At 56.4% G+C, this 115,343-nt stretch carries 103 protein-coding genes, 2 tRNA genes and 1 CRISPR repeat array (2 of these 106 only partly in view); of the genes, 29 read left to right on the top strand and 76 right to left on the bottom strand.

Translation table 11 applies throughout. The annotated features are described in order from the left end of the window. The 7 genes in view from AB1724_01785 to AB1724_01755 are tightly spaced (at most 51 nt apart) and all read right to left on the bottom strand, a layout consistent with a single transcriptional unit that may run on beyond the window. Positions 1-1,231: the 5' portion of an AMP-binding protein gene (locus AB1724_01785; protein MEW6076522.1), read on the bottom strand. Its footprint begins 473 nt before the window's first position; only the first 1,231 of its 1,704 coding nucleotides appear in the window; the start codon lies at positions 1,229-1,231; the stop codon falls past the left edge of the window. A 40-nt stretch (positions 1,232-1,271) separates the two neighbouring features. Continuing rightward, a complete protein-coding gene (locus AB1724_01780; protein ID MEW6076521.1) occupies positions 1,272-2,102 on the bottom strand; it encodes an NAD-dependent deacylase in 831 nt (276 codons plus the stop codon). A 51-nt stretch (positions 2,103-2,153) separates the two neighbouring features. Further along, positions 2,154-2,873, bottom strand: coding sequence for a hypothetical protein (locus AB1724_01775; GenBank protein ID MEW6076520.1), 720 nt, complete (start codon positions 2,871-2,873; stop codon positions 2,154-2,156). A 22-nt stretch (positions 2,874-2,895) separates the two neighbouring features. Then, a complete protein-coding gene (locus AB1724_01770; GenBank protein ID MEW6076519.1) occupies positions 2,896-3,879 on the bottom strand; it encodes a polyprenyl synthetase family protein in 984 nt (327 codons plus the stop codon). Continuing rightward, entirely contained in the window at positions 3,876-5,186 is a 1,311-nt protein-coding gene (gene rimO, locus AB1724_01765; GenBank protein ID MEW6076518.1) for a 30S ribosomal protein S12 methylthiotransferase RimO, read from the bottom strand. The genes AB1724_01770 and rimO overlap by 4 nt, the downstream gene beginning before the upstream one ends. A gap of 12 nt (positions 5,187-5,198) precedes the next feature. Further along, positions 5,199-6,020, bottom strand: a complete 822-nt coding sequence (locus tag AB1724_01760; GenBank protein MEW6076517.1) for a crotonase/enoyl-CoA hydratase family protein — start codon at positions 6,018-6,020, stop codon at positions 5,199-5,201. A 10-nt stretch (positions 6,021-6,030) separates the two neighbouring features. Further along, entirely contained in the window at positions 6,031-7,068 is a 1,038-nt protein-coding gene (locus AB1724_01755) for an FAD:protein FMN transferase (protein MEW6076516.1), read from the bottom strand. 245 nt (positions 7,069-7,313) lie between these two features. On the opposite strand from AB1724_01755, the gene AB1724_01750 reads away from it, so the two are divergent. Then, positions 7,314-8,264 carry a carbon-nitrogen hydrolase family protein gene (locus tag AB1724_01750; protein MEW6076515.1) on the top strand — a complete coding sequence of 317 codons (951 nt, stop codon included), beginning with the start codon at positions 7,314-7,316 and terminating at the stop codon, positions 8,262-8,264. Here AB1724_01750 and AB1724_01745 read toward each other — a convergent pair. The 13 genes from AB1724_01745 to AB1724_01685 all read right to left on the bottom strand — a co-directional run bounded on the left by AB1724_01745 (position 8,210) and on the right by AB1724_01685 (position 21,751). Next, positions 8,210-10,153: a hypothetical protein gene (locus tag AB1724_01745; GenBank protein ID MEW6076514.1), complete on the bottom strand. Its 1,944-nt coding sequence runs from the start codon at positions 10,151-10,153 to the stop codon at positions 8,210-8,212. The genes AB1724_01750 and AB1724_01745 overlap by 55 nt on opposite strands. 98 nt (positions 10,154-10,251) lie before the next feature. Further along, entirely contained in the window at positions 10,252-11,055 is an 804-nt protein-coding gene (locus AB1724_01740; protein MEW6076513.1) for an MBL fold metallo-hydrolase, read from the bottom strand. A 64-nt stretch (positions 11,056-11,119) separates the two neighbouring features. Continuing rightward, positions 11,120-11,569, bottom strand: a complete 450-nt coding sequence (gene dut, locus AB1724_01735) for a dUTP diphosphatase (protein MEW6076512.1) — start codon at positions 11,567-11,569, stop codon at positions 11,120-11,122. A 42-nt stretch (positions 11,570-11,611) separates the two neighbouring features. Beyond that, a complete protein-coding gene (locus AB1724_01730; protein MEW6076511.1) occupies positions 11,612-13,792 on the bottom strand; it encodes a polyribonucleotide nucleotidyltransferase in 2,181 nt (726 codons plus the stop codon). A gap of 129 nt (positions 13,793-13,921) precedes the next feature. Further along, positions 13,922-14,194, bottom strand: a complete 273-nt coding sequence (gene rpsO, locus AB1724_01725; GenBank protein ID MEW6076510.1) for a 30S ribosomal protein S15 — start codon at positions 14,192-14,194, stop codon at positions 13,922-13,924. Positions 14,195-14,327: 133 nt separating this feature from the next. Beyond that, a complete protein-coding gene (truB, locus tag AB1724_01720; GenBank protein ID MEW6076509.1) occupies positions 14,328-15,257 on the bottom strand; it encodes a tRNA pseudouridine(55) synthase TruB in 930 nt (309 codons plus the stop codon). Positions 15,258-15,275: 18 nt separating this feature from the next. After that, entirely contained in the window at positions 15,276-16,259 is a 984-nt protein-coding gene (locus tag AB1724_01715) for a bifunctional oligoribonuclease/PAP phosphatase NrnA (protein MEW6076508.1), read from the bottom strand. Further along, the gene (rbfA, locus tag AB1724_01710; protein ID MEW6076507.1) at positions 16,240-16,605 is read right to left on the bottom strand and encodes a 30S ribosome-binding factor RbfA; all 366 of its coding nucleotides are present in this window, start codon (positions 16,603-16,605) and stop codon (positions 16,240-16,242) included. Before rbfA ends, AB1724_01715 begins: the two co-directional genes overlap by 20 nt. Next, positions 16,602-16,889 (bottom strand): DUF503 domain-containing protein, encoded by a 288-nt coding sequence (locus AB1724_01705; GenBank protein ID MEW6076506.1) that lies wholly within the window; start codon positions 16,887-16,889, stop codon positions 16,602-16,604. The genes rbfA and AB1724_01705 overlap by 4 nt, the downstream gene beginning before the upstream one ends. Positions 16,890-16,901: 12 nt before the next feature. Further along, positions 16,902-19,574 (bottom strand): translation initiation factor IF-2, encoded by a 2,673-nt coding sequence (infB, locus tag AB1724_01700; protein ID MEW6076505.1) that lies wholly within the window; start codon positions 19,572-19,574, stop codon positions 16,902-16,904. Between the two features lie 61 nt (positions 19,575-19,635). After that, positions 19,636-20,979, bottom strand: a complete 1,344-nt coding sequence (gene nusA / locus AB1724_01695) for a transcription termination factor NusA (protein MEW6076504.1) — start codon at positions 20,977-20,979, stop codon at positions 19,636-19,638. Continuing rightward, a complete protein-coding gene (gene rimP, locus AB1724_01690; GenBank protein ID MEW6076503.1) occupies positions 20,973-21,512 on the bottom strand; it encodes a ribosome maturation factor RimP in 540 nt (179 codons plus the stop codon). The genes nusA and rimP overlap by 7 nt, the downstream gene beginning before the upstream one ends. Before the next feature lie 163 nt (positions 21,513-21,675). After that, positions 21,676-21,751: transfer RNA gene (locus tag AB1724_01685), tRNA-Gly, on the bottom strand. Between the two features lie 203 nt (positions 21,752-21,954). Here AB1724_01685 and AB1724_01680 point away from each other — a divergent pair. The 5 genes from AB1724_01680 to AB1724_01660 all read left to right on the top strand — a co-directional run bounded on the left by AB1724_01680 (position 21,955) and on the right by AB1724_01660 (position 29,853). Next, positions 21,955-23,826, top strand: coding sequence for a GNAT family N-acetyltransferase (locus AB1724_01680; GenBank protein ID MEW6076502.1), 1,872 nt, complete (start codon positions 21,955-21,957; stop codon positions 23,824-23,826). Further along, positions 23,823-25,787, top strand: a complete 1,965-nt coding sequence (gene acs / locus AB1724_01675; protein MEW6076501.1) for an acetate--CoA ligase — start codon at positions 23,823-23,825, stop codon at positions 25,785-25,787. The genes AB1724_01680 and acs overlap by 4 nt, the downstream gene beginning before the upstream one ends. Positions 25,788-25,813: 26 nt before the next feature. Beyond that, positions 25,814-26,860 (top strand): histone deacetylase, encoded by a 1,047-nt coding sequence (locus AB1724_01670; protein MEW6076500.1) that lies wholly within the window; start codon positions 25,814-25,816, stop codon positions 26,858-26,860. Continuing rightward, positions 26,857-28,581 (top strand): AMP-binding protein, encoded by a 1,725-nt coding sequence (locus tag AB1724_01665; GenBank protein ID MEW6076499.1) that lies wholly within the window; start codon positions 26,857-26,859, stop codon positions 28,579-28,581. The genes AB1724_01670 and AB1724_01665 overlap by 4 nt, the downstream gene beginning before the upstream one ends. A 129-nt stretch (positions 28,582-28,710) precedes the next feature. Continuing rightward, positions 28,711-29,853, top strand: a complete 1,143-nt coding sequence (locus AB1724_01660) for a LysM peptidoglycan-binding domain-containing protein (GenBank protein ID MEW6076498.1) — start codon at positions 28,711-28,713, stop codon at positions 29,851-29,853. A 6-nt stretch (positions 29,854-29,859) separates the two neighbouring features. Here the strand turns inward: AB1724_01660 and AB1724_01655 are convergent, their stop codons facing one another. Beyond that, positions 29,860-31,677 (bottom strand): GspE/PulE family protein, encoded by a 1,818-nt coding sequence (locus AB1724_01655; protein ID MEW6076497.1) that lies wholly within the window; start codon positions 31,675-31,677, stop codon positions 29,860-29,862. A 247-nt stretch (positions 31,678-31,924) separates the two neighbouring features. On the opposite strand from AB1724_01655, the gene AB1724_01650 reads away from it, so the two are divergent. Genes AB1724_01650 through lpxK form a run of 6 tightly spaced genes read left to right on the top strand, consistent with a single transcriptional unit; the run spans position 31,925 to position 38,245 of the window. Next, positions 31,925-33,274, top strand: a complete 1,350-nt coding sequence (locus AB1724_01650; protein MEW6076496.1) for a phosphomannomutase/phosphoglucomutase — start codon at positions 31,925-31,927, stop codon at positions 33,272-33,274. 5 nt (positions 33,275-33,279) lie between these two features. Next, entirely contained in the window at positions 33,280-33,657 is a 378-nt protein-coding gene (locus AB1724_01645) for a RidA family protein (GenBank protein ID MEW6076495.1), read from the top strand. Between the two features lie 19 nt (positions 33,658-33,676). Continuing rightward, on the top strand, positions 33,677-34,867 hold the full coding sequence (locus tag AB1724_01640; GenBank protein MEW6076494.1) for an MFS transporter: 1,191 nt from the start codon (positions 33,677-33,679) through the stop codon (positions 34,865-34,867). Further along, positions 34,864-36,021, top strand: a complete 1,158-nt coding sequence (gene lptF, locus AB1724_01635) for an LPS export ABC transporter permease LptF (protein MEW6076493.1) — start codon at positions 34,864-34,866, stop codon at positions 36,019-36,021. The genes AB1724_01640 and lptF overlap by 4 nt, the downstream gene beginning before the upstream one ends. A gap of 13 nt (positions 36,022-36,034) precedes the next feature. Beyond that, positions 36,035-37,111 (top strand): LPS export ABC transporter permease LptG, encoded by a 1,077-nt coding sequence (gene lptG / locus AB1724_01630; protein MEW6076492.1) that lies wholly within the window; start codon positions 36,035-36,037, stop codon positions 37,109-37,111. 12 nt (positions 37,112-37,123) lie between these two features. Then, positions 37,124-38,245: a tetraacyldisaccharide 4'-kinase gene (lpxK, locus tag AB1724_01625; protein MEW6076491.1), complete on the top strand. Its 1,122-nt coding sequence runs from the start codon at positions 37,124-37,126 to the stop codon at positions 38,243-38,245. A 4-nt stretch (positions 38,246-38,249) separates the two neighbouring features. Here the strand turns inward: lpxK and AB1724_01620 are convergent, their stop codons facing one another. From AB1724_01620 to AB1724_01600, 5 genes are read right to left on the bottom strand one after another with little or no spacing between them, the layout of a single operon-like run. Next, positions 38,250-39,338 (bottom strand): 4Fe-4S binding protein, encoded by a 1,089-nt coding sequence (locus AB1724_01620; protein ID MEW6076490.1) that lies wholly within the window; start codon positions 39,336-39,338, stop codon positions 38,250-38,252. Between the two features lie 21 nt (positions 39,339-39,359). Next, the gene (locus AB1724_01615; GenBank protein MEW6076489.1) at positions 39,360-40,205 is read right to left on the bottom strand and encodes a hypothetical protein; all 846 of its coding nucleotides are present in this window, start codon (positions 40,203-40,205) and stop codon (positions 39,360-39,362) included. A 30-nt stretch (positions 40,206-40,235) separates the two neighbouring features. Beyond that, entirely contained in the window at positions 40,236-41,936 is a 1,701-nt protein-coding gene (locus AB1724_01610) for an FAD-binding oxidoreductase (protein MEW6076488.1), read from the bottom strand. Positions 41,937-41,938: 2 nt separating this feature from the next. Then, the gene (locus tag AB1724_01605; GenBank protein ID MEW6076487.1) at positions 41,939-43,408 is read right to left on the bottom strand and encodes an FAD-binding oxidoreductase; all 1,470 of its coding nucleotides are present in this window, start codon (positions 43,406-43,408) and stop codon (positions 41,939-41,941) included. Beyond that, positions 43,405-44,721, bottom strand: a complete 1,317-nt coding sequence (locus AB1724_01600) for a (Fe-S)-binding protein (protein MEW6076486.1) — start codon at positions 44,719-44,721, stop codon at positions 43,405-43,407. The genes AB1724_01605 and AB1724_01600 overlap by 4 nt, the downstream gene beginning before the upstream one ends. 191 nt (positions 44,722-44,912) lie before the next feature. Here AB1724_01600 and AB1724_01595 point away from each other — a divergent pair, with 191 nt between their 5' ends. After that, complete coding sequence (locus AB1724_01595; GenBank protein MEW6076485.1) at positions 44,913-45,326, top strand: hypothetical protein; 414 nt, start codon at positions 44,913-44,915, stop codon at positions 45,324-45,326. A 52-nt stretch (positions 45,327-45,378) separates the two neighbouring features. On the opposite strand, the gene AB1724_01590 is transcribed toward AB1724_01595, so the two are convergent. Further along, positions 45,379-45,840, bottom strand: a complete 462-nt coding sequence (locus tag AB1724_01590) for a PIN domain-containing protein (GenBank protein MEW6076484.1) — start codon at positions 45,838-45,840, stop codon at positions 45,379-45,381. Beyond that, positions 45,834-46,052, bottom strand: a complete 219-nt coding sequence (locus AB1724_01585) for an AbrB/MazE/SpoVT family DNA-binding domain-containing protein (protein ID MEW6076483.1) — start codon at positions 46,050-46,052, stop codon at positions 45,834-45,836. The genes AB1724_01590 and AB1724_01585 overlap by 7 nt, the downstream gene beginning before the upstream one ends. Before the next feature lie 151 nt (positions 46,053-46,203). Between AB1724_01585 and AB1724_01580 the strand changes: the two genes are divergently transcribed. Beyond that, positions 46,204-46,491, top strand: a complete 288-nt coding sequence (locus tag AB1724_01580; protein ID MEW6076482.1) for a hypothetical protein — start codon at positions 46,204-46,206, stop codon at positions 46,489-46,491. 89 nt (positions 46,492-46,580) lie between these two features. On the opposite strand, the gene AB1724_01575 is transcribed toward AB1724_01580, so the two are convergent. From AB1724_01575 to AB1724_01550, 6 genes are all read right to left on the bottom strand, one after another. Then, positions 46,581-46,790: a DUF2997 domain-containing protein gene (locus AB1724_01575; GenBank protein ID MEW6076481.1), complete on the bottom strand. Its 210-nt coding sequence runs from the start codon at positions 46,788-46,790 to the stop codon at positions 46,581-46,583. A gap of 3 nt (positions 46,791-46,793) precedes the next feature. Beyond that, positions 46,794-47,165, bottom strand: a complete 372-nt coding sequence (locus AB1724_01570) for a DUF1257 domain-containing protein (protein ID MEW6076480.1) — start codon at positions 47,163-47,165, stop codon at positions 46,794-46,796. Positions 47,166-47,263: 98 nt separating this feature from the next. Next, positions 47,264-47,494, bottom strand: a complete 231-nt coding sequence (locus tag AB1724_01565; GenBank protein MEW6076479.1) for a hypothetical protein — start codon at positions 47,492-47,494, stop codon at positions 47,264-47,266. Between the two features lie 21 nt (positions 47,495-47,515). Continuing rightward, positions 47,516-49,141, bottom strand: coding sequence for an AAA family ATPase (locus AB1724_01560; protein ID MEW6076478.1), 1,626 nt, complete (start codon positions 49,139-49,141; stop codon positions 47,516-47,518). A gap of 161 nt (positions 49,142-49,302) precedes the next feature. Beyond that, a complete protein-coding gene (locus tag AB1724_01555; protein MEW6076477.1) occupies positions 49,303-50,010 on the bottom strand; it encodes an ImmA/IrrE family metallo-endopeptidase in 708 nt (235 codons plus the stop codon). Positions 50,011-50,037: 27 nt separating this feature from the next. Beyond that, a complete protein-coding gene (locus AB1724_01550; GenBank protein MEW6076476.1) occupies positions 50,038-50,418 on the bottom strand; it encodes a helix-turn-helix transcriptional regulator in 381 nt (126 codons plus the stop codon). A 237-nt stretch (positions 50,419-50,655) separates the two neighbouring features. Here AB1724_01550 and AB1724_01545 point away from each other — a divergent pair, with 237 nt between their 5' ends. Continuing rightward, positions 50,656-51,642 (top strand): hypothetical protein, encoded by a 987-nt coding sequence (locus AB1724_01545; protein MEW6076475.1) that lies wholly within the window; start codon positions 50,656-50,658, stop codon positions 51,640-51,642. On the opposite strand, the gene AB1724_01540 is transcribed toward AB1724_01545, so the two are convergent. The 17 genes from AB1724_01540 to AB1724_01460 form a co-directional block, all read right to left on the bottom strand. Continuing rightward, positions 51,620-52,240, bottom strand: a complete 621-nt coding sequence (locus AB1724_01540; protein ID MEW6076474.1) for a GNAT family N-acetyltransferase — start codon at positions 52,238-52,240, stop codon at positions 51,620-51,622. The two genes, AB1724_01545 and AB1724_01540, sit on opposite strands and share 23 nt — an antisense overlap. 455 nt (positions 52,241-52,695) lie before the next feature. Next, a CRISPR array of direct repeats spans positions 52,696-61,073; the repeat unit is 28 nt; unit sequence TTTCTAAGCCGCCTATACGGCGGGAAAC. A 128-nt stretch (positions 61,074-61,201) separates the two neighbouring features. Beyond that, complete coding sequence (gene cas6f / locus AB1724_01535; GenBank protein ID MEW6076473.1) at positions 61,202-61,783, bottom strand: type I-F CRISPR-associated endoribonuclease Cas6/Csy4; 582 nt, start codon at positions 61,781-61,783, stop codon at positions 61,202-61,204. Further along, positions 61,780-62,814 (bottom strand): type I-Fv CRISPR-associated protein Cas5fv, encoded by a 1,035-nt coding sequence (gene cas5fv / locus AB1724_01530; GenBank protein ID MEW6076472.1) that lies wholly within the window; start codon positions 62,812-62,814, stop codon positions 61,780-61,782. Before cas5fv ends, cas6f begins: the two co-directional genes overlap by 4 nt. Positions 62,815-62,823: 9 nt before the next feature. Next, complete coding sequence (cas7fv, locus tag AB1724_01525; GenBank protein ID MEW6076471.1) at positions 62,824-63,774, bottom strand: type I-Fv CRISPR-associated protein Cas7fv; 951 nt, start codon at positions 63,772-63,774, stop codon at positions 62,824-62,826. Between the two features lies 1 nt (position 63,775). After that, positions 63,776-66,694: a CRISPR-associated endonuclease Cas3'' gene (locus tag AB1724_01520; protein MEW6076470.1), complete on the bottom strand. Its 2,919-nt coding sequence runs from the start codon at positions 66,692-66,694 to the stop codon at positions 63,776-63,778. Next, complete coding sequence (gene cas1f, locus AB1724_01515) at positions 66,691-67,647, bottom strand: type I-F CRISPR-associated endonuclease Cas1f (GenBank protein ID MEW6076469.1); 957 nt, start codon at positions 67,645-67,647, stop codon at positions 66,691-66,693. The genes AB1724_01520 and cas1f overlap by 4 nt, the downstream gene beginning before the upstream one ends. A gap of 471 nt (positions 67,648-68,118) precedes the next feature. Continuing rightward, the gene (locus AB1724_01510; protein MEW6076468.1) at positions 68,119-68,445 is read right to left on the bottom strand and encodes a hypothetical protein; all 327 of its coding nucleotides are present in this window, start codon (positions 68,443-68,445) and stop codon (positions 68,119-68,121) included. 174 nt (positions 68,446-68,619) lie between these two features. Next, positions 68,620-70,098, bottom strand: coding sequence for a Fic family protein (locus AB1724_01505; GenBank protein ID MEW6076467.1), 1,479 nt, complete (start codon positions 70,096-70,098; stop codon positions 68,620-68,622). A gap of 454 nt (positions 70,099-70,552) precedes the next feature. Then, entirely contained in the window at positions 70,553-72,970 is a 2,418-nt protein-coding gene (locus tag AB1724_01500; protein ID MEW6076466.1) for an Hsp70 family protein, read from the bottom strand. Between the two features lie 369 nt (positions 72,971-73,339). Further along, entirely contained in the window at positions 73,340-73,717 is a 378-nt protein-coding gene (locus AB1724_01495) for a hypothetical protein (protein ID MEW6076465.1), read from the bottom strand. A 139-nt stretch (positions 73,718-73,856) separates the two neighbouring features. Further along, positions 73,857-73,932 (bottom strand) — tRNA-Arg (locus AB1724_01490). Positions 73,933-74,048: 116 nt separating this feature from the next. Then, positions 74,049-74,486 (bottom strand): 4Fe-4S binding protein, encoded by a 438-nt coding sequence (locus tag AB1724_01485; GenBank protein MEW6076464.1) that lies wholly within the window; start codon positions 74,484-74,486, stop codon positions 74,049-74,051. Positions 74,487-74,497: 11 nt separating this feature from the next. Further along, complete coding sequence (locus AB1724_01480; GenBank protein ID MEW6076463.1) at positions 74,498-76,465, bottom strand: aldehyde ferredoxin oxidoreductase family protein; 1,968 nt, start codon at positions 76,463-76,465, stop codon at positions 74,498-74,500. 90 nt (positions 76,466-76,555) lie between these two features. Next, positions 76,556-77,065, bottom strand: a complete 510-nt coding sequence (locus AB1724_01475) for a hypothetical protein (protein MEW6076462.1) — start codon at positions 77,063-77,065, stop codon at positions 76,556-76,558. 4 nt (positions 77,066-77,069) lie between these two features. Next, a complete protein-coding gene (locus AB1724_01470) occupies positions 77,070-77,870 on the bottom strand; it encodes an NUDIX hydrolase (GenBank protein MEW6076461.1) in 801 nt (266 codons plus the stop codon). 453 nt (positions 77,871-78,323) lie between these two features. Next, positions 78,324-79,064, bottom strand: coding sequence for a transporter substrate-binding domain-containing protein (locus AB1724_01465; protein ID MEW6076460.1), 741 nt, complete (start codon positions 79,062-79,064; stop codon positions 78,324-78,326). Between the two features lie 21 nt (positions 79,065-79,085). Further along, complete coding sequence (locus tag AB1724_01460) at positions 79,086-80,690, bottom strand: methyl-accepting chemotaxis protein (protein MEW6076459.1); 1,605 nt, start codon at positions 80,688-80,690, stop codon at positions 79,086-79,088. Between the two features lie 441 nt (positions 80,691-81,131). Between AB1724_01460 and AB1724_01455 the strand changes: the two genes are divergently transcribed. Continuing rightward, the gene (locus AB1724_01455; protein MEW6076458.1) at positions 81,132-82,622 is read left to right on the top strand and encodes an amidohydrolase family protein; all 1,491 of its coding nucleotides are present in this window, start codon (positions 81,132-81,134) and stop codon (positions 82,620-82,622) included. 69 nt (positions 82,623-82,691) lie between these two features. Here the strand turns inward: AB1724_01455 and AB1724_01450 are convergent, their stop codons facing one another. The 8 genes from AB1724_01450 to AB1724_01415 form a co-directional block, all read right to left on the bottom strand. Next, complete coding sequence (locus AB1724_01450; protein MEW6076457.1) at positions 82,692-83,429, bottom strand: DUF481 domain-containing protein; 738 nt, start codon at positions 83,427-83,429, stop codon at positions 82,692-82,694. Between the two features lie 87 nt (positions 83,430-83,516). Next, on the bottom strand, positions 83,517-84,368 hold the full coding sequence (locus AB1724_01445; GenBank protein MEW6076456.1) for an amidohydrolase family protein: 852 nt from the start codon (positions 84,366-84,368) through the stop codon (positions 83,517-83,519). Between the two features lie 4 nt (positions 84,369-84,372). Continuing rightward, on the bottom strand, positions 84,373-85,392 hold the full coding sequence (locus AB1724_01440) for a DUF933 domain-containing protein (GenBank protein MEW6076455.1): 1,020 nt from the start codon (positions 85,390-85,392) through the stop codon (positions 84,373-84,375). Between the two features lie 161 nt (positions 85,393-85,553). After that, positions 85,554-86,027: an ATP-binding protein gene (locus tag AB1724_01435; GenBank protein MEW6076454.1), complete on the bottom strand. Its 474-nt coding sequence runs from the start codon at positions 86,025-86,027 to the stop codon at positions 85,554-85,556. A 129-nt stretch (positions 86,028-86,156) separates the two neighbouring features. Then, a complete protein-coding gene (locus tag AB1724_01430; GenBank protein ID MEW6076453.1) occupies positions 86,157-87,281 on the bottom strand; it encodes a fused response regulator/phosphatase in 1,125 nt (374 codons plus the stop codon). Between the two features lie 80 nt (positions 87,282-87,361). After that, on the bottom strand, positions 87,362-87,685 hold the full coding sequence (locus AB1724_01425; GenBank protein MEW6076452.1) for an Hpt domain-containing protein: 324 nt from the start codon (positions 87,683-87,685) through the stop codon (positions 87,362-87,364). 177 nt (positions 87,686-87,862) lie between these two features. Continuing rightward, positions 87,863-89,335: a CoA-binding protein gene (locus tag AB1724_01420; protein ID MEW6076451.1), complete on the bottom strand. Its 1,473-nt coding sequence runs from the start codon at positions 89,333-89,335 to the stop codon at positions 87,863-87,865. Beyond that, positions 89,332-90,024, bottom strand: coding sequence for an acetate--CoA ligase family protein (locus tag AB1724_01415; GenBank protein MEW6076450.1), 693 nt, complete (start codon positions 90,022-90,024; stop codon positions 89,332-89,334). Before AB1724_01415 ends, AB1724_01420 begins: the two co-directional genes overlap by 4 nt. Positions 90,025-90,222: 198 nt before the next feature. Between AB1724_01415 and AB1724_01410 the strand changes: the two genes are divergently transcribed. Then, positions 90,223-90,465, top strand: a complete 243-nt coding sequence (locus AB1724_01410; protein MEW6076449.1) for a DUF6868 family protein — start codon at positions 90,223-90,225, stop codon at positions 90,463-90,465. 142 nt (positions 90,466-90,607) lie between these two features. On the opposite strand, the gene AB1724_01405 is transcribed toward AB1724_01410, so the two are convergent. Together AB1724_01405 and AB1724_01400 are read right to left on the bottom strand one after the other, a co-directional pair. Next, complete coding sequence (locus AB1724_01405; protein MEW6076448.1) at positions 90,608-90,805, bottom strand: DUF5320 domain-containing protein; 198 nt, start codon at positions 90,803-90,805, stop codon at positions 90,608-90,610. 6 nt (positions 90,806-90,811) lie between these two features. Continuing rightward, on the bottom strand, positions 90,812-91,144 hold the full coding sequence (locus AB1724_01400) for a DUF134 domain-containing protein (GenBank protein MEW6076447.1): 333 nt from the start codon (positions 91,142-91,144) through the stop codon (positions 90,812-90,814). A gap of 203 nt (positions 91,145-91,347) precedes the next feature. Here AB1724_01400 and AB1724_01395 point away from each other — a divergent pair, with 203 nt between their 5' ends. The 4 genes from AB1724_01395 to AB1724_01380 all read left to right on the top strand — a co-directional run bounded on the left by AB1724_01395 (position 91,348) and on the right by AB1724_01380 (position 94,635). Further along, a complete protein-coding gene (locus tag AB1724_01395; protein MEW6076446.1) occupies positions 91,348-92,340 on the top strand; it encodes an MBL fold metallo-hydrolase in 993 nt (330 codons plus the stop codon). A gap of 149 nt (positions 92,341-92,489) precedes the next feature. Continuing rightward, entirely contained in the window at positions 92,490-93,326 is an 837-nt protein-coding gene (locus AB1724_01390) for an ATP-binding protein (GenBank protein MEW6076445.1), read from the top strand. 12 nt (positions 93,327-93,338) lie between these two features. Then, positions 93,339-94,241 (top strand): ATP-binding protein, encoded by a 903-nt coding sequence (locus AB1724_01385; GenBank protein ID MEW6076444.1) that lies wholly within the window; start codon positions 93,339-93,341, stop codon positions 94,239-94,241. 25 nt (positions 94,242-94,266) lie between these two features. Further along, the gene (locus AB1724_01380) at positions 94,267-94,635 is read left to right on the top strand and encodes a NifB/NifX family molybdenum-iron cluster-binding protein (GenBank protein MEW6076443.1); all 369 of its coding nucleotides are present in this window, start codon (positions 94,267-94,269) and stop codon (positions 94,633-94,635) included. 8 nt (positions 94,636-94,643) lie between these two features. On the opposite strand, the gene AB1724_01375 is transcribed toward AB1724_01380, so the two are convergent. The 12 genes from AB1724_01375 to AB1724_01320 all read right to left on the bottom strand — a co-directional run bounded on the left by AB1724_01375 (position 94,644) and on the right by AB1724_01320 (position 102,166). After that, the gene (locus AB1724_01375) at positions 94,644-95,234 is read right to left on the bottom strand and encodes an NAD(P)H-dependent oxidoreductase (GenBank protein ID MEW6076442.1); all 591 of its coding nucleotides are present in this window, start codon (positions 95,232-95,234) and stop codon (positions 94,644-94,646) included. Positions 95,235-95,355: 121 nt separating this feature from the next. Next, the gene (locus tag AB1724_01370) at positions 95,356-95,868 is read right to left on the bottom strand and encodes a lipocalin family protein (protein ID MEW6076441.1); all 513 of its coding nucleotides are present in this window, start codon (positions 95,866-95,868) and stop codon (positions 95,356-95,358) included. Beyond that, positions 95,865-97,286, bottom strand: a complete 1,422-nt coding sequence (locus AB1724_01365; GenBank protein MEW6076440.1) for an HD domain-containing phosphohydrolase — start codon at positions 97,284-97,286, stop codon at positions 95,865-95,867. Before AB1724_01365 ends, AB1724_01370 begins: the two co-directional genes overlap by 4 nt. 28 nt (positions 97,287-97,314) lie before the next feature. Beyond that, entirely contained in the window at positions 97,315-97,755 is a 441-nt protein-coding gene (locus AB1724_01360) for a hypothetical protein (protein MEW6076439.1), read from the bottom strand. 67 nt (positions 97,756-97,822) lie between these two features. Further along, positions 97,823-98,020: a DUF2892 domain-containing protein gene (locus AB1724_01355; protein ID MEW6076438.1), complete on the bottom strand. Its 198-nt coding sequence runs from the start codon at positions 98,018-98,020 to the stop codon at positions 97,823-97,825. A 17-nt stretch (positions 98,021-98,037) separates the two neighbouring features. Further along, positions 98,038-98,580 carry a DUF4334 domain-containing protein gene (locus tag AB1724_01350; protein ID MEW6076437.1) on the bottom strand — a complete coding sequence of 181 codons (543 nt, stop codon included), beginning with the start codon at positions 98,578-98,580 and terminating at the stop codon, positions 98,038-98,040. A 44-nt stretch (positions 98,581-98,624) separates the two neighbouring features. Beyond that, complete coding sequence (locus AB1724_01345) at positions 98,625-98,885, bottom strand: DksA/TraR family C4-type zinc finger protein (protein MEW6076436.1); 261 nt, start codon at positions 98,883-98,885, stop codon at positions 98,625-98,627. Between the two features lie 130 nt (positions 98,886-99,015). After that, the gene (locus AB1724_01340) at positions 99,016-99,432 is read right to left on the bottom strand and encodes a hypothetical protein (GenBank protein MEW6076435.1); all 417 of its coding nucleotides are present in this window, start codon (positions 99,430-99,432) and stop codon (positions 99,016-99,018) included. An 8-nt stretch (positions 99,433-99,440) separates the two neighbouring features. Further along, a complete protein-coding gene (locus AB1724_01335) occupies positions 99,441-99,782 on the bottom strand; it encodes a cupin domain-containing protein (protein MEW6076434.1) in 342 nt (113 codons plus the stop codon). Positions 99,783-99,808: 26 nt separating this feature from the next. Beyond that, positions 99,809-100,630: a cyclase family protein gene (locus AB1724_01330; GenBank protein MEW6076433.1), complete on the bottom strand. Its 822-nt coding sequence runs from the start codon at positions 100,628-100,630 to the stop codon at positions 99,809-99,811. 77 nt (positions 100,631-100,707) lie between these two features. Then, positions 100,708-101,376 (bottom strand): hypothetical protein, encoded by a 669-nt coding sequence (locus tag AB1724_01325; protein MEW6076432.1) that lies wholly within the window; start codon positions 101,374-101,376, stop codon positions 100,708-100,710. 28 nt (positions 101,377-101,404) lie between these two features. Beyond that, entirely contained in the window at positions 101,405-102,166 is a 762-nt protein-coding gene (locus AB1724_01320) for an imidazole glycerol phosphate synthase cyclase subunit (GenBank protein ID MEW6076431.1), read from the bottom strand. Positions 102,167-103,244: 1,078 nt separating this feature from the next. On the opposite strand from AB1724_01320, the gene AB1724_01315 reads away from it, so the two are divergent. From AB1724_01315 to AB1724_01295, 5 genes are all read left to right on the top strand, one after another. Next, complete coding sequence (locus AB1724_01315) at positions 103,245-103,934, top strand: TetR/AcrR family transcriptional regulator (protein ID MEW6076430.1); 690 nt, start codon at positions 103,245-103,247, stop codon at positions 103,932-103,934. Between the two features lie 311 nt (positions 103,935-104,245). Further along, positions 104,246-107,221, top strand: coding sequence for a pyruvate formate lyase family protein (locus AB1724_01310; GenBank protein MEW6076429.1), 2,976 nt, complete (start codon positions 104,246-104,248; stop codon positions 107,219-107,221). A 14-nt stretch (positions 107,222-107,235) separates the two neighbouring features. Next, positions 107,236-108,162, top strand: a complete 927-nt coding sequence (locus AB1724_01305; GenBank protein ID MEW6076428.1) for a glycyl-radical enzyme activating protein — start codon at positions 107,236-107,238, stop codon at positions 108,160-108,162. Positions 108,163-108,689: 527 nt separating this feature from the next. Continuing rightward, positions 108,690-109,700, top strand: a complete 1,011-nt coding sequence (locus AB1724_01300) for an NAD-dependent epimerase/dehydratase family protein (protein ID MEW6076427.1) — start codon at positions 108,690-108,692, stop codon at positions 109,698-109,700. 11 nt (positions 109,701-109,711) lie between these two features. After that, positions 109,712-110,548, top strand: a complete 837-nt coding sequence (locus AB1724_01295; protein MEW6076426.1) for an SDR family oxidoreductase — start codon at positions 109,712-109,714, stop codon at positions 110,546-110,548. A 53-nt stretch (positions 110,549-110,601) separates the two neighbouring features. Here AB1724_01295 and AB1724_01290 read toward each other — a convergent pair whose 3' ends face one another. Then, on the bottom strand, positions 110,602-111,633 hold the full coding sequence (locus AB1724_01290) for a glyceraldehyde 3-phosphate dehydrogenase NAD-binding domain-containing protein (protein ID MEW6076425.1): 1,032 nt from the start codon (positions 111,631-111,633) through the stop codon (positions 110,602-110,604). 195 nt (positions 111,634-111,828) lie between these two features. Between AB1724_01290 and AB1724_01285 the strand changes: the two genes are divergently transcribed. Next, positions 111,829-112,350, top strand: a complete 522-nt coding sequence (locus tag AB1724_01285; GenBank protein ID MEW6076424.1) for a hypothetical protein — start codon at positions 111,829-111,831, stop codon at positions 112,348-112,350. 29 nt (positions 112,351-112,379) lie between these two features. On the opposite strand, the gene map is transcribed toward AB1724_01285, so the two are convergent. Then, entirely contained in the window at positions 112,380-113,273 is an 894-nt protein-coding gene (map, locus tag AB1724_01280) for a type I methionyl aminopeptidase (GenBank protein MEW6076423.1), read from the bottom strand. Positions 113,274-113,491: 218 nt separating this feature from the next. Between map and queF the strand changes: the two genes are divergently transcribed. Both queF and AB1724_01270 read left to right on the top strand, forming a co-directional pair. Beyond that, entirely contained in the window at positions 113,492-113,923 is a 432-nt protein-coding gene (gene queF, locus AB1724_01275) for a preQ(1) synthase (GenBank protein ID MEW6076422.1), read from the top strand. Then, positions 113,920-114,993, top strand: a complete 1,074-nt coding sequence (locus AB1724_01270) for a DUF4388 domain-containing protein (protein ID MEW6076421.1) — start codon at positions 113,920-113,922, stop codon at positions 114,991-114,993. The genes queF and AB1724_01270 overlap by 4 nt, the downstream gene beginning before the upstream one ends. 138 nt (positions 114,994-115,131) lie before the next feature. On the opposite strand, the gene AB1724_01265 is transcribed toward AB1724_01270, so the two are convergent. Beyond that, positions 115,132-115,343, bottom strand: the final stretch of a protein-coding gene (locus tag AB1724_01265) for a GMC family oxidoreductase (protein MEW6076420.1). The gene runs 1,087 nt beyond the window's last position; only the last 212 of its 1,299 coding nucleotides appear in the window; the start codon falls outside the window, past its right edge — the gene reads right to left on this strand; it ends in the stop codon at positions 115,132-115,134.

Below are 115,343 nucleotides of genomic sequence, written 5' to 3'. Positions count from 1 at the left end.
AGATCTCGCCGGGCTGACCCAGCGATACAGGCTCGCCGGTATCGGTACTCTTGAGGCAGATGTCGGTATTAGGCAGGGGCAGGCCGATATGGCCCAGCTTCTTCTTGCCGTTGACGGGCGTCATGGTGGTCAGGGGCGATGTCTCGGTCATGCCGTACACCTCCAGGAGCTTGCCCTGGCCGACGATCTGCTCCAGCTGGCGCTGGGATTCCTCCGGAAAGGGTGAAGCCGCCGAGATGCAGGCCTCCAGGCCGGAATGATCCAGATTTTTAAATTTGGGGTTGGCGATCAGCATCTGAAACAGGGACGGCACGTTGACCAGCACCGACGGCCGGTATTTGGCGATTTCCTTGCAGATGTGGTCCGTGTCCCGGGGGTTGGGAATGAGCACCTGGGTCCAGCCCAGATAGATGCAGTTCTTGTTGAAGAATAAACCGGCGATATGGAAAAAGGGGAATCCGGACAGGGCCAGGCCCCGGCCCTTTTCCCAGTGCAGCCAGTGCTGAACGATAAGCACGTCGGCCACCACGTTGCGGTGGCTCAACTGCGCTCCCTTGGGCAGGCCGGTGGTGCCGCCGGTATACTGGATATAGGCGATGTCGTCGGGCGTGATCTTGATGCCGGGATCCATGTCGCCATAGGCGCCTTCCTTGATGGCCGTTTCAATTCTTACCACGGTTTTTCCCTCAAGGGGCGTGATCTTGCCCTGGGGGATCTTGCCCAGCTTTTTTCCCAGAAACCGCTTGAGCGGCGGCAGAAATCCGCCCACACTGGCCACGACGACCAGTTTCAGGTCCGGTAATTCGTCGGCAATCTTGACGACCGTAGCCGCGAAGACAGCGTCCAGGGTGACCAGGGCTTTGGCCTTCGAATCGCTCAACTGGTGCTTCATTTCAGGGGCGGACAGCAGCGGTGAAACACCCGAGACCACGCATCCGGCCCGGAGCGTGCCCAGCCAGGCAATGCCGTATTCCGGGATGTTGGGCAGGTTGATGCCGACCACATCCCCTTTGGTCAGGCCGTGATCAAGCAGCTGGTGCGCGAAACGGTTGGCGTAATGGTTCAAATCCTCGAAGCTGATATGCGTGCCCATGAAGGCATAGGCCGTCTTGTCCGCGAAGTTCTCGAACGCTGGCCTGATGGCGTCTACATAACTGATTTCCCATTTATCGGGCGACAGATCGCCGACCCCGGTGTCGTAGGATTTGGTCCAGAAACGATTACTTCCCATGTCCCCCTCCTGTTAATCACTTCGTCAATTATGCTGCCGGTTAAAAAACCTGATCGGCCCCTCTGATTTTTCTGACCGCCGCCACGATTTCCGGCAGGGCTTCGCCGGCCTTCATGGGCAGATAAACGTCGGAAACGGCGTAAAAGGGATTTTCCCTGGGATTGACTACGATGACGTATGCCCCGGCCTGCTTGGCCTCAAAGGGGAAATAAGCCGCCGGATAGACCACGCCGGATGTGCCCAGGGCCAGCATAACCTGGCAGGTCCGGACGGCATCAAAGGCGGCGGGCAGCCCCTGAACGGCTTCTCCGAACATGACCACGTCCGGCCGCATCATGGCCCCGCAGCTTTCGCACCGGGGCATCACTTCCATAAAAGCCTCAAGAGAATAACTCGTCAGCGAACGAATTCTGTCCCTGGTTTCCCTCAACAACGCTTTCCGGTCTTTCTCCTCCCGGATACCGCATGACGTACAGCAGAGCCGGAAACCATTGCCGTGCACTTCGATGACCCGGGTATTGCCGGCCTCCTGATGCAGGTTGTCGATGTTCTGGGTAATAATGGTCTTGACAATGCCCAGCGATTCCAGATCGGAAAGGGCTCGGTGCCCGGAGTTCGGCTCCGCTTGCTCAAGGGATTCCAGCAGTTCGATAAAAATCGACACGTATTTTTCCGGATGACGGTTCAGGGCGCTGACCAGCCCGTAGGTAGTGCCCACCTCGGCCGGGTTCAATCGCTCCCAGACCCCGCCGGGATCCCGGAAGGTGGCGATGCCGCTTTCCGCTGAAATACCGGCACCGGTAGAGGCTACGGCGTTTTCAGCTTCCGCCAGGATGCTGGCGGCCCGTAAAATTTCATCTCTGATACTCATTTTTCATCCCCGGGACGGCTGCGTTTGCACTTCTCATAAGGTTAAACGTTTTTATTGCCCCCCCGCCTTGCGCAACTCGATCACGACGCCATCTTCCTGAACATCCGTGACTGTTACCACCAGAAGATCGGATGGAGCGCTGGCCAGTGTTGTGGCCAGTTCCCGGGCATTTCCCGGAAAATCCACACTCATGACCGCCCCGTCAGCCGTCATTTCATGGAGCAGGGGCCGGGTAATGCCATCCATGCCGTCGATTATCCGGCGGAAGTTATGCAGACCGGACAGATACTCCGCTCCCCGGACCTGGATATAAAAAACATGGATCTGTTTTCGAGGCATTTCCATCGCGGCAGAGATTCCTGACTTCCGGAGACGGTCTCGGACACCGCCGGCCGGGACCGATGCCCGCACCTTCACCCGGCAGAAATCGCCTTCGTCGGTTACGGAAAGTGTGGTGTAACTCAACACATACTCCTCCGCCCTGGCGCTAAAAATTGCCTTGATCTCACCGGCATGATCGGCCAGCACTTCCGGCGGCAGCATGGTTTTCAAGGCTTCATCCACCGCCAGCCTCAACGCATTTTTAACGGCTTCCTGTTTGGCGGCGGCGGGGTTTTCCCGGTTGACCGTTCCGGTTCCGGTGGTTTCGATGACAAGGACGTCTCCCGGTGTTGGCACGACTTCCGCGGCCGTTAAAACGGTTATCACGACCAGGCACATCAATGCCACAGGTACCGCCATCCGGAACCAGGCGGAAATACGTATGGACATAACAACCGTCCTCGATAAAAAATCAACTGTTCCTGACCAGGGTATAGTCGGCCAGCATGGCCATCGTCTCTCCGACGGGCGACGGCCCGAAGGAGTCAAGAGCGTTTTTCGCGCTGGCGATATGGGCGGCCGCGCGGTCGCGGGTGTAATCAATACCGCCATATCGCTCCAGAAGCCGGTTCAGGAATTTGAAGTCTTCGTCCGAAAACTCCCTGTCGCGCATGATTCTTTTTATGGTGTCGGCGTCCTCCCGGCCGGCCCGGGCCAGGCTGACAATCAGCGGCAGCGTGAATTTGCCTTCCCTCAGGTCAGCGCCCACGGTCTTGCCCAGTTGTTCGCTGTCGGAAACATAGTCCAGCAGGTCATCCGCCATCTGAAAAGCCATCCCCAGATTCAGGCCGTAAACGGCCAGGGCCCTCTTCCGGTCTTCGGAGGCGTCGGCCAGAATGGCGCCGGACAGGCAGGCCCCCTGCATCAGCACCGCGGTCTTGTTCCGGATAATATGAAAGTATTCCTCTTCCGATAATTCCGGATCACCCTTTTTGTCCAGCTGGTGGATTTCGCCTTGAGACATGTCTTCGGTGATTCTGGCCAGAATGTCCAGGATTTCCATTTTTCCCGTTTTCACCGCCAGGCTGCTGGAACGGGCCAGCAGATAATCTCCGGTAAGAACCGCGGCGGAGTTTCCCCAGATAAGGTTGGCCGCGCGCTTGCCCCGGCGCATGGTCGCCTCATCCACCAGATCGTCATGCAGCAGGGTGGCGGTATGAAGATACTCGAACAGAACGGCGAAAGTCGCGGCATCGGGCCGGTCGTAGCCGCAGATTCTGGCGCTTAATATCATCAGCAGCGGTCGGATCCGTTTGCCGCCACAGAAAAGAATATGCCCGGCGATTTCCCGGACCCGTTCCAGATAGGGATTCAGATTGTCGGCCAGGGCCTGTTCAATTCTCGCCAGGTCAGGGGCTACCGCCGCCAGAATGGATTGTTTCAGGTTATCGTTCATACGGTCTTTCCCGTCAGATCATATTCGCCGGCGCCGGTTACCCGCGCCAAGACCACATCGCCGGCCGCCGCCGGGTGTCGGCACTCGACCCGGATGATGCCGTCCACTTCCGGCGCCTGGAACATGGTCCGGCCCTCAAAAATCCGGTCGCCGGCCCTTGTCTCCAGCAGCACCGGAAAGGTTTTGCCCACGTGCCGCCGATTGCGGACGGATGAGATCCGGGCCTGGGCGGCCATCAGCCGATCAAACCGTTCCGCCGCCACGTTATCAGGCACATGACCGGTCAGCTTGTGGGAGGCGATATCTTCGCTGTCAGAATATCGAAAGGCGCCCAGATGGTCAAATTCTATCTCCTGAATGAACTTCATCAACTCGTCCATGTCCGCCTCGCTTTCTCCCGGAAAGCCCACCATGACGGTGGTGCGCAGGGTCGCCTCCGGAATGACCCGGCGAATGTCGTTAAACAGCCGCCGCAGATCCGCCGACCGGTGACGCCGGCTCATCCGTTTTAATATGCTGTCCGCGGCATGCTGCACGGGAATGTCGAAATAAGAGCAGATATTGTCCCGTTCAGACACCAGCCGGATCAGGTCGGGGGTCACGGTCTCCGGATGCAGGTAAAGGACTCGCAGCCAGACCGACGGCAGGCGGTCGGACAGCGTCGCCAGGAGTTCCGTCAGGTTCCGGCCGGGAGACAGATCCCGGCCGTAGGCGGACGTCTCCTGACCGACCAGCACCAGTTCCCTGGCACCCGACGCGGCCAGGCCCGACGCCTCTGAAACAATATCCCGGAGAGGACGGCTCATCTGCCGGCCGCGCAGCCTGGGAATAATGCAGTAAGTGCAGTGCCGGTCACAGCCTTCCGCTGTCTTCAGATAAGCGAACCCGGTCCGCGGCCATATCCTGCCGGTAAAAGCCCGGTCCAGACGGACGCTTTCCGGTGGCGGCAGGGTACACCGGTCCAGGGTATCGGTATCCGCCTCCAGGGCATCAACCACCCGGTCATAGGCACCTGTACCGAAAAAAAAATCGACTTCCGGAAGGGATGCGGCCAGGTCCCGGCCATACCGTTCCGGCAGGCAGCCGCACACGATCAGCCGGCAGCCGCCGCGCCTGGCTTTGGACAGCTCCAGAATGGCATCAATAGCCTCTTCAACGGCCGATTCAATAAACGCGCAGGTATTGACGATGATGGCCTCCGCTTCTTCCGGCGCCTGGCACAGCCGATGCCCTCGCGCCAGGAAAAGGCCCAGCATCCACTCGCTGTCCACCTGGTTTTTGGCGCAGCCCAGACTGGTCAGATGCACGTTCAAAATCGTTTATTTCCCCGGAAAAGAAGGCTTTCGTTTTTCAATAAAGGCACTGACGGCTTCCATAAAATCATCGGAGGGAAGAATATTGGCGCTCCGGCTGGCGACATAGGCCAGACCGTCATCGATGGATTTGCCGATGCCGTGTTTGAGAACGTCCTTGGTGGCCTGTACGGCCAGGGGCGACTGGGCCGCGATCTCCAGGGCCATTTCCCGGGCGCCGGTCAGCAAGGCCTCTTTGTCTTTAAAGACGGCATTGACCAGAAGAATTTCCCGGGCCCGGCGGGCGTCGATGTTTTTGGCCGTATAAGCCAGTTCCCGGGCAATGCCCTGGCCGACAATGTGGGGAATGCGCTGGAGAACACCGACATCGGCCACAAAGGCCACGGCCGCTTCCCGAAGCGAAAACACGGCGTCCTCGCTGCACAGCCGGATATCGCAGGCGGTGGCCATGTCCAGACCGGCGCCGATGCAATAGCCGTGTATGGCGGCGATGACCGGCTTGGTGCACCACTCGATGCAGCTGATGGCGTCCTGAAGTTTCATGATCTTTTTGATCATCTTCTGCTTGACCCCGCCCCGCTGTTGAGGATCGGTGATTTCCGGAAGCTCGGTCCCCATGCCCACCAGGTCGATTCCGGCCGAAAAAGCGGCGCCCTTGCCGGCAATGATGATGGCGCGGATATCCCCGTCCGCGTCCAGATCCTCGAAGATCGGGACAGTTTCCCGCCAGGCCGGAGGGTTCATGGCGTTTTTCTTTTCCGGCCGGTTGAGATAGACCCAGGCCAGCGGGGGTTCTTTTTCTACCAGATAGAATTCATAGGCTGACATAAGCGGCTCCTTATTCAATGAAATGATCGGAATAATAATCCTTCAACTGACCGTCCGGTTCCCGGACGGTGATCAGGCACTCCACATTTTCCAGTGAGTTCACCAGCGCCAATCCTTCCCGGGGCGGCATGACCATGAGGGCCGTGGCCAGACCGTCGGCAAAGGTGCAGGAATCAGCGATCACCGAGGCGCTGACAATTCCGGTCGTCACCGGATAGCCGGTGCGCGGATCAATGATATGGCAGTATTCCCTGCCGTCACGGACGAAAAAATTCCGGTAATCGCCGCTGGTGGCAATGGCCTGGTTGGTCAGCGTCAACGCCCGGCGTACCTGGTCCACAGGCGCGTAGGCCTCCGGCATATTGATGCCGACATTCCAGGCAGCGCCCTTCTCCTTGGTTCCGGAAGCGACGATTTCGCCGCCGATTTCCACCAGAAAGTCATTCAGCCCTTTCTTCTTCAGCAGAGCGGCAATCTGATCCACCCCGTAGCCTTTGGCGATGGAAGCCAGATCTAATGAGACACAATTGACTTTTTTGACGACAGCATCTTCCGTCAGCCGGATTTTATCATATCCGACGCAGTCCAGAGCGACGCCGACCTCTTCCCGGGTGGGTATACCATTGCGCTTCTCCACCGGAAGATGAAAACCCCACAGTCTGACCAGGGGCCAGACCGTCCCGTCCCAGGCACCGCCGGTCAGTGAGAATATCCGCTGTCCAACCCGCAAAACATTCATAAAGTCACTGGACGCCGGAAACGGTTGTTCCGACATATTCAGGGCATTGAAGCGGCTGATCTCGCTGCCCGGAATGTAGGTTGACATGCTGCTGTTTACTTCCGCCAGCCTGACGTCAACATCCCGCTGCAATTGATTCGCGCTGGTCATTACGGGCACCATAACGGCGATATGATAGACGGTCCCCATGGTTTTTCCGGTGATCGTGACGCGTCGCCGGCTTCCGCAGGCGACCATCAGTAAAGCAGCGACAGCGAAAAAAACCACGATGGCAGCGATGGCCCATCGTCTTTTTCCGATAACCATCATTTCCCTTTTTTCATTCGTTATATAATTCCTTTTCAGGCTGCCAAGTGTATGCGATCGATCAGAAAACCGCAAGAAATGAAAAGAGGTCGAGGGTTGAGAAGTTAAGGGGAATAAAAATAATTAATCTTGAACGCCGGAACCCTTTGCCACTTTTCAAAATCGCCTTTACAAAAAAATATGGCTCTGGTTTGCTATGGCAAGACGGTAAAATAAATGCACTGTTTGTCAATGAAAGGAGGCGGAAAATGCGGGTGGCAGCCGTTCAGATGACCGCGGCGCTTGGCGATGGGGAGAAAAACATCCGATCCGCCCGGCACCTGGCCGGGAAGGCATTTGTACAGGGGGCGGAACTGGTCATTCTGCCCGAATTTTTCCCTTCCGCCATGGGGTTTCATCCGGTCATGAACACCGTTGCCGAGGGCCCCGGAGGGCCTGCCCAGCGAATGCTCCACGAACTTGCCGCAAAACACAACGGCATCATCGGCGGCTCTCTGATCACAAAGACCGGGAGGCACCATCGCAATACTTTTTTTCTGGTCTTTCCGGATCGACAGACCTTCCGGCACGACAAAGACCAGCCCACCATGTGGGAAAACTGCTACTACCGGGGGGGATCCGACGACGGAGTGCTACACACCCCGGTCGGGGACATCGGCGTGGCCATGTGCTGGGAATTGGTCCGCTCCCGGACCGTTCGGCGGCTAATCAACCAGGTGGATCTGATCGTAAGCGGATCCTGCTGGTGGTCCCTGCCGGAAAAACGCCTGCCCGGTTTTTCCAAATCCGTAGAGGAAGAGAATAGATCGATCATGGCGGAAACACCGGCCCGGTTTGCCCGCCTGACCGGTTGCCCGGTGATCCACGCGGCGCACGCGGGAACATTTCACGGCCAGACGCCCCTGCTGCCCGGTTTCCCCTACGACTCTTTTTATCTGGGAGAGACACAGATCGTGGACGCCACCGGAACGGTCCTGGCGAGAATGAAACGCGAAGAGGGTGAAGGGTTCGTCATGGCTGATATCGCCGTGAAGCGGCAGCCGCCTTCCGAAAATCTCTCCAGGCGGTTCTGGATAGCCGATCTCCCGGCGCCGATCCGCCTGGCCTGGTGGTATCAGAACTTTCACGGAAAATGGTATTATCGCTACAGACGTCTCATAAAATCGCAGGCCAGCTGGAACATGACCTCCAGCAGATAATGGGCGGGCATTTCGCTGCCTTTCCCCTGGATCAGACCGATAATTTCCTTATAACCGGCCACGCTCTGTTTTAACTCCATGATCTGCTGAAGCTGGTCCAGGGACCGGGGATTGACATCAGGCTTGTTTTTGATTTTGTCGATGACTTCCCTGATCCGATCGGCCGACCCGAGATACAACTGCTCCTGATTCTGCTGGCTTTTGAATAATGCCTGCTGGAGTATAAGTTTTTTGATCGCCTTGTCGGCCCTTTTGCTCTCCAGAGAAAATTCCGTGATAAACAACTGCCGGACATTGTCCTGCAGGGCGACCCGGATGTTTCGCAATCGTTTGGCGTTTTTGCTCAAATTTTCCTGGAATTCTTCTTCGGCGGCGGCCCAGAAAATATTGTTCGCCTCCTTGAGAATGGCCTCCGGCGGCTGCTTGGCCTTCAGGGCCAGCTGAATTTTCCGGGTCAGCACCACCAGCTGCTTGGCCGTACGGTTAAAAAGGTAATCATTGATGATAATACCATAGATCATGGCCATGGTCGCGAACCAGTCCTGCAAAAAAAGCGCCCGGGGCAGATCACCGTAACCCGCCAGCAGGGTCTTGTTGGCGAACATGTTCGCCGGCGTCGCGTAAAACGGGGTGCCGCCCAGCTGGGGCTGGACGATCTTTCCGTCTTCAGGATTAAAATCAACGGCGGTTTCAACATCGATCAATCCGATCTTATAAGTCGCCGGAAAAGACAGAAAGGACGGATACCGGTCCGGGTCGCCGGCAACCAGCAGATTGTCGGGCTTAATGTCGCGGATGGCCACCCCCTTGTGTTTCAGCCAGGCCAGCAATTCAAGGGCGTTGGTGACAAGTCCCTCCATATACATCTTGTGCTGGGAAAAATTCACCGCCTGGATCGACTCGCCGACCATCTGCCGGTATTCGTCAATCACGTCCCGGTTTTTCCCTATGATATCCTTGAGCAGCGCGTTGAGCTGCGCGACAAAGTCCGGGGTCAAATCCCTCTCGTCCTTGTCGACCTGCAGCCCGGCCACATGCACAAAAAACCACTCCTGGGTTTTATACAGCAGCAATGACGGCGAGACGCTGGACCGGATCATCATTTTGCGCAGAAGCGTCTCGAATTCGGCATAAACACTTTTCAGATCCATTGCGATCTGAACGTTTTCCAGGCCGTAGCGGCCCTCGAATTTATCAAAGTCATCAATAATAGTAGGGTCTCTTAACAGTTCATCCTGAAGGCCGCCTTCAATATTATGAAACAGGGATACGGCGTCCGCCAGAAATACATACTTGGCCAGATCCATGAAATAGGCGAAACCACCGTTGATCATAAAATATTCCTGGAACTCCGGATTTTCCCTGAGCCACGCCTCGCATACCTTTTCCTGGTCTCTTTCCTCCATCGTCCCTTCAGCGGAAGCCGTAGCCTCAAGAAACGGTTGGTATTTATTGAGAATAACCCCCAGGCTGGGAATAATACATTCCCGCGGATGGAGCTTGTCGACAATCCGCCGCTCCTTTTTCATGCTGTTGATATAGGCATCAAAATCGGTAACAGGCGTGGGCGGGACTTTCACGACAATCTTGTTGTCGTAGATAACCAGAAAACATTTGCTTTTAGCGCCGGAATCCTCGCCGATAGGTCCGACGGTGAACCGTCGGGACCTCCAGGCGTTAAGGCCGGTCTTGACTTTTGCCGTATAGGTTTTCACCTTGGGGTTGAAACGACTGGATTCCAGGAAGGCTATTTCGGCACCGGCTCTTTTTTTAAGACCCAGCTGCTTTTTAAACAGATCGGCAAAACAATTAATGACTTTTTCTTCCAGCGTCAATTCATTGTCGGCCTTGGGCGAAACCTCAACATCGCCCGGATTCTGTTCAATCATATCAGGCATTGTGCTTTACGCCATCTTCATTGATAAAAACCCAATAATTATAAATATTATATTCAATTCCGACGATTACGGCAAGAATAATACACGGGTCAGATGCGGATCAGATCACCACACTGATGCTGTGTCGCTACCGAGAGGGTGGCGCGGGAAGACGTCAGCGCCTGCCCCACCATGGCAAGGGCTTTTTCACAGGTATTGTTTTCCTGGCTCAGATGGGCCAGGACCACATGGGCCAGACGGTCATGGTTTACCGCCAGCAGCAGCTCTCTGGAATCGTTATTGGAGAGGTGACCGGTTCTTCCCTTGATACGCTGTTTAACGGGCCAGGGATAGCTCCCGTCGATCAGCATATGCGGATCATGATTGGCCTCCAGAATCAGAAGCTGACAACCTTTGAGGTTTTCCCTGACAACGGCCGTGGCCACCCCCAGGTCCGTTGCCAGCCCCACTTTGGCTGTGTCCCGGCGGAAGGTAAAACCGGCCGTATCTGCCGCGTCATGGGACAGGGAAAAAGGATGGATATCGATCTGACCGATATGAAAGGCCTCACCGCACTCAAAATAACGATACGATTCTATTCGTCCCAGGCATGACCGGGCCGCCAGGCATGTTTTGCGGCTGATGTACACCGGCAGGCGATAACGACGGGCCATCACCCCGACTCCCTGGACATGATCCTGGTGCTCATGGGAAACCACCAGGGCCGTTAATACCCGGGGATCGATCCCCCGGGACGCCAGGCGGCGTTCTATTTCGGAACCGGAAAGACCAGCGTCGATAAGGAGAGAAGTTTGACCATCCGAGATAAACAGGCTATTGCCCCGGCTGCCGCTGGCCAGGACGCAAACGGAAAGGCCGGTGGGGCTTTCAATGTCTGCTGCCGATGTTATCAACGCCCTCCCCCTGATAAAGTCTTCTTGACCATTGCCTGACACCATCCGGCCCGCCGTATTCTCCTCAAAACCCGGTATGGCCGAAACCGCCCTCTCCACGGCTGGTGGAAGAAAGGGCCTCGACCAGCATGATTGTGGGGCTGCAGACGGACTGGATGACCATCTGCGCGATCCGATCTCCCCGGCGGACGGTGTAGGGATTTTTCCCGAAATTGATCAGGGCGACTTTGATTTCGCCGCGGTAATCGGCGTCGATGGTGCCGGGAGCGTTGACGATGCCGATGGCATGCCTGATGGCCAGACCGCTCCGCGGCCGGACCTGGGCCTCAAACCCGACCGGCAGTTCGACCGCGAACCCGGTCGGAATCAGGGCAACGGCGCCGGCAGCGATGGCCAGGTCCTCTGCCACCGCGGCCCGCAAGTCCATTCCCGAGGCATGCGGGGTCATGTATTCCGGCAGGGCGATGTCGCCGTCGGTTTCAGGCCTGACCCGGATGAACTTGACCACCGGCATATCTGGCATCACCACTCCTCAAACCGATTGTTCCGTTTTTCTTTATGACCGGTTTCGGGGGGGATGACCTTTTCTCGGTCCGTTGCCGGGTTTCTTGTGGAAATGTTCCTTGCGATCGCCCTCTTCCATATTTTCCGGAACCGGGAGCAGGGCTTTGCGGCTTAACCGGATCTTGCCGGAAGGATCGACTTCCAGCACTTTGACCTTCATCATTTCTCCGACCTTGATGATATCGGTAACGCTCTTGACATGATGATGGGCCAGCTCGGAGATATGGCAAAGACCGTCGGTACCTTCTTTTAACTGCACAAACGCCCCGAAGTCGGTTATTCTGACCACCGGCCCCTCGTAAATTTCTCCGGCTTCCGGAACCTTGCCGATTTCCTCTACCGCCGCCACGGCCCGCCGGGCATTTTCCTCGGTTTCGGCCGCGATCTTTACCAGTCCGCTGTCGTCCACTTCAATCCGGGTGCTGGTCGTCATCTGAAGTTCCCGGATCACCCGGCCGCCCGGGCCGATCAACTCCCGGATTTTATCCGGGTGGATATTGACCAGGTAAATGCGCGGAGCGTGGGGTGAAATATCTTCGCGATAACTGCCCAAGGCTTCCAGCATTTTATTCAGGACAAAAAGGCGGCCGGCTCTGGCCTGCTCCAGCGCTTTCTCCAGAATGTTCCGGGGAAGTTCCTTGATCTTGATATCCATCTGAAGGGCGGTAATCCCGTTATCGGTTCCGGTCACCTTGAAGTCCATGTCGCCGAAATGGTCCTCGTCGCCGAGGATATCGGTCAGGACCGCGACCCGGTCACCTTCCTTGACCAGACCCATGGCAATTCCGGATACCGGTGCCTTGATGGGAACGCCCCCGTCCATCAGGGCCAGGACACAGGAGCAGACCGTTCCCATGGAAGAGGAGCCGTTGGACTCCAGCACTTCCGATACCAGGCGGATGGTATAATCAAAATCCGCTTTGTCCGGCAGAATGGGCAGAATCGCCCGATGGGCCAGGTTGCCGTGGCCGATGTCCCGGCGGCTCGGTCCCAGCATCCGCTTGGTTTCGCCCACGGAAAACGGCGGGAAATTGTAATGCAGCATAAACGGCCGGGATTCGTCCCCGCCTAACGTTTCCACCCGCTGTTCATCCTGACCGGAACCGAGGGTCATCACCCCCATGACCTGGGTTTCTCCCCGGGTAAAGAGGGCGCTGCCATGGGTTCGGGGCAGGACGCCCACTTCACATTCCACCTTCCTGACTTCGTCAAACGCCCGGCCGTCAATGCGCCTGTTTTCCGTCAGCACGATGTCCCGGCTGACGGCTTTGACCAGGTCGGAAAATATCGCTTTCACCTCGCCGGCGCGCTCGGCGTAAGCTTCCCCCAGTTTTTCCAGCAGCGCCGTCCGGACTTTTTTCAAGGCGTCTTTTCTGGACATTTTATCGGCTGCCTCACCCAGTGCCCGGCGGATATCATGGCTGGCCGTCTCCCGGATCATCGCCATCAGCACCTGATCGGTTTCCGGCAGGGCAACGACTCGCTTCGACTTGCCGCACTGGGCTTTCAGCCGTTCCTGCATCTCGATCATCGGCTGCAGGGCCTGATGACCGAAATAGATGGCTTCGACCATTTCCGACTCACTGACCTCTCTGCTCCCGCCCTCCACCATGACCACGCCGGATTTCGATCCGGCCACGACGATGGATAAATCGCACTTTTCCAGATCGGTGTTGGTCGGGTTGGCCACCAGCCGGCCCTCCAGACGACCGACCCGGACCGCCGCGATGGGCCCGTCAAAAGGGATATCCGAAAGTTCCAGGGCTGCGGAAGCGCCCACGATCGCCAGCACATCCGGATCATTTTCGCGATCCATGGATAAAACCGTGGCAACGACCTGCGTTTCCAGATTGTATCCTTTCGGGAACAGCGGCCGAATGGGCCGGTCAATCAGACGGCAGGTGAGGGTTTCCTTCTCGCTGGGACGTCCCATTTCCCGCCTGAAATAATTTCCGGGAATTCTCCCGGCAGCGTAAATCTTTTCCATGTACTCCACGGAAAGCGGTAGAAAATCGGCGCCTTCACGGGGTGTTTCATCGGCCACCACGGTGACCAGGACAATGGTTTCGCCGTATTGGACCACCGCGGATCCCGAGGCCTGCTTGGCGATCTTGCCGGTTTTAATGGAAAAGGTTTTATGGTTGATGAGTGTTTCCTGAATGTATTCTTGCAATTTTCTCTCCTAATAAAAAAGCGGCTAACCACAACTGTCATTCGCAGTCAGCCGCATTGTCTGTTGTTCACTGGTATTTTTATAAATAAGGATAACGTCTAAAAAACATCCGGTAAGGAGAAGTCTCACTTACCTTCTCAGCCCGAGATCCTTGATAATCGTCCGGTACCGGTTGACATCCTTGTTTTTCACGTAATTCAACAGCTTTCGGCGCTGACCGACCAGCATCAGCAGTCCTCTGCGGGAATGGTGGTCCTTTTTGTGTACCTTGACATGCTCGGTCAGGTAGGCAATCCGATGCGTCAACAGCGCCACCTGGACTTCCGGTGATCCGGTGTCGGTATCATGCATCCTGAACTTTTGTATTAACTCTTTCTTGTCTTCCGTCGTAAAACTGCCCATTGAGCAAACTCCTTCCTTAATTTTAGTTCTTTTAATTTAAAAGTGATATATTACAAATCTTTTTCATTTACAAGTCAATTATAATTTGACGGCTCCGTAAAAAGTCGGATCGGAACGCAACCGGCCATCGCGGCTAAAAAGGCGACGGCGACCTGCCTTTTTCCGCTTGCGGGAAAACGCAACCATACCGGAAGGTTCCCCCCTGCCTGCGGATCACGGCCAGAAGGCGGCCGCTGCCGTCAACCAGCTTGCAGCAGCAGCCGGCGTCAACCGGCAGGTCCGGCGGGAGTGTGTCCTCTTCCAGGGACCGGCCATGCCCCACCAGCGCGGCCAGACCGTCATCCGCGACATAAGCGGGCATGTCCCGCAAAGCCTCACTCATTCCGATCAGCCGGCCGGCGGCACTGCCCTCCGCCGCCAGTTGTTCCAGTTCCGGCAATCCCGCGGCATCGGGCAGCCCGAAACCGCCGGCTTCCGTCCGGCGCAGGACCGTCAGGTGCGCCCCGCAGCCCAGGACCCGGCCGATGTCCCGGCACAGCGTCCGGATGTAGGTACCGGCGGAGCAGCGCACGGTAAAGTCGATAAACGGCAAATTAATACTCTCGACGGCAAGGGAAAATATATGGACGGGCCGCGGCGGTTTCTCCACCTTTATACCCTTCCTGGCGTAATGGTATAAGGGTTTACCCTGATGCTTCAGGGCGGAAAAACAGGACGGCGTTTGCTGAATGTTTCCCTCAAAAGCGCCACAGGCGGATCGGATGTCGGTTTCCGAATAATCCCCCGGGCGCACTTCCCGTGTCTGCACGACATTTCCCGTAAAATCGTCGGTGTCCGTTTCAATCCCCAGGCAAAGGGTGGCGCGGTATGTTTTATTGCCGTGCAGAAAAAACTCCGCCAGCCGTGTCCCGCGGTTGATCAGGCAGATCATCACGCCGGTGGCAAACGGGTCCAGGGTCCCGGCATGCCCGGCCTTCTCCGCTTTCAGTATTCTTTTTACCCGGGAAACCAGTTTCGCGGACGTGAGGTCCGGCGGCTTGTCGACAACGATAATTCCGTCCAATGGTCTTCGCAGGCCTTTTCAACCGTCAAAATCATCCGCCAGGCCGAGGATGGTGTCCCTGATGCCCTGCAGTGTAGTGGATATGTTGAAACCGGCCGCCCGGTGATGGCCGCCGCCGCCGAAAGCAGCCGCTATCTCGGCGACATCGATACTGCCGTCCGAGCGCAGGCTGACGTGAAAATCCGTAACGTCTTCCGGCAGCCCTTCCCGGCGCTGATCCGATTCCAGCGCCAGAGCCGATATTTTTACATCTTCGATGTGCTTGGCATAGTTCACAAACCGACCGACATGCTCCGGCTGCATGCCGCTTTTGCGAATCATCTCCTGGGTCGCCATCATGAAAGAGACTTTACGATTGGACGAAAGCGCAAACGTGTCCAGGACCATCCGCATGAATTTGATCCGCTCGGAGGAATAAGTGATGTAAATCCTCCGGGCGACCTCCGCCGGGTCAACACCCGCTGCCACCATCTCGCCGCAGATGGTAAAAGCGGCCGATGTCGTGTTGCTGAAGCTGAATGAAGCGGTATCCGTGATAATTCCCGTATAAATGGGGTAAGCGATTTCCGGGGTGATGGGAATCCCCATCATGCGTTTGATCAGCCGGTAGACAATCTCCGCAGTGGCGCTGGCCGTGTGTTCCACTATCCGGAACAGGCCGAAATGATCGTTGGAAAGGTGGTGATCGATGTTAATTACCGGGACATCGCCGATCCGGACCGACAGGGCGCCGATCCGATCCAGCCGGGTGCAGTCCATGACGACCACCACGTCATAGTCGGAGACGGGCCCCACGGCGGTGACCATTTTTTCGCTGCCGGGCAGAAAACGATAGGCCGGAGGAACCGTGTGCTCGTTATAAATAACGACCTGTTTCCCCAGGGACCGCATCGTATTTCCGAGCGCCAGGGCGGCGCCGATGGCATCCCCGTCCGGATGAATATGAGAAGCGATCAGTATATGTTGACTCTGTTTGAGCTGATTACTCGTTTCCTGGTACATGTTCCGATTTTATCTCTTCCAGCAGCCGATCAACCGACATACCGTAATCCAGGGACTGGTCATAGGTAAACCGGAGGTCGGGCATGTATTTCATCTTCAATCCAGCGGCCAGGGATTTCCGGATAAAGCCGGACGCTCTCCTGAAGCCGGCCCGGGCGTCCTTGCGCTCCCGCTCGCCGCCGTTTACGTTGTAGTAAATATAGGCGACACTCAAATCCGGGGACATGGTGACGCCTGTAATGGTGACCATCCGGATTCTCGGGTCCCGCAGGTTGTTTCGAAGATATTCGGAAATGCCCCGCTGGATATTTTTCCCGATCCGTGACGATCGTGGATAGGTTTTCATAATGATAAAATTTCCATCCTTGTATCGACAACCTGGGCCAGGGCCATGTCTTCGGCCATATTGAAAATCTTATCCACTTTGGAGTTGATCACCCCGTGATCGTTGCCGACCACCGCAAAGCCTATTTCCGCCCGCTGGTGGAGATCATTGGCACCGACCTCCGCCACGGAAAGGTTGAAAGCGTTGGCCAACCGGGCGATCATGGATTTCACCACCCGCCTTTTTTCCTTTAGAGAGCGGCAACCTTCTATTCTAATGACGATAACACCGACACCGACTACCATTATCCAATAATCTTAATCGATTACGGGTTTAATCTCTTCCTGATAATAACATTCAATGACATCGTTGACTTTTATATCGTTAAACTGCTCAATGCCGATGCCGCATTCCGAACCGCTCTTGACCTCCTTGACGTCGTCTTTATAGTGACGCAGGGATCCGACAATGCCGTCATAAATCACCACCCCGTCCCTGACCAGGCGCGCCTGCCGGCCTCTCTCGATTTTCCCGTCCAGGACGAAAGAGCCGGCGATCGATCCCTTCTTGGGGATGACAAACACCTCCCGGACCTCGGCCCGGCCCAGCGTATGCTCCTGATAGGTGGAAGACATCAGGCCGGTCACGGCCTCTTTGATATCCCCGATCAAATCATAAATAATGTTATAGTAGCGAATATCCACGTTTTCTTCGGCGGCCGCGGACTTCACTTTCCCGCTCGGCCGGACATTAAACCCCAGGATAATCGCGTTCGAGGCCGATGCCAGCAGAACGTCAGACTCGATAATCGCGCCGGCGCCGGAATGGATCACGTTGATCTGCACCTCATCGGCGCGGATCTTCATCAGGGCGTCTTCGATCGCTTCGCACGAACCATTGACATCGGCCTTGATGATCAGATTCAGGTGGCTGATATCACCGGCTTTCATCTGTTCGAAAAAATTCTCCAGGCTGACCCGGTTGTTCCGGGTCAAATCTTTGGCGCGCTGTTTCTGCATCCGGGTTTCGCTGACCAGTTTGGCGTTCTTTTCGTCTTCCAGAACGATAAACTCATCACCCGCGTCGGCCACCCCGTTCAGCCCGAACACCTCTACCGGAGTCGACGGCCCGGCGCTGTCGATGCGCCGTCCGGCGTCATCGACCATGGCCCGGATCTTCCCGTATTGGACGCCGCAGACGATGGTCTGCCCCACGGAAAGCGTTCCTTCCCGCACAAGAACGGTAGCCAGCGGACCCTGGCCCGGATCCATTTCCGATTCCAGTACGATTCCCCTGGCGTGTCTGTTCGGATTGGCTTTTAATTCCAGCATTTCCGATTGCAGCAGAATCATGTCCAGTAAGCTGTCGATACCGATCTTCTGCTTGGCGGAAACATTCACAAAAATTGTGTCACCGCCCCAATCCTCGGAAAGCAGGCCCTGGTCCGCCAGTTCCCGCTTGACCCGGTCGGTGTCGGCATGTTCCTTGTCGATCTTATTGATGGCGACAACGATCGGGACGTTGGCGGCCCGGGAGTGATTTATCGCTTCGATGGTCTGCGGCATGACGCCGTCGTCGGCCGCCACCACCAGGACCACGATATCAGTGGCCTGAGCCCCCCGGGAACGCATGGCGGTAAACGCCTCGTGACCCGGCGTATCCAGAAAGACGATGTCTCCCCTGTCCGTGTTCACTTTATAGGCGCCGATATGCTGGGTGATGCCGCCGGCTTCCGTCTCCGTTATCCGCGACTTCCGGATCACGTCCAGCAGCGACGTCTTGCCGTGATCCACGTGCCCCATAATCGTAACCACCGGCGCCCGGTGGACCATATTCTGGGGTTCATCCGCTGTATTTCCTTGCAATAAAATATCTTCCTCCCACATGGATGCTTTCTCAACTTCATACTCAAATTCAGCCGCCACCAGAACCGCCGTATCAAAATCCACGTTCTGGTTCACCGTCGCCATCACGCCCATCCTCATCAGCACGCTGATCACTTCGCCGGCTTTCACGCCCATCCTTTTTGCCAGATCGGAAACGGTAATCGACTCATCCATCTTCAGTCTCCGCTTGATGGCTTTCGGGGTGGTGATCATCGTTTTTCCGCTACCCGCCGGCCTGACTTTTCCCTTGCCTTTTTTCCGCAGACGGCCCCGGGGTTTGATATCGTATAAATCAGCGCCCTCCACGATCTCTTTGCGCTTGGAGGCCACTTTTTTCAGCACCAGGGCATCATCCGTCTCTTCGGTCTCGGATCGCTTCTGTTTTTTTCTGGCCTTCTTCGACGTTCTTCTGTCCGCTTCGGCGCCATCCTCCGGCAAAACCGGGATATCCACCGGAACACCGCCACCGGCCGGCACGTCTGGCCTTGCGTCTCTGGCAGGTGTGGTGGTCGCCTTATCTCTGGCTGCAGTTTTCAGCGGGGCGTCCAGGAACTTAATAATTTTGGCCGCCTGGGACTTCTTGACTTTGGCCTTTTTCTTCAGGCCCGCCGCCGCTTTTTCCTCGTCTTCCGGCGCAACCGCGGCGGCTTGTTCCGAGGCCGCCTGCTCCGGAAGAGGCTCGACCGCCTCTATCGAAACCGCTTCCGCCGGCTCCGCGGCATCCGCGGCAACGGCTTGCTCCGGTTTCTCTTCGGCAACCGCCGCCTCTTCCCCGTCCACCGGTGCTTCCGGAACCGCTTCTTCTGCCGAAGCCGCCTCCTCCGGGGTTACCTGTTCGATCTCCTCAGATTCCGGTTCCGGCTGGGCAACCGTTTTCTGTTTGCGTTTCCGGATAACGTTCGAGCCCACGCGCTTCTGCTCCATGGAAGCCGGTTTCCCGGTACTTCCGGCAAACAGCGACTGTTTGACCCTTTCCACCACGTCGTCTTCCAGGGTGCTCGTATGGCTCTTCCCCTCAATGCCCATCTCGGCAAGTCTGCTCAACAGCGCCTTGTTCTCCAAATTTAGCGCTCTGGCAAGTTCATATATTCTGGTTTTTGCCATTCGGCCTCCTGTTTTTTCCCCACACTACGCTTCCCACCGGCCTTACCCTGCCCGTCCTTCATCATTCCACAATGCCATGACCGGAATCCGAACCGGGCGATTCATTTCCATCGCCGGACCCGGTCCCGCCGTCCTCCGCCTCCGATGCGCCCCCGCCGTCCGCCTTCTCCTTCTCCACCAGAAGAGCGGCCTTTTCTATCAGCAGCGAGGCGGTTTCCTCATCAATACCTTCAACTTCCAGAAGGTCATCGGCTTTGGCATTGCTGACATCTTCAGCGGAAAAGAACCCCGCTTCACACAAGGCGGTCGCGATCTTTTCATCAACGCCCGGAATTTCCAGGAGAGAGCCATACCCCTTTTCCATGGTTTTATTATATATAGACTCACTCACCACATCAAGGTGCCAGCCCGTTAACTTCGAGGCCAGCTTGACGTTCTGACCGCGGCGCCCGATGGCCTGGGAATGGGTATCATCGGAAACAATGACCTCCATGCTGGAATTTTCCACATCCATGATGACGCGCGAAATTTGAGCCGGCGACAACGCGTTGCAGACGAATTTGGCCGTATCGATGTTCCAGGGGACAATGTCGATTTTCTCCCCCCGCAGTTCCTTGACAACGTTCTGAATCCGGCTTCCTCTGACGCCCACGCAGGCACCGACCGGATCGATATCGGCGTCATTGGACGCCACCGCGATTTTTGTTCTGGCGCCGGGTTCTCTGACCACCCCTTTGATGGAAATAATCCCTTCGCTGATTTCAGGCACCTCGGTTTTAAACAGGTTGACCACAAAATCCGGATGCGCCCGCGACAGCACGATCTGGGGGCCGGGGCCTTCCTGCTGGACCTTCATGATATTGGCCCTCAACCGGTCTCCGCGCCGAAAGTGCTCGCCGGGGATCTGCTCGCGGGAGGGAAGAATCGCCTCGGCCTCACCGATATTGACGATGACGTTCCCGCGGTCAATGCGCTGCACGATGCCGTTGATGATATCGCCCTCCTTGTCGATAAAATTTTTATAGACCATGCTGCGTTCGGCATCACTAATCTTTTGTATAATCACCTGCTTGGCGGATTGAGCCGCGATCCTGCCGAAGCTGCTGGTATCCATCTTGACCCCCAGGCTGTCGCCGACCTCACATTCCGAATCGAGCAGGCGCCCTTCTTCAATGCTGATCTGAAGACTGGGATCGGTCACCGTTTCAACCACTTCTTTAAACTGAAACACTTCTATTTCACCCGTGTTATCATCGTACATGGTTTCAATGTCGGTGACCGCGCCGAGCTTTTTCCTGGCAGCGGACTTCAACGCTTCCTCCAGCGCCTTGATAAGGACGTCACGATCAATCCCCTTATCCCGGCTGACCTGATCGACAACCCGTTTAATATCGTTTATTACCATCCGTTAACTCCATCGTCATTGACAAGTTGCGCTTTGGCGATCCCGTTAAAAGGAACGGCAAACTCCCGGTTATCTATCGCAAGCCTGACCATTCCTTCCGAGAGGCCAAGCAATACGCCCTTAAAGTTTCTCCGCCCGTCGATGGGGGCCCGGGCCTTTATCCTTATCGCCCTTCCCTTGAACCGCTCATAATCGCCCTGCCGCCACAGCGGCCGGTTTATACCCGCCGAGGAAACCTCAAGCGTATAGGCATCACTGTCGCCGCAGTAAACATCCAGGATGGCGTCCACCTGGCGGCTGACCCGGGCGCAATCATCCAGGGATACGCCGCCCGCCCGGTCCAGATAAAGCCGGAGAACGCGCCCGCCCTGCTCCCGGCGAAACTCAATGAGTGCCAGTTCCAGCCCTTCCGCTTCACACACCGGCTCTACCAGCCGCCGAACCGCTTCAATGCCAGCTTCGTCGCCGTCCCGCAACCGGAAGCCTTCTCCGGCTTGAGACGGTTTACCGGCCTGTGTGTCGGCTGATCCCATTGCCGCTCCCTCGCGTCTCTTTTTTACAACCTTTACAACAAAAAAACGGGCAGTTGCCCGTTTCCCTGATACCACCTCTCTGTTTACGGTCGATCCCGGCTTCCGAACCAGCCCTTACTGCCGTCAAACAAAAAGACCGAAACAACGGATTCCGCCCGAAGTCTGGAGCGGGCAACGAGACTCGAACTCGCGACACCAAGCTTGGGAAGCTTGTACTCTACCAACTGAGCTATGCCCGCTGCCTGTCTTTTTAATGACCTTATTTATATAAGATAAAAAAAACAGCCTGTCAAGCTAATAATTGCCGATAAAAGGTATTGTTCCCTGAATTATTCATATGATATCATAATTTTAAAGAACAGCCTGAATACCGAAGGGACGGCACGGCATACTTCTCCGTCACCCGGGCCGGCCCCGACGGAACTTAAAATAAGTGCATCTCATGCAAACCAGTTACTGGCCTGACGAATACGTTCGAAAAAAAAGGACCGCTGACGAAGCCGTATCGCTGCTCAAATCCGGGCGGCGGATTTTTATCGGCTCTTCATGCGGCGAGCCGCAGCATCTGGTCGACACCCTGGTGAATAAAGCCGATCATTTTTCTGACCTGGAAATCGTCCGGCTGATGGGACTGGAAAACTCTCCCATTACCCGACTGGCCAATCAGAACCAGCTGAACAGTTTTCACATCCGGAACATCTACCATGGTTCCGGGAATGCCAGGCATCTGGAACCCAGCCGGCCGTTTATAACCCCTATCAATTTATCGGCCGTTTCCGACCTGTTCCGTAAAAGGCAGCTTCCCCTTCACGCGGCCCTGATTCAAACCTCACCACCGGACGACTTCGGCTGGATGAGCCTGGGGGTTTCAGTGGACGTGGGGCTTGCCGCCGCCGACGCCGCCGATATCGTTATCGCCCAGGTCAACCCCCGCATGCCCCGGGTCCTGGGCCACAGCTTTATTCATGTCAATGATGTCGACTTTATTGTGGAAAAAGAGGAATCCCTGCTGACGGTAACCGATCTTCCCGAACTTCAATCGGCTCATAAAATCGCCCGACTGGTCGCCAACCTCGTTGAAGACGGCGCCACTTTCCAGTTGGGCCTGGGCGCCACGCCCAAATCCATTCTGCTGGCCCTTTCGGAAAAAAACGATCTGGGCGTCCATACCCAGTTTGTTATCGACGGCATCATGGACCTGGTTTCCCGCGGCGTCATCACCAACCGTTACAAAGGGCTGAATGAAGGTAAAATCGTGGCCAGCAACGCGGTGGGAACACAGAACCTGTACGAATTCGTCCACGACAATCCCTCCATTGAATTCTTCCCGGCGGATTACGTCAGCAATCCGGCGATCATCGCCCGCCATAACCGGATGATCGCCGTCAATATGGTCAAGGAAATGGATCTGACCGGACAGGCGTCGGTCGATGCCCTGCCCCATAATTATTTTGCCGGCGTTTCCAGCATCCTGGATTTCGTCCGCGGGACGGCAGCGGCCCCCGGGGGGAAATCCATTCTCCTGATTCCCAGCACTTCCGTGGACAAAAAAACCAGCCGGATCGTGCCGCGGCTGACCGGCAACGTGGTGGTGCCCATGAACGACGCGGCCTACGTGGTCAGTGAATACGGAGCGGTCAACCTGTTCGGCAAAAACCTGCAGGAACGGGCCACGGCCATGATCAGCCTGGCCCATCCTGATTTCCGGGAAGAGCTCTTCGATCAGGCCCGGCGTCTGGGGTTGCTGACATCCGGCCGCAGGCTGGGGGAAGCGCTTCGCGGCGTTTACCCGGCCGGGCTGGAGGAAACCCGGACCATCGACAACCGGGTCATTATGTTCCGCCCGGCCAAACCGGTCGATGACCGCCGTATCCAGGAGCACTTTTACAGCCTGGACAAACCGGACATCCTGGCCCGGTTCTTTCAGCACAAGACCTGCTTTTTCCGTAACGACATCGAAGGGATGTGCGAGATCGACTATATCAAGAACCTCACCCTCCTGGCGGTCACCGGCGAGTTCGGGTTCGGCGAGGTCATCGGCATCGGCGCCTACATGATGGAGTCCGCCGGCAACATCGCCGAGGTCGCCTTTTCAGTAAACCGGCAGTGGCGGGGGAAAAAAATCGCGGCCACCCTTTTAAAGAAGCTGGCTCAAGCCGCCCAGGAAAAGGGCATCGCCGGGCTGGTGGCCTATACCGAACCGACCAACACCGCCATGAAAAAACTGTTTGCCACCCTGCCCTTTTCCGTAAAGACCCGGCGGGACGGGGATATGCTGGTATTAACCTGCAGATTCCAAGGAGACGAATCATGACCGAATTCAAAAAAAGCTATGATGCCCACCTGGCCGATTTCCAGAAAACCGCGCATATTAAAGGCATGGACGCCTACCGGCAGCTTTACCGGGAATCCATCGACAGCCCCGATACCTTCTGGGCCCGGCAGGCCGAAGCCTATCTGACCTGGGACAGAAAATGGGATTTCGTCCTTCGTTATGATTTTACGGAAGCCCGAATTGAATGGTTCGGCGGCGGCAAGCTCAACGCCTCCTGCAACTGCCTGGACCGGCATCTGGAGAAGCTCCGGGATAAGACCGCCTATTTCTGGGAGGGCGACGACCCCGGCGAAACCAAAACATACACTTACGGCGACCTTTACCGGCAGGTCAACGCTTTTGCCGCCGCCCTGCGGGCCAGGGGCGTGAAAAAAGGCGACCGGGTGATTATTTACCTGCCCATGACCATTGAACTGCCGGTGGCCATGCTGGCCTGCGCCCGCATCGGCGCCATTCACAGCGTCGTGTTCGGCGGATTCAGCGCCGAAGCCATCGCCAACCGCATCGTCGACTGCGGCGCGAAAGTGGTGATCACGGCCGACGGCGGCTACCGGTCGGGAAAGCCGGTCGCCCTCAAGAAGAACGTGGACGAGGCCCTGAAAAAATGCCCCGACGTCAACACCGTCATCGTCGTCAACCGTGTCAACTCCGGCATCACGCTGGATTCGGCCAAAGAGTTCTGGTGGCATGAACTGGTGTCCGCGCCCGGGCTGCCGGACTATGTGGCGCCGGAGCCCATGGACGCCGAAGACCCGCTGTTTATCCTCTATACCAGCGGCAGCACCGGCAAACCCAAGGGCGTGGTGCATACCCACGGCGGCTACCTGGTGTACGCCGCCATGACCACCAGATGCGTCTTTGACCTGAACCCCGATGACATCTTCTGGTGTACGGCCGACATCGGCTGGATAACCGGTCACAGCTATATCCTTTACGGCCCGCTGATCAACGGCTTTACCAGCGTCATTTTCGAAGGCGTCCCCAGTTATCCCGATTTCGACCGTTTCTGGGCCATCGTGGAAAGATACCGGGTCAGCAAATTCTACACTGCCCCCACCGCCATCCGGGCTCTGGCCAAGGAGGGTGAGTCGCACGTGAAAAAACACGATCTTTCCAGCCTGCGGCTGCTGGGCACCGTGGGCGAACCCATCAATCCGGAGGCCTGGCGCTGGTATTACCACCACATCGGCCGTGACTGGTGCCCCATCATCGACACCTGGTGGCAGACCGAGACCGGCGGCCACATGCTCACCCCCCTGCCTGGCGTGGCCCCCATCAAGCCCGGCTCCTGCTCCTTTCCCTTTTTCGGCGTCGACCCGGTCATCATCGACGACACCGGCGAAGCGGTCAGGCATCCGGGAGAAGAGGGGCTTCTCTGCATCCGCAAGCCCTGGCCGGGAATGGCCCGGACGGTTTTCGGCGACCATGAACGGTTTATTTCCACTTATTTCAGCCAGGCGCCGGGCATGTACTTCACCGGCGACGGCGCCAGGAAAGACGAGGACGGTTATTTCTGGATTATCGGCCGCATCGATGATGTCATCAACGTGTCCGGTCACCGCCTGGGCACGGCCGAACTGGAGTCCGCCCTGGTGCTGCATGACCACGTGGCCGAGGCAGCCGTGGTGGGTTTCCCCCATTCGATCAAGGGGCAGGGCATTTACGCCTTTATCATCCTCAAGACCGGCCGCAAGCCGTCGGACGACCTGAAAAAAGAGTTGATCGCCCTGGTCCGCCGGGAAATCGGCCCCATCGCCACCATCGATGCCATCCAGTGGGCGGAAGGGCTGCCCAAAACCCGGAGCGGCAAGATCATGCGCCGCATCCTGAAAAAAATCGCGGCCAACAAGCTGGATGAACTGGGCGACACCTCCACCATCGCCGACGAGACGGTCATCGATAAGCTGATCAAAAACAAAATAGACATTAACTCCCTGTAACCGGATTCAGCAAAAAGGCCCCGCTTATGAGCCGAACCATCGCCGTCGCCAGGGACGACCGCTTTCTGCTGCACAAAACCGGCCATTCCCATCCGGAAAGCCCGACCCGGTTGAGTTCCATCTACCGGATGCTCGACCAGTTCTTCGACGGGCAATTGCTGACGGTGACTCCGCGGCCGGTCACCCTGGACCAGGTGGAGCTGGTCCATACCCCCGGTCACGTCAGAAAACTGCTGAAAACCGCGGAGCAGAAAGTCACCAGCCTGGCGCCGGACAGCCCGGTCAGCAGCCAGTCCTATCTGGCGGCCTGGCTGGCGGCCGGCGCCTGCGTTCAGGGCATCGATCATCTCATGAACGGCGACTGCCGGGCGTTTTTCGCCCTGGTCCGCCCCCCCGGCCACCACGCCCTGCCGGACCGGACCATGGGCTTCTGCCTGCTCAACAACCTGGCCATCGCCGCCCGTTATGCCCAGATGCGATACTCCCCGAGACGGATTCTGATTATCGACTGGGACGCCCACCACGGCAACGGGCTACAGCAGGTGTTTTACGGGGAAAAGGAAGTGTTTTATCTGTCGTCCCACGACCCGGCCATGTTTCCATACTCCGGGGGAATCGCCGATACCGGCGAAGGCCGGGGCCGGGGATTCACTCTGAATATGCCCCTGCCCCGGGACCTGACGGACGCAGACGTGGACTTCCTTTACCGCGCCGTCCTGCCGGCGGTTTTTGAGGGATACAACCCCGAACTGATTCTGGTGGCGGCCGGATTCGACGCCCATGCCGACGATCCGCTCGGCCGCTTTCTCTGGACCGAGAACGCCTATTTTCTCCTGACAAGCCTGATCGTCCGGCTGACTGACAGGGCCGGCGGTATTCCCGTGCTGCTGTCGCTCGAGGGCGGATATGACCCGGGAGCCAACGCCGCCTCGGTCAGGGCCGTCCTGAACGCCCTGGTGACGGCGGATGAAGCGGCGGCCGTCGGCGATTCCGTCCCGGCCCATCCGGAGCAGGTCCACGAACTGCTGGAATCGGTTTTTGCGACCCATCGGCCACTAGGAGTCCTGTCATGATCAAAGCCCGGGTACCGGCCCAGAATCCCGGCGCCAACCTGCGCCATTATGAAAAGATGCGCCAGTCGTTTCTCTGGTCGGACATCGATATCGAATTGGGACTGGACGCGGGGATCGGTGTCAATATCATCGGCGAATCCCTTGACAAGTGGGCCGCCCATCCGGAAAAAAACAGCCGGCCGGCCCTGATCTTTGAAAAAAACGGCCGCACCACGGTCTTCACATACCGTCAGCTCCGGGACATGTCCGCCCGCTGGGCGGTCTTTTTTACCCGAAACGGGCTGGCGGCCGGCGACCGCCTGATGATTTACCTGCCCCCCTGCCGGGAATTCTTTTTTGCCGTCGCCGCCTGCGCCCGGGCCGGTATCGTTTTCTGCCCGGTCTTTGCCAGTTCCGGATATCATGAGCTGGAAACCCGGCTGGCCGACATCTCGCCCCGGGCCATCCTGACCACCCCGGATTTAGTCGAAAACATACCACCGGATGACGCCGCCGCCGCCGGCCTGATTTTCCTCACCGGAACCGGCCCCGGCATCTACCGCAACGAAATAGAGGTCGGAAACTTACCAGACGCACTCCCGGCCGACTATCCCCCCCGGCGGTTGTCCGGGGACGCGCCGCTGTACATCATTTACACCTCCGGTTCCACCCGGCCGCCCAAAGGGATCATCCACAGTCACGGCGACCTGATCGGCATTTACGCCTCGGCCCGGTGGGCCCTGGATCTGTCCGACGGGGATGTCCTCTGGACGGACGCCGATCCGGCCTGGGTGACCGGCACGGTCTACGGCGCCTTTGCGCCCTGGCTGTGCGGCGTCACCTCGGTGATTTCCGAATCCCCGCTTACCGCCGCCGGCTGCTTCCGGACGCTGGAAACCAGCCGGATCACCGTCTGGTACACCACCCCCCACACCATCCGGACGCTCATGGATGCCGGCGACGACCTGCCCTCCCGCTACAACTTGAGCGCCCTGCGCCACCTGGCCACGGTGGGATCGCCGCTGATGCCGGATCTGTTCTACTGGGTCAGACAGCACCTGGGGAACAGCCCCCATGACAACTGGTGGATGTCGGAAACCGGCATCATCTGCCTGGCCAATCTGCCGGCCCTGGATATCAAGCCGGGCGCCATCGGAAAACCGCTGCCCGGTATCACCGCCGCCATTCTGGACGACAACGGCGATGAACTGCCGTTTCTCTCCCTGGGACAACTGGCGCTCAAACCCGGATGGCCGGGAATGATGCGGGGGCTATGGCAGGACCGGGAACGATACGAGGCCTATTTTGTCAACGGCTGGTTCGTGACCGGCGACATCGCCCTGCAGGACGAAGAAGGATACTTCTATCACCAGGGCCGCCTGGACGACATTCTCAAAACCGCTGAAAATCGGACCGTCGGACCGTTCGAAATCGAACAGGCCCTGTGCCGTCACCCGGCGGTGGCGGAAGCGGCGGTAATCACCAAGGGAGAAAACCGGGAAACGGGCACGTCGGCCCTGAAAGCCTTTGTCATCGTCAAAAAAGACCAGCGTCCGTCCCGGCGCCTGAACCAGGAGATCAAACTGTTTCTCAAGGCCAGCATCGCTCCGGACATCCACATCGACGATATTTCGTTCGTCGAAACGCTTCCCCGAACCCGCACCGGCAAACTTCTCCGCCGGGTTCTTCGCGCCTGGGAACTGGGACTTCCCGGAGGAGATGCCGCCAGCATGGCGGACTGAACCGGCCGGAACGAGTCGGTTTCAAAATCCTCTGGAAAACTAAAGTCTTGACAAAAACACCTGGCCGGCTATACATTTGCCCTATCGGTTCAGCATTCAAAAAATAATCCAAAACCCAAAAGGTGAGCTATGGCAGGCAGAAAAACGCGTGTTTCATCATTGGTTATCATACTGGCCGGTTGCTTTTTCTTAACCTTTCTGGCTGTTGCCGAGGAAAATCAGCCGACCGCCGGGCAAAACGAGCCGATCGTCGAAGAAGGCCTGCAACAGGATGAGTATAACCCGGGATTCTATTATACGGTCAAAAAAGGGGATACCCTCTGGGACCTTTCCCGAAAATTTTATGATTCAGAATGGCAGTGGCCGGCCATGTGGGGACAGAACAAGGACATTACCAACCCTCACCGGATTTATCCGGGACAACGCATCCGGCTGTATCAGCGCACGGACGCCATTCGCCAGCCGGCAGTCCAGGAGGCGCCGATGGCGGCGGCCGAACAACCGGCGGCCGAACCCCAGGCGGCCCCCGCCGAGTCGCCGGCCCTCACGGTTTATTACATGTTTCCCGGGATCTCCTACCTCGGATTTGTCCTCAAACTCGATCGGCCCGAATCACTTACCGACAACCCGGTCAAGGATCCATTGGCCATCGGCAGGATCATGAAAGCCGAAGGGGAAGCCAAAGAGATGATCAGCCAGGACGATACGGTTTATATTGATCCCGTGTCTCCGCCCGGAGCGGACAACGCCTTTATCATCGGCAATCTTTATTGCATCTACGCCCCACTGACACTGGTCAAGGACCCGAGGACCGGAGACTATGCCGGGCACCAGTATCAAATCATCGGCGCGGCGGAAGTCACGGCTGTTACGGAACAATATGTAAAGGCGAAAATCATCAAGTCCTTCGACACCATTTTTGCCGGATGTTTTGTCATGCCGATGGAAAAACGGGACAAGGAAATCGCGATCATACCCGCCCCCGAGGGGTTGACCGGCGAACTGCTCCTGGACGAGGACCATACCGAAATGTCCAGCGAATACTCAATTGTGTTTCTCAACAAGGGAGAAAAGGACGGGGTCAAGCCGGGACAGCGATTTGCGATTTACCATCAGGACAGGGGAGAAATCGACGGGAAAGAAGTGATGCTTGACCAGTTTGTCTTCGGCGAAGCCATTGTGCTGCTCACCAAAGAGACAACAGCGACCGCCATCATCACCAAATCGATAAAGCCTATCAGCAGCGGGGATTTGTTTAAAAGCACCCTGTAAAAGCCGCTATTCCCAGGTCACCCGGAGGACCTCCTGATAGGTGGTGTCGCCGTTGAGCATTTTTCTGATGGCGTCCTCCCGCAGGGTGTGCATGCCCTCATCCCGGCTGATGGCCTGTATTTTGTGCAGATCGGCCCGCGCCGTCGTCACCTTTCTGATGGCCTCACTGTAAGGCATCAGTTCAAAAATACCGATTCTTCCGCGATAGCCCGTGTTACGGCACTTGACGCACCCCCGGCCGTGATACAGCCGGATATGTCCGACCTTCCCGGTCTGAATGCCCATTGCTTCCATTTCATGCGCGTCCATCTCGAACGATTCCCGGCAGTCATTGCAGATCCGCCTGACCAGGCGCTGGGCCATCACGCCGGCCAGGGTGGCCTGAATGAGAAAATGCTGAATCCCCATGTCCAGCAGCCGGACAATGGCCGACGGCGCGTCGTTGGTGTGCAGCGTGGACATGACAAAGTGACCGGTCAACGACGCCTGAACCGCGTTCTGGGCCGTCTCCAGGTCTCTCATTTCACCGATCATGATGATGTCCGGGTCCTGGCGCAGGATATGCCGCAGAATGGACCCGAAAGTGATGCCGGCCAGGGGCTGAACCGCGATCTGGTTGAACTGTTCATGAATCATTTCGATGGGATCTTCCACGGTCACAATATTCACGTCCGGCGTAGACAGGTACCGCAGGGTGGAATACAGGGTCGTGGACTTGCCGCTTCCCGTGGGACCGCAGACCAGGAGGACCCCGTTGGGCTTGTTGATAATCTGCTGATACGCGGCCAGTTCATCCTTGGCAAAGCCGAGTCCTTCCACATTCTGCATCAGGATTTCCGGGTCCATGACGCGCATGACCAGTTTTTCGCCGAAAGCGACGGGTACCGTGGACACGCGGATTTCCGCCTCGGTTTTATCCCGTTCCATCTTGATGCGACCGTCCTGGGGTTTCCGTTTTTCCGCCATGTCCATCCGGGCCATGTTCTTGATGCGGCTGACGATGGCGTAATGAACTTTTTTGGGGATTTTATACACCGAATGCAGAACACCGTCGATCCGCATCCGGATCTCGGTCACGTTCCGTTTCGGCTCGATATGAATGTCGCTGGCGCGCTGGTCAAAGGCATAGGCGAAAAGATGGTTGACGGCGTTGACGATATGGCTGTCGTTGGAGGGAAGTTCATCCTCGCCGACCATGCTGACGAACTGCTCCAGATTGCCCAGATCCACGGCCGGCGCTTCAAACTGAATCGCCGCCGCCGCGATGGACCTCTTGAAACCGAAAAATTCATTGATCGTGCGGATGATATCCGATTTGGTGCTGACCACCGGGGCCACCCGCTTATGAGCCACGCGGGCGATATCGTTGAGGACTTCCATGTTAAACGGGTTGGGAGTTGCGACGATCAGGCTGTTCTTTTCAATAGCAATGGGAACCGCCAGATAGTTCATGGCAAAGGAACGAGGGATGGTGTTGGTGACCAGCTCCAGATCGAGCTTGACCGGATCGATCTTCTTGTAGGGGATGCCCCATTCGTCGGCCAGGAGCTGAAAAATCAGCTCCTCATCCACCTGCCCGATCTCCTTGTCGCTCCGGGGCAGATTCATGGCCACGATAACATCCACGATGGTAACCGGGTTATTAATCCGGATACCCGATGGCGCCGAAGCCGCCCGGACGCTTCTCCGTTTTTCCAGCGATTCCCTGACACTGTGCTGGTTTTTGAGGATTTCTTCGGCGCTGCTCCGGCTGATTACCCCTTTTTTGAGAAGCAGCTGGCAGATTTTCTTGGGTGGCAATATTTTTTGAAGTTCATCGTCCATAACGTCAGCCCATGATTGTCGGATTGATGGTCGTTTCCACACAAACCTTTTTATTTATGGCATTATTACCATAAACGCCCCCGGGGTTCAAGGACATTACGCAGGATGGCCGACCCTGCTACCGGAAGGATCGGCCGCAAAAAAGTACCCAAGCCGGGAGAGTGCCTTGCAATTTCCGCGACGGCAGGATAATCTCCGGATAAAGACACGGGCCGTCTCTGCGGGCGGCCAGATGAGGACAGGACACATGAATCCCAGGATTTTCAGGGAATATGATATCCGTGGAATCGCGGAAGAAGATTTCAGCGGGGACGACGTGCTGCTGCTGGGAAAGGCCATCGGCACCTACCTGCAAAAACATGGCCGGTCTCTGGCGGCTGTCGGCCGTGACTGCCGGCTGACATCGGATGCTTACGCCGGGCAGATCATCCGGGGGTTGCGTGAAACGGGTTGCGATGTGCTGGACATCGGCGTCTGTCCCACACCGGTTTTCTACTTTGCCATCCATCATTTCTCGACGGGCGGGGGCATCATGGTGACCGCCAGCCACAATCCGCCGGCCTACAACGGATTCAAGCTCTGCCTGGGTCTGGACTCCATCTTCGGCCGGGAAATCCTGAAAATAAGGGATATGATCGACAGCCGGTCCTTTTTAAAAGGCGCTGGCGCCTTATCGCCGGCGGACGCGGTCACGCCTTATAAGTCCTTTGTTAAAAAGGGCGTCTCCCTGAGCAGGCCCCTGCGGGTCGCGGTCGATGCCGGCAACGGGACCGCCGGGGTGGTGGCCGTACCGATCCTGCGGGACCTGGGCTGCGAAACCCACGACCTTTACTGCGACATGGACGGCCGCTTTCCGAATCATGAGGCCGATCCGACCATTCCGGACAACCTGACGGATCTGATCTCCCTGGTGCGGGGGAAAAAACTGGACCTGGGCATCGGTTATGACGGCGACGGGGACCGCATCGGCGTGGTGGATGAAACCGGCCGGATCATCTATGGAGACCGGCTGATGATCCTCTTTGCCCGGGAAATTCTATCCCGCAAGCCGGGCGCCACCTTTGTCTCGGAAGTCAAATGCTCCCAGGTGCTGTACGATGATATCCGCCGTCACGGCGGACAGGCCATCATGTGGAAAGCCGGCCACTCCCTGATCAAAACCAAAATGAAACAGGAGAAGGCGGAACTGGCGGGGGAGATGAGCGGCCACATTTTCTTCGCCGACCGGTACCTGGGATTTGACGACGCCATCTACGCCTCCTGCCGGCTGCTGGAACTGATGGCCGACTTCGGCCGACCCCTGTCGGACCTTCTGGCCGACATCCCCGAAACCTTCACCACGCCGGAGATCCGGGTCGACTGTCCGGACGATGAAAAATTCGATCTGGTCGACAGGGTGCGGGATGACTTGAAGGCCCGGTACCATGTGATCGACATTGACGGGGTCAGGGTTCTGTTTGATGACGGCTGGGGCCTGGTTCGCGCCTCCAACACCCAGCCGGCGCTGGTCTTACGATTTGAAGCCCTGACCGGGCAGCGGCTGTCCGACATCCGGTCGCTGGTGGAAGGCGTGGTGGAAAAGTACAAACAACGGTGATCCCCATGGAATATGTCTCAACCGTAAAGGCACCGGTCGCGGTCGGTCCGTATTCGCAGGCCGTTAAAACCGGAAACATGCTGTTCTGCTCCGGACAAATCGGACTCGTTCCCGAAACCGGGAAAATGGCCGGAGATGATATCGACGGCCAGACCCGGCAGGTGCTGACCAACCTGGCGGCCGTACTCGAAGCGGCGGGATTTGCCCCCGGAGACGTCGTCAGAGCCACGGTTTTTCTGGCCGACATGAACCACTTTCCCGTTGTCAATCGGATTTACGCCGACTTTTTCGGACCGCACAAACCCGCGCGGGCCACCATTCAGGTGGCGGCCCTTCCCCTGGGCGCACTGGTCGAAATCGACTGTATCGCCGTGAAGGCCTAAACCGCTCATCCCGAATGGCATGAAACAACTGGACAAGAGAATATTTTCCGCCCTCTTTTTTTCCATTTTCAGCGCTGTCATGGGAGTGGGCATCGTTGTTCCCCTGCTGCCGGTCTACGCCGAAACTCTCGGCGCCAGCGGGTTTTACATCGGCTTTATCTTTTCCGTGTTCTCTCTGTCGCGGACGATTCTCCTGCCCGTCTTCGGGCATCTTTCCGACAAGAGCGGACGGAAGCCTTACATTACCATCGGGCTTATGGGATACGCCCTCGTTTCCCTGGCCTTCATGCGTACCGACACGATCACCGGGCTGATCATCGTCCGGTTTTTCCAAGGCATCGCCTCGGCCATGATCATGCCGGTCGCTCAGGCCTATATCGGCGACATAACGCCCAAAGACAAAGAGGGCTTTACCATGGGGCTGTTCAACCTGTCGGTATTCGGCAGTCTCAGCCTCGGCCCCATCTTCGGCGGTCTTCTCAAAGACTCATGGGGCATCGACGCGGCGTTTATCGGCATGGGCGTCCTTTCCCTGGCCGGTTGCCTGCTGAGCCTTTTCTTCCTGCCGCCCCGGAAGGAGGAATACGCCGTGCTGCGGGGTTCCCGCCCGGCTTCCTGGCCGGCGCTGCTGCGGGACAAGTCCCTGCACGGTCTTTTTCTGTTCCGCTTTGTTTACGTGTTCTGCATCGGAACCCTGTGGTGCTTTCTGCCCATCCTGGCCGGAGGCCTCGGATTATCCGGCACCCGGACAGGGGTCCTGGTGATGCTGGGCGTTCTGGTCAGCGGTCTCCTGCAGGTACCCATGGGGATGCTGGCCGACAACACCAACAAACGGAGAATGGCCGTGACCGGCGGGCTGATTGTCGCCGGAGCGATATTCTCTTTTGAGTGGGCCGCCGGTTTCTGGGAACTGTTTACCGCCAGCATCGTTTTCGGGATCGGCGGCGGCATTGCCATGCCGCCGGTGATGGCCATGGCCGTCGTCAAGGGGGACAGCGCCGGCGCCATGGGCGCGACCATGTCCCTGATGACCATGGCGCACAGCATGGGCATGTTTTTCGGCGCCCTGCTGGCCGGCCTGGCCATGGACTTTTTCTCTCTCCGCCACTCCTTTCCCCTGGCCGGGATAATCATGTTGTCCGGCACGGCGCTTTTTGCTATTTTTACCAGGAGAATGGCGGATAAAACGATTAACCCGGACAAACCATGAAACCGACCGCTCTGGACAGATATGTGTTTACGCAATTCCTTCCTTATTTTGCGGTCAGCATCATCTTCTTCACCTCCGTTTTCCTGACCCACGAACTCCTGGATATCATCGATTTTGTCGTCAACTACAATGTCGCCGTCGTTGCGGTCCTGCTGATCATGCTCTATTCCATGCCCTATTTTCTGGGATACGTCATTCCCATTTCCACCATGATCGCGGTTCTTCTGGCCTTCCTGCGGATTTCCGGCGACAACGAAGTGACCGCCATCCGGTCCAGCGGCATCAGCGTCTATCGGCTGCTCTACCCGGTCGCCGTCTTCTCCCTGGGCGCCGCCCTGCTGACCGCCCTGGTGTCCGTATGGATGCTGCCGCGGGGCAAAACCGCGCTGAAGGCCCTGACCTACAAAACGATTACCTCCAGTCCCGCCATGGGGCTGAAGGAGCAGGAGTTTATTAGCAATTTCAGCAATCTCACCATCTACATCAGCGGACTGGATAAAAAGACCAACGCCCTTGCCGGGATTTTTATCGAAGACCGCCAGACCACTGACCAGGCCGTGACGGTCTGCGCCCCTTCCGGCTATTTTACCGTTGACCCGGAGACCGGCATTTTCCGGTTGAATCTCTTAGACGGCCTGATCAACCAGGCCCGGCCGGACAAGAAAACGTTTCAGTCCATCTGCTTTAAACGTTACGCCGTCAATCTCGACCTCCAGAAACCTATTCCGAAAAAATACCGGCACAAGGACGAGCGGGAGATGACCTTTACCGAGTTGCGGGAGTATCTCAAAACCGGCGACCGGAACACCAAGGACTATTTTCAGGCGCAACTGGAATATCACAAAAAATTCTCCATCCCCTTCGCCTGCCTCGCCCTGGGCATACTGGCCGTGTCCCTGGGGATCCAGACGCACAGCGCCAGAAAGTCATCGGGCATCGGACTGGCCCTGGTCTGTTTTCTGGTTTATTATCTCCTTCTGTCCGCGGGAGAAATTTTCAGCGAAAAGGGAACGCTGACGCCCGCCATGGGGATGTGGATGCCGAACACGGTCATGTCCGCTCTGGCCGTCTACCTGATCGTGATTACCGCCAATGACCGCGGCATCCGGGATGAAATAAACCGGATTTACCGATACTTTTTCTCGAGGGGCTGACCGGATTCAATTCATGTCGATACTCTTCCGATACATTTCCAGAGAAATTCTCAAGCAGTTCGCCGTGATCGCGACGGTGGTCGTGGTCGTCTATATCGCCATCGATTTCTTCGAAAAGATCGAAGAGGTCCTCAAATCCGGCCTGCCTTTATCAAAATTCGTCTTCTTCTTCCTGCTGAAAATACCGCTGGTGCTGGTTCAAATCACGCCGGTTGCGTCCCTGGTCGCCACCCTGATCGTCTTCGGGCTGATGAAACGGAACAATGAAACCACCGCCCTGAAAAGCTGCGGCCTGGGAATCAGTTTCCTGCTGAAGCCGACCGTGATCATCGGCGCCGGTTTCTGTCTGTTCCTGTTTCTGCTGTCCGAATTTGTGGTTCCGGCGACCATCAGCCAGGCCAACGACATCTGGCTGAACAAGGTCCGCCACAAGGCCTCCGCTACGGCCAAACAGAACGACATATGGATCAAGGACAGCCGGGTCATCATGCATATCCACTATTACAACCCGGCCGAGAAAGCCGCCTTCGGCGTCACCCTTAATTTTTTTGACAAGGATTTCAGGTTGACGCGACGGATTGACGCCGACCGGGGGGCCTTTTCCTCGTCCGGATGGATCTTCATCAACGCCCTGGATCACCACTTTGATGAAAACGGCGAACTGGCGCAGGCATCCGTGACACAACAGCTGACGGTGGCGCTGGATATTGTGCCGGAAGACGTGGGCCGGGCCGCCAAGAGTTCCGATGAGATGGGCTTCCTGGAGCTGCTGCGGCACATCCGGAAGATCGCCGATGAAGGATACAGCACGGCCCTGTACCGGGTTGACCTGCACGCCAAAATCGCCTTCCCCTTTGTCTGTCTGCTGATGAGCCTGCTGGGAACCGGACTGGGCGCCTCGGGCAGATCCCTGGGCGGAATCGCCGCCACCATTGCCTACGGCATCGGGATCGCTTTTGCCTACTGGATGCTGTACGGTTTTGCCCTGTCTCTGGGATACGGCGGCGTGCTGCCGCCCCTGGTGGCCGCATGGTCGGCCAACATTGTTTTCCTTTTCCTGACCTGGGCGGTACTGAAAAAATCAACTTAACCGGGGTGACCCATGACCGTCAGGGATAAGCTGTCAACCGGGGCCGTCTCTTCGGCCCTGACCCCGCTCTCCCGGCTTTACGGCGGCGCGGCATTCCTGCGGAGGGCCCGTCATGACAACGGACTGATGAGGGTAAAGCGCCTGCCCTGCCCGACCGTCTCCATCGGCAATATCACCACCGGCGGCACCGGCAAGACCCCCATGACGATCCACATCGCGACGCTGTTGAAGGCGGCCGGTCTTTCCCCCCTGATCGTCAGCCGGGGTTACAAGGGAAGCGCTTCGAAGCGGGGCGGTATCGTCAGTGACGGGAAACATCTTCTGATGGATGCGGGCTGTTCCGGAGACGAACCGTTATTGATGGCCGAACGGCTGCCCGGTGTGCCGGTGGCCGTGGGACGGGACCGTTACCGGATCGCGACCGAAGCGATCGGGCGGTTTGCTCCGGATGTGGTTCTCCTGGATGACGGCTTTCAGCATTTTCAACTGGCCCGGGACATCGATATCGTCCTGCTGGACCACGCCCGTCCCCTGGGCAACGGCCGTCTCCTTCCGGCCGGTCCCCTGCGGGAGCCCCCCTCCGCCATCAGAAAAGCGGACATTATTGTTTTTACCCGCGCTGATCAGACGGCCGGCTTCCGGCCCGGCGGCCTGGAACGCCTGATCAGCGGCAAGCCCTGTTTCGCGGCTTTTCACGTTCCGGTGGTCACCGCGTGGATTACCGGCGGAAGGTCCATTGCCGGAGACGACCGGCCCCTGCCGGAGACGAACGCCCTGGCCCGCCGCCGGGCCTTTGTCTTCTGCGGTCTGGCCGACAACCCGGCCTTCATCGAAAGCGTCGGCCGACTGGGCGTTAAGATCACCGGTCACCGTTTTTTCCGGGATCATCATGCCTGCACGGACGCCGAACTGAACGCCGTCTCCCGGGAAGCGAAACGGAACAACACCGACATCATCATCACCAGCGCCAAGGACCACGTGAAATTCCGCGACCGCCCGACGCCGACGCTCCCCGGCGATCTGGTTGTGCTGGACGCGGCCATCTCATTCCGGGAGCAGTCCGAACAATTTAAAAATTTACTCCTGGAAAAAATCGAGCGCTCCCGTGAACCCCTCAACCCCCTTGAACCTTAAACCCCTATAACCCCAGGCCGGGGAACTCAAAGGTTAGTTCGACCGGTTTGACGTCCGCGTGCCGGACCATTTTCAGCGCGCCGGACGGGCAGACGGAGGCGCAGTTGCCGCACCCGATGCAGTAAATCTCCGTCAGGGACACGACATCATCGACCAGTGTCAGGGCTTCCATCTGGCAGCGCGAAACGCAGGCGCCGCAACCGGTACAGGTCTCGGGGTCCACGCTGGCCATGAAATTGGAACGGGCCACGCTCTGGAGTCCCCGGTACTTTTTCATGCGTACCAGGAAATCGCAGCAGCAGCTGCAGCAGTTGCACAGCACCAGGGACCGGCCCAGATAGTTGTTGATGTTATGAACCAGCCCGGCCGCCTCACACCGCTTGAGGATATCCAGGCACTCTTCTTTCGTCACCCGCCGGGCAAACCCCCGCTCAATCATGAAGTCCGCGACCCGGCCGAAATAAAAACAGGTCCGTTCCGGAACATTTTCAACCCGGCAGGGATGACCGGTCAGCTTGGCCTGATGCCGGCAGTGGCAGCACACAACCCCGAAGGAGCTTTCCTGACTGATAATGGCGCTGACCTGTTCAAACGGCATGACCGTGGCGTCGGCAGGAATTTCCTGTTCCACGGTCAGGGTTCGCAAGCCGGCCGGAAGCACCCGGTTGGCCACCTCCGGATTTTTAAACAGTTCCCTGCCCACCTCGTCCAGGTAGTCCATCATGGCCTTGACGGTCCGGGCCATTTCCACGTCTTCCGGATTCTCCGTGCCGCGCATGGTCTGGAACTCAACGATCCCGGGGAAAAACGGCGGCAGGGAATAATGGTTGACACCGGCCTCATCCCGGTGAATGAAGATGAGACCCCGGTCCGCCATCCGGTCGAAAATCGCATACAGTTCGTCCGGATCGCGGTTCAGCACGCCGGCCAGATGCTCCAGGGGATGGGCGCCCATGGGCAGGCCGGCGGCGATTTCCGCCTGCTCCGGCGAAAAGGCCTTTTTCAGAAAGTTTAGAACCGGTTCGCCCAGGGGCAGTCTCATGAAATTTTTATTCAACCGCTCGCCCAGTTTCAGGTAAATATCTTCCGTCATGGCACCCTCTTTAAAAGACCGTTACTCCTCGAAAGCGCCTGCTGACGCGGGGGCGCCGCCGCTGTCTTCCGGGCTGACGACCGGCCCGGAGTAAACCCTGGAACGATTTTTCCTTTTTCGGATAGAGTCTTTGTCCGGCATGGGGACAACGCCCCTTAATTGATCAACACTTGTCTCAAATATCTTCAACTGATCATTAAATGCATCCCGGAGCGGCGGCGAATGAAGTTCATTGTATAATCTGTAAAGAACCATTTTAAAAACCTTGTCCGGGGTCAGGCCGCCTTCCTGCGCGCCGACATTGGTCAGCCGCAGTTCCGGCAGCGGTACCGTGACCGGTGTTTCCTTGATCTGAGCCGCGGCCAGGTCGACCAGGCCCTCCCGGATGATCACTTCCCGGATCAGCATCTGCTTCTCGGTCTTTTTCCGCCTGGATGGCTTCTGCCCTGGAGCGGGCTGCCCGGCTCTGGCCGCTTTTCTCATGCTGCTCAACAGGGCCCTGAAATTATCGGTTTTCTCCTGAATCTCAAAATTGAGGTGAGGCGATATCACCTCAACCGACTCAATGACGGTCCGGTTCGTGAGCAGCGATTTTTTATCGAGGCGGATTCGGATTTCTTTTACCGTCGCGGCCTGGGGTGTTTCAAAACCCGGCGGGTTCCCCAGCACAAAGCCCGTCAGCGTGGCCCCGTCGGAAAAAAGCGCGGCGTCCACGTCTTCGGCCTTGACGGCGGTTCCCATCATTTTGGGGCCCTGCGTGTTGACCGCCGAACGGACCATCGGTCCGACTACCACGGCCGACGCGGCCATCATCACCAGTAAAGCACCGATCAGCACACCGGCGGCAATGAGAATTTTTTTCTTCATTGGTCTTTCCTCCGGAGAAAAGATGTGGGTTTATTCATTATCATCCGTTTGATAATAAAAAAAAGAATCCGAGGCGTCATTGGGATCGAGGGCCGCTTTAATCTTGGCCAGCCACTGGTGATAATGATGGCATTCCGGCCCGAAACGCTTGTTCATCTCGTGCCCGAAGGCCGCGATGGGAACCCCCATGGCGTTGCTGATGGAGGCCGCCACGCCCTTTTCAACCAGTTCGCCGGCCGCCATGACCGAGGCCGGATTCTTGGGATCATACAGCCCGATACCCTCCAGGTACCCCAGATGTCCGTGTTCAAACAGGCCACCGCAGCCGAGGTCGCCCTCATCATCCAGAATCAGTTCCTTATTAATATACTCCTTCTTGGCCTCGGCAATCCAGTCGGATTGCGTCACGCCCAGATCCCAGGTATCAAAGGAGCCCAGGGTGGTAAACATGCCCTGGGACGGCCGGAAGGTGCCTTGCGTGTTGTTGGCATGCCGGATCAGCAGCCAGAACATCCGGGAGTAGGCGTCCATGTCCTGCCGGCGGTCAAGCGGAAGGGCGTTGGCCAGGTCCTGGAGAAAAGGAAGCCGCCGCAGTATAAACAGGGGGTCCTTGAGATATTTCGTCAGCCGCCCCATCCACCGCAACTGGACAGCCGTGGGCTTGACGTTCAGCGGCAGCCTCACCCCCCGGGTCCGGCGCAGGATTTTTTTCAGGGCCTTCATCTTCCAGGCGAATTCACCCTCGGAATGGCCAACCACGGCATTGACGAGTACATGCCGGGTCATCTTCTGAAAGACGCCGCTGTCGAGGAACGCCTTCAACTCCTCATTGTGGTCGGTCAGGCCCAGGACCATGAAAAACATGGGGGTCCGGAACTGTGAATATTCCAGCTCGGCCTCGCCCATGAGGTATCCGGCCTCGCGCATGGCCTGGCCCGAAGGGAAGGACAGGGCGTGAAAGGCCAGGCGGGGAAACTTCTCCGTGAGCACATAACGGGGGCAGGCGCCGGTCACCTCCCAGCGATCCGGTCCATCCCACTTATACAGTTTGACGGCGCACTTGGTGAAAACGCCCAGCCCCCCCATGGTGCCCTGGAAACCGCGCATCACCCCCCGGACAGAGGGCCCCGGCCCGTCGGCGGAAAACCAGCGACCGCAGTCGCCGGCGCTGCCGAGATGGTAAATCTCCCCGGTAGGCAGCACCCATTCCACGCCCAGCAGATTGCGGCCGCTGTACCCCATGGAGGCCCCGCTCAACCCGTAACCCCAGGCGGCCGTGGCGGAAGCCAGCACCGAATGGTTGCCGCCGCAGGAAACCACGTGCACGTTCAGACCGTGTTTCATCACCTCGGTCTGCAGGTCAATGGCCCGGACATAAGGCTCGATCACCGCGATGCGGTTGTTGACGTCGATCTCGATGATCCGGTTCATCCGCTTCAGGTCGAGGATAATCACCCGGTCCCGGGAAGCCGCCGCCCAGGTGCCGAAACCCGTGGACAGCGGTTTGACCTTTAAGCCGGAACGATTGGCGTATTGAACGATCGCCCGGACTTCTTCCGCCGACGCCGGCAGCACCACCGCCGACGGCCTAGGCGCCCAGCGTCCGCCGTCTTTGATCAGCACCTCCGGGTTCATGTAAAAAGCGTAGGTGTCCATCATGCACGGCGCGGTGGCCACCCCGGAGGCGCCGACGATATTGATCAGTTCATTGATTTCGGTCTGCGTCAGCATTCTTACAAACCCCACTTGCCCCGGTTTAATACCCGGTTGGGATCGAAAATATCCTTTATCTTCTTCAGCACCGTCAGGTTTTGCGGATTCCGGCAAAGCACCCGGTTTCCGGCGGACAAATAAGGCCGGCTGAAAAAAGCGCCGTTCTCCATCAGGGCGGCGGTGCTTTCCTGTTCCAGTTTCCGGGCGGCGTCAATATCGCGCTGCCGGTCGTACGGGACAATGAACTCCATATGACAGGCGTGATTCTGCGTCACCGGCTGAATGTAGATGCCGACGGCATCGCGGCCGAACCCGCACGAACCGGCGATGCTTTCGAACACGCCGATCAATTCCTCCGTCCGGTCCAGGGTGGTCAGAAAAAATACGGACAGGTAATCCCCCGTCGGCTGCCGCCGCCAGTCCGAATCGCCGCAGGGACGGGTGGCGATCCCCAGGAATTCGTCGGCGGAAATCCGCCGCAGGGACCGCTTCATTTTCAGACCGGCCTGCCGGGATTTTTCCCGGATGTCCTCCACCTGATACGCCACTCTTTCCTTCGGCAGCACTTCAAACCCGGCAATATTCTGCAGGCAGATATATTCCGGAAGCGATTCGGCCGGACAGGGCTTTTTCCCCCGCCGGGCGGCATTGATCAACATGGCGGCGCAGATCCGGTTAACGATAAAGCTGTGCTCTCCCAGACCGGGACGCTGCGCCGCGTAGACAAAAGAGACCAGCCGGCCCGGATTGTCATCGACCAGCAGAAACGGCTTCTGGATAGTCGGCTTTATTTCCGCGCGTATGGTCATCCAGGTGACAATCCCCATGGTTCCCTGGGCGCCCTGAATCACCCGGTGAAAATCGGTCTGGGAAGGGCCGGTGGGGCATTTCTGTGCCCCGCCCGCGGCCCGCTGGGCTTCCAGTGAGCCCGGTCCGCCGGCCGCGCCGGTGCGGAACCGTTGGCCGCCGCCGAAATAAAATTCCGTACTGGCCACGGGGTCGCCGATATCCCACTGTTTGTTGGGCCAGGTGGATGGCTCCCGGTCCAGGCAGGCGGCCAGCACGCTTTTGCCGGCCGGCGGAGCCAGGGGCATGGAAACGGTCAGTCCTTCCGGATCCAGGGCCGCCAGCAACTGCCCGTAGGTCACACCAGGCTCGATCAGACATACCCGGTTTCTCCGGTTGATCCAGGGGATGCCCTGCCACGATGACAGATCCACCAGCAGGTGCTCCCGGTCGGACGCGAAGGTGCCGTGATAATGGGAACCGGCCGACGAAACCACACACAGATTCATGGCGTTTTCATTGGCGCAGGCCAGCAGCTTTCCCAGTTCACCGGCATTTTCCGGGCGAACGACCCCGACCGGGGGAACACATCCGTCGATCAGGGGGTTGTCCGGCCTCAGCACGGCCAGGCCGGCCGGGTCCGTCATCACCGCTCCGGCTTTTAATGCCGCCGCGGCTTTTTCAATGATCGGGGTTCCGTTCATAACCTGCTCCTCGCCGCGTCCGGGTTCATGGCCTCGTAAACCAGGTCGACGATGTTCTTCACCGGAATCCGCTTCTCTCCTGATCCTTCACCGCACCGGTTGAAGTTTTCCAGGCAGTGATCGCAGGCCGTGACCAGCAGGTCGGCGCCGGTATCGGCCGCTTCGGCCAGCCGGTGGGCGGCCGCGGACTCGGCCAGTCGCGGAAAGGCATCGGGAACGCCGCCGCCGCCGCCGCAGCAGAAGGCGTATTCCCGGATTCGCCACATCTCCTTGAAATTCAGGCCGTCAATGGCCCGGAGAATACTGCGCGGGGCCTCGTAAACGCCGTTGGCGCCGGTATTGACCGGCCGGGGCGGGCTGGTATAAGTCATGCAGCCGCGATCAACCTTCTTCTCGCCCTGCCAGACCACCGGCGGTTCGCTCTGGCGGCCCAGGTAGCAGGGATCGTGATAGGTGACGGTATGGTTGACGGCCCGGGGCAGCGTCAGCCGCCCTTCCCGCAGCAGCCGTTCGATATACTCGGTGACGTGCAGAACGTCGACTCTGGCCTGACCGGCATACTCGGGGTATTTGGAGCGGATCAGCCCCAGGGTCGCGCCGGAGGTGACCACCACGGTCTCGACGCCGACATGGTTCAGCTTGCCGAGCGTGTTTTCCGCCAGGCGGGTAAACAGCTCCCGATGGCCCGTCCAGTAGGCGAACAGGCCGCTGTCGGGCTCCTGGTCCCCCAGAATCCCGAAATCCACGCCGGCCGCCCGCAGGATGGCGGCGGTCTTTCTGGCTCCGGCCGCGGCCGCCGCGCCGGCGCCTGAGGCCAGAAAATCCGGGTACAGCAGGACCCCGGCCTTGTCCACGGGCAGTACCTTCAGCCCGAGGTCCCGGGCCCAGTCCCCGGAACGAATGTCCGCCCGTTTGCGGAGATGGCTGTATTGCTGTAGCCGGTCCGCCCGCTCCTTGATCGCCCGGGGGGCAACGCCCTGCTCCACCAGATATTCCCGCAGGGCCATGTTGACCTGATGCCGTTCCGCCTCCATGATGAATTTACAGGCCACGTCGCAGAGCCCGCAGGTGGTGCAGGCGAACACGATCTCCGCCAGATCGGCATCGGCGCTGATCCGGCCGTCGATCAGCGACAGGGCCATGATCTGTTTACCGGATCCCGAGTATCCGTGGAAATGATACCGCCGGGCGGCCGGGCAGCCGTCTGAATAAGCCGGGCTGGCCACCACCGGCAGGGGAATCATTTTACACAGGGAGCAGCGGAAGCATTTTTTCATCTCATCTTCCAGGCTTTTTAAGCGGGCCAGTGTCATGGCGCTCCCTTACGAAAAAACTTCTTGAAATTATAAAATATTTTTTATATATCCCACCGTCATGCCGGTAGAACGGTTACGTTAACCGTTCCGGAACGAAAATTTTCGAAAATTTTTCCGCGGTAAAAAGATTAGCACAAGGCACGGAAAAAGGCAGTCAATTTTAAATAAAACGGGACGGAAATATGCAGATGATTAATCATATGGTGCACCGATGGCGGGGCCAGGCCGCGGCCTTTGCCGCTTTTCTTTACCGGCTGATGATGATTGTGCCGGAAACCGTCGGAGACACCCGCCTGGCCCTTCATGCCTCCGGCAAGATCAGACGCCTGTGGATGGTCCATTTCCGTAAACGCTATGTCAACCGGCAGCTTCTGGCCCGCCAGGGGGAGTGCCGCCAGTGCGGCACCTGCTGCAATCTTCTCAACGTCTGCCCGATGCTGACCCGGCAGGGGAAATGCCTCATCTACGGCTCCTGCCGCCCGCGGGCCTGCCGCTATTTTCCCATCGATCAGAAGGATATCGACGAGGTGTCCCTCTGCGGCGGCAACTGCGGCTACTGCTTCGACAAGGAGGGCTTAACGGGCACGGCGGAGCCCCTTTAGTGGTCATCGTCATAGGCGGTTTGACCGAACGATCCAGGCAGCGGAACCATCCTTAAGCTTTTACGACCATCTCATCCAGAACCAGGCATGGAATCTGATTTGTTTTCCGAAAGACCTTATCGTTGGTCACAATTCCGGTCGCGCCGACGGAAAGGGCAGATGCGATCTGGATGGCATCCGGCGTCTTCAAGCTATGCTCAGCCCGCAGCTTGGCGGCAAGGTCTGAAATGCCAAGCGTTAATTCTATCCATTTCAGATTGGGATATGTCGTCATAAGAGCATAGAATTTCAGAACGATCTCTTCCTTTTTTACCCGGTAAGGCTGGACGAGGACCTCCATCAGTGTCAAGGTGGATGTCATCGCTTCAATACGACCTTCTTCAACTTTCTGGAAAATCTCATCGCAGACATCAAAATAAAGAGGATGGCGCTCGACGAAATAGATGAAAATACTGGTATCGAGATAAATCCGGCGGTGAGTTTGCAGAAATCTGCCGGGGCTTCGGCTTACCAATCTTTCCGCTCCTTCTTCAGGTAGGACTTCGGGTAAAGGCCTTTGCCCGCCCCGGCCAGTTCGGGCCGGTATTCCACGGGCTTAGGCATAACGATAGTCACACTGCCCTTGACAACGACCAGAAGCTCGTCATGCGCTTTGAGTTTCATGGCGTCCCTGGCTTCCCTGGGCAGCACGATCTGATTCTTTGAGCTCAATTTTACGGTCTGCATAACGGTCCCTTTCATGTTTGCAATGCTTTACTTTTACCTTAAATGTAAAGCCATGTCAAATATGATCCGCCCGCTCCGGACAAATTGACACCCGGTACCGACCCCTGTTATACCCGATATCAATAACAGGGGAGGTTCTTATGCGAAAAAAATGTTGTGCGCCCTGGCCGTCATGGCCGGTCTGGGCCAGAAGTTCGCCATGATCATCTTTGAATATTCCCGGGGCAACCTGCTGCTGGCCCTGGTCTTTACCATGTTCTTCGCCATTGTTCTGGGCATGGGCATGCCCACCACGGCCGCCTACGCTATTTCGGCCTCGGCCCTGGCCCTGATCAAGCCCGGCTGGATCACCGACCTGATTGGTTTGGCCCTGCTGGCCTTCATCGCCGGTTGGCAGTGGCTGACCAATCAAACCAAATCGCAAACGTCTGCCCGGTAGGGACACGGCGCGCCGTGCCCCTGCATTCTTGGAAGCCTGAACAGGCTTCCCCTACATTCAGGCACTGATATGATCCATCCATGCCCCGGTCATGTCTGATCCGGGCCGCCGAGATGAACCTGGATCCCGGTCCGGGCCGTCTCGAAATATTCCGCCGTCTTTTCCGCGGACACCACTTTGCCCAGGCCCTGCTTCAACGCGTCGGAAACAGTCCGGCAGTCAGGCCCTTTCACTCCCAGGACCCGCGAACGGATACGGCCGTCGCGGCCGACAACAAATTCAATGGTTGTTTTCTTCATGGCTTATCCCCAGGCCGTAGCCAGGATCTGAATGGAACCGTCCTGACGGGTCGTGATCGAAGAGATCTGATAATTCATGGCCTTGGCTTTCTCTCTGACAGCCGCCACCCCGTATTGCTGGCGCAGCCGGTTCTGAAAGGCGGTGTCCCTCAGCACCCGCCAGTCGCTGTCCCCCTTCAGCGCCAACTGCCCGGTTTTCCCGTTCCGGACAATACCGATCCGTCTGTTCTCGATCCAGGCTTCCGCCAGTTCCCCTTCGGCGCCCCGCTCTGACCCCTCTTTTTTCCAGGCCTGCAAACCCATGGCCTGCAAGGCCTCCAGCATGAGCCCCAGGTCGGTCACCCCGCTGATAGTGGTATAAATCGTCATGGACATCTTTGTACCTCCTTCTAAAAATGCCTTTCACCCCGAACCTTGCACCCTGTGCCCTAAACCTTAAACCTTGAACCTTAAACCTTATCCCTATTTCATTTTCACCCGCAATAAATCCATCCGTCCGCCCCCGCTTCCACGGGAAAGGACTCTGCACCGTTGACCGCGGCCCAGATCTCCCGCAGCAGCGGCGCTGCCGCCGGGGTGACCCAGGGAACCTCGATGCCGCCGTCCGGATGAACGACCACCTCCTGCAGGACCTGCCGGCGGCAGAACCGGTCCCTCGGGATCAACGCCACCGGCAGTCCGCCGTATTCCTGTTCATTTTCCATTAGGTCCTCCTTTGGCAAAATTTAATCCATAACCAAATTATCCTGCGTTGACCGGCCGGCCACCGGCAACGTCACCAACCCGCCCGCCTTTCTCCGGCGCCAGTCGTCCCGCTGTTCCTGCACATCATCCACGGAGGCCGGCCTGGCCCGGACGGCGGCCCATTCGCGAAGGGCGCTTATCTCCTCGGCCATGGTCACGGACAGGGGCACCTGGCCGGCCATGGCCGCCAGCACGTCCCCGCCCGTCATGGAGCGTCCGGCCGCGAATGCCCGGTACCGGCCGGCCACAATGGCCTGCTCGATCTCCGCGCCGGAAAGCCCCTCCCCGTGCTCGGCGATCAGGCGGGCATCCGCCTGGACCGCGTCATGGCCGGCTTTTCTCAAATGGATTTCGGCGATCTCCCGGCGCTCGCCCAGGCCCGGCAGGTCCACGAAGAAAATTTCGTCCCAGCGGCCCTTGCGCAGCAGTTCCGGCGGCAGGGCCGCCACCGAGTTGGCCGTGGCCACTACGAACACCGGCGCGGTTTTCTCCTGCATCCAGGTGGCCAGGGCGGCAAACACCCGGGAGGCCGTGCCGGCGTCCGAATCCGCCGATCCGCTGATACCGGCCATGGCTTTTTCGATCTCGTCGATCCACAACACGCATGGCGCGATGGCTTCAACGGCGCTGATCGCCTGCCGGGTCCGTTCCTCGGAGCCGCCCACCCGGCTGGTGAACAGGCCGCCGGTCTCCAGCCGCGCCAGGGGAAGGTTCCAGAATGCGGCGGTCATCCTGGCCGCCAGGCTCTTGCCGCACCCGGGCACGCCCAGCAGCAGGATGCCCCGGGGCGCCGGCAAACCCGCCCGGCGGGCCTCGTCGCTAAAGCCGCGCTTCCGCTCCGCCAGCCACTGTTTCAGCGCCGACAACCCGCCCCAGTTGAGCCCGGGCTCGGCGTCAATCCAGGTCAGGGCCGCGGTCCGCCGCAGAATGTCTTTCCGGGCCCGGGCGATATCGTCGGCCACGGCCGCCGTTATCATGCCCTGGCGGCGGACCATGGCCCGGGCGACGCTTTGCTCAAACTGCTTGAGCGTCAGCCCTCGTCCGGCTTCGGCCACGGCCGCCCGCACCTGGTCGGCGGCGATCCCGGCCAGCCCGTCGTCCGCGTTCCGCTCCGCGTACCGGCCCAGGCTGGCAGCCAGTTCCGTCCGGGTCGGCAGCGGAAACGCGCGGCACCAGACATCGTTTTCCAGGACCTGCGGCAGGGAAGCCACCGGCGCCAGGATAATGACGGCACTGTTGGCGGCCTTTAACACCGCGCCCAGGTCCCGCAGCAGCCGCCGGGTCACCGGATCGGACAGGAATTCATGAAAATCCAGCAGCAGGTAGATCGCCCCTCTTTTAGGCACATGGGTGGTCTTGATGTTCCGCAGCAGGGCAACAGGGTCGCGGAACTCCGGATTGGGCTTGCCGTAAACCGGTTCCGGCGGCCCGTTTTCCGAAGGCGGGAAGTCTACGGTCCACAGGCCTTCGCTGACCGTGTACAGCCACAGTTTCCGTTTCAACCTGCGGCTGGACTGCTCGAGGGCGGTAACCACCCGTTCCTCTTCCGGAGACGTGACATAAAGGATAGGGATCCCGGCCCGCAGGGCATCTTCAATCTGTTCCATTCCTTCTCCCGTTGTTTTGTTCGATGTTATCGAACTCTCACCGCGCCATTACCCGTTTTTCTGGTACTGCTTCGGAAACAAAGGGTCTGGACAGGCGGAGTCGCGTTCACCCGCCGGATTTGTTCGATAGCGTCGAACCTTACCGGCAAAAAAAATATTTTTTAAGCCGTAGCCGTCATCCCCGGTTTTCTCGCCCAGCCCATGGCCTGGCGGGTATGATTGACCACCAGCCCCAGGTTCTGCAGCCGGATGATCATGGCCTGAAGCGAGACATTGTCAAAGCCGCCGGCCTCACAAACCGTCGCGGCGATGCGGGGCCAGTTCTCCACGCAGAAATCAAAACCGAACATGGAGGTGGCAAAATCGCTGTGGACATTGACCAGATCGAGCCGCTCCGGCTTGAACACCCGGCTAAAGGCTTCCCGCACATGGGCTTCCGGCATGAGCAGGCAGCCGGCGAAATAATTGGCCTGGCTTTCCACGGGTTTTGCGGTGTCCTCCCGGCGGCAGAAAATAATCTCCTCGCCGCTTCCGGCTCCGCCGCCCTTTTCCGCCAGGCGCCGGTGAAGCACCCAGTGCCCGACCTCGTGGGCCATGGTAAAGGCCGACCGCCCGCAAACGCTTTCGTCCAGCAGGTCCCGGCTGACGGCGATCAGCCGCCGGTTGACATAGGTGGCGCCCAGGACGCCGGGCTGGTTGATCCGCTCAAAATTCACGTACACGCATTTGAGCCCCAGGAAGCCGATCATCGCTTCCACCGGCACGGGCGGCTCCACCGGCTTGCCGTCTTTCTCCCCGTATGCCGCCAGCAGCGCTTCGGCTCGCCGGGCCATGTCCGCTCTGGATAAATAAGGAACCTGCCAGTTCATGCTTTCCCCCGTCGCCCCGCTCCCGGATCAGTCACCATCCGGAGACTTTTTCCTGGCGGGAATGATAATGTCGATCACCTGATTATGCCGCTCCCACTCCTCATCGCCCCAGCCGTTTTCCACGGTCCGCCGCAGAAAATCGGCCGCCGCCTCATTGGCCAGAATATGCTCAAACTCTTTTCCGGCCAGAAGGATCAATTCGTTTTCCACGGTTTTGTCCACCCGCAGCTCCCGGCAAATGCCCTTGATGATCGACACGTCGGGCGCCGGATGCTTGCCGCTCAAGATTCCGGACAGGTAGCTCTTGGAGATGATCCCGCTTTTAACCAGATCGGCCTGGGTCCTGTCCGCCGCTTCCAGGAGCGACTTCAACCGGTGTGCGAATGTAGTGTTGTCTGATGGCGTCATGATGTTCGATGATATCGAACTTTCATCCGCTGTCAAGAAAATTTTTTAGGGGCATTTTTCTCATAGGCGGCTTGACCGGTTGATCCAGCCTAAAACGCCATTATTCCTCTTAACACATCGCGCCGTGCCCTTAAAAAAAATTTCCGCAACTGTGACCGGATCTGTCACAGGTCCATGGCATCCTGCAATCAAAAGACTGGAACAGGCGCTCGTAATTAAGACAGGAGGTACAGCGATATGGAAAAACACCTGATCGAAGAAAGCGGCAAACCACCTTCATCAAGTCGGCAAGACGAAAAAATCCGGAAAATATTGTCCGGTTTTTACGAAAAACAGGCGGCCGAAGCCAAATCATGGCAAAGCTACTCTCACCACGTCGTGATCAACGAAAACAATGTCCTGCCGGTCGGATTTGTCAAAGGATACGACGCGGACAACAATTACCAGATTCTCCGTATCCTTGATCGAATAACCATTTTCCCTCAGTTCTGCTGTTCATTATACGGCGCGCCAGGGACCGAACTCCATAACCCTTCGGTGGTTCCCACACCGTCAATCGGTTATTCACGCCGGTATCACAATGTCGGCACGGATTGTTTCGTCAAAGCCTGGGACTGCTTTATGATGTTTGTGGGATGGTCCGCCACGATTATGGACGACCTGCAACAGATGCTGGCCGCGGCCCGGCAGGAAGGGTTATGGTCCGGCAACGATATGATCACCGATCTTTTTTATCTGGCCGTTGAAGGGTTGGCCAACGCCAAAGAGGATTATATCCAGGTGACAAAAAGGAACCGCGCGATCTACGCGGATATTGATGATCGCTGTGACTACGCTGCTTTTGTGGACAAATCCGCGGATATCCTGACCGCCATTCTGCTGTCTCCGGTAACGCGGAAGCAGATTCAGGATTCGGATAAGCCCGGATTAACCCCGGTTTGTCAGATGCATTTCGGCCTTGGCGGATATCATGCCATGTTGAAACGTGATTACGGGTGGGATGAATATAATTGCGCCAAAGCCGCCTTCATGGGGTTAAAGCATCCCATTTTCGCGGTAACGCCCCCCATCTACGCGCACCAATCCGGCGCCTTTTACGATTCTCAAACCAACATGATGATCGGAAAGCGCCGGCAGCTTGCGGAGTTCCTCCGCTTTCTGGATCAGAAAAAAATGCTCGATGAAAAGGATTTGCACTACCTTATCCCGGCTCCCGGGCCATAAACCAGATCATGGGCGCGTCCCGCGCCAGCCGGAACTCCTCGACAACCCGGAACCCGTGCCGTTCATAAAGCGGCAGGTTCTTTTCATTGGAGCACTCCAGGTACGCCGGCGCCCGCTCACGGTCGCACACGGTCAGCCGCTCCCGCAACAGGAACGAACCGATGCCCCGGCCCTGCTTCTCTTTGACCACGCCCAGGCCGTGCAGGTAGAAATGCGTCCTGACCGGCCGCGCCCGTTCAACATGGTGCAGCAGCCGGTTGGCCCGCATAATCATGCGCAGCCCGTTCTTTTTCCCCAGATGACGCCGGGTCCAGGCCAGAGCGAAAAAAAGCGGCGGAAACCGGGTGCCGACACCCGGCGGCAGCCACAAGGCCGCGCCGGTGTGGTCCGGCATCACCCGGCTCAGCCCATGCGACGCATAGTGTTTAATAAACGCGGCCTTGAAATACCGGGGGATAAACGACCGATCCGGCTGAATATAGTTCATGACCGGGTCATCCATAAAGGCCCGGCCCAGAATATCGGCCACCAGCTCCGCGTCTTTAATGGATACCGGCTCCAAACTCATGGCCGGCTCTTCTTTTTTGTCATGCCGCACATCTTTCTCCCAGCGGAATATCTTCCACCCGTTATTGCCCGGTTTGCATCATCACCGGCCTTCTTCCGAGGTCATCCCCCGCCCCTCTTTAGAGGTCATCCCCCGACTTGATCGGGGGATCCAGTGCAAAATTGCTTTAATACCTTATTCTCACCAAACAAACAATTGTTCGGAATCGCAGCCCAAAAAGCGACACCAATCACCTTGCCTGGTGTTTAATAGGCCCTTCCTGTGACATTTTGTCACGCCTTGCGCCTTCTCAATGTAGTAGCGTCTACACCGGCACAAAAAAAAGAGGGGTACATTTTGTACCCCCCTTCCAGTTCAACCCACGCCCCCGACCGGAGGACGACGACCACCCCGAAAAGGCCACATTAAGACCACTTTCATTCCAATCCATGCCCCCGCGCGGGGGGCGACAGAACCAACAGAACAATGCGCAACAGGCTCAACATCATTTCTAAGCCGCCTATACGGCGGGAAACGCGTCACGGACAAACAGGTCGATCAACTCCCTTTTCTAAGCCGCCTATACGGCGGGAAACTTCGCCTCCAGTTCCGGCGGTACGATCAGTCTTTTCTAAGCCGCCTATACGGCGGGAAACATCCGTGCCACCTTGTGCCAGTGGTATGATATTTTCTAAGCCGCCTATACGGCGGGAAACGGCGATCTGGAGCTTTTACGGCGGTCTGACGTTTTCTAAGCCGCCTATACGGCGGGAAACTCCGACAGTGAAGATGACATGATTGACTTCCATTTCTAAGCCGCCTATACGGCGGGAAACAGTAGAATGGCTTCTGACCCCTTACCCCTTTTTTCCTAAGCCGCCTATACGGCGGGAAACTGCCATTCCCGGCCATTCATCGTCGGGGACATTTCTAAGCCGCCTATACGGCGGGAAACGCGGGACTCTGAAAAAATTATCGGCAGTAACTTTTCTAAGCCGCCTATACGGCGGGAAACGGTGCAGGGATTGAACGCTCCAGGGTGTGTGCTTTTCTAAGCCGCCTATACGGCGGGAAACATGCCGTCAAGCTCTGTCTCTACAACGACCAATTTCTAAGCCGCCTATACGGCGGGAAACCATGCCATGTCGGCCTCGTCGGTCGAGAAAAATTTCTAAGCCGCCTATACGGCGGGAAACAAACCTATCCCGGTTGACGCTGTGCCTGAAGTTTTCTAAGCCGCCTATACGGCGGGAAACACGGTGACATCAGCGCAACGTGGGCTTTCGTCTTTCTAAGCCGCCTATACGGCGGGAAACAATAGATTTGATTCGAGGGATTGAATTGTATATTTCTAAGCCGCCTATACGGCGGGAAACACTCAAGAATCAGTACGCAGAGGATGAGAAGTTTTCTAAGCCGCCTATACGGCGGGAAACCCGACTCAATGATGGAAGCCGCAAAGATATTCTTTCTAAGCCGCCTATACGGCGGGAAACGGCTTGGCTTGATGACCTTTGGACTTTATCAGCTTTCTAAGCCGCCTATACGGCGGGAAACCCGTTGATCCGTCAGCCGGTGATGGCGTGGAATTTCTAAGCCGCCTATACGGCGGGAAACGCCAGCTTTGAAACGGCACAAGAACAGGCGGCTTTCTAAGCCGCCTATACGGCGGGAAACTGTTACCCCGTACCGTGGGCGCTTACCGTTATTTTCTAAGCCGCCTATACGGCGGGAAACACATAGGCCGCAAAGCCAAACAGCACCAGTGCTTTCTAAGCCGCCTATACGGCGGGAAACGAATAGTCAAGGTCCACTTGTTGATGAGATGCTTTCTAAGCCGCCTATACGGCGGGAAACTACACAATAAGAGGTGACTCAACTGAAAATAATTTCTAAGCCGCCTATACGGCGGGAAACGGCCGGATTCCACACCCGGCTCCACCTTTAAATTTCTAAGCCGCCTATACGGCGGGAAACGCAGATGCTTGGCGACAAGGGAAGCGGCAACGTTTCTAAGCCGCCTATACGGCGGGAAACGATAATAAGCGCTGACACCGCTAAAGGATACTTTTCTAAGCCGCCTATACGGCGGGAAACAGAAGTCTTTGAAATCAACGCCTATATTTAGATTTCTAAGCCGCCTATACGGCGGGAAACCGCTTCCGTCGTCTTTGGTGTATTCCGTTGTCTTTCTAAGCCGCCTATACGGCGGGAAACGCTTTCAAACGTCCCGGAGTAAGAATCATCACTTTCTAAGCCGCCTATACGGCGGGAAACACTCATTACAAGACCCGTTTAGGTCCTTAACCTTTCTAAGCCGCCTATACGGCGGGAAACCAGTCCTATCCGTGCATATTTGTCTGTGAACCTTTCTAAGCCGCCTATACGGCGGGAAACGGCCTGAACGCTTGCACCAGCAGCACTATCATTTCTAAGCCGCCTATACGGCGGGAAACAACGCCGATTTTACCCGGTCAAAATCACTCATTTTCTAAGCCGCCTATACGGCGGGAAACATGTCGCAGTCCGAATCACCGGCCGTGATATTTTTCTAAGCCGCCTATACGGCGGGAAACATGGTCAATGGGTTAAAACCAGTTTCTTTTTTTTTCTAAGCCGCCTATACGGCGGGAAACAAAGTCTTGTTGGCCACGTCCATGAAAATGCTTTTCTAAGCCGCCTATACGGCGGGAAACTCAAGCAGTGTTTTGGATTGAGCAACTTTGTATTTCTAAGCCGCCTATACGGCGGGAAACTGCGTCAGGTGCTATTAGTGCAGGGCTTGTATGTTTCTAAGCCGCCTATACGGCGGGAAACTACCCGGAACTGTTCAGACAAGTCGTAATACATTTCTAAGCCGCCTATACGGCGGGAAACTGAGCAGCAGCGACCGTGTTGAATACAATAAATTTCTAAGCCGCCTATACGGCGGGAAACTAGAGCACAAGGAGCTTAGTGCCTGTGATTATTTTCTAAGCCGCCTATACGGCGGGAAACAAAATGGTATCGACAATATAGGCGGGATATTCTTTCTAAGCCGCCTATACGGCGGGAAACCAGCGGCCATCAAAGTCATACGATGGATACAATTTCTAAGCCGCCTATACGGCGGGAAACATATCGGTTCAGGCTGGCGATGTAACGGCGTATTTCTAAGCCGCCTATACGGCGGGAAACGAACGATGCCGTGGACGGTTGATGAACGATATTTTCTAAGCCGCCTATACGGCGGGAAACGAACTCTGAGATTGAAAGCCATTGTCCATATTTTTCTAAGCCGCCTATACGGCGGGAAACGGCGCCTTCGATGACGGTCAGCTTGAAAAACTTTTCTAAGCCGCCTATACGGCGGGAAACCGATGATGACTCCGCCGCTGAATGGCTGTCATTTTCTAAGCCGCCTATACGGCGGGAAACTCGGGAACAACCAAAAGAATGGCTGACGGATCTTTCTAAGCCGCCTATACGGCGGGAAACTACCTGATGCCGATCATCCCGGTGTAGTAATTTTTCTAAGCCGCCTATACGGCGGGAAACCTTACCGCCCAGGCCGGCGAACCCGTTGGACATTTCTAAGCCGCCTATACGGCGGGAAACCACTGGGCAACGATCCAGGAATATCAGACATGTTTCTAAGCCGCCTATACGGCGGGAAACAAACAGTATATCGCAAGGGGGATGAAATAATTTTTCTAAGCCGCCTATACGGCGGGAAACCGGCGCCCCATTCCATCAGCGTTCCGCCTTTTTTTCTAAGCCGCCTATACGGCGGGAAACTTGGATATAGAAGCTGAATCCATGCCAGTGCATTTCTAAGCCGCCTATACGGCGGGAAACTAACCGGGAACACAACGGCGGCAGTCAATAAATTTCTAAGCCGCCTATACGGCGGGAAACTTCCACGGTAGTGGCATCCATTCACGCCATGCTTTCTAAGCCGCCTATACGGCGGGAAACGCGGCAAAGAAAGAAACCTTAAACTGATAATTTTTCTAAGCCGCCTATACGGCGGGAAACAACGCCTGGATGTATTGCTGCGGAAAGTCCAGTTTCTAAGCCGCCTATACGGCGGGAAACGGTTGACCTGCACTTCGGCCGTTCCCTTGTAATTTCTAAGCCGCCTATACGGCGGGAAACGCCTGCCTTGTCCAGCTCGCCGGCGAATTGGCTTTCTAAGCCGCCTATACGGCGGGAAACACCTCGGCCCACATGTCGCGGTTCTGGTTATATTTCTAAGCCGCCTATACGGCGGGAAACTATTAAAAGACGTTGACATGATTTGTGATTGTGTTTCTAAGCCGCCTATACGGCGGGAAACACGACACCGACCACCCGGTGACCAACGCCAACTTTCTAAGCCGCCTATACGGCGGGAAACTGTCCCCTTTTTTCCAGGCATACATGGTTGACTTTCTAAGCCGCCTATACGGCGGGAAACGACGGAATCCGGCCGTGTTTTGACTGTATCGTTTTCTAAGCCGCCTATACGGCGGGAAACACCAGTTTGTAATTGCTGTTCCAGACGTTGTTTTTCTAAGCCGCCTATACGGCGGGAAACGCCCGTTTCTGGTAGAGATCATAGACGTTGACTTTCTAAGCCGCCTATACGGCGGGAAACGAGCGGGACGCCGGCGTGACCCGGTATCGCAATTTCTAAGCCGCCTATACGGCGGGAAACAGCAGTGGCGGCGGCCGTGGTCGCAGCCGACATTTCTAAGCCGCCTATACGGCGGGAAACCCGAACGGGGATCACCTGCACATTGCCAACAATTTCTAAGCCGCCTATACGGCGGGAAACATAAATTGTTGTGCTAGTTTAGGTGCTTATCATTTTCTAAGCCGCCTATACGGCGGGAAACACGGCGATGCCGATCTCCCGGAACATGGGGTCTTTCTAAGCCGCCTATACGGCGGGAAACCGAAGGGACTACTATCGCCTCGGCTGCCACATTTTCTAAGCCGCCTATACGGCGGGAAACTCTTTGCTTCAGCGTCCAGCGGACACCATGATTTTCTAAGCCGCCTATACGGCGGGAAACTCGACGGTGGCCTCGTAGTCGTCGTTGACCACTTTCTAAGCCGCCTATACGGCGGGAAACGTGCTGACGCCGGAACGGCGCCGGGCGCTGGATTTCTAAGCCGCCTATACGGCGGGAAACTACGACACGATCGACAACGAGACCGGTTTCCTTTTCTAAGCCGCCTATACGGCGGGAAACGACCGCCCTACGAAACCGGTCCTCTATCTGCTTTTCTAAGCCGCCTATACGGCGGGAAACCTATGACGGCAGTTTCATCTATCGCGTTGAGCTTTCTAAGCCGCCTATACGGCGGGAAACGCACACGAAAAAGAAAAAGCGCAGTATGCAGATTTCTAAGCCGCCTATACGGCGGGAAACAAACAATGCGGATCATCGGACAGCGTGAAGGCTTTCTAAGCCGCCTATACGGCGGGAAACTATAATGGATAAGCCGACTGTTGACAAAGTATTTTCTAAGCCGCCTATACGGCGGGAAACCCATGACAGCAGGTGTGATGCGTAAGACTCGCTTTCTAAGCCGCCTATACGGCGGGAAACGCCGGTTACGGTGTCCGGCTCCGGCTTAACCGTTTCTAAGCCGCCTATACGGCGGGAAACGACCTTTGCTTGCATCTTTGACCAGTCCCGCATTTCTAAGCCGCCTATACGGCGGGAAACCTCCGCAATCATGGTATGAATTGCGTATTACATTTCTAAGCCGCCTATACGGCGGGAAACAACGACCACCGGACAGTTGCCAAGGTGCATGATTTCTAAGCCGCCTATACGGCGGGAAACGAACCGGCTCCGTTAAAACGGTGTGGCTCATATTTCTAAGCCGCCTATACGGCGGGAAACGAGCCTTGCACTGCTTGAACAGGCTATGATGTTTTCTAAGCCGCCTATACGGCGGGAAACAGAGAGCCTGGGCATTTGGGGGATCGGTTGGCTTTCTAAGCCGCCTATACGGCGGGAAACACTGATGCTGCTGGAAAGAGAGCCTGGGCATTTTTTCTAAGCCGCCTATACGGCGGGAAACAAAAGCTGATTCAGAGGCATGGCTGGCATGGTTTTCTAAGCCGCCTATACGGCGGGAAACGGCCGGTACAGGTCGTCGCGGCTCAGTCGGATTTTCTAAGCCGCCTATACGGCGGGAAACTTCTCTTTGCAGCACGGTTTCTTGTCGCTCATTTTCTAAGCCGCCTATACGGCGGGAAACTTTCTGGTTCTCCAACTATTCCACATTTTTCTTTTCTAAGCCGCCTATACGGCGGGAAACACAAACAAACGACCGATTGGCAAAAAGATAATTTTCTAAGCCGCCTATACGGCGGGAAACTATGTCGAGGGCCTCTTGCTGGATCTCTATTTTTTCTAAGCCGCCTATACGGCGGGAAACGATCAACTCATGGCGCCGATGGCTTCATAAATTTTCTAAGCCGCCTATACGGCGGGAAACACTGAAAACTGGCAGACCATCATGGACGCACTTTTCTAAGCCGCCTATACGGCGGGAAACGGAAAGATGCTTACGGAATTCGTGATGATACCTTTCTAAGCCGCCTATACGGCGGGAAACGGTTTCGGACGGTTTGCCTTGTACTCTTCAGCTTTCTAAGCCGCCTATACGGCGGGAAACTCAGATAAAAGCGTGTATGCAGTACATTTAAATTTCTAAGCCGCCTATACGGCGGGAAACTATCTGCGTATCCCTTCGATCTGTCAGATTGATTTCTAAGCCGCCTATACGGCGGGAAACGGTATATTGACACCGTACTATCTGGCGTTTAATTTCTAAGCCGCCTATACGGCGGGAAACGCGGCCCTGCGCGTGACCGACGGGGTCCATAATTTCTAAGCCGCCTATACGGCGGGAAACGCTGTAACCCGTCGCCGGTGACTGTGATTAAATTTCTAAGCCGCCTATACGGCGGGAAACTTTGTCGAGAGCTTTTGCTTTTACGTCCGCTTTTTCTAAGCCGCCTATACGGCGGGAAACATCCAGCGGATGCTCAACCCTAAATCCATGAATTTCTAAGCCGCCTATACGGCGGGAAACGTTATCGGATATTTCAGCGCTGACGATATACATTTCTAAGCCGCCTATACGGCGGGAAACCCTCAATCTCAACATCCCGCTGGATTGTTTCATTTCTAAGCCGCCTATACGGCGGGAAACTATGAACCGCTCCGGCAGGACGTGGTTTTTTATTTCTAAGCCGCCTATACGGCGGGAAACTGTAGGACGTAATAAAGCGGATCGTTTGTAGCTTTCTAAGCCGCCTATACGGCGGGAAACGGGATTTTTTACCGGGACGCCGTCCCGGATGTTTTCTAAGCCGCCTATACGGCGGGAAACTACTGGAGCGGAGCCGCATCATTATCACAGATTTTCTAAGCCGCCTATACGGCGGGAAACGGGATCGCTGGAGGGTATTGCGGCACAGGATATTTTCTAAGCCGCCTATACGGCGGGAAACTTCCTCTTTGCGTTTTGCGATAACCGCATATTTTTCTAAGCCGCCTATACGGCGGGAAACGGGCCGATCTGGCGATATTCATCAGCCGTTCATTTCTAAGCCGCCTATACGGCGGGAAACTGAGATCGGGTTTAACTATATCGCTAGGTATTCTTTCTAAGCCGCCTATACGGCGGGAAACGCTGATCGACAACGGGTCAGATGTGCCTTTCGTTTCTAAGCCGCCTATACGGCGGGAAACGAAAAGTTTGGCATCGAGGCCGCACGGTCAAATTTCTAAGCCGCCTATACGGCGGGAAACATGCTGTTAAGTTAGCGGCGAAGTGGATTTATTTTCTAAGCCGCCTATACGGCGGGAAACGAAATTTGTTCATGTCGTCATTCTCCTTTAATTTTCTAAGCCGCCTATACGGCGGGAAACTAAATATCCTGGATCTCCGTAGCATCTTCACTTTTCTAAGCCGCCTATACGGCGGGAAACCCAGCGTAGCTATAGTTTGTTTCCGTATTACTTTTCTAAGCCGCCTATACGGCGGGAAACAAGGCTGATCTGGACAGCACCATGCGGACTATTTTCTAAGCCGCCTATACGGCGGGAAACAGGTCGGCGTCGATCTCGTCCGGAAGCTGCTTTTTCTAAGCCGCCTATACGGCGGGAAACTATCTTTTTTACCGTAGCTAAAAATGGAATTTTTTCTAAGCCGCCTATACGGCGGGAAACCTCTTCCTGTGCCGCTGCCTGCCTGGCCGAACTTTCTAAGCCGCCTATACGGCGGGAAACCAGCCCCAGCCGTTCCAGCTTTTTTTCCTCCTTTTCTAAGCCGCCTATACGGCGGGAAACCAGACTGACGAACTGGCCCGGATCCTTCAGGTTTTCTAAGCCGCCTATACGGCGGGAAACGACTCCGTCGACGCCCCAGTTTTGATATTCCTTTTCTAAGCCGCCTATACGGCGGGAAACAATTCCAGGCCCGGAAAGTTCGTTTGTGAATCTTTCTAAGCCGCCTATACGGCGGGAAACAATTTCATCGTCAGGCGTATCCGGAGGGACAATTTCTAAGCCGCCTATACGGCGGGAAACATAACAGAAAAGATTTGTCTGGCTTAATGTTTTTTCTAAGCCGCCTATACGGCGGGAAACGTCCTGGATGTCGGATGCGGTGACGGCCGATGGTTTCTAAGCCGCCTATACGGCGGGAAACAATCAGCCCATATTTCAAGGCCATAGATCAGCTTTCTAAGCCGCCTATACGGCGGGAAACAAAACTTGTCGGCGCGTCCGCTGAAATGTTTTTTTCTAAGCCGCCTATACGGCGGGAAACGGTTGCCATGGGTAACGCCGGGACGTACACCAGTTTCTAAGCCGCCTATACGGCGGGAAACGGTTCCTGCTGAACGAAAAAGTCTATGATCGTCTGGTATTAGGTCCAAGCGACCTTAAATAGCAAAAAAATAAACCGGTTTTTAACGGCTTGTTTTATCTCTGTTTGTCAAAGAGCAACTATTTTGGGTTAAAACAATGGTACTGTTGTGGTAGGGCTTAAACCATAGCAGGAGAAAACACCTGCCTGCGCCGTCTCTTTTTCCCGCTTTTCAATAAACAGCCGAAAGTGGCATCCGTTTGTCAGGCTACCCATATTTATGTAAGGCAAACGGCTGCGCTCCTCCTCATAAGCATCATAGTAAGTTAGGGCCTTTTCAAATTCCTCTCCATGACGTTTGGCCCAACGTTTGGCCAGCTTCTCTTTGCTGCCTTTGGGTTTAACCTGACAAAAGCAGGCGTGCTCCGCAATCGTTTCCGGCACCGGCTCAATCTCACCGCAATGTAAATAATCTTTAAGACGGCTCAACCATTTTTCGCACTGTAACTGTTCCAGCGCGGATTTTTCCGGCGCAAACAGACGCAACCTGCAACCCAACATAAAATGGGTGGCGTCATATTCAGGGAAAGAAACGCCAATGGTGGACTTGTCAGACTCACCCTTGCATTCCACCAGGGCAAGATGTATCTGCTGATAGAGCTTTTGCCAGAAGTCGTATAAACCGATGTCAGCCCGGTGCAGCAATGATATTTCTTGATAGTATTTCATCATTGCCTGACCTCCCTAGTGTCAATGTTGGTAACATAGGCCAAGCCTTTTTTACCCAGATAGAAACTGGACACACCGGCATTTTCTATCAGGGTTTTAATCTCCTTGGCCTTCTCACGGTCAACGTCTATGGTGATTTCAAGCTGACCACTGGCTTTTGTCATCATGGAAACGATTTCACCCTCCCCGGCGACTCTTATTTTCCGGAGATAGGGATTGCCCCAGACCAATTTCTTAGGTCCCGTGGTAAAACGATCCATAAAGTCTTTTTTTGTAAAATTCGCTTTTGAAATGCCAGGTATTGTTCCGGATTGTGTGAGGGTGTATGTCATCCCAAATTCTCGTTCTTTCAGCCGCTCTAACTGCAAATAAAGTGCGGAACAATAGACTCTAGAAGGCTTAACCTTCCCGGCATTATTAAGATAACCGGTTTCTGGGAAACGAGTATCTAAAATATCTATAGCCTCCTCATATATACCCTCTTTTTCAACCGGTTTTATCTTTGCCAACTCATCAAATCGTTCGCAAATTGCAAGAGGATCAAGTCCTATCGATGCCTCCACTTTGTTGTTGTTGATAATATAAGCGCAAAGCTCATCAAAAGTTAAAGCCAGCACTCCCCAAAACTCAGGGGAATACTCAGATTGAAAAATAGCATCTTGATCTTTTACCATGCCAGTAAAAGAGTGTTGATCCGTGCTTCCTGTGATATTCCGGATATAGGTTACCTCATTGGTTACTGTCGCCCTGTCCTCAAAGGCAACAAATGGCTCAATCTGGCGAAAATAGTATCTCTGATCCTGGCGTGATTGATATAGTTTCCTCTGATCACCAATCAAACGGTTCAACACTCCCATGACGGTGTCGATAGTGACATCCCTCTTTATAAAGTTTTCAGGCTGGGTGCTGGAGTTTAGATTTCTCCCGGAAGCAATAAATTTTCTACCATTTTTAGGTAGTGGTTTATTATTACCGTCAGTGTCTTCAAGAAAAGAGTTACGCCAGGATGATTCGTATTCAATCTCAATCTTCATGGCAACCTCCTATTTGGCATAAAAATAGACGGCATAGTAGGACTGCGGTTTATTGTTTATCTGATCGGGGAAACGCTTGATCCGCATCATTTTAGTGCTGTCGTTATAGTCCACCATCACTTCATCAACATACATATAGGATTTGGCCTGCCTAATAGATAACGTTTCGATCTTCTGGAGGGTCGTCTCTACCAAAATTTGTATAGCGTCCTGGTTAAGCAGAATGCCATTTTCCCCTTCTTCGAAAATCGTTCCGTTGCGAACATAGTTTTTATGGAAAGAAGCTTTCGGAGACATTTGTGGGTTTAAGGCTTGGATATAATTTTGTACCAGTTGCGCAACCTCATCCCCCTGGCCTTCTTTAATTATCATTGCCGCCCGGTCGAATTTTTTATCCAAAGAAACAAATTGGAGTTGCTCGATACTGATTGAACCGTATGAGATATATTCAGTGTCACCAAAGGTGGTTTTGGAAAAAAATGAGGAACTGTCTCTCTCTCCAGCCTGCCCGAACTGCTCAAAATTACCATTTCCCAATTGATCGACAAAGTCCTCAATAAGCAAGGGACTGGTTCGTTTGCACTGACTGGAGGGCACGACATAACCACGAATGAGACCGGTCAGCGAGGCGATCACCTTTTCAAGGTTTTTTTCCTTGGCGTAATGCAGGTCATACGCCTGATCTCGAAACAAGTGGTGACGAATACAGTTTTGGCTAATGTATAAAGGGGTTTCTCTAAAATTTATGTCTGTAGGCTCTTTGCGATATTTATATCCAGTATCCTTCACTTTTCCCGATAAGTTTGTATAGCCTCTCAATTTGGGTAATGTGTGATTATCCACTGTTCGGCCGTCTTCTTGGGCAAGGTTTGTCGGGCCATTCCAGTTAACCACACCATGGCCAATGGCTTTGATTTTAAAATCAACGCTTTTGATACCTTCAATTTTTGTTGTCTGCATTCTACTCTCCTCCGTTGTTGAGTTGTTTTAAAGAAATCGCCCCGATGGGCTGTTTTTCCCCTATAGCATAGTAGATAGCATGAGAATGCGGCTCAGCTTCCACCAATTTCAAGTCATCGGGCGTATAACTTAAATAAATTGGCGTTTCCGGACTTCTGGCTTCATTAAGCAACTGAATGTCTTTGTATGCTTTTTTGACCTTTTTGATGTTGTGATGTTTTTTAGCCATGAAAGCCAATAAATTTTTATCCGACACGCCATGTCCGCAAATTCTCTCTATGGCGAAAGTAAAACTCTCTTCGGGTTTGTCTTCTGGGTAAGCATAGGTATTTTGTCTGTCCAAATTTTGGCGATCTTTGATGTTACAAACCGCCATTTGCACAAAACGGTTGTCGCCTCGCAAGGAGTGTTTCTTGATTTTAATTTTACCGAGCTCTTTTTTATAAGACGGTAGCGTGATCGGGTCGAAAAGTTTTTGGTCAAGCCTAATGACGCTCTCTTTAAGGGCGGCCACCAAATCCTGCTCAACAAATCCTCGGCAGTTGCCATCATTGTAGAAGTCATCATAGAGCGCATAAATTTTATTTATAGTAAGAGGTTTCTCCGGCAGCCTGTTCTCCAAAAAGTCAAACCAGACTTTGGCACTTTGCAGGCTTTTTAATGAGTTTAAAAACCGGGCGCTGCTTCCTTGGGCTACCCCTCTTTTTATGGCTTCCGTTATAGCGATCACATATTGATTAACATCCTGGTTCCGGCCAAAGCGATCCAGCCGGCCTAATCGTTGTAAAAAATTTTCAGCCACAGTCATCTCGCTGACCATTTTGTCGCAGGTAATGTTAAGCGAGGCCTGCACAATCGGCCCACTGCGCAATATATCGTAATCTCGGCTGCCGTCTTCCTTAAATGAGGTAAAAACCTTTTCAAACAGTTTCTCCCGGTCTGATTTCTTGAATTTTGAATGAAGCAAAATGCCATTTTCTTTGTTCTGGTTATCGATAAAACTCTTTTGAGCGACAATAGCCGTATTGCTGATAACAAAGGTGTTAGCCGGCTGTATTTGGAACAACGGATTGGTGTCGTCTTCTTTTGTTTCATCGTATTCGACAAATTCTATCCGGTATGAATTACGGTTGAAGCTGTCGATTCCGATGATGTCTTGCCGGGGTAGTTGCAGAAATTGCGTGATGAACAATGGATGGGGAGTGGCTGAAACTAGCAGCGTGTTGGGCCGTGTTTGGTCACCATTTTGCTGGCACCTTTTACACTGAACCAGTTCGGCAAACAGCAGATTAAAAGCCGGCATGGTGATATATTCGTGATACTCATCGAACACGACATGGGCATCCATAAAATCCACCAGTGTGGTGACATTCCGATGGGTGGTAATGGAATTTATAATCTGGTCAATGGTGGTGATAACAATATCGCCTGAAAACTCCTTCCCTTCAGGGGTCTCAACGGGCTTGCCGGATACAAGTGTCTGTTTGGTCTCTCCGGTACAGACCTCTATTTTTGCCTCCGGCAGATATATACTGGACGTTAAATCGTAAAACAGCCCTTGGCAGACTTGAACCCGTGGGCAGACCCAGAATATTTTTTTCGCTTCGGTGTTCAGCGCCCATTCCAGGGCAATTTTAGTTTTTCCGCAACCTGCCGGACCTTTGAGCACACCAACAGTGACTTCTTCATCCGCTAATTTTTTCGCGGCTTCAGCCTGTTGCCGGTTTCTCTCGACATCGGGGTTGTTCTGGTTGAATCCATCCAGACAGCGTTGAATATGATGTTTTAATCCTCGCTCTTTTTGAAACGCATCGTCCAACAAGGCATCTAAAATATGGTTGCTAATACGCTCATTTAGTGCATCTCCCTCAAGCCTCCAGGAAACCAGACGATCGGCCGTGATCAAAGCTGACCGGGCCAAGTTGTTTAAAGCGTTATGCTGGATGTTGTTTTGATACTTATCGACAGATTCCTTACTGGAATAGCGTTTGTATGCAGGCAAATCGGCTATTTCAAGGCTATCTTCAATACTGGTAAATTGGGGAACCATCAGGCTATCAATCTCTGCCGGGAGTTCATCGCAGTATTCATTGGCAATGGCTTGTACTGATTTTAAAATGACGACGGCCGAGGCTGTCAGTTTTGGATAATCCTGTTCGAAGCTTTTCAACTTGTTAAAAACCCCTACCACCCCTTTTATCTTATTTTTTTCCTGCCTGATCGGCTTGGCATGGTGCCAGTAAATAGCATGTTTAGCTCTATCAATATATGCGCCATCAATTTTAGACAGAATGTGGAATAACAGCAGAGATATTTCATTGTGCCGGGGGTGCTTTTGCCAAGAAAACGGCCCTGATTTATCAATATGCTGTCCATCCTCCGGCACTTCCTCCATCTGTTTGTTCTTGAGCTTCTCGCTTAACCATTTTTGAAAAGACGGATCAATTTTACCGATATCGTGCCAGCATCCAGCCACAAAAACGGCCTTTGCCAAATTGCCATTTTGGGGAACCATGCGTTTAATAATCTCATGGGCAAGATAGCCCACAGCGAATAAGTGGTGATCCAACCGTTGCCCTTTGGTGTTGGCAAGAATTTGTTCCGGCATAACCTCAATATCTCCTATAAACATTATCTTGTTCGTATAATTCACCGGCACCACGCCCCGCTCGTCAAACTTGCTTCTGTTGCCCACAATCCAGAGAAGCTGGCTGCGGGAGCGGCTGCGAATCCAGTGACAGGAGACGGCGGTGCTTTTGGTGGCTGTCTGGCGCAGCATTTTGTGGACCGTTTTGAGGCCTTCTTCCGTGATAACGGTCTGCCAGGTGTTATCGCCGATGCGGTCGGCAAAGGCGTCCAGCACCCGGCGGGTTTTGGGCAGAGCGTTTTTTTCACACTGGGATATAAACGTGACCATCATGGGGTTGAGAATTCTCCTTGGCTGATCTGCTTGACCGTATCAAACATGGTATCCAGGGCATCATGGTCGGCAAAAGCCTGAAGACACTGCTGGCGAAATTCCTGATCGGTGGCGTTTTCTCTGGCGCAGATAAAGGACCATGGCAACACAATGGCATCTTTAACCAGGTCAGCCACGTCAAAAACCAAGGCCCCGCGGCGGGTTTTGCCGTGCATAACAGCGAAGCCGTGGGGGATTCCCAACACCCACAACGTTGAGGCGGCCAGGCCATAGGCCAGATAGTTACCATGATCAAGAAAACTGTTGGCCAGGTCCGTAGATTCCCGTTCCCGGACAAAATTGGATATATCGCAGTTGTAGGCGGCTATTTTATAGAGTTGCTTGGTTAACTGGGCTTCCGTGGCCAGTAATTGGGTTGTCTTCTGGGCTTCTTTTACCTGAATCTCATAGGAATCCAGAACTTTGGCAATAGCTTTGCTCCGCGCGTCGAAGTCGGCAAAAGCCAATTCCCGATCTTTTCCCCAAACCTTCCGCAAATAATTCAGCCTTACAACCTGCATGGCCTTGGCGGCCTGTAGCCGCTTATTTTCGTCAAACCAGAAACCCAGCCAGCCTTGCAGGTATTCTGTAGGGCGATATTCGCTTTGCGGGGTGAACCATTCAATCTCGGTGCCCATATAGAGCGGCGTGCCTCCGTCCCCGCAAAAACCGACCAGGACTCCTGCCTGACAAAGCATCCGGGCGGCCGCCTGAGTCAATGAGGTGCCCGTGCCCAGCAAGATTACGGTGGTGTTGGCTATGGGAATATTAAAATAGAGATTTTTTTGAGAGGTCTCAGTCAGATAAAGGACCCGCCCGTCCTTTTGCATTACCCGGCAGTGCTCCAGATAATACATGTTGGCACGTTTGGAGTGCAGAATTGTCTTTAAATCTGATGGTGAAAGATCATCCATATCACAATTTCCCCGCTATTTGCCCCATTGTGTGGATTTTCAACTTATCTTTCTTTATTGCAATTTTTCGCTTTGTAAATCAATCCATCAAATTTTTTTTGAAAACGTCGGTTAATATTGCAAAGCTTATAACCTTCTAATTTACGCTATCCCTTTGGCCTGGACAAAATTTCTCCTGATCATCTTTATAACATCGGCCTGTGACAGAATCGGTCACACTTTTAAAAAAATTTACTTTTTGAGGGCCTATTATTGCATTAAGTTTTTATTGCATTTAGACGCAATAATAACGCAATATAACATTACGTTATTTATAAATATTTTGCCTATTGCGTTGAAACATTATTGCGTTAACTTCTATTAACGCAATGAGCAGCGCTTTTGGTCTCCCTCGGAATTGCTTTGAAAACTGCTTTCCGGTTACAGAATAAACGCGTTTCATCCGTCGACACATTGTCGACAGTTCACTTTTCACCCCTTTTCAGGCAAGGGCGAATCCCACATTTCCCGATAAGCGTTGACGTATGAAGCCGTGGCCGCCGGGTCGATATCAAAATAATAGCGGCAGAGGTTTTTGTATAAAGCCAGGGCTTCATCGTCGAAACAGAAGTCGAGCAAGCCGTCAAGGCAACGTTCGATGCGGGCGACGTCACGGGTTTTCTCATTCACTATGGATACGACTTCGACGGCATATTGCCGCGCGGCCACGCGGGCAAGATTCTTTATTTCCCCGACCAGGCTGATGATGTTTCGTTCGGGATTGTTCATTTTCGTTTTTGTCGTATTCTTTTTCCTCAAGATAACCTCCCTGTTATTAATAAGGTAACGGCGTTTTATTCTGGATTATCCGGTCAAGCCGGATAATGACGACAGCTTAAACCGGATAATGACGAGCGGTAAACGTTTTACTCCTTTGGTGCCCCATTAGCCGGTGTTGTTGACTCCTCTTTCCCTGTTTGACTGGTCCTCCGGTTACTTGCCCTGTTTTGTGATCATTTTCCGTCCTTTGGCTGTCAGCCGGTATTTCTGCAATCGGCTTTGCGGTTTGTCGGGAACGGTGCGTTCCAACCAGCCCTGCTCCAGGAGGGGATTCAAATAGTTGCTCTGAAATGTTTTCCAGTGTTTGAGCCCCAGTTCGGCCATGATGGCTTTCGCCGGCTTCGGCTCCTGACAAAAGGTAAGTACTTGTACTGCGACTTGTGCGGTCACTTGTGCGCTGACTTGTGCTGTGACTGGTTCGGTTGACTGCGCGTCCGATATGCCCGTCGCCACCATCTGCATTTTAAAGGTGACGGTCAGAAAGCCCTGTCCTTCGTCGAAGACCGGCGGGGCGGCGCCATGTTTTTTGCACATGGCAATGACGCGATTGGTGCCCCGGCCCCAGACCTCAACCGCGCCGGTGCGGTGAAAGGCCCCGGCGATGAGAGGATTGACCGGTTTTGAATCGTGTCTGCCGGAAAGCTGCTTGACCGTCAGGCCCATGGGCAGGCGTCCGTAACTGCGGATTTCGACCCGGTCGTCGAAGACAACAATGGCGACATAGCCGGAAGGATTGGAATAGTCGCGGTGCATGACGGCGTTGAGCAGGATTTCCCGCAGGGCGTCGGGCGGAACCGGAAACCGGTCCTCCCGGAAAATCTGGCCGGTGGGAAAGCGTGCGCCGAGAGGCATGGTCCGTTCCAGGAAGGCCATGCCCTCGCGCACCATGGCAAAGGCATTCAGGTACTCCTGCCGATTGTCCACGATCTCGCCGGTGATCTCGGTACCGCGGAAGCGGCCCATCTTGAGGAGGCATTGCGGGTAGTCCGGCAGAAACCTTTTTCCATAAAGCACCAGGGCGGCCTGGGTCAGAACGCCGCCAATCCGCAGGCCCAGGCGGTCGAGGATCTCGCCGATATCGCGGCCGGTATCCGGCGAAATCCGGTTCTGCTGGATGGACAATTCCCGGGTCCGCAGGATTTCCTTTCGATCCAGGTCTTTTAAGGCCAGCCCATCGGCGGGGAAGTTCTCCCAGCGGCGACGGGCGTGGCTCCGCTCGACCAGCAGACGTTCATACCTGGCCTGCAGAATCCGGCGGGTAGTGCTGCTCATGCGTTCGTAGGGATGGCCTTCATAGGAAAACGGCCGGACATCCCCGCCGCCTTCCGCCGTGACGGCCAGGACCTCACGGCCGCTTCTGATGCGGATTCGTTCGATAGCCACATGGGCGGGCGGTTCGAAACGATCCATGGCCTGAGAAATATCACGGAGTGTTTTGTCGGAAACGTCCTGGCCCGCGACGGTTCCATCGGGCCGGACCCCGAACAACACGGTGCCGCCGGAACCGTTCATGAAAGCACACAACGTCTGCATGGCCTCTTTTAATTCTCCGGTCGAGCGTTTGAATTCAAGGGTTTCGCCTTCTCCCTGGCTTGCGAGAGCGGCAAGCTGCTTCAGGTTCTTCACTCTCATTTTTCAGCCTCCCTGCTGTATTATTGGTTTATGTTATGTTTTTGAATCTTTGCCCCCCCTCGAACAGTAGTTAAACCTGCGGCAGCCGGCTGTCAACATAATTTTTTCATTAAAATCAAGTTGATATAGGCTTAATTCCACCGGGCTGTTTTGGAGATAAGTTTTAAGTGTTAAGTTTTAAGTTTTAAGTTTTAAGTGGTTAAGTGAGATAATGGCGCCGGAAATATCGTCCGGCGTCATTATCTGCTTCTGGAAGGCTGAACAGACTGTCTAATAAGTCGAAGCAATCGTCATTCCGGACGAGTCCGACAACGTCGGACGAGATCCGGAATCCAGAAAAATGAATAAAATCAATTTTATACTGGATCCCGGGTCACGTTCCGCTTCGCTCCACTGCCCGGGATGACGAGTTGTTGAACAGCCTGTGAAGCCTTCCGCTACACGTTTCCCCCCTTCAGGCGGCGGTGGCCCGGTTGAACGGCACCAGGTTGCCTTTGACCACGGGCCGGGGAGTATCGTCATCCGGTTCGGGTTCGGGCGTTTTTTTCCGGCGCTCTTTTTCCGCCTCGGCCGCGGCCACGGTCTTATCGTCTTTCAAGAACCGGGCATTGGTCAGATACCAGCCCAGTTCCCATTCGCTCTGCATTTTCAGTGGGAGAAACCGTTCTAACGCCTCGCCGGCGACCTTCCGGGCCTGTTCCGCTTTCTCCATGCGATGAAGAATGTTCGCTTTCAGGGACAGGAAGGCGCCGGCATCATCCGTGGTTTCCATCGCCTTATCAATGATATTGAGCGCTTCGTCGTGCCGTTTCGTGTTCCGGTACAGAAGCGCCAGATTGAAGAGCGGACCGGTCCAGGACGGATCCGTGCGCCAGGCTTCCTGATAGGCTTTCTCCGCCCGGTCATAATTCTTCAGTTGTCCGTAGTAGTTTCCCTGCAGGTGGAGCGCGCTGGCATTCGGCCCGTCGTTTTTCTTCAGCGCGACATGCAGGCAATGCAGGGCCTTTTCATGCTGATTCAGTTCCGCGTACCATTCGGCCAGGTTGATGTAGTCGTCCACGTTCTCGCGGGTGCCGCCTTTTTGCCGGCGCAGCATCTCCTCGGTTTCCTCGATTTTCAGGCGCACGGAGCCGGGATTGACCACGTTGACCAGGGGATTTTCTATGGTTCGGATAAACTCCGCGTCGGGCACTTTTTTCAGAAACGCCCGGCATTCAAACTGCTTGCCGGCGGTGACGCGGTATTCCATGATGATTTCATCACCGGGACAGGCGGCCTGGGGCAGGTCCCAGATCTCATTCAACAGATGCCGGCCATCCAGACCGCTCATCAGCTTGAACCGCAACTGCTCGACGAACAACCGGCTGACTTTCGGCGCCTCCAGCGCCAGGCGGCGCCAGGACCCGTCTTCCGGCCAGGGCAGCGGCGTGCCGGGTTCGATCAGGGTATGGCAGTTGCCGTCATTGGTTTCCAGGTCGATGCCGTCGTGCAGGACGGGCTGAATCAGGGGGCGACCGGTGATGGTCTTGAAAATGGTGTTCCAGGCCGCGCCCCGGGCCACCGCCGTCTGCATCAGCTCCGGATCATCGTGACAGCCCACCTTGTCCTTGCCGAAGTATGCCTCAATGGCGTGCCGCACCTGCGGGATAAGCACGCTGCCGCCGGTGATCAGGCAGAAATCCACCTTCCTGGCATCGATACCGGCCCGGTCCAGGGCGTCCTCAATAGGAGAAAAAATGGACTGGGTCAGCCGGTATTCGGTTTCCCGGGCATAGAGATGGTCGGTGTCCAGAAACGGTTCCAGCAGGCCTTCAAACTGAGCGGCCGACAGGCTCGGGCAGGACAGATGAAAATCTCTGCCGTTCAGCCGGCAGGTGATATCCGGGGCCGTGACCTTGAACATGGTTGGGTTGACCTCGGCATACTCACACTGGTCAATGGATTGGCGGATTTTTCGGCACAGGTCAATTTTCAGAATTTCCGCCGTGGCGATCAACTGGGGTTCCAGTTCCAGTTTCTTGTTTTCCCAGGTCAGCTCCAGCGGCCCCAGTTTGTTCTCCGTCATAAGCGCCGGGATCAGCGCTTCGTGGACGATGGCGGCGTCGATATCGCCGCCGCCCAGGCGGTGATATCGGGACACGGAGCGTTCGCTCACCGTCAGGGGTTTGTTTTCTCCGCTGCTGGTGATGGAGACCACGGACACGTCGCAGGTGCCGCCGCCATAATCAAAGATCAGGCAGACGACTTCTTTTCCCGGCGACAGAAAGAGCCGCTTGTTGTCGGACATGAGGTAGTCGATCAGGGCCGCGGCCGGCTCTTCCAGCAGGCTGTCCTGCCCCAGGTGAAGGTCGGCCATCTGAGCGGCCCGCAGGGTGTCCTGCCGCTGGTTCATCTGGAAAGAGGCCGGCACGGTTACGGTCAGGGCCTGGTATGGGGCCGTGGCGTTTTTTTCCGCGGCCTCCACCAGAAAGGCCAGGAGATATCCGGCCGCCTTGTAGGCGTGATCCAGATATGCCGGGGCCTCGGCATAGGTTTTGTTCAGCCCCATGTCGTTTTTGGTTTCGTAAAAATAGTTCCGCCACCGACCCAGTTCGCCTTTGTCCGCGCCCGACCGCAGGCGCCTGGCCCCTTCCCCGACGATGACCGTATCGCTCTTCGTCACCGCCAGGAAGGACGGCACCAGCTCGCCGGTGAACGTCCCGGTGGCCAGCGGCTGGATGATCTTGAGCACCCGGCACATGGGCGGGTACCCCGGAAGCCAGATACTTTCCGCGATGGTGGAGTTGGTGGTGCCCAGGTCGATGCTGAGGGTGCGGACAATCCCCCCGCTCCGGGACACCGGCTGATTGGAAAACCTTTTGATAATATCCATTTTTATCCCCCTTTTGCTGCAGATGAATAAAAATGCCCACCCTTCCGATGCTGGTCCCCGGCTGAAAAACATTTTTCAGCCTTGGTTAAGCCTTAACACCGAAGTGTGACAGATCCGGTCACAGTTGATGAAAAAAATTCGCGGGGAAAATGGAATATGGCTGTTTTATACTGGATCACCCGGTTAAACCGGGTGATGACGGAGGCAAGACCAATCGGCTGCCGATTAAGGCGGGAACTGACGGCGGCAAAGCTATCAGGCTAAATCACCCGGTTAAGCCGGGTGATGACGAAGGCAAAACCGGCCGGTCAATGGAATAAAGGCATTGGCAATCTCTGGATAAAGGACAAGGCAGAGGATTGAAATCCTCTATTCAGCAGAGGGACCCTTCAGCTTTTTGAGCTCTTCCTTGATTTCTTCCAACTCGTCTTTTGTTACCAGGCCGGAGCGGCCGACGATATCCTTGACGGCTTTTTCCACTTTATCTTCCAGCTTTTCGCGGGACGTGTCGTAACGTTTCAAAAGGTCGTCAATAAATTTCTTGCCTTCTTTTTCCGACAACTCCGCCTTTTTGATAAGATCGTTGGCGAACTTTTTCGCCTCGTCCCTGGTCTTTAAAGCCAGTCCGACGCCGGCGGACATGGCCTGCCCAATGGCGTCAATAATGAGGGGTTTTTCCTTTTTAACGGATTTCTTTTTCCCCTTCTCTGCTTGCTTCTTCTCCACGACAGGCTGCTTCTTCACCATGACCGATCTCCTTTTCTTTAGATCCTTGTGTTTCCAGAAAATTCCTGGTCACCGTCTCCCCGGTTTTTGCTGTTTATCAATGTGGACATCATACCATGTCCTTTTTATACACAACATTCTTTTTGTCCCTGGCTTTTATTGGTGCCCCCGGCGTGAATCGAACACGCGGCACACGGATTAGGAATCCGTTGCTCTATCCACTGAGCTACGGGGGCAATGGGGTGTGAATCCGTGCGTGGATTGGTTTGAGATATTTGGCAGATTTTTTTTAAAATGTCCACAGGTTTTCTTTGGCGGTTTTCTCCCGCGTCCGCCATGAGGATGGCCTGTTTTAACCGGCTTTGGCCATGGCTTCCGGCGGCGCCTCCAGCGTGACGGCTTCCACCGGGCACTCGTCGGCGCAGAAGCCGCAGCTTAAGCAGGCGCCGGGGTCGGCCAGTTCGGGATAGGCGTTCTTGTCCTTTCTGGACGGTTCACCCGGCTTGAGGCAGCCCGCGGGGCAGGCGTTGATGCAGATGCCGCAGGCCATGCAGGTCTTGTGGTTGAACACCGGTTTGGCCCAGAATTGCTTTTTGACGCTTTGCACGGCCCGGCCGGTCGGGTCCTGCAAAGCGCTTTGCGGGCAGATCCGGCCGCAGGCGCCGCATTCGATGCACAGGCCAAGGTCGATGACATGGCGGTTCTTTTTTTCCCCCTGAATGGCGCCGGCCGGGCAGAGCCGGGCGCAGGAGGTGCAGCCGTTACAGGTTTCCGTTATAAAATAAGCCATGGTTATATCTCCTATACGCCGCCATCCAGGCGTTTCATGGTTTCCGGGCTGGGCTTGCCGGTCCGGCCGTCCCAGCCGAACTGCTCCCAGTAATGGGTCATCATGGCCTCGATATCGATGGACCGGCCTTTATTGGCCCCTTCGGTCTGGAGCGGCCGCCCCAGGGCGCGGTCGCTGATTTTGCAGTCTTTGGGTTCGATGCCGTGTTTGACGTTGAAGGATTGCTTGATGGTATGGATGTCCCCGGCCAGGTCCATATAGTCATTGGGCGTCAATTGCCAGCCGTTGGCGGCGTTCATCCAGTCAAACAGGGGAAAGCGTTTGGCGCCCAGGAAAGAGGCAAACAGGCAGGCGCCGGTGCAGTTGACCAGGGTCATGAAGCGGCTGTTGGCCGCGCCGATGGCGGCCTGCTTTTCCGGGTTCTTGTACTTGCTGCCCTTCAAATACATGGGCGGGATTTTGGGAATCCCCTTGACCACCTTCCATAACTGATACATCTCGTAATACAGGTGCGAGCCCAGGGTATGACGGCCGGGGGTGGGCTCCACGCTGTAGTGAAGGGCGAAACCGGGATCGTTGCGCGAATCGTGCATGGCCGGCTCCTGGCCGCCGGCAAGAACGGCGAAGGCCTCGGCGCCTTTGCCGATCCGCAGCGCGGCCTGTTTCACGCCGTCGGCGAGCACATGACCGAAGCCCTCGCGCTTCACCATTTTCTCGACCAGGGCGACGATGGCCTCGGCATTGCCCCAGGTCAGGTCCAGGCCGTCGGTGTCCTTTCTGGTGATAATCCCTTCCTCGTAACATTCCAGGGCGAAGGCGACGGCATGGCCGGCGGAGATGGTGTCCATGCCGGCCCGGTTGAGCAGTTCGTTCAGGTAAAAGATCCCCTTGACGTCCTGGTTCATGCAGAACCCGCCCAGGGAAAGAACGGTTTCGTACTCGGGTTTATGGGTATGGGTGTATTTGTCGTCCATGGTGCAGATGCCGCCGCAGCCCAGCGGGCATGAATAGCAGTGGAATTTGACGATTTCACAGTTTTTAAAGACATCCGGGTTGGTGGAGTAGCTTTTGCGAAAACCCCAGTCGCGGGAACTGCCTTTCCAGTTCTTGATGGGGGAGTCCCCCATTTCCGGCGACATCTGGTTCATGGAGACCGTGCCCCATTTTTTCAGCAGGATCTTGTAAAGCATGCCGTCCTGGGTGAGCACCGTGGGCATGACGCGCAGCAGCGCCCCGACAAAGGCGGTCATGGGCCCGGTGACAAAGGGCGGCTGGAACTGCACCCATTTGTTGCACATCCGGCTGAGGCGTTTCATTTCATTCCGGTCATGAGCCCCGATCCGTTTCTGGCCGGACAGGACCACGGCTTTTAATCGTTTTGAGCCCATGACGGCGCCCAGGCCCGACCGGGCGGCCATGCGGCCTTTGTCCGTGGAGATACCCGAGATCAGGGACAGCTTTTCGCCGGCCGGACCGATGCAGACCACTTTCGGCTTTTTCCCTTTTTCTTTGGCGTGCGTTTCCAGGTATTCCTCGGCTTCGACCGTATCCAGTCCCCAGACGGTCGAGGCGTCCCGCAGTTCCCGGGTGTGATCGTCCACGTAAAGGTAGACGGGTTTTTCGCTGATGCCTTTAATAAAAATGCCGTCATATCCGCAGCGCTTGATTTCCGGGGCAAAGGTGCCGCCGCAGTTGGCGTCGCCCCAGCCGCCGGTAAGGGGCGATTTGCCGGCCACCATCCAGCGCCCGGTAAACAGGCTGCCCGTGCCGGTCAGAAGCCCCGGGACAAAGGCCAGCATGTTGTCCGGCCCCAGGGGATCGGCGCCCGCGGGAATACGGGCATAAAGGATGTGAGCGGCCAGCCCCAGGCCGCCCAGGTGTTTCTCGTAGACCGCGTCCGGCAGAGTCTCTTCCCGGATCTCGCCGCTGGTCAGGTCCACCACCAGGATTTTCCCCATGTAGCCTTTGTTTTTAATCATATCGTCACCGCCTGTTTTGGTTGGGTTGATGCAGACAGGATTGTACGCTCACCTGCGTTTAAAAGTAAAGAATATCTCTGATGGCCACCGCTAATAATTGCCTTCAACCTTCCGAACCATTTCCAGAAGGCTATCCCGGAATTGACGGTACTGGTCGGCGGTGAATCCTCCGGTGAGGATCAATTCCAGGGCATAATGGACCCCCAGGTAATCGTAGGCATAAATGCCATGGATGGTTCGTAAGGCATCGATGGCCTCGCGGCACAGAAAAGAAAGGCAGATGGGGCTTTTATAAGTGGTCAGCAGGCAGCCCCTGGCCGGATCGTGATACTCGCAGGGGGAAACCGGGTTTTCCCGGCAGTGATCTTCCGGGCTGCCGTAGCGCTTTTGCCGTTCCGCCCGCAGCAGATCAAAAGCCGGATGGTCCAGGTCATAGAGCGCGTAATATTTGTTCTTGCAGCAGGCCGCGGTGGGCTGATGGCCGTTGGCCTCCATTTCCGCGGCAATGCATTGGCGGCAAAAGTCAAACGAAACGAAGAAGGTGTTGAGGATGGCCTCCGCGTCCAGGTAGCGTTCCAGGTTGGCGTGGATGTCGCTCATGAACCTAAAAACCGAGGTTGGCCACGGACTCTTCCGTGAGGCCGTAATCCGCCTCGGCCGGGATACAGAGCACCGGTCCGCCGGCGCGCTGCTCCATTCTGGGCAGCACGGGAATAGCGGGGTGTTCCAGGCAATATGAGCGTGCTTCATCAAGACAGCAAAACCGGGCCATTTTGGCGATGTTCATGCGGGTGGGAAATATCACCATGAATCGCCCCCCGGAGGCGCCGGTGAGGACGTCCGCCGGTGTAATCCAAAGGGAGTCGACGGATTCGGAACCGTCATGAGAGCCGACCTGCCCGTCAGGCGCGTCCGCGACAAAAAACCAGGTGTCGAATCGTTTGGGCATGAATTCGGGGGTAATCCAGTGAGCAAAGGGGGTCAGGCGGTCGCAGGCGGGGTAAAGATCCTCGTTTTCCAGCAGCTCGCTGAATTTCAATTCGCCGGCGCAGAGCGCGCGGCGTTTGTCCTCAAAACCGGCCAGACGCTCGGGGGAAATGATCGTCGCGGCGCCGCCTTCTCTTACCAGCAGGATACCGCTTTCCTCATATACCTCCCGGATGGCGGCCACATAAAACCCCGGATCCGGTTCCCGGCACTGATTCATCGCCCCCCCGCATCGCCGGATAACACCAGGTGCCGTGTCGTCGACGTCCACCCGACCGCCGGGAAAAACCAGCGCTCCGGCCGCGAAATCGATCCGGCGGTTGCGTTTGACCATAAACATTTCAATGGCGTCTCCGCGGTCACGGCCGAGAATGATCGTGGCCGACGGGATGGGAGCGTTTATTTTCTGTTCGTTCATCGTCTCTTTCTTTATTCATGGGGCGACCGCGGGTCGCCCCTACATATTACCGGCGACAGAGACCGGCCACGACGGCATGCCCATGACGGTTCGTCCCACGCAGGGGCGACCGGCGGGTCGCCCCTGCCGCCGACAAGACGGCTGTATTGTAACGATACCCCTCACCCGTGTCAAAACGTATTGACGCTTTTCGACCATCGCTACAGCCGCCTTCAGGTTTTGACGCCGGTCACGGGACGTTTGATTTCTGCGCCGGCGCGAAAAATCCAGATCAGTCCATGCCATGAGGTACCCATAAAAATGGATAAGGGATGCCGGGCAATCACCCGACACCCCTTATCCTCTGTGGTACGGTTATATAAAAGACTGTCCGCCGTCATTATTACGGCTGCCAGTCTGAAAAGGGCGGGTCCACGGCATCCATGATCTTGTGATAATCGCCCTGTCAGCCGGTTACTTCTGCGTTTCAGCCTTTTGCATAATCTTCGCGAACGTTCCGTCCTGTTTCATTTCGGCGAGCGTTTTTGAAAATATCCGGTCTAAATTTTCCCCTTTTCCGTCTTTCTGAAAGGCGTAGTAAACATCCTGCTGGGAAAGCGGCCGGGAAGGATCATACTGTATTTTGTCTTTCAGCCCCGTATTCTCAAAGGCCTTCAGCCCGGACTTCTCTTCGACCACAAACGCCTGGGTCCGCCCCGCCTCCAGCATTTTTGCGCTCAATTCATCGGACTGGGCCGATTCGATCCGGATGAGTGGATTTTCCGTTAATTCCCTGGCATAGGGATACCCCAGGGTGATACCGACGGTTTTGCCTTCCAGGTCCTTAATGGTGGCAAGCGGAGACGATCCCTTCATGGTGAAGGCAAAATCCTTTTTCACATAGATCAGTTCGGATGATTTCAGCGGCATCTTTTCGGAAGAAAAATTGACGTCAAGGGCGGGGAAAAGAACATCCACCTGCTTTTCGGAAAAATCGTTAATGGCCCGCTTGGGCGGAATAACCGTGATCTCAACCTGCAGGCCGGCTCTTTCGGCTATGGTTTTGGTCAGTTCAATAAAAACACCGTTATCCTTATCAATCACCATCAGCGGAATCGGAAAGGTCCCGATTCGAATTGTTTCCGCCCCGGGACTGCCGGCACCAAGGCTCACGGCCAAGGCAACGCACGCGATCAGCATTATAATCTTTTTCATCCGGTCCTCCTTTTTTACCGATTAATATCTTTCAAAGGCCTCGTCACCCGGATCTCCGGGCGATTTCCCCTTTTTCCGTAAATGATGCCGCTTCTCGATCAGTAAGATCCCCTTTTCTTTTATACCGGAATCAGCCGGGAGGGGTTTGCCAGAACGAGCCGGCGAATTATCGAGATGTTGCGTCCGGACGCTGTCTGGCTGATGCCGTCCATTGGCATTGACCTTGAAGTAGTTGATTATCTCCGTCAACCGCTCCGACTGGCCGGCCAGGTCTTCGGCAGTCGAGGACAACTCTTCCGAGGCGGAAGCATTTTGCTGGATGACCTGCTCCAGCTGTTGAATGGCCCGGTTGATCTGGTCAACACCGGAGTTCATCTCATTGCTGGCCGCGGAAATTTCCTGCACCAGCTCGGCGGTTTTCTTGATATCCGGCACCAGCCGGCCCAGCATCTGTCCGGAACTCTCGGCCACCTGCATGCTGGAATCAGCCAACCGGTTGATTTCGCCCGCGGCCATCTGGCTTCGTTCCGCCAGTTTTCTCACTTCGGCGGCGACCACCGCAAATCCCTTGCCGTGTTCACCGGCCCGGGCCGCTTCAATGGCGGCGTTTAACGCCAGCAAGTTGGTCTGCCGCGCGATCTCCTCGATAATGGAAATTTTTTCGGTGATCTGCTTCATGGAGGCCACCGTCTCCAGCACGGTGCGGCCGCCTTCCTCGGCGTCCCGGGCCGCCTGGGTGGCGATTTTGTCGGTCTGCATGGAATTATCCGCGTTCTGCTGAATATTGGACGCCATCTCTTCCATGGACGAGGACGCCTCTTCGGCGGAGGCCGCCTGCTGGGTGGCGCCGGTCGACATCTGTTCCGCGCTCTGATTGATCTGACGGCTCCTGTCGGACACACTGTCAGCCGCGAACTTGACCTGAACGATGACTTCGGTCAATTGCCTGATCATACGCTGCAGGGAGCGGGCCAGGCGCCCGATCTCATCCTGCTGACCAAAATCGAACTGCTGACGGAAATCCCCTTCCGCCACCCCGTCGGCGATCTCGAGGAGCCGGTTGATGGGCCTGATCAGAAACCAGCGCAGCGCCACTGCAAAAAACCCCAGCAGCACCCCGTCGAGCAGGAGAATCAAAACGGCCATGTTGATGATTTCCCGGTTCAGGGTTTCTTTCATAAGGCGGGTAGAAACGGAAAGCTCAACCGACCCCAGCGGTTCATTGTCTTTCAGAATAGGCTGGGAGCGGGTAATGCCGAAATCCGGGAGCGCCTCCCGGGTATCAATGACGTTCCAGTCCGCGTCCCGGGTTTTTCCCGTCAGCAGCCGGCCCTGGGGGTCCTTCACGATCACACCCTGCAGGACCTGCTCGCGCATTTCACCCAGGATAACGGCATCCCGCTGCTGGTCGTCGAAGCTCCACAGGGGGCCGGCCAGGTTTTCCACCAGGCGCTTCATGACGGCATCGGCAACGGAATTGAGCATCACCCGGCTTTCCGACCGCATGCTCAAATACTGGATCACGCCGAACCCGGCCAGCACCAGGGTGCTCAACAGGACAAGGGACAGACCGATCTTGAATTGCAGGCTCCGGCTCCAGGAAACGGTTTTGTTTTCTGATTGCATGGCGACCTCTCCCTGTTTAATTATTGACATCAGCGGCTCCAGATAGGGGTGGTTCAGAATCAATGGGGCAAGACGCATTCAACCCGTGATAACCGATCGATCATCCCTCTTACGCGAAGGATAATGATGAGATTGCCGCTTATGAAAATTTCAGCAAAAGATGTGCCACGGGCGGCCAAGCTGCGCCAGGGAGCATGAGATTCTGTTCAAGCTTTTGTATTCTATTTGTATTTTAACAATATCGACCCGAGTGCTTTTCTACCGGAAAGCGGCTGGCAGGGACCAGTGTATAAATGAACGGCGGGCTGAACCGGATCGATGTCCAATAAAACGGGAAATCCGGATTTCCTTCTCCTGCGATATTGGACTATACTTGATGGGTCATTTTTACACAGTCTCTCAAGACGACATGCAATATCATCATAGCAAGGAATTTACTTTATGAACCGACGACAGTTTCTTCAGCTCGCCGCTCTGGCGGCCATGGGAACCGCCACGAATTCCTGCGCCAGGCTCAGCCCCCGCCGGGTCGCGCCTGAACCGCTGGCCCGGCCGGAGGATTATCTCCTGCTGACCGGATGTTCGATCATCGACGTGGCCCGGGGGATCGCGCTCAAGGATCACGCCCTGCTGATCCGGAACAGACGCATCGCGGCCGTCCTGCCGCCGGAAGCGGAGCGACCGGCCGCGGCCGATAGAACGCTAGACCTTAAAGGCGCCTGGGTAATGCCCGGCATCATCAACGCCCACTGTCACATGTCCCTGTCCGGCGCCATGGGGTTCGGCCCGGGCATGATCATGGCCTTTGAAAGGCAACTGGAACGGAACGCCGAAGAGTGCGTCCGGCACGGGGTGACCACGGTCCGCGACATGCTGTCCATGGGCGTGTTCCTGGAGGATCTGCGCCACAAGATCGGCCGCGGGGACGTCCTGGGACCGCGTATCCAGTGGAGCAGCGCTCTGGACGTGCGCGACGGCTACACCGACCGGATGCTGCCTTTTTTCAAGAAAACGCCCTTCTGGCAGCCGGTGGACACGCCCGAAGAAGGGCGACTGGCCGTGCGGCGGGCGGCGGACAGAGGCGCCAACTTCATCAAGCTTTTCCAGCAGCCGCGGGAACTGCTGATGCCGGGCAGCACCATCCCGGTCATGGACGGTACGACCGTCCGGGCCATTCAGGATGAGGCGGAACGACTGGGAAAATACGTGGCCATGCACCACACCACCCTGGACGGGCTGATGACGGGGCTGGACGCCGGTGTGCCGTCCCTGGAGCATATGGCCACGGACAAGGGGATCCCCGAGGCCGCCGCCCGCCGGATCATCGACAACGGGCACACCATCATCCCCACCGCCTCGGTGGCTTTCGCCCTGGCCTATCCCCGGCATGGGGACGTCAACTGGGGCAAGGGGTTCTCCGTGCGGATCGAGCAGGAACGGCGACAGTCCATGCCGGCCCTGATCGAAGAGTTCTGCGAACCGGAACTGGCCGGGAGCACCCTCAAGTATCACCGCCGGCTGTGCGATCCGGCGTCATACGAATCCCGGCATCTCTTTCCCTGGCCGGACCCGACCGTCATGAACGCGGCGGCCAACGACGGCGCCCTGAACACCATCGATCTTTACCGGGCGGGGGTGACTTTCGGCTGCGGCAATGACGGCGGCGTGCCGCTCATCTTTCCCGGCGCCATGGTTCTGGAGATGCGGCTGCTGGAGGAGCAGGGCATGCGGCCGGCCGACATCCTGCGCATGGCCACCCTCAACAACGCCCGCCTGATCCGGGAAGAGGATAACCTGGGTTCGGTGGAACCGGGTAAACTGGCCGACCTGGTTGTTTTCCGGGACAATCCCCTGGAAACCGTGCAAAACGCGGCCAGGCCGGAGATGGTATTCATGGGCGGGAGACTGGTCTATCGCCGGGAAAAGGGGTAGACACGGCTGGCCGGATCCGGGAACAGCCGTCTTTCGACCGTTCCCGGATCGACCCGGCAAACGTGCGGATTAAAAATCGTAAACCAGCGTCAGTGCCGTCTCTCTGTCGGTCTTGTTCTTGTCTTCAGGAACCTGGGAGTTGTGATCCAGGGTATAGGAAGCCTTCATGGACAGGGCGCCCACGATTTGCGCTTTTAAGGCGGTAACGGATTTGGTGTTGGTGTTGTCCGAGCCGGCCAGAATGGTCAGCTCCTGCTGCAATGCGGCGGTCTCGGAAAAATTATAACTGCACATCAGATAACCGCGAGCCACCGCTTCGTTTTCCAGGGTGCCGTCGTCCTGTTTGTCATAACGGTAACCGGGGCCGATTTCCGCGACCAGCTTGACGGTTTCGGTATTGATGATCTTTCTGCCGTAACCAACGCCATAATTAGTCCGGTAATCATAGCCGCTGAACCGGTCGTCCACGTAATCGGCGATTGCAAAAACGTAATCGACATCGGTAAATTTATACCCTCCTTTGGCGGCGGCGCTATACTTTTCAGCGGAGGTTTTATCTTCTTTGACGCCATCGACTTCCGTTTCTTCGGAACTGTAAATCGCGCCCAGCTTCAATTCCCCCAGCATATGCCCTTGCTCATACGAAAAGCCGGATTTGACTTTTAACGACTCTGTTTCCGAATTGCCGGTCGTCTGGAGAAATCCGATTTCACCGCTGCCCTTCCAGGGTTTTTCCCCTTCGGCACCGGCAAGACCTGCGGCCAGCAGCAGCATCATAACCATAACAGGCAATAGTCCACGTTTCATACGACCTCCTTTTTCAAATAGCCAAGGTTGATAATATGGCACAAAAACGTCATCCGTGTGTTCGTTCGTGCCGCGGGCCGCCAAGCATCAGGTCTCCCGGGATAGACCCAGGAACGCGGCGGCGTTGCCGCCGAGAAGGGCGTCACGGTCAGGCCCGCTCAGGCCGGCCTGATCCATTTCTTTAAAATACCGGGCGGGCTTGAGCAGCGGAAAGTCCGTGCCCCAGAGGATTTTGTCCGGGCCGGCCAGCCCGCCGGCGATGCGGTAGATATCGGCCTCGTACAGGTAGGGCGAGGCGGCGGTGTCGTACCAGACGTTTTTCAGCACTTCCCGGGCTTCTCTTTTCAGCAGGTTATAGAAGAACACCCCGCCGCCCCAGTGGGCCAGCACGATGCGGTTGTCCGGGAAGGCCGCGGCCAGATCGTAAATCTGCCGCACGGTAATGGGCGTCTTGCCGGGGTACGGGTGCCCCACGGGTTCGTTGGTGTGGATCATGACCGGCTTGCCGCGCTCGCGGCACACGGCCATGACCGGCGCCAGCCGCCGGACGGCCTCAGCGTCGATTCCGGACTGGTAAAAAGCCAGTTCCCCCACCCCGTAAAGGCCGGCGTCAAGGCAGCGTTCCACCTCGGCGGCAGGGTCGCCCCCGTACATGTCCAGGCAGCAGAAACCGGCCAGCCGGCCGGGATAACGCCGCTGGGCCTCGATGATATAATCGTTGTGGGCCAGGGCCAGATCCGGGTTCTCCCAGGGAAAACCGAAGGTGACGGCCATGTCCACGCCGCTTTCATCCAGGCAGGCGATCAATTCTTCGGCTGAAGCCATTTTCGATTTCTCCGGCTCGTACAGCAGGCGGAAGGCCGGCTCGCCGGCAAAATAGCCGGACCGGTTGTGCCGGACCGGATCGGGGAATATATGGGTATGGAAATCAATCTTCATGGGTCTACACATTAAAACGGATGGTAACGATATCGCCGTCCGCCATGATATAGGTCTTGCCTTCCAGGCGGGTGGTGCCTCTCTTGCGGGCCTCAGCGTAACTGCCGGCGCTGATCAGGTCGTCATAGGCGACCACTTCGGCCCGGATAAACCCCTTTTCCATGTCCGAATGAATCACCCCGGCGGCCTTGACGGCCGGCGTTTCTTTTTTGATGGTCCAGGCCCGGACTTCGTCTTCGCCCACGGTAAAAAAGGAAATCAACCCCAGCGTCTGATAGGACCGCTTGATGGCCCGGGCGGTGGCCGGTTCGTCGATGGCGAACTCCTTTAAAAAGTCGGCCGCCTCTTCATCCGACATGCGGGATATCTCATGCTCCAGCCGCCCCCGGACCACCATCAGGTCGGCTCCCGCCGGCGGTTCGCCCGGGGGGAGGCCTTGATTATCGTCATCATTATTAATCAATACCAGGGCGGGTTTAGCGGACAGGAAGGTAAACCCTCTCATCAGGGGAGAGACGCTGATTTCGGCGTTCTGCCTCAGGGGCTGATTGGATTCCAGCATTTCCCGGGCCTGCCGCAACAGCGTCAGTTCGCCCGGGTCCCCCTTCTTGCCCCGCTTGCTGTCGGCTTCGATCCGCTCGAGGCGTTTTTCCACCACCATGTAATCGGCCAGGATGAATTCCTCGTCCAGGGCGGCCATGTCCTTGTACGGCGTCGCCGGATCTCCTCCCGGCAGCTCGAAGTTCCGCACCACCTGAATCAGGGCGTCGCACTCCTTGACCGAATTCCAGCGGGTTTCCCGTTCGTTTTTTTTGATTCCCGCCGGCAGACAGTATTCGATCTGGGCGTAGATGGTTTTGCGCGGCTTGTACATGCCGGTCAGCACATCCACCCGCCGGTCCGGCACCGGTATGACGGCCAGCCGGTCTTCGTTGCGGTGGCCGGCATCCGCCTCCGACCGCGTCAGGGCTTCGAACAGCGTTGTTTTTCCGGCCCCTTCCAGGCCGACTATACCAAGTTTCATCGCTATATCTCTCTCAAAAAACGGCAGGGTTGGAAACTGCCGCGTCCAGGTATCGGTTAAAATAAAAAAACGGGCTTTATACCCGTTTCGTACTACAAAACCACCCGCTGTGCAAGGCCGGGAGGAAAACCACTCACCCGGCCGGGGTTCACCTGTTGACCTTATCGCTTCCCCGCGCCCGTCTTTTTCCGGACCATAACATCTTCAGCGCGGCGGGATCGTGCCATGGTCAGCTTGTTGCCTTTACCGTTATACGTCAATTTGGGGAAATAGCGCCGCATGATAAAGATTCCCCGCCCGTTTTCAGCCTCCTGGGAAGGGGGGGAAAGCGGAATGGACCGCCAGTCAAAGCCTTCGCCCTGATCTTCGACTTCAATGGTAAGCATGTCGTCGGCAAGGGTGAGGGTGTATGTCACCGTCTTGCGGGGATCCAGGCGGTTGCCGTGCTTGACGGCGTTTAAAAGGCTTTCGCGCATCACCAGGCACACCGGGAAGAACTCACCGGACAGCCCGTTCTTTTCAAGGAATTGCCGGGTCTCGTCTTCCACCCGGTTGATGTGATCCACCAGGGAAGGAAACCGCACCACCAGGCGGCGCTGGTCGTAAACGACAGAGATATCTTTTTCTTTCGACATAGGACTGTTCTTCAACGGGTGCGCGATCATCCGCCGGCCGTAATCCCCCTGCCAAGTCAGATTGAGTCCGAAGACCCGCGCCGGCGGCGTCATTCGTTACATTGCCGGTACGCGCCGGGAACGCGACGATTATACCTCTATGGCCAGAACGACAATATCATCCTCACAGGTGGCCGGATTTTTCCCCATGATCTGCATGATTTTCTCGGGCGCCTCCGTCACCGGCAGCGACGCCACATCCTTGCAGGCCTCCAGCAGTTCCCCGCCGCCTTCCGTCCAGTACCGTTTTTTCTTGGACGATTCAATCAGGCCGTCGGAATAAATATAAAACCGGTCCCCGCTCGTTACCTTGAGCTGCTTCTGCCCGAAGGCGACATCGGAAAAACTTCCCAGCACATCCCCCTTCAGTCCGATGAACTTGGGTTTCCCCCTGGCCGCCACGTAAACGACCGGCGGATGACCGGCGTTGACAACGGTCATTTCCCTGGTTTTCCGGTTCAGGCAGGCATAACAGGCAGTCAGAAATTTATCCTCGGGAAGTATCTTCAGAAGGACATCGTTCATGATCTTGACGCTTTCCATGGGCCGGTAAACGGGCGTGCAGTTCTGCTTCAGCAGCGCCTTGACGGAAGAGGTCATGTAGCTTGTCTTGATATCATGGCCGGAAAAATCGGCCACGAAATATCCGTAGATGTCTTCGGAAATCGGCAGCACGTCGTAAAAATCACCGCTGGCCTCTTCCACGGCGCAGTAGTATACGCCGAACCCCGCTCCCGGCTCGGTCTCCGGGGTGGTCAGCATGGAGGTCTGGGCTTCGGTGATCTGCTTGAGTTTATCGGCCTGATTACTGATGAGGGAGTTGGTGGCCACCGAGAGCTTCAGATGCAGCTGCACCCGGGCCAGCACTTCCAGGGGATGGAACGGCTTGGTGATATAATCCACGGCGCCCAGGTCAAAGCCGGTCAGCTTTGATTCCAGTTCGTTGACCCCGGAAAGAAAGATGACGGGAATGGAAGCGGTCGCCGGATTCTTTTTGAGCTTGGCAATGACCTCAAATCCGTCTTCTCCCGGCATCTTGACATCCAGAAGGATGATATCCGGGGACTCGTTTTCGGCAAAATGCCGGGCCGTGGGGCCATCCAGGGCGGTAAAGGTCTTGTAGCCGTGATTATCCAGCGTCGTCGCGAGCAGCTTCAAATTCAGAAGATTGTCATCTACGACCAGGATAGAGAATTTTTTCTGAGATTCATCCATAACACACTCGCTGAGAATCAAGGGGTTGGCAACAACAGGCGCCGGCGGCCGGAATAAGACGCGCCGGAGAAGGAAAGGTCTTAACCGCCTTCCTGCAACTGGGTTTTAATCTCTTCCAAATGACTGATCAAAGCCGGAAGCGCCGAAACGATGTTCCCCAGTTCGTTTTTTCCGGCTTGTATTTCCGCGGCCCGGGCCAGTTCCGACATCTCCATGAATCCCAGGTTGCCGGCGGCCCCCTTTAAGGAGTGGGCCGCTTCACCGGCGGCAAAAGCGTCTCCCTTTCCCACCGCTGTCCGGATTTTTTGAATATCGATTCCGGCCGTCTCGATAAAGACCTTCAGAATCCCCGAAAATTCTTCCACCGTTAATCCGTGGACATCTGAAAGTTTTTTTATATCCATAAAGTCCGACTGGTGATGGTTAGTCCCGCTTTAGATGATGGGAGTGATAACCATATGGAACGATTATTTAAAAAAATTATACTAACAACCCGCCTGAAACGCAACAGAAAATTCCCCGCCGGGACAATCGATAGCGGCGGAGCGGATGCCTTCAGGAATCCCGGTAGGGCATGGCCGTCATCGGATTCCGGCAACCTGGGCGGCCAGCTTCCGTTTATAGTTGCGGTAATCGATCATGGCGCGGATGGAGCGGATGGCCCGCTCCGGTCCCTGATAAAAGGGGATACCGGCCTGCGCCAGCATTTTCATGGCGGTCTCGCCGCGCTCCTGGTAGGAAAAGCAGACGATCGGCTTTTTCCGGGAGTCGATCATCTGCCGGATATTGTCACACATCATCTTCGCGATCTCTTCGATTTTCGCGTCCAGGTCCTGCCGGGGCACGCCCATCCGGACCAGGGCCCTTTTGATCATGTCCGCCGGCAGATAGTAATAGAGCAAAAGAAGATGACATTGGGGATCATCCAGCAGCGCCTGGGGCAGGGACGAAAAAAACTGCACGATATCCTTGGTAAAGGTTACGTCGATGGGATTTCTGATGCTGCCCGTGGCCGGCACCAGTTCGGCGATCCTGGCTTTGGTGGACTCGGACGGTTCCGGCAGCATCAGCCCCGCCCGGCCGCAGGCATCTGCGGCCACGGCGCCGGGACCGCCGGAATGGGTCTGGACGAACACGTTGTCGCCGGCGGGTTCCGGCAGCTGCCCGAAAGCCATGCAAAAATCAAACAACTCCGCCAGGGAGGCCGCGCGCACCACCCCGCTCTGGCGGAAGATGCCGTCGTACAGGTCGTCCGGTCCGGACATGGAACCGGTATGGGAAAGCGCCGCCTTGCGGCCGGTTTCCGATCCGCCGACGTACAGGGCCACGATGGGTTTATGCGGCACGATCCGGCGGGCCGTCTCCACGAATTCCCGGCCCCGGCGGATGGCTTCGACATAAAGGGCGATGACCCGGGTATGCGGGCAGGCGCCGAGATATTCCAGACAGTCGACCAGATCGGTGTTGGCTTCGTTGCCGATGCTGAAGGCCGTGCTGAAGCCCAGGCCCAGGTTGTCCAGGTAGGTAAACATCTGGGTCACGAAGCTGCCGCTCTGGGAAGCCAGGCCCACGAATCCGGCCTGGCCGTGATACCGGTGAGGCGTGGTATTCAGCCGGTGATGGGTATTGGTGACGCCCAGGCAGTTGGGGCCGATAATCCGGATGCCGTATTGATCCGCGATCCGGATCAGTTCCTTTTCCCGCCCGGCCCCCTCGGGCCCGGTCTCCTTGAAGCCGCCGGACACGATAATGGCGTTGCGGATGCCCTTTTCCCCGCAGACGGCCATGGTTTCACAGACGATCCGGGTAGGCAGAACCACCACCGCCAGATCCGGCACCGCCGGGATGTCTTCCACCCGCGCGTAGGCTTTCAGGTCCTGAACCGTCGTTTCCTTCGGGTGAACCGGGAAAACCTCTCCGGCGTAGCCAAAATCCAGCAAAGCCCGGAGAATGATGGTGCCCATGGAAGAATAATTGTTGGACGCCCCGAAAAAGGCGATGCTCCGGGGGCAGGTCAGGGGGTAGAGGCGGTGTTGTTCGATGGTCGGCGTCATCCGGCTTGACTCCTTAACACGATCAGGGCGTCCACGGCCGTGACCTTGCCCGCGGCGGAAATCAGCACGGGGTTGATGTCGATTTCCTGGACCGCGTCATGATCCAGTCCGATCTGACCGGCCGCGATCAGGCAGCGGTAAAGCGACTCCCGGTCGACCGGCGCCTGCCCGCGAAAAGCGTCCAGCATTTTCCGGGAACGGAGCTGGTCGGCCATGTCGGCGGCTTCGATGGCGTCAATGGGCGCCATCCGGAAAACCGTATCCTTTAAAATCTCCGTCATGATCCCGCCCAGGCCCAGCATGACACAGGGGCCGAACTGGGGATCCCGGTTCATGCCGACCACCAGTTCGCGGTTGCCGCTGATCATCTCCTGGACCAGGATGTCCGCCGTCATTCCTTTCAGGCGAGCGGTCAATTTATCGTAGGCTTCCAGCAGCGCGGCCTCATTGGCCAGGCCGACCATGACAAACCCGCCTTCGCTCTTATGCATCAGGTCCGGGGAACAGGCCTTGAGCACAAGGGGATATCCGATTTGACCGGCGGCAGCCAACGCGCCATCCCTGCTGTTGACCAGGGTTTCCCGGGTGACGGGCACCCCGTAGGCCTGCAGCACCAGTTTCGACTCATGCTCGGACAGGGCCCGCTGTCCCCGGCTCATTGCCGCCGCGATCATTTTATCCGCTTCCATATTTCACACCCTGTATTAATTTTGAGATCCATTTTGAATACCTGCCCGCTCGACAGAAAACATTAGATTTTTCTACAACCGGTAAAAAGCGGTGTCAAGAGGCAAAAAAGAACCGCGGCCGACAAATCGGTTGACAACCGCCTCCTGCAGCAGGGAAATTACGAATCAAGATCAACTTTTCCGGAAAGGAGGACTCCCATGACCATAGACGCTGTCCGCGGTATTTTGGGCTGGAGCATGGTAATTAACTACGCGATCCTGCTGTGGTGGTTTCTTGTCTTTACGCTGGCGCACGACTGGATGCATCGTTTTCACGGCAGATGGTTCCGGCTTTCGGTCGAGGCCTTTGACGGCCTGCATTATGGCGCCATGGCCGTCTTTAAAATCGGCATTATGCTGTTGAACCTGACACCCTGGCTGGCGCTCCAGATTGTTGGCTGATTCCGGATAAAAAAATCCCCCTGCCTTCCGCGGGAGAGCAGGGGGATTGTGCATGGTGGTGTCATCATCGGATTGTCCTTTTTCTATTCCGATGGTTTATCCGTCTCGGCAATACGACGGTTGATCTCGTCCAGGGTGTTCTTTACCGGTTGCCGCCCCGTCCCCAGCCGCCTTGACCGCGACCGCCCTGTCCTCCGCCGGCGCCCCAGCCCCGGCCCTGACCCTGGCCTGGGCCCCGGCCGGCCGGCTGGTCCTGGCTTACGCCCGGACCGCACTTACCCGCGCCTCTGCCTGTTTTCGGTCCCTCTCCCGCGGGACCGGTTCCATCTCTTCTCGGCATTTTTTATCACCTCCTTCCGCATCGTCTTCGGCGACGGCACTGCCCCTGGCCGCCGCGCATCTCGTAAACACCCCCGCCGATCCGCAGGGTTTTATTGGTTATCAGCGCGTCCGCGATAATGGCGCGCGCCTCGCCCAGGATCCGGCCGTATGTCTGCCTGGAAACGCCCATAATGTCGGCGGCGGTGGCCTGATCCAGCTTTTCAAAATCAGACAGACGAATCGCCTCCACGCCTTCCACGGGCAGAAGGATCTCACCGGTCGGAACCCGGTCCTCCGGCACCAGGGCGCTGGACATCGGATATCCGGAAACAAACCGGGGGATTTTATTTCTGGGCATGGGCAATCCTTTTTTTGATCTTTTGATTAAAAAAATAACCCTTGCAGAAATTGGTGTCAAGAGCAATTTTGATCATATGACCAAAATAAACAAGGTCACGGCCCCCTCCCGGGATCGCCAAAAGATATCTCTTGACAGAGGGGGATGGCGGCACTATTTTGGTTATGAGAATATGCTCATAACCGCCCATAAGGAGCCGTCCCATGATACTGGTTTACAGTCTGGCCGCCATCGCGGCCGTGGGGATTCTGATTTTTCTGCTGACGCTGATCAGGCTTTCGGCCGGCAACAGAAAGGTATCGCGGGAACGGACCGCCGCCCGCCTTGAAAAAATGACCGGCTTCGGCGCCGTCAAATCACTGACTATCCTGCCGCTGGTCGACTTTTACGCCGATGACCAGCGGCTGAAGACGGAAGCCGGGGTATCCTACCTGGTCAAGGCGGACGAGACCACCATCCTGATGGACGCGGGCTTTAACAAAAAAAAGGAACACCCCTCCCCCCTGCTCCACAACATGAAAGCGCTGGGCGTTTCTCCGGGTGATATCTCCGCCTTTTTCATCAGCCACCCGCATCTGGACCATGTCGGCGGCATGGCCGAGCAGCGATCCAAAACTTTCAGCCTGTCTCAGGGAACGGTCAATGTTCCCGGGATTCCGGTATACGCGCCGGTAAAAATTGCCCCCTCGCGCTGGAATCCGGGGCCGGTTCCCGAGGTCATCAGCGGCCCCCGGAAGCTGGCCCGGGGCGTGGCCAGCATCGGCGTCATCCCCAGAAACCTTTACCTCCTTGGATATACTAGGGAACACAGCCTGGCCGTCAATGTCGAGGGCAAGGGGATCGTTATCATTATCGGCTGCGGACACCAGACCATTGAACGCATTATCGCAAGAACCCGGGCCCTGTTCGACGAACCGATCTTCGGCATTATCGGCGGTCTTCATTATCCTGTTAACGGCGGGAGAATCATGCTCGGCCCCGTCAACCTCCAGAGCCTGGTGGGAAACGATAAACCGCCATGGAAGAAAATCGATGAAAAGGACGTGAAATCCGCCCTTGACGCCATTAAGTCCGCCAACCCGGAATTTGTCGCCCTTTCCCCCCACGACAGTTCCGACTGGACCCTGGAGCAGTTCCGGCAGGCGCTGGGCGATAAATACCATTATCTGAAAGTCGGCCAACCCATCGTTTTCTGATGTCAACGGTTGGCGGTCATCCGCGATGGTGACGCGATGGCCGCCAACCCGCAATATAAGGCAGGGGAGGCGGCTGCGGCCGCAATTAAAGAAAAAATCAGAAAGCTGAGCCTGGGGCAAGAGCCTTTTTAAGGTGCGGGAATAAAGCCATGATTATCGCCATTGCATCAGGCAAGGGCGGCACCGGCAAAACCACGGTGGCCACCAGTCTGGCCCTGTCGCTGGAAGCGCCGGTGAGGCTGCTCGATTGCGACGTGGAAGAGCCTAACGCCCATATTTTCATCCGGCCGGAAAACGAAACCCGGACGACGGTCACGGCCATGGTCCCCGAGGTAGATCTGAAACGCTGCACCGCCTGCGGGGCCTGCGATGCCATCTGCCGTTTTTCCGCCATTGTCCAGATGGGCAAGGCGGTGCTGACCTTTCCGGAAATGTGCCACAGCTGCGAGGGCTGCCTCATGGTCTGCCCTGCCGGGGCCATTTCCGCCGGAACCCGGGAGCTGGGCGAACTGATCCGGGGAACCGCCGGTTCCGTGGAACTGGTGTACGGCAGCCTGCGTGTGGGCGAAGCCATGTCCCCGCCGCTGATTCACCGCGTCAAACAGGAAATGAGTGACAGCCGGATCAATATCATCGACGCGCCGCCGGGCACTTCCTGCCCGGTCATCAGCGCCCTGACCGGCGCCGACTTCGTGCTGCTGGTAACCGAGCCCACGCCTTTCGGATTAAACGACCTGATCCTGGCGGTGGAAACTGTCCGGACCATGAAGCTGCCCTGCGGCATCGTCATCAACCGCTGCGACTCCGGGACCGATGAAACCCGGGGGTATGCCGAACGGCAAGGGATCCCCGTCATGATGGAAATACCGGACCGGCGGGATATCGCCGAAAGCTACTCCCGGGGCGTTCCGGCCTGCCTGGCCATTCCCGGAATGAAACAGCGGTTTGCCCGGCTCATGACCGACATTCAACGGAAAACCGGATAATCGGGTACCTTTATGAAAGAACTGACCATCATCAGCGGCAAGGGCGGAACGGGAAAAACCAGCGTCACGGCTTCCTTCGCCTCCCTGGCGCAACATAAAGTCATCGTCGACGCGGACGTGGACGCGGCCGATCTGCACCTGGTCATCCCTCCGGAAATCAGAAGACAGGAGCCCTTCCAGGGAGGCCATATCGCCGAAATCGACCCCGGCCGCTGCACCCAATGCGGGGAATGCCGCCTGCGCTGCCGGTTTGACGCCATCAGTGAAGATTTCGTCGTCGACCGGCTGGCCTGCGAAGGCTGCGGGGTCTGCGTCTATTTCTGCCCGGTCCAGGCCATCGACTTTTCCCGGCAGGTTTGCGGGCAGTGGTTTGTGTCCGATACCGGCCGCGGCCCCATGGTTCACGCCCGGCTGGGCATTGCCCAGGAAAATTCCGGGCTGCTGGTCAGCGTGCTCCGCAAAGAAGCCCGGGCCATAGCGGAACAAAAAGGATATGAGTGGATCATCGTGGACGGGCCGCCCGGCATCGGATGCCCGGTCATCTCGTCGGTTACCGGGGCCGGCGGCGTACTGGTCATATCCGAGCCGACCATGTCCGGCCTGCACGATTTAAAACGGGTCAATGAACTGGCCGCGTTCCTGAGGGTTCCGGCCATGGCCTGCGTCAACAAATACGATATCAATCCGGACATGTCGGACCGGATTATCGCTTACGCCTGGGACCATAAAATGGAAGTTGCCGGCGTCATCCCCTATGACCGGGACATGACCGCCGCCATGGTGGCGCGGAAAGCGCTGGTGGATTTTTCCGACGGCCCGGCCGCCCGGGCGATCCGGTCGGTCTGGGAAAACGTACGCGACTTTATGAAAACCAGAGGCCATAGTAAAAGTGCCCTGAAAATTATTTCTTCCTAAAACCTTTAACAATGGAGAGACGTCTATGAAATTCGCGATACCAATGGCAGGAGGAAAACTGACCCTTCATTTCGGACATTGCCAGGAATTTGCCATCCTTGAAGTCAAAGACGACCAGATTGTCGGCAAGCAGGTGCTGGTGCCGCCGCCGCACGAGCCGGGGGTTCTGCCCGCGTGGCTGCACGAACTGGGCACGAATGTGGTTATCGCCGGCGGCATGGGGCACCGGGCCATCGACCTGTTCAATCAGGCCGGCATCAAAGTGGTCACCGGCGCGGAAGTAGCGGAACCGGAAGTCCTGGTAAAGCAGTATCTAAACAACGCCCTGGTAACCGGCGCCAATGCCTGCTCTGACGATCATACCTGCTCCGGCGATCACCAGCATCACCATTAAAGGACACTTTAGGGAAAGAACCGGTTCATGGCTGACGTCACTTCTTCGAGCCACTGTTTCCGCTCTTCCCCGGTGCTGGTGACGACGACGCTGAACATGCGACGGTAAAAGACCTTGACGCCGCACAGGCCGAAGACGCAGTTTTTCCAGATGGTTTCCAGGGGGTCGCCGAAGACTGCCCGTTCCCGGTCCGGCCGGGTGTTGGAGGTATTGAAGACGACGGCGGCTTTGGCGGCCAGCAGGCCCTGGGGAACGCCTTCGCCGGAGTCGCCTTCCAGAAAACGGTAAGCCACATCCGGCCGGATCACCCGGTCGATCCAGCCCTTGAGAATGGCCGGCGGCTGGCCCCACCAGTTGGGATGGACGATAACGATTCCCTCCGCCCGCCGGATTTCCCGGCAATGGTCCCTCACCGCCGGGGGCAGGCCGGCGTCCGACGGGATCTCTGCCGCGGGCAGCAGAGGATCAAATCCCTCGGCATACAGATCGTGAAAAGAAACCTGATGGTCATTTGCTTCCAGCCGGGTAACGGCTGCCTGTGCAATGGCATGATTGAAGCTCCCGGGATCCGGATGCGCCAGAATAACCGATATTTTCATATGCGATATCGCCTTTTACTTGCCATTGGACCGGGCAGGGATTAAGTCATCAACCGCGCCGTTATTTTTCATCTCCGACCGGATAACGGATTCGATCCGGAAATCCCTCGGCCGACCGGAATCAGCGATGATCGACAACAATCAGCTTCCCGGCGTCAAACCCGAGGGCTTCCGCCCTGGCCGTCAGCCGGTCCCGGGTCTCCGGGTCGATTTCCGGCGATCGGGCCAGGACCCACAGATACGACCGCGTGGGGCCGCAGACCAGCGCGTACCGGTAGGCCTCACGATCGAGTTCAAGCACGATGTAGGAACCGTAAAAAGGCCCGAAAAAAGAGACCTTCAGGAAACCCTGGTCCGGCCCGTTGACAAAATAGGCCTTGCCCTCGATCTCCTTCCAGGCCTTTTCCTTTTGGGAGTAGCCGCGGTTGACGACCCGGATGCCGCCGTCGTCCCGCCGGCTGTAATCCGCCGTCACCCGGGTCAACCCCCGTTCAAAGGAATGATCCAGCCGCGCGATTTCATACCACCTTCCCAGGTACTTCTCCGCCTGGAAATTATCCACCGGTTTGACGTTGGCCGGAATTCCGACGCAGCCGGCCGCCAGCAGGAGGCAAGCCGCCAGGAAAATTCTCATCCTTCCTCCTTTACCTTGCCGGCCGGGCCCTGCGCTTTTACTTCATGGACCAGGTCAAGAACCAGCCGGATTCTTGCGGCCCAGTGTTTGAACGCGTCTTCCACCGATCCCCAGCGGGTAAATTTTTCTCTCAAGCCCACCGACCGGTCGTCTTTGGCCGCCACGACGGCGTTGCCGGTCATGGAATCGACCACCATGAATTCCGCGCAGGTCGCGCCCGACCCGGCCCAGGAGTTCATCAGCCCCGTTTCCAGGTCCGCCAGGCTACCGTCCCGGGATTGGCCCTCACCCGGGTCCGGACGGTTCTGCCGAAGGTCGGTAATGGCGACACGCAGCCGTGCCACGTCCGGCGCGGGCTTGTTGACGATGGGGTATTTCCCCTTGAAGGCGGAACGGATTTCCTTGACGAAAAGGTCCGCCAGGGATTTTAATTCCCGGGGATCCATGCCCTTATACTCGGAATCCGGCGCGAAAAAGAAAATCACCGGGTCCAGCAGAAACCGGCCGTAGCGGGAAAAATCAGTGCCCGGCTTTATCCAGCGCATCCGGGCCCCGCCCGGAGGTCCGGGCTCAAGAACAATATCGGCTTCCTCCGAGAGATAGAGCATCTTTTCCCGAGACCCTTTGCCCGCTTCCCCTTGTATCGGAATTTTCGGAAGAACGCGTTCGCACGCGACCACGCATTCCCGGTCCCATTTGTCCCCGGCACCGGCCTTTAAAACATCGATGGCCTCGGCAAAGGTTCTGGCCTTCTGATAGGGCCGGTCCGTGGTCATGGCATCAAAGGTATCGGCCACGGCGATGATCTTCGCCCCCAGAGGGATGTCGGCGGCCGTCAGTCCTTCGGGATAGCCCTTCCCGTCCGGCCGTTCGTGGTGACAGCGGACATAGGTTACCGCCGGGCCCAGGAAATTGAGATTTTTTAAAATTTCCGCGCCGGTGACCGGATGCCGGGTGATTTCCCTGACGACCTCACTGGAATTGCTCCCCCCGTGAGGCAGAAAAAGGCTGTCCGGAAAACCGATCTTGCCGATGTCGTGCAGCAGCCCGGCCAGATGGACCAGTTCCGTGTCCTGTTCGTTCAGGCCCATCTCCGCCGCGATCAGCCCGGAAATCCGGCCGACGCGTTCGGCATGGCCTTCGGTGTAGGCGTCGCGCGCCGCCAGTGCCCTGGCCATGGTGGAAACGGTCGCGATGATGTTTCGCCGGATTTCCCGGTTGGCCTCCTCCAGCTGACGGGTCATGGCTTCCAGGCGATCCTCGCGGGCCGTTACTTCGGTCATCATCCGGCTCACGGCCAGGGCGATGGTCCGCACCGGCTCGGCCGTATCCGGTCCGGTCAGCTCCAGAATATCATTATGATAACGATTGCCCGCGATATCGGTTATAATCTCGATAAGCCGCTTGAAGTTCTCCACGGCATTCTCTTTCTCATTCGCTTCCAGGTTAAATCCGTACTTTTTCAGCCCACAATTCGGCATCCCTGACCAGGAAACCGATCCGGTTACCGTCCCTGGTTCTGATGACCAGGTGCCGGCCGCCGGTGGCAAAGGAGGTTTTTCCCTTGAACCAGTCCGTCACCGTTGCCTCCGTTATTTCCACCCGCCTGATCTCTATTTTCCTCCCGATTGCCTTTTCAAATACCAGCGCCTCTTCCGTCAGGCAGATCATGCCGTTCCCCTTGACGTTGCCGAAACGCGCGTCGGCCCCCCGGTACAAAGCCGACCGGGGCTCCATGACGAATTTCCCGCTGCCGCCGTATTGTCGGCGCATTCCGTCCCCGACTTCCGCCATCCGCCGCTTCAGCCAGCGATAAAAAGCCAGCCACATCGCGGCCTGAACCACCAGAATACCGGCGACCAATAAAACAATCGGCGACGCATTCATCGCAACACCCTCCTGAGACATACCGGGTACCCTCCGGCGGCCGGATCACAACCGGCGGGATGTGGCATCACGCCTGCCGTTTCTGAACGCCGAACCGGGCCAGGATTTTTTCCATCAGGCACCATTTGGTGAACGCCGACTGCAGCAGGTTGAGCCCGACAAAAGCGGTGAACAGCAGCCAGTAACGGCTGTGGATCTGCGCCAGAGACAGAGACACCAGAATGAATGTGCCCGCGATAGCCCGGATCCAGTCTTCCATCTTCATTTTTCTGCCCTCCAATCTTATTTATGCTCACGGCGGAGAACAAAAAAGAAAGGCCGTTCTATTCCTTTCAGATCCATGGCTCCCAGCACGGTGTTTTCGTCGATCTTGCGGAAGACATCGTTGATGGGCAGATTGTCATAGATCATGGTGGCGCTGGATTTCCCCCGATACTCCGTCAGGCGAAGACGGGCGCGTGAACGGCGCGTGGCGAACAGAAGCAGGAACGTCTGGAACAGGCGGCCCATGATTTTTGATTTTAAAAAAGGCAGGCGGTCCAGCAGGCCCAGGGCAGGCATGGTGAAAACTGGATTGACGCGCACCCGGCGGCCGCGCAGGGAGGAAAAAATCAGCGGATGCACGTGCTCCGGGCCGTCAAACCGCTTGCCGTGCCAGTGATAAGCCTCCAGCAGGCCGTCCAAAGGATGGTCCGTCGGGAAACCCGCTCCTTTCCACTGGCCGATCATGAAATCACTATCCACCGGCTCAAGGCCGTCAAAAATCGCCAGTGCCTCCTCGGTGCTGATTTTTCCGGCCGCAAGGGCCGTTTCAAACGCGTTCATGAATATATCCTCCCTGTTTCCAATCATGTCGGGTCCGATGAATACTATTCCGCCCCATCGTCCCCGCCCAGCTGCTGAAAAATGGCCGTCTTCTGCCGCTTTTCCATATCGGACTGACATTTAACGCAATACCTCACACCGGGCAGGGCCTTGCGCCGCCCCTCGGGAATAGGCTCGTCGCACTCGTCGCAATGCGTCGCGCTCTCTCCCGCGGGCAGGCGGCTTCGGGCCTGCTCAACCGCGGACTGGACGGTGGCGTCTATCTGATCCTGGACATTCCCGTCGCGGGACCAACCTACGGCCATGGATGACTCCCCATATTTCTATCAAGAATAAACGGTATACTCACTATTTAATTGTAAGGGGGCGAAAAACGGAATTCAAGGGCTTTTCCGCGGCAGGGTCGAGTCACGGCGACACCGGATCAAGGGCATCTTAATCTTTCTTGTCTCCGCTCCGGAAAATTTGAATCAGGCCCGCCGCCGCCAGAGCGATCGACACGCCAAGGCCGAATCCGGTGAATGCAGTCCGGGCAAGAATGGATGCTCTGATTTTATCCCAGTTGTTGAGGCGGACGGTGACATCCCGGCTGGCGATCGGGTAGGGCTTGCCGCCGGCGTCCAGACCGGTCAGGGTTCCGTCAGCGATATGCTTTTGCAGCAGTTTTCCGGAAATATAAACCTCAGCATTATTTTTTGTCTCCTCCAGCGGCAGCCGCATATCATTATGGGTCCACCAGATGCTGTTATCCCCCCGATACGCCTGGTATAGATCCGAGACAAAGCTTGAGCCGATCAGGAACATACCGGTCAGGCCTATCCACAACACTGAATTGATTGATCTGCCTGCCATACTTTCTTCTATGCCTCCTCTTTCTGTTGCGGGAGATAATCCACCCGGGCGGGCGAAAACACTTCGACCGCGATTGAATCCTCCAGAGCCCGTCCACCATGGGTCACGTTCATGGGAATGCACCAGGAGTCGCCGGCGGTTGCATCGTATTCCGTGTCCCCGATTTTCAGGACCATGCGCCCCCGGACCAGATAGCCGGTCTGTTCATAAGGATGGGTGTGGTCCGGCAGCACGCTGCCGGCCGCCAGGATAAACTCGGTCATCAATGTCCGCTCACCGAAAACGAGGGTCTTGCGCCGGATACCGGGGAGGGGGTCGGCGTAGTTGTCGCTGCTGTGTTTTTCAAACATATGGACTATTCTTTTCTCCCTTTTTTTTACGGCAGCACGGCGAACACCCGGGCCGGCGCGCCGGTCCCGTCCCTGATGAGCATGGGCATGACATAAAGCATGGCGCCCGTTGGCGGCAGCTTGTCAAGATGGGCGATATTCTCAAGGCCCAGTTTTCCGGCCCCGCAGCAGATGCGATGCACGGGGAAGTCCGTTGATTTTCCGTAATCAATACTGGGCGTATCCAGACCGATGCCTTTTATGTTTCTCTCCCGAACCAGATATTCAGCGGTCTCCGCGGAAAACCCCGGAAAACTCAACTCGGGCAGGGCTTCCGGACCGGACTTGTCAGTACCCAGTACTTTTCTCCTGTCCGGGTAATAACGGGTATCAATCCCGGTATACATCAGCACCCAGGCATTATCCGGTATCCGCCCGTATTGCTTTTCCCATTGTTTGATATCGTCCACCGTCAGGAGATAGTCCCTGTTTTCCTGGCATTTTGAACCCACGTCGATTTTAACGGCCGGACCGATCCAGTCGGCCAGGGGAACCTGATCAATGGTTTTTCCGTTTTCGGCAAAATGGATGGGGGCGTCGGCGTGGGTCCCCCCATGTTCGGAAGCGCCGTAATTGTTGGCGGCATACCACCAGCCGCTGTCTAAAACCCGCCAGTTCAGCTTTTCCAGTTTAAACGGTTCCGCCGTGGGCCAGTAAATAGTGTCGGCATCGAATACAAACGTCATGTCCAGCAGTTTGGCCGGATCCGGGCAACCGGCCGGCGATTGGGCGGCTGCGTCCGGCATGACACCGTAAATCAATAGTACAATAGAATAAAGCCACAAGGCTGCCTGCTTACGGCATTTCATGAGAATCCTCCGTTATCGATAATGCTACAGACGCATGCTCCGTTGCCCGGCGGATTCGTCTGCTCCGCCCCTGCCAATCACACGGTTATGGCATCCCAGACGGGTTTTTCCAGAAACCCGGAAAGCATCGCGGCATCTTCCTTCAGCCGGTTCCGGTTGCCGTGATCAACCACATTGATTCGCCGGCCGTCTTTGAGAACAAGATTCAACTCGTAACTGTAGTAAGAGCTCTTGTTCCCCCGGCAGTATTCAAAAATCAGCTGCAGCGCGTGGATGTTGTCCATCTTCGCGCAGCATTTGATATTCTTCCAGTCCACGACCTCGTTGGGCGCCTCCCGGCCCTTCCAGAAAAAACCCAGACGCCGGTCAAAGACAATCGGGATAGTTCCCTGGTGCAGCAGGTAGACGCCCAGACAGATAAAAACAAGGCCCAAGCCTGCCGGCAATATGGCTCCCGGATTGAACGCCATACCGCCCGTCGACATCCCGGCCACCAGGAAGCCGATCAGCACTCCCGCCCCGATCAGGATAAACGCAAAACTGAACAGCCTGGCGCCCCCCGTTGCCCGGAATTCCATGCGATCCGAACCGACCTTGACCAGCTTGTGCGTTCCGAACGAGGCGCCGCCGCTGACTGCCGGGGTCCATTCGGTCTCCATGGCGAGCGGGTCTCTGAACCGTGAAGGGTCAACGGTGTGGCAGACACCCGTCACGACCTGAAGTTTTTTTGCTATTTTCTTAAGCATGTTGCACCACCCTTGCCTGAAGGAAATTTCAGCGGATAGCAACCCCCCGGCCACGCAGGTAGTTTTTCAGATCCCCAATCCCAATGATTCCAAAATGAAACACAGACGCGGCCAGGAGGATTGTCGCGCCGGCTTCAACCGCCTGGTGGAAATGGACCAGTTCCCCTGCCCCACCGGAAGCCACCACTTCGGCCGACACCGCCTTTTTGATGGCGCTGATCACCGGCAGATCATAACCGGTCCGCGCGCCGTCACCCGCTTTGCTTGTCGGCAAAATAACCGGAACGCCGTAACCGTCAACCCGTTTTGCCCATTCGATCGCGTCCGCGCCGGTGGCTGTCCGTCCGCCATCAACATACACTTCATAGCCTGAAGGCATGGCCGCATTCTGATCCACATCAATGGCTACCGTCACCTTCCCGGCCCCCAGTTCTTTCACCATTTCCTTTATCAGTTCAGGCTTCCGAAAGGCGGCACTGCTGGTCGATACTTTGTCGGCCCCCGCGCTGAGCACTAACTCGGCCGATTTTACATCAGATATGCCGCCGCCGACGGTGAAGGGCACGGTGGTGGCTTCGGCCACGCGTTTGACCACGTCAAGCATGGTGGCACGTCCTTCCACCGTGGCGGTGATATCCAGAAGCGCCAGTTCGTCTGCGCCGGCCTCACAATACGCTCGGGCGCATTCGACCGGATCGCCGGCGTCTCGGATATCCACGAAATGAACGCCTTTGACAACCCGTCCGTTCCGCATGTCCAGACAAGGCATGATTTTAATTACCGGCTCCAAGGGTCTCCTCCTCTTTGTCTTGTTTAATGGTTTATTTATTCCGCTCAATCAAAAAGCATGGCATTATCTGTGTCCCGGGCAATCAATGATGTCGTCAGACACGCCAACCCTGCCCGGCCTGTGTAAGCCTTTGGCCGTTTGAGCTCAGGCCGCTGCCAGTCCGTACCGTCGCGCCTGCGACGTTATTTGTTGTCTGCGGTTTTACAAAGTAGATGCCCCAACGAATGAAACCATACCTAAACATTAAAAGAACGCTCACCCACCACGTTTTTTTTTACTGAAGGTGGTAATTCGTGCAAACCCATCAGCCGTATCAAGTAATTCGAATCCGTTATTCATTTATTTACAAATAACGATTGAACTGTGCGGCCCGGCCGTTTTTTGGCCGGGTCAGCACCAGTGAATTGTTATGCTCATTTTTCCAATTTGCTTTTATTCCTTAAATAAATTTTCATTTTATCAAAATTAGCAAAGAACTTTTCAACCGTTAATTTGTTTCCATCTGAAAATATTATCCGAAGAGTATCTTTATGATATTTTTCACCTCTAAGTTTAGTTTCGATAACGTCATGGACACTATATCGTTTTATCCTTTTGCTATAGATTTTGCGCACATCGATTGAACCATTCGTTATGAGAAGTTGAGTCGAAAACCGATGAAACGCTTAAACCGGTCCAATAATTAATGGGCTAAAAAAAAGTACGGCAATTCCCGTATCTACCCAATTGATCCCTGTGCCGTTGACAATCAACGGCTCGGGATCGGTGACAACAAAATATAGTGAGGTCCAAGCCATAACCGTAGCTACAATTAATAGACCCCACAACCATTTTGGTGCGTATACTTTAAAATCGTCGCTCATAGTACAAAGCATAACATTATAATTATATTGAAATCTCGTCTTCATCCCCCCGGTTGCATATTTATCTATAACTTTGATTAATCACAAGCGATTTATGAAAAGAATGAATTCGTACGCGCATAATGATTTATACATTATAAAACGTATCGGAAAATTGTCTTGACTTTTAAAATAACAGTGTTAATATAACATTGTTATTTTAACGAGGAGCGATCATGCCCAAAGCACCCATGGCCAGGGAAGAGGTGGAAAAATTCCGGAACCGGATTCTGGACATCGCCCTGGACATTATATTAAAGGAAGGGTTCGCCAACCTGAGCATCCGCAAGATCGCCTCGCGGCTGGACGTCACCGCCACCACCATTTACAACTATTACACCAACAAGGACGAACTCAACTTGATGATTCGCGTGCGGGGGTTTGAAACCCTGCACGCCATGCTGAAAAAAGAGTCCGACCGCTTTGCCGATAACATGGAAGAGCAGTTCGGCGCCATGATCCGCGCTTATGTCGATTTCGGGCTGACCTATTCCGGCTACTATGACCTCATGTTCAACCTGCGTACGCCCAAGTACTTGGACTATGTCGGCACACCCATGGAGGCCACCGCCCACTTTGAAAAACAGACCGCCCTGCAGTGCCTTGACCTGTTCGTCCGGCCGGTCACCGCTTTCCTCGGCCCGGGCAACGGACAGAAGGCCGACTTTGTCCAGTACGCGGTCATCCGCTACTGGTCCGATCTGCACGGCCTGATCACCCTGCACAACAGCCGCCTGTTCCACGAGGTGATCGGCGACGTCGAGGCCTTTGTCGGCAAACGGATCCAGGGAATGATCGCTGAACTGATCCAGATAAAAGAACGGTTCGACCGGGGAGAACCCCTGTCGGCCCTGATGCCTGGATAGGGTGAAGATGTCAGGACTCGTTACGAAGCCATCAATAATGACTTTATCAAAAGCCGACAACATAACGGAAAAGCATTCAAGCACGGCCATCCGGCCAAAAGCCTTTTATGAGCAATATTTGATTATTTCGGGACAAAGGTCACGGGGGCCTTCGCGTAAAAAACTTCTCGCTGTCCGAGAGCGAAGCCCGAGTTCGAGAAGTTTAGCGAAGGACGGCGTGACCGCCCGAAATAATCACGTTGCGAATAAAACCGGCTTTTGGCCGAACCGATATGTTCCACGTTACACCACCATGAGCGGGGAGATATGCTATGAATAACGCCGATAAAACAAACAAGACCGGCATCACCAACACCATTGCCAACCTGTTCCTGCGGTTCTTCGCCTTCAACTTTAACCACCGCCCTTCCCTTAACCGCTACCTGAAATCCGATTTCGGGCCGATCAACTTCACCTTCGGCATCCGCACGGAAAACAACAGCGTCCGCCAGGCCCTGCGCTTTGAGGACGGCCGGGTCCGGGTGCTGAAAACATGGCCGGAAAACCCCGACGCCCAGCTCATCTTCGCCGATGAGTCCGTGCTTAAAGAAGCGGCCACGCGGCCGCCCAACGAACTGATGCTGACCCTGATGGAAAACCGCATGGTCACCCGCGGCAACCTGGGGTATCTCCAGCTTTTCAACTTCTATCTCTCCCTGCTGCTCAAGGGTTCCCAGATCCGCCAGTTGAAAAAAGAAACCCGGCAGCAGCACCGGGACTACGACCGCGCTCCGGCCGCTGAAGCGAGCCTTAAAGCCCGCCAGACCATGATGCTGTCTTCCAACGCCAAAGACCCGGGCGTCCGTTTTCTGGATGATCCCTACCTGCCCGAGTTCCGGCTGGAGGACTTTCCCCGGTTAAAAAACTTTCTCAATATCCACCTGGCCGAACGGGCCGCCATCTGCCACGAACGGCCCCTGCTGCTGACCGAGTGGTTTCGGGAAAACGGCTTTGAAACCCGGACGGACGGACGGCCCTGGGTGCCGGAATTACGCCAGGCCGGGGCTTTCAAGTACCTGATGGAAAACCGCCGGCCCATTATCCGCAAAAACGACCTGGTGGCCGGCACTACCACCGCCCGGGAAGTGGGCGTGGTGCTTTACCCGGACGCCCACGGCACCATGATCTGGGGCGAGCTGATCACCGCGCCGTTCCGGCCGCTCAACCCCTACGACGTGGACCCGGAGACCATCGAAGTCCTGCACCACAAGGTCTTTCCCTTCTGGGTCCACCGGAACTTCCGGGAATGGGTCCGGGAAAACAGGGATTATCCCTTATGCCAGAAACTGGACGAGCGCTTTGCCGCCTGCTTCCTGTGGAAGACCGTGGCCCTGTCCCACTCCATCATCAACTACCCCAAAGTGCTGTCCCTGGGCACGTCCGGCATCATGGCCGGGATCGACCGGGAACTGGAGGCGACACCCGGGACCGAGCAGCAGAAGCACGACACCCTGGCGGCCATGAAGCTCTGTCTTCAGGGCATCAACGCCTATGCCCGCAATCTCTCTCTTCAGGCTAAAAAGGAAGCGGAACAGGAACGGGATCCGGTCCGTAAAAAAGAGCTGGAAAAGCTGACCGCCATCTGCGCCCGCGTACCTGAGCATCCCTGCGCCACCCTGGACGAGGCCGTCAACGCCATGTGGATCCTGTGGGTAGGCGTGCACATGGAAAACACCAACGCCGGTTTCTCCCTGGGCCGGCTGGACCAGTGGCTCCAGCCCTATTTCACGGCCGACCTGGAAAAAATTCCCGGCGAGCGGGAACGACGGGACTACATCCGCCACGCCATCGAACTGATCGGTTGTTTCTACATGCGCTGCACCGATCACCTGCCCCTGATCCCGGACATCGGCAACTACCTGTTCGGCGGCAGTTCCTCGGACCAGGCCATTACCCTGGGCGGGGTCACGCCCGAAGGCGAGGACGCGGTCAACGACATGACCTATATTTTTTTGAAAGTGACCGAGATGCTCTGCATCCGCGACCCCAACGTCAACGCCCGCTACAACGATAAAAAGAACAGCGACGCCTACCTGCGGCGCCTGTGCGAGGTCAACCTCAACACCACCGCCACGCCCTCCATCCACAATGACGAGACGGTCATGGCCTCCCTGGCCGAGTTCAACTACCCCATCGAGCATCTGCGGGACTGGTCGGCCACGGGCTGCGTGGAGCCGACTCTGTCCGGCCGTCACATCGGCCACACCAACTGCATGATGTTCAACATGGTGGCGGCCCTGGAAATGGCCCTGCACAACGGCTATCACCCCCTCATGCGCTGGGACCTGGGACCGAAGACCGGGGACATCACGGCCGGGACCTTTGCCGACTTTGAATCCTTTTACAAGGCCTTTGCCGAGCAACTGGCCTTCCTGGCCGACCAGTCCTGCCAGTACAACAACCTGCTGGGCGAGGCCCACCAGGCCATCCGGCCCACGCCCTACATTTCGGCTCTCATTGAGGGACCGCTCAACAGCGGCCGGGACGTGACCCGCGGCGGGGCCCAGTACAACTCCTCGGGCACGGCCTGCATCGGCCTGGCCGATATCACCGACTCGCTCATGGTCATTAAAAAACTGGTCTTTGAGGAAAAAAAGATCGCCTTCCCCGAACTGCTGGCGGCGGTGCGAAGCAATTTTGAGGGCCGGCCGGACCTGGCCGCCATGGCCCGGACCCGGGTGCCCCTGTTCGGCTCCGGCAATGCCGAAGCCCTGACCGTGGCCAACCGGGTCACCCGCCTGGCCCACGATATCTTCTGGTCGCACACCAACTACCGCGGCGGCCGGTACACGGCCGGGTTCTGGTCCATGTCCAACCACGTGGCCTTCGGCACCCTGACCGGCGCCCTGCCTTCCGGCCGGCTGGCCGGCAAGCCGTTCACGCCGGGCCTGACACCGGAAGCCCACGCCTCCAAGAGCATCCTGGACAACATCCGCGACGTTTCCTGCCTGGACCCGGCCAGCATGAACAACAATATCGCCTTCAACGTCAAGATCGTTCCGGCTCCAGGCGACAGCCACGAAAAAGCGGTGGACAATATTTACTCCTATGCCAAAGCCTACAGTGACCTGGGCGGCATGCAGGTGCAGTTCAACGTGGTTTCGTCGGCCACCCTGCGCGACGCCATGGCCCATCCGGAAAAATACCAGAACCTGCTGGTGCGTATTTCCGGGTACAACGCCTATTTCGTGACGCTCAACCGCGACATGCAAATGGAACTGATCGAACGGGCCGAATTCGGCGTTTAATGAAAGGACATTCCATGACTCCGGAAAGCAGAACGCCGCTGATCCTGGAAATCAAGGGCAACAGTCTGGATGACGGACCGGGTATCCGTTCGGTGGTGTTTTTCAAGGGCTGCCCCCTGTCCTGCGTCTGGTGCCACAACCCGGAAAGCAAAAAGCCGGGACCGGAAATATCTTTTGACCCCAAGGCCTGCGTTGACTGCGGCACCTGCCGCAAGAGCTGCCCGGAAAAAGCGCTGTCTTTAGACAACCCGGGATACATCGACCGTAAGCGCTGCACCCTCTGCTTTCTATGCGCCGACGCCTGTCCGTCCGGCGCCTTGAGCCGGGTGGGGCAAAGCCTGACCGTGACCCGGGTTCTGGAGAAAGTCCTTCCGGACAAGCCCTTTTTCAAGGCTTCCGGCGGCGGGGTCACCCTGTCCGGCGGCGAGCCGACGCTATTTGCCGAATTTGCCGGGGAACTGCTGGCCGCATTGAAAAAAGAAAACATCCACACCCTGCTGGAGACCTGCGGGTTATTTGATTTTGACCGCTTCATGGACCTGCTTTACCCGCGCCTGGACGCCGTCTATTTTGACATCAAAATTTATGACGACCAGTCGCATCGGCAGTATTGCGGCGTTTCCAACAAAAAAATTCTGGAAAACTTCGAAACGCTTTTAAACGTCACAGCCGCCGACGGTAAGACGCTGCTGCCCCGCACGCCGCTGATTCCGGGGATTACCGACGGTGAGGATAACCTGACGGCCATCGCCAGGTATTTGAGCCGACTGGGAGTGAAGGAATCGGCCCTGCTGGCCTACAACCCCCTCTGGCACGAGAAGACCGACAAGATCGGCTGCGACAATTCCTGCCGGAGCGACGCGGCCATGACCAAGTTCATGCCGGCGGACGCTGTAGCTCGGTGCAAGGAAATATTTAACGGTTACGGTATAAAGGTTTAACAGGCATGAGGTGATTTCCAGCTCCTGATCGTTTTCGGGGATCATCAAACGCCTTCGCTGAAATTTCAAAAACTCGGCCTGAAGGCCTCAAACAGTTTGAAATTTCGACGTTCAGGCCTTTGATGATCTCTTTCCCGAAAACAATCAACGTCGCTTGGAAAATCACCCCATGCCTGTTTACCGGTCGGCCCTCTAAAATTGATTTAATGAAAAGGCGTTTAATTTTTTAATTGGCTCGTGAAAAGCCTTTTTGTGAGCGACCATCGAACATTTCGGGGAAAAAGGGCTCAAAGGCCTTCGCGTTAAAAATTTCTCGCTGTTTGAGGGCGAAGCCCGAGTTCGAGAAATTTAGCGAAGGACATTGAGACCGCCCGAAATGATCGGGGAGCGAACAAAACGGGCTTTTCACGACTCCACTATAAAATGCTCAATATCGGAGATTTTGAAAACGAGCGGTCGCTTTTAAAATAACCCCGGAGCATTGTTCCAATAATTACCGTTCATCGTGTCTAAAGACGGAGCAGAGGATGGAAAGCATCGACAGAATCGCCCAGCCGGTGCTGGTCACCGGCGCCTCGGGGTTTATCGGCCGCCGGGTGGTGGCCAGGCTGCTGGAAGCCGGCGTGGCGGTACGGGCCCTGGTGCTGCCGCACGAACAGTTACCGGAAGAGTGGGGAACGAAAGTGGACATCGTCCGCGGGGATATTGCCGACCCGGAGGCGGTGCGGCAGGCGGTGGCCGGCGCCGGCACCATCATCCACCTGGCGGCGGTGGTGTCGGACTGGGGAGATGAGGCGCTGTACTGGAAGTACACCGTTGACGGCAGCCGGCTGGTGTTTGAGGAGGCCCTCCGCAACAACAGCCGGGTGGTGCTGACCGCCAGCGTCGTGGTTTACGGGGACAACGTCCGCAAGCGCCCCTGCCCGGAAGAGACCCCCTACGGCCGGGCCTTCGGGCCCTACAGCCGGACCAAGCAGGCCCAGGAAAGGCTGGCCTGGGAATACTACCGGGACAAGGCCCTGCGCCTGACGGTGGTGCGGCCGGCCAACGTTTACGGGCCGGGCTCCGGCCCCTGGCTGCATGACATTATCGACGTACTCAAGAGCGGCGCGCCGGGCCTGATCTCCGGGGGCAAAGGAAACGCCGGTCTGGCCTATGTGGACAACGTGGCCGACGTTTTGATCCTGGCCGGTCTGGATGAAGAAACCGTCGGCCGGGTTTACAACGCCGGTGACGGCCTGGATGTCACCTGGAACCAATATTTCCATGATCTGGCCGCCATGATCGGCGCCAAAAAACCGGCTTCGGTGCCCCGGCCCCTGGCGGCCGCCAGCGCCGTTGTTTTTGAGTCCCTGTGGAAACTGTTCCGTGTAAAAAAACGGCCGCCCCTGACCCGGGAGGCGCTGAACCTGGTCGGATCGGACAACCGTTTTCCCAACGGCCGGACGGCCCGGGAACTCGGCTATACCCCGCTGGTTTCCTATGCCGAAGGCATGGCCCGGACCAAAACTTATCTTGAGCAATATCTCAAAAAATAGAGGAGAAAATCATGGCTTTTTTTTCCGGAAAACTCGCCTATATCACCGGCGGCTCCAGCGGCATCGGCCTGGAAGTCGCCCGCCTGCTTGTTTCCCAGGGATGCAGCCTGGTGCTGTTTGCCAGGAAACAGGCCGGCCTGGATCAAGCCCGGCAGACGCTTGAAAAAAAAGCCGTTGATTCCGGACAGCGCGTCGACACGGTCGCCATGGACGTGGCCGACAACGACAACGTCCGGCAGAAAATAAAGGAGGCCGTGGAGCGTTTCGGCGTGCCGGATATCCTGATCAACAGCGCCGGCATCGGCACGGCCGGCTACTTTCAGGATCTGTCCTATGAGGCCTTTGACCGCATCATGAAAATCAATGTCTATGGCACGCGCAACACCATCAGCGCCGTTCTGCCGTTCATGAAAGCCCGCGGCTGGGGACATATCGTCAACCTGTCTTCGGCGGCCGGCCTGCTGGGCATGTTCGGCTACAGTTATTACAGCACCAGCAAGTACGCCCTGGTGGGATTGTCCGAATGCCTGCGCAGCGAACTTAAACTGATAAACATCCACGTCACCGTGGTCTGCCCGCCGGAAGTGGACACCCCCTTTGTCGCGGAAGAGGCCGCGTCCCTGCCGCCGGAAGGACGGGCCGTAAAAAGCCTGGCCGGCCTGCTTAAACCCGAACACGTGGCCCGGACCATCGTTGCCGCCATCAAGCGGAAGAAGTTTCTGGTGGTGCCGGGGCTGGCGGCGAAATTCCTCTATCTGAACCACCGCCTCAGCAACGGCTTTTTCACCCATCTGTTTTCGGATCTGCTGGTCGCTTTTGTCGCGAGAAGAAAAGGGCACAAGGTATAAGGTTTAGGGTTTAAGGTTCAAGGCTGATTACCCTGAACCTTAAACCCTGCATCTTAAACCTTTAATAACGCCCGGGCCGTGTCCAGCATGCGGTTGGCGAAACCCCACTCATTGTCGAACCAGGCCAGAACGCTGACCCCGGTACCGCCGCTCAAGGCATTGCCGCCAAAAACCCGGGTCTGGGAGCCGTCGATAACCGCCGAGCGCGGGTCATGGTTGAAATCGCAGGAGACCAGCGGCAGTTCCGTGTAGCCCAGGATGCCCGCCAGCTTGCCTTCGGCGGCGGTCTTCATGATGCGGTTCACTTCCCGGACATCGGTTTTATTGTTCACCTGAACGGTCAGCTGCATGGCCGAGACATTGGTGATCGGTACCCGCAGGGCGATGGCCTGAAACCGTCCGGCCAGGTGGGGCAGCAGGCGGTCCACCCCGCCGGGCAGCGCCGTGTCGACCGGAATGACCGACTGGCTGGAACTGCGGGATTTACGCAGATCCCGGTTATGGTAAGCGTCGATCACCGGCTGATCGTTCATCATGGAGTGAATGGTGGTGATCATGCCGTGCCTGATGCCCAGGTGGCAGTCCAGCACGTGGATCACCGGCACAATACAGTTGGACGTGCAGGAGGCGTTGGAAATAATGGTGTGGTGGTTCTTCAGTGTCTGTTCGTTGATGCCGTAAACAATGGTGGCGTCCACTTCCGTTCCCGCCGGACAGGAGAAGATGACCTTGCGGGCGCCGCTTCTGATATGCCCTTCGGCCACTGCCCGCTGCGTAAAAGCGCCTGAACACTCCATGACCGCGTCCACCCCGAGTTTGCCCCAGGGGAGCCGGGAGGTGTCTTTTTCGGAAGAAACGGCGATGGGGTGTCCGTTGATCAGCAGCGTGCTGTCCTCCCAGGCGACTTCCCCCTGAAAAGGGCCGTGCGTGGAATCGAATCGGGTCAGGTGGGCGACGGCTTCGATATGGGACAGGTCATTGATGCCGACCACTTCAAATTCCGGAAATCGCCCGGACTCATAGAGCGCCCTGAGAACGCATCGCCCGATGCGGCCGTAACCGTTGATGGCCAGCCGGTAACCCATCTTCTCCCCTTTACCATGCGTTTGTCTTATTCGTTGCTCCCGAACAGAAATCCGGTTATACCAGAAACCCGAAGGCCATGGCAAACCCGGTTTTTGTCCGGGGTTTATCCCCCGGATTCATCTTTTCTTTGACAAGGGCAAAATATCTGTTTATATAGTAGGTTATTCAATTGACAATGATATCTGGAGGGGAACATGGATCATATTGATATTGAAAACGGAAAAATCAGATTTGAGGACAAGTGGTATTCCGCGGATGATCTCAAGAAGGAGATTCAGGACAAAATCAACACCGGCGACATGAAATTTTCACGGCAGGCCGCGCTGCTGGAAGAGTTGAACACCGCCATGGAAACCGCCCATGTCCTGGAAGCCCGAATTGTCCTGACCCAGGAACAGTATGAAAAGCTGATCCTGATCGGCGGCGGCAACGACAGTAAGTGCGTCCGCAAGGCGGTTCTGGCCTACATCGAAGATAACGATAGCGAAACGCCTGAAGTTGAATTTGTCGCCAGCGATGACAAGACCGCGGACAAAAAACCGGCCGGCGGCGCCAAAAAGAAAACCATGACCATCAACTGCTCCAAGTGCGCCGCACCCATTGAAATTGACATGACGGACATGCCCTCGGAAATCCGCTGCCCGAGCTGCAATGCCCGGGGCGTTCTGAAAACCCATAAGAACAAGCCGAATTTCCAGGATCACTACATGGGATAGGGCGGAAGAGGTCCCGCTAACGGCCGCCCCTACAGATCGTAAGGGGTCAGGCTTTCAAATCCGTCACCCGTCACGACAATGGTCTGCTCGAACTGCGCGGACAGGGAGCCGTCCCGGGTGACGGCGGTCCAGTTATCGGCGAGAATGCGGATTTCTTTTCTGCCCAGATTAATCATGGGCTCAATGGTGAACACCATGCCGGGAATCAGCATGATTCCCTCGCCCCTTCTCCCGTAATGGGGCACCTGCGGCGGTTCGTGAAAATCCAGTCCTACCCCGTGCCCCACGAACTCCCTGACCACGGAGCACCCCCGCTGTTCCACATGATTCTGGATGGCCCAGCCGATGTCGCCGATGGTTTTCCCGGGCGCCACCATTGATAGGGCGCTTTTCAGGCATCCCCGGGTGACATTAACGATCTTGAGGGCATCCTTTCCGGGAGCGCCTACAAAATACGTCTTGTTCACGTCGGCATAGTACCCGTTCAGGATGGGGGTAACATCCACGTTGACGATATCGCCCTCTTCTATGACGCGGTTTCCGGGTATGCCGTGACAGACCACCTCATTGATCGAAACGCAGACGCTTTTTGGAAATCCCCGGTAATTAAGAGGCGCTGGAACGGCATTATGTCTTAAGGTAAACTCATGGACCAGTGTATTGATCTCTTCAGTCGTCATCCCCGGCTTAAGCGCTTCTTCAACCATGTCAAGGGTGTCCATGGCAAGGCGACCGGCTTTGCGGATCCCCTCGATCTCCTCCCGGGTCTTGACCCTGATCTCAAACCGGTCCTGATACACCTTTTCCAGCCGCTTCGCCCCCTCTGACGAAAGCAGGCAGCATTTTGCGTATTTCTGCCCGCTGCCGCAGGGGCATAACATGACCTTCCCGGTCGCCAGGGTGCCTCTTTTTCTGTGTTTCATCCGTCGATCCCTGCTGATTGATTCCGGAGCAATCCGGTGCACCTGATTTTCATTATAGTCAACGCGGCTATCTTTTACAACCTTCGATCGGGAATGCAAAGTCTCTTTTTTTTTTGCAAATCGTGAATAAGTGGGTATAATACATATTTACCGACCGGGGGGTCGTGGTCCATCCGAAGGCGGAACGTTCCTACAATTTTGAATTGACGACGATAATCATGAAACAGAAGCTCTACAACGCGCCGACAACCATTCAAGCGCCCGACACGGTAAGGGCGGATATGCTGGAAGCCATGGACTACGCCTACGCGGGGAAGCGGGCCATTGACATCGAAATCCTTCAGCCCGAATTTACCTCCGTCTGCCCCATGACCGGCTTGCCTGACTTCGGCCGCATTACCATCACCTACACGCCGCGTCGGAAAATTATTGAACTCAAATCCTTGAAATACTACCTGATGCAATACCGGAACGTGGGAATCTTCTATGAGCATGTCGTCAATAAAATCCTGGATGATCTATCCGGCGCCCTGTCCCCGGCGCGCATGACGGTGACCGGTGAATTCACCTCCCGCGGCGGCATATCCACCACGGTGACGGCAACGGGAGCATCCCGGACGAAAAAACAAACCATGAGGTCAGCCAAATGAGCATGATTGAAGCCTTTTTCCATGTTATCGAAGAAACGAACTGCCCCATTTACGAGGAAAAGGACGAATTTAAGTTCTTCGGCAACGCCCTGCACCTGCCCAACGGCAAGCCCATGTGCACCATACTGGTGGACGATATCAAGGCCCGGATCGACGAGGGAGAAGAAGTCCTGTCCGGGGGGGAGGATTCCGGAACCTTTTTCTGCAGCGGGTGCACGGGTAAAATCCGGCTGCAATACGAAAAAGGGACGGAGTATGTTTTTGAAATCGAAGACCCTCATGAAAACGCCAAGGAAAATATCGCCAAGCTGTTAAGCACCTTCTCCTTCTTTAAAACCCTCAAAAAACACGAGGTACGCTACCTGATTCCCTTTATCCGGCACAAGCAGTTCAATAAGGGAGACATCATCATTCAAAAAGGCCAGCCTGGAAAAAATCTCTTTGTGATTCTTGCCGGTATGGTGGAAGTGCTCGGTAACAACGACATCAATATCGCCTTTCTCGGCAAGGGCGAGATCATGGGTGAAATGAGCCTGATCAGCGGGGACGCGGCCGGCGCCACCATTAAGGCCGTCGAACCGACCAAGGTGATCTTTCTAAACAGCCGCAATTTCCGGCGGCTGCTCAGAAAATTCCCGACCCTGCAGATGTATTTTGCCACCCTGCTGTCCAAGCGACTGTCCAAAACCAATACCGCCCGGTCAGATGAGCTGGAATCGGGCATGTCCGGCAACCTCACGGAAATGCCGCCTTCGGAACTGCTACAGGCCTTGAACATGAACCGCAAGACCGGGGTACTGACCTTCGGGCTGGAGGGGAACCGGACGGCCGCCATCACCTTCAAGGAGGGAGAACTCGTTCGCGCCAAACACGGCAACCTGGTCGACAAGGAGGCCTTCTGGGAGGTGTTGCGGGAAAGAAAAGGCCGTTTCAAATTTGTGCCGGGTCTGCCTCCGGAGGAAGAATCGAAGAGTGAAATCGGTCAGTTCATGTGGTTGCTGATGGAGGGACTGTCCCGCATGGACGAGGAATCCTATCAGCAAACCGAAAAAAAACGTTTCAGCGAGTAACCGCGTTCCCGGCCGCTTAAATCCGACCGCACTATGTCAGTTCCCGGCCTCTTCAGGCGCGATGGCCGCAAAAAAAGCGACCGGACCTCGCTTAAAAAGAAGTCCGGCCGCCGAATATTCGCCTGAAAGTCCTTAACGCTATTTCAAAAGATGTTTTCCCAGTCGTTTGCCCAGGGCGAGAATCGTGTAAGTCGGCGGCAACCCCCATGCCTTGGGAATAACGGAGCAGTCGCAGACATACAGGTTGTCAAATTGCTTGGTCTTGAGATCGGAATCGAGCAGTTCGCCGATTTTGACCGTGCCTCCGGGGTGCGCGGCCAGGATCCAGGTCTTGTGAATCCCGGTGGCCC

The organism is Thermodesulfobacteriota bacterium (assembly GCA_040753795.1).
Classification (GTDB): Bacteria; Desulfobacterota; Desulfobacteria; order Desulfobacterales; family Desulfosudaceae; genus JBFMDX01.
Note: the sequence above shows the minus strand (reverse complement) of the source record. Positions and strands in the feature narration are given on the sequence as shown.

Excerpts from the sequence above, each read along its gene's own strand:
- AB1724_01780 (MEW6076521.1), bottom strand. The coding sequence starts at position 2,102 with ATGAGTATCAGAGATGAAATTTTACGGGCCGCCAGCATCCTGGCGGAA.
- AB1724_01775 (MEW6076520.1), bottom strand. The coding sequence starts at position 2,873 with ATGTCCATACGTATTTCCGCCTGGTTCCGGATGGCGGTACCTGTGGCA.
- AB1724_01770 (MEW6076519.1), bottom strand. The coding sequence starts at position 3,879 with ATGAACGATAACCTGAAACAATCCATTCTGGCGGCGGTAGCCCCTGAC.
- AB1724_01760 (MEW6076517.1), bottom strand. The coding sequence starts at position 6,020 with ATGTCAGCCTATGAATTCTATCTGGTAGAAAAAGAACCCCCGCTGGCC.
- AB1724_01755 (MEW6076516.1), bottom strand. The coding sequence starts at position 7,068 with ATGATGGTTATCGGAAAAAGACGATGGGCCATCGCTGCCATCGTGGTT.
- AB1724_01750 (MEW6076515.1), top strand. The coding sequence starts at position 7,314 with ATGCGGGTGGCAGCCGTTCAGATGACCGCGGCGCTTGGCGATGGGGAG.
- AB1724_01745 (MEW6076514.1), bottom strand. The coding sequence starts at position 10,153 with ATGATTGAACAGAATCCGGGCGATGTTGAGGTTTCGCCCAAGGCCGAC.
- dut (MEW6076512.1), bottom strand. The coding sequence starts at position 11,569 with ATGCCGGTGGTCAAGTTCATCCGGGTCAGGCCTGAAACCGACGGCGAC.
- rpsO (MEW6076510.1), bottom strand. The coding sequence starts at position 14,194 with ATGGGCAGTTTTACGACGGAAGACAAGAAAGAGTTAATACAAAAGTTC.
- AB1724_01715 (MEW6076508.1), bottom strand. The coding sequence starts at position 16,259 with ATGTACCAGGAAACGAGTAATCAGCTCAAACAGAGTCAACATATACTG.
- rbfA (MEW6076507.1), bottom strand. The coding sequence starts at position 16,605 with ATGAAAACCTATCCACGATCGTCACGGATCGGGAAAAATATCCAGCGG.
- AB1724_01705 (MEW6076506.1), bottom strand. The coding sequence starts at position 16,889 with ATGGTAGTCGGTGTCGGTGTTATCGTCATTAGAATAGAAGGTTGCCGC.
- infB (MEW6076505.1), bottom strand. The coding sequence starts at position 19,574 with ATGGCAAAAACCAGAATATATGAACTTGCCAGAGCGCTAAATTTGGAG.
- nusA (MEW6076504.1), bottom strand. The coding sequence starts at position 20,979 with ATGGTAATAAACGATATTAAACGGGTTGTCGATCAGGTCAGCCGGGAT.
- rimP (MEW6076503.1), bottom strand. The coding sequence starts at position 21,512 with ATGGGATCAGCCGACACACAGGCCGGTAAACCGTCTCAAGCCGGAGAA.
- AB1724_01680 (MEW6076502.1), top strand. The coding sequence starts at position 21,955 with ATGCAAACCAGTTACTGGCCTGACGAATACGTTCGAAAAAAAAGGACC.
- acs (MEW6076501.1), top strand. The coding sequence starts at position 23,823 with ATGACCGAATTCAAAAAAAGCTATGATGCCCACCTGGCCGATTTCCAG.
- AB1724_01670 (MEW6076500.1), top strand. The coding sequence starts at position 25,814 with ATGAGCCGAACCATCGCCGTCGCCAGGGACGACCGCTTTCTGCTGCAC.
- AB1724_01665 (MEW6076499.1), top strand. The coding sequence starts at position 26,857 with ATGATCAAAGCCCGGGTACCGGCCCAGAATCCCGGCGCCAACCTGCGC.
- AB1724_01660 (MEW6076498.1), top strand. The coding sequence starts at position 28,711 with ATGGCAGGCAGAAAAACGCGTGTTTCATCATTGGTTATCATACTGGCC.
- AB1724_01655 (MEW6076497.1), bottom strand. The coding sequence starts at position 31,677 with ATGGACGATGAACTTCAAAAAATATTGCCACCCAAGAAAATCTGCCAG.
- AB1724_01650 (MEW6076496.1), top strand. The coding sequence starts at position 31,925 with ATGAATCCCAGGATTTTCAGGGAATATGATATCCGTGGAATCGCGGAA.
- AB1724_01645 (MEW6076495.1), top strand. The coding sequence starts at position 33,280 with ATGGAATATGTCTCAACCGTAAAGGCACCGGTCGCGGTCGGTCCGTAT.
- AB1724_01640 (MEW6076494.1), top strand. The coding sequence starts at position 33,677 with ATGAAACAACTGGACAAGAGAATATTTTCCGCCCTCTTTTTTTCCATT.
- lptF (MEW6076493.1), top strand. The coding sequence starts at position 34,864 with ATGAAACCGACCGCTCTGGACAGATATGTGTTTACGCAATTCCTTCCT.
- lptG (MEW6076492.1), top strand. The coding sequence starts at position 36,035 with ATGTCGATACTCTTCCGATACATTTCCAGAGAAATTCTCAAGCAGTTC.
- lpxK (MEW6076491.1), top strand. The coding sequence starts at position 37,124 with ATGACCGTCAGGGATAAGCTGTCAACCGGGGCCGTCTCTTCGGCCCTG.
- AB1724_01620 (MEW6076490.1), bottom strand. The coding sequence starts at position 39,338 with ATGACGGAAGATATTTACCTGAAACTGGGCGAGCGGTTGAATAAAAAT.
- AB1724_01615 (MEW6076489.1), bottom strand. The coding sequence starts at position 40,205 with ATGAAGAAAAAAATTCTCATTGCCGCCGGTGTGCTGATCGGTGCTTTA.
- AB1724_01610 (MEW6076488.1), bottom strand. The coding sequence starts at position 41,936 with ATGCTGACGCAGACCGAAATCAATGAACTGATCAATATCGTCGGCGCC.
- AB1724_01605 (MEW6076487.1), bottom strand. The coding sequence starts at position 43,408 with ATGAACGGAACCCCGATCATTGAAAAAGCCGCGGCGGCATTAAAAGCC.
- AB1724_01600 (MEW6076486.1), bottom strand. The coding sequence starts at position 44,721 with ATGACACTGGCCCGCTTAAAAAGCCTGGAAGATGAGATGAAAAAATGC.
- AB1724_01595 (MEW6076485.1), top strand. The coding sequence starts at position 44,913 with ATGATTAATCATATGGTGCACCGATGGCGGGGCCAGGCCGCGGCCTTT.
- AB1724_01585 (MEW6076483.1), bottom strand. The coding sequence starts at position 46,052 with ATGCAGACCGTAAAATTGAGCTCAAAGAATCAGATCGTGCTGCCCAGG.
- AB1724_01580 (MEW6076482.1), top strand. The coding sequence starts at position 46,204 with ATGTTGTGCGCCCTGGCCGTCATGGCCGGTCTGGGCCAGAAGTTCGCC.
- AB1724_01575 (MEW6076481.1), bottom strand. The coding sequence starts at position 46,790 with ATGAAGAAAACAACCATTGAATTTGTTGTCGGCCGCGACGGCCGTATC.
- AB1724_01570 (MEW6076480.1), bottom strand. The coding sequence starts at position 47,165 with ATGTCCATGACGATTTATACCACTATCAGCGGGGTGACCGACCTGGGG.
- AB1724_01565 (MEW6076479.1), bottom strand. The coding sequence starts at position 47,494 with ATGGAAAATGAACAGGAATACGGCGGACTGCCGGTGGCGTTGATCCCG.
- AB1724_01560 (MEW6076478.1), bottom strand. The coding sequence starts at position 49,141 with ATGGAACAGATTGAAGATGCCCTGCGGGCCGGGATCCCTATCCTTTAT.
- AB1724_01555 (MEW6076477.1), bottom strand. The coding sequence starts at position 50,010 with ATGAACTGGCAGGTTCCTTATTTATCCAGAGCGGACATGGCCCGGCGA.
- AB1724_01550 (MEW6076476.1), bottom strand. The coding sequence starts at position 50,418 with ATGACGCCATCAGACAACACTACATTCGCACACCGGTTGAAGTCGCTC.
- AB1724_01545 (MEW6076475.1), top strand. The coding sequence starts at position 50,656 with ATGGAAAAACACCTGATCGAAGAAAGCGGCAAACCACCTTCATCAAGT.
- cas6f (MEW6076473.1), bottom strand. The coding sequence starts at position 61,783 with ATGATGAAATACTATCAAGAAATATCATTGCTGCACCGGGCTGACATC.
- cas5fv (MEW6076472.1), bottom strand. The coding sequence starts at position 62,814 with ATGAAGATTGAGATTGAATACGAATCATCCTGGCGTAACTCTTTTCTT.
- cas7fv (MEW6076471.1), bottom strand. The coding sequence starts at position 63,774 with ATGCAGACAACAAAAATTGAAGGTATCAAAAGCGTTGATTTTAAAATC.
- AB1724_01520 (MEW6076470.1), bottom strand. The coding sequence starts at position 66,694 with ATGATGGTCACGTTTATATCCCAGTGTGAAAAAAACGCTCTGCCCAAA.
- cas1f (MEW6076469.1), bottom strand. The coding sequence starts at position 67,647 with ATGGATGATCTTTCACCATCAGATTTAAAGACAATTCTGCACTCCAAA.
- AB1724_01505 (MEW6076467.1), bottom strand. The coding sequence starts at position 70,098 with ATGAGAGTGAAGAACCTGAAGCAGCTTGCCGCTCTCGCAAGCCAGGGA.
- AB1724_01500 (MEW6076466.1), bottom strand. The coding sequence starts at position 72,970 with ATGGATATTATCAAAAGGTTTTCCAATCAGCCGGTGTCCCGGAGCGGG.
- AB1724_01495 (MEW6076465.1), bottom strand. The coding sequence starts at position 73,717 with ATGGTGAAGAAGCAGCCTGTCGTGGAGAAGAAGCAAGCAGAGAAGGGG.
- AB1724_01485 (MEW6076464.1), bottom strand. The coding sequence starts at position 74,486 with ATGGCTTATTTTATAACGGAAACCTGTAACGGCTGCACCTCCTGCGCC.
- AB1724_01480 (MEW6076463.1), bottom strand. The coding sequence starts at position 76,465 with ATGATTAAAAACAAAGGCTACATGGGGAAAATCCTGGTGGTGGACCTG.
- AB1724_01475 (MEW6076462.1), bottom strand. The coding sequence starts at position 77,065 with ATGAGCGACATCCACGCCAACCTGGAACGCTACCTGGACGCGGAGGCC.
- AB1724_01470 (MEW6076461.1), bottom strand. The coding sequence starts at position 77,870 with ATGAACGAACAGAAAATAAACGCTCCCATCCCGTCGGCCACGATCATT.
- AB1724_01465 (MEW6076460.1), bottom strand. The coding sequence starts at position 79,064 with ATGAAAAAGATTATAATGCTGATCGCGTGCGTTGCCTTGGCCGTGAGC.
- AB1724_01460 (MEW6076459.1), bottom strand. The coding sequence starts at position 80,690 with ATGCAATCAGAAAACAAAACCGTTTCCTGGAGCCGGAGCCTGCAATTC.
- AB1724_01455 (MEW6076458.1), top strand. The coding sequence starts at position 81,132 with ATGAACCGACGACAGTTTCTTCAGCTCGCCGCTCTGGCGGCCATGGGA.
- AB1724_01450 (MEW6076457.1), bottom strand. The coding sequence starts at position 83,429 with ATGAAACGTGGACTATTGCCTGTTATGGTTATGATGCTGCTGCTGGCC.
- AB1724_01445 (MEW6076456.1), bottom strand. The coding sequence starts at position 84,368 with ATGAAGATTGATTTCCATACCCATATATTCCCCGATCCGGTCCGGCAC.
- AB1724_01440 (MEW6076455.1), bottom strand. The coding sequence starts at position 85,392 with ATGAAACTTGGTATAGTCGGCCTGGAAGGGGCCGGAAAAACAACGCTG.
- AB1724_01435 (MEW6076454.1), bottom strand. The coding sequence starts at position 86,027 with ATGTCGAAAGAAAAAGATATCTCTGTCGTTTACGACCAGCGCCGCCTG.
- AB1724_01430 (MEW6076453.1), bottom strand. The coding sequence starts at position 87,281 with ATGGATGAATCTCAGAAAAAATTCTCTATCCTGGTCGTAGATGACAAT.
- AB1724_01425 (MEW6076452.1), bottom strand. The coding sequence starts at position 87,685 with ATGGATATAAAAAAACTTTCAGATGTCCACGGATTAACGGTGGAAGAA.
- AB1724_01420 (MEW6076451.1), bottom strand. The coding sequence starts at position 89,335 with ATGACGCCGACCATCGAACAACACCGCCTCTACCCCCTGACCTGCCCC.
- AB1724_01415 (MEW6076450.1), bottom strand. The coding sequence starts at position 90,024 with ATGGAAGCGGATAAAATGATCGCGGCGGCAATGAGCCGGGGACAGCGG.
- AB1724_01410 (MEW6076449.1), top strand. The coding sequence starts at position 90,223 with ATGACCATAGACGCTGTCCGCGGTATTTTGGGCTGGAGCATGGTAATT.
- AB1724_01405 (MEW6076448.1), bottom strand. The coding sequence starts at position 90,805 with ATGCCGAGAAGAGATGGAACCGGTCCCGCGGGAGAGGGACCGAAAACA.
- AB1724_01400 (MEW6076447.1), bottom strand. The coding sequence starts at position 91,144 with ATGCCCAGAAATAAAATCCCCCGGTTTGTTTCCGGATATCCGATGTCC.
- AB1724_01395 (MEW6076446.1), top strand. The coding sequence starts at position 91,348 with ATGATACTGGTTTACAGTCTGGCCGCCATCGCGGCCGTGGGGATTCTG.
- AB1724_01390 (MEW6076445.1), top strand. The coding sequence starts at position 92,490 with ATGATTATCGCCATTGCATCAGGCAAGGGCGGCACCGGCAAAACCACG.
- AB1724_01385 (MEW6076444.1), top strand. The coding sequence starts at position 93,339 with ATGAAAGAACTGACCATCATCAGCGGCAAGGGCGGAACGGGAAAAACC.
- AB1724_01380 (MEW6076443.1), top strand. The coding sequence starts at position 94,267 with ATGAAATTCGCGATACCAATGGCAGGAGGAAAACTGACCCTTCATTTC.
- AB1724_01375 (MEW6076442.1), bottom strand. The coding sequence starts at position 95,234 with ATGAAAATATCGGTTATTCTGGCGCATCCGGATCCCGGGAGCTTCAAT.
- AB1724_01370 (MEW6076441.1), bottom strand. The coding sequence starts at position 95,868 with ATGAGAATTTTCCTGGCGGCTTGCCTCCTGCTGGCGGCCGGCTGCGTC.
- AB1724_01360 (MEW6076439.1), bottom strand. The coding sequence starts at position 97,755 with ATGAATGCGTCGCCGATTGTTTTATTGGTCGCCGGTATTCTGGTGGTT.
- AB1724_01355 (MEW6076438.1), bottom strand. The coding sequence starts at position 98,020 with ATGAAGATGGAAGACTGGATCCGGGCTATCGCGGGCACATTCATTCTG.
- AB1724_01350 (MEW6076437.1), bottom strand. The coding sequence starts at position 98,580 with ATGAACGCGTTTGAAACGGCCCTTGCGGCCGGAAAAATCAGCACCGAG.
- AB1724_01345 (MEW6076436.1), bottom strand. The coding sequence starts at position 98,885 with ATGGCCGTAGGTTGGTCCCGCGACGGGAATGTCCAGGATCAGATAGAC.
- AB1724_01340 (MEW6076435.1), bottom strand. The coding sequence starts at position 99,432 with ATGGCAGGCAGATCAATCAATTCAGTGTTGTGGATAGGCCTGACCGGT.
- AB1724_01335 (MEW6076434.1), bottom strand. The coding sequence starts at position 99,782 with ATGTTTGAAAAACACAGCAGCGACAACTACGCCGACCCCCTCCCCGGT.
- AB1724_01330 (MEW6076433.1), bottom strand. The coding sequence starts at position 100,630 with ATGAAATGCCGTAAGCAGGCAGCCTTGTGGCTTTATTCTATTGTACTA.
- AB1724_01325 (MEW6076432.1), bottom strand. The coding sequence starts at position 101,376 with ATGCTTAAGAAAATAGCAAAAAAACTTCAGGTCGTGACGGGTGTCTGC.
- AB1724_01315 (MEW6076430.1), top strand. The coding sequence starts at position 103,245 with ATGCCCAAAGCACCCATGGCCAGGGAAGAGGTGGAAAAATTCCGGAAC.
- AB1724_01310 (MEW6076429.1), top strand. The coding sequence starts at position 104,246 with ATGAATAACGCCGATAAAACAAACAAGACCGGCATCACCAACACCATT.
- AB1724_01305 (MEW6076428.1), top strand. The coding sequence starts at position 107,236 with ATGACTCCGGAAAGCAGAACGCCGCTGATCCTGGAAATCAAGGGCAAC.
- AB1724_01300 (MEW6076427.1), top strand. The coding sequence starts at position 108,690 with ATGGAAAGCATCGACAGAATCGCCCAGCCGGTGCTGGTCACCGGCGCC.
- AB1724_01295 (MEW6076426.1), top strand. The coding sequence starts at position 109,712 with ATGGCTTTTTTTTCCGGAAAACTCGCCTATATCACCGGCGGCTCCAGC.
- AB1724_01290 (MEW6076425.1), bottom strand. The coding sequence starts at position 111,633 with ATGGGTTACCGGCTGGCCATCAACGGTTACGGCCGCATCGGGCGATGC.
- AB1724_01285 (MEW6076424.1), top strand. The coding sequence starts at position 111,829 with ATGGATCATATTGATATTGAAAACGGAAAAATCAGATTTGAGGACAAG.
- map (MEW6076423.1), bottom strand. The coding sequence starts at position 113,273 with ATGAAACACAGAAAAAGAGGCACCCTGGCGACCGGGAAGGTCATGTTA.
- queF (MEW6076422.1), top strand. The coding sequence starts at position 113,492 with ATGAAACAGAAGCTCTACAACGCGCCGACAACCATTCAAGCGCCCGAC.
- AB1724_01270 (MEW6076421.1), top strand. The coding sequence starts at position 113,920 with ATGAGCATGATTGAAGCCTTTTTCCATGTTATCGAAGAAACGAACTGC.